97 protein-coding genes and 1 riboswitch (2 of these 98 cut by a window edge) are annotated in these 115,343 nt (G+C 71.9%); of the genes, 37 read left to right on the forward strand and 60 right to left on the reverse strand.

Going from position 1 to position 115,343, the window contains the following annotated elements; genetic code table 11:
• The 4 genes from ACF09C_RS35310 to ACF09C_RS35325 all read right to left on the reverse strand — a co-directional run.
• A protein-coding gene (locus ACF09C_RS35310) for a metallopeptidase TldD-related protein (RefSeq protein ID WP_392097489.1) crosses the window boundary here: on the reverse strand, positions 1–1,081 show its 5' portion. It extends 311 nt beyond the left edge of the window; only the first 1,081 of its 1,392 coding nucleotides appear in the window; the start codon lies at positions 1,079–1,081; the stop codon falls past the left edge of the window.
• Entirely contained in the window at positions 1,078–2,466 is a 1,389-nt protein-coding gene (locus ACF09C_RS35315) for a TldD/PmbA family protein (RefSeq protein ID WP_392097491.1), read from the reverse strand. The genes ACF09C_RS35310 and ACF09C_RS35315 overlap by 4 nt, the downstream gene beginning before the upstream one ends.
• Positions 2,467–2,485: 19 nt before the next feature.
• The gene (locus ACF09C_RS35320) at positions 2,486–3,568 is read right to left on the reverse strand and encodes a nucleotidyltransferase domain-containing protein (protein ID WP_392097493.1); all 1,083 of its coding nucleotides are present in this window, start codon (positions 3,566–3,568) and stop codon (positions 2,486–2,488) included.
• A gap of 84 nt (positions 3,569–3,652) precedes the next feature.
• On the reverse strand, positions 3,653–3,832 hold the full coding sequence (locus ACF09C_RS35325; RefSeq protein WP_392097494.1) for a hypothetical protein: 180 nt from the start codon (positions 3,830–3,832) through the stop codon (positions 3,653–3,655).
• A gap of 728 nt (positions 3,833–4,560) precedes the next feature.
• Between ACF09C_RS35325 and ACF09C_RS35330 the strand changes: the two genes are divergently transcribed.
• From ACF09C_RS35330 to ACF09C_RS35360, 7 genes are all read left to right on the forward strand, one after another.
• A complete protein-coding gene (locus ACF09C_RS35330; RefSeq protein WP_392097496.1) occupies positions 4,561–5,070 on the forward strand; it encodes an adenylate cyclase in 510 nt (169 codons plus the stop codon).
• A 65-nt stretch (positions 5,071–5,135) separates the two neighbouring features.
• Positions 5,136–6,239: an AIR synthase-related protein gene (locus tag ACF09C_RS35335; RefSeq protein WP_392097497.1), complete on the forward strand. Its 1,104-nt coding sequence runs from the start codon at positions 5,136–5,138 to the stop codon at positions 6,237–6,239.
• A 5-nt stretch (positions 6,240–6,244) separates the two neighbouring features.
• Positions 6,245–7,096, forward strand: a complete 852-nt coding sequence (locus ACF09C_RS35340) for a hypothetical protein (protein ID WP_392097499.1) — start codon at positions 6,245–6,247, stop codon at positions 7,094–7,096.
• A 35-nt stretch (positions 7,097–7,131) separates the two neighbouring features.
• Positions 7,132–8,061 carry a MazG nucleotide pyrophosphohydrolase domain-containing protein gene (locus ACF09C_RS35345; protein WP_392097501.1) on the forward strand — a complete coding sequence of 310 codons (930 nt, stop codon included), beginning with the start codon at positions 7,132–7,134 and terminating at the stop codon, positions 8,059–8,061.
• A complete protein-coding gene (hisG, locus tag ACF09C_RS35350) occupies positions 8,058–8,654 on the forward strand; it encodes an ATP phosphoribosyltransferase (RefSeq protein ID WP_392097503.1) in 597 nt (198 codons plus the stop codon). The genes ACF09C_RS35345 and hisG overlap by 4 nt, the downstream gene beginning before the upstream one ends.
• Positions 8,641–9,384, forward strand: a complete 744-nt coding sequence (locus tag ACF09C_RS35355) for a hypothetical protein (protein ID WP_392097505.1) — start codon at positions 8,641–8,643, stop codon at positions 9,382–9,384. Before hisG ends, ACF09C_RS35355 begins: the two co-directional genes overlap by 14 nt.
• A 26-nt stretch (positions 9,385–9,410) precedes the next feature.
• Complete coding sequence (locus tag ACF09C_RS35360; RefSeq protein ID WP_392097507.1) at positions 9,411–10,358, forward strand: aldo/keto reductase; 948 nt, start codon at positions 9,411–9,413, stop codon at positions 10,356–10,358.
• Here the strand turns inward: ACF09C_RS35360 and ACF09C_RS35365 are convergent.
• The 5 genes from ACF09C_RS35365 to ACF09C_RS35385 form a co-directional block, all read right to left on the reverse strand.
• Positions 10,336–11,004 carry an HAD family hydrolase gene (locus tag ACF09C_RS35365; RefSeq protein ID WP_392097508.1) on the reverse strand — a complete coding sequence of 223 codons (669 nt, stop codon included), beginning with the start codon at positions 11,002–11,004 and terminating at the stop codon, positions 10,336–10,338. The two genes, ACF09C_RS35360 and ACF09C_RS35365, sit on opposite strands and share 23 nt — an antisense overlap.
• Before the next feature lie 133 nt (positions 11,005–11,137).
• A complete protein-coding gene (locus tag ACF09C_RS35370; RefSeq protein ID WP_392097509.1) occupies positions 11,138–11,785 on the reverse strand; it encodes a thymidine kinase in 648 nt (215 codons plus the stop codon).
• Between the two features lie 60 nt (positions 11,786–11,845).
• Positions 11,846–13,051: an alkaline phosphatase family protein gene (locus ACF09C_RS35375; RefSeq protein ID WP_392097511.1), complete on the reverse strand. Its 1,206-nt coding sequence runs from the start codon at positions 13,049–13,051 to the stop codon at positions 11,846–11,848.
• Positions 13,051–13,635 (reverse strand): DUF5998 family protein, encoded by a 585-nt coding sequence (locus ACF09C_RS35380; protein ID WP_392097513.1) that lies wholly within the window; start codon positions 13,633–13,635, stop codon positions 13,051–13,053. Before ACF09C_RS35380 ends, ACF09C_RS35375 begins: the two co-directional genes overlap by 1 nt.
• Positions 13,636–13,816: 181 nt before the next feature.
• Positions 13,817–16,840 carry a GNAT family N-acetyltransferase gene (locus tag ACF09C_RS35385; RefSeq protein ID WP_392097515.1) on the reverse strand — a complete coding sequence of 1,008 codons (3,024 nt, stop codon included), beginning with the start codon at positions 16,838–16,840 and terminating at the stop codon, positions 13,817–13,819.
• 177 nt (positions 16,841–17,017) lie between these two features.
• Here ACF09C_RS35385 and ACF09C_RS35390 point away from each other — a divergent pair, with 177 nt between their 5' ends.
• Positions 17,018–17,299, forward strand: coding sequence for an HPr family phosphocarrier protein (locus ACF09C_RS35390; protein ID WP_356892771.1), 282 nt, complete (start codon positions 17,018–17,020; stop codon positions 17,297–17,299).
• Positions 17,300–17,520: 221 nt separating this feature from the next.
• On the opposite strand, the gene ACF09C_RS35395 is transcribed toward ACF09C_RS35390, so the two are convergent.
• The 4 genes from ACF09C_RS35395 to ACF09C_RS35410 form a co-directional block, all read right to left on the reverse strand.
• Complete coding sequence (locus ACF09C_RS35395; protein WP_392097517.1) at positions 17,521–18,213, reverse strand: GntR family transcriptional regulator; 693 nt, start codon at positions 18,211–18,213, stop codon at positions 17,521–17,523.
• A gap of 184 nt (positions 18,214–18,397) precedes the next feature.
• Positions 18,398–19,183, reverse strand: coding sequence for a M23 family metallopeptidase (locus tag ACF09C_RS35400; protein WP_362422066.1), 786 nt, complete (start codon positions 19,181–19,183; stop codon positions 18,398–18,400).
• Between the two features lie 12 nt (positions 19,184–19,195).
• A riboswitch (cyclic di-AMP (ydaO/yuaA leader) is annotated at positions 19,196–19,362 on the reverse strand.
• Positions 19,363–19,611: 249 nt separating this feature from the next.
• Entirely contained in the window at positions 19,612–20,979 is a 1,368-nt protein-coding gene (locus ACF09C_RS35405) for a M16 family metallopeptidase (RefSeq protein WP_392097667.1), read from the reverse strand.
• A gap of 26 nt (positions 20,980–21,005) precedes the next feature.
• Positions 21,006–22,367 (reverse strand): M16 family metallopeptidase, encoded by a 1,362-nt coding sequence (locus ACF09C_RS35410; RefSeq protein WP_392097519.1) that lies wholly within the window; start codon positions 22,365–22,367, stop codon positions 21,006–21,008.
• 292 nt (positions 22,368–22,659) lie between these two features.
• Between ACF09C_RS35410 and ACF09C_RS35415 the strand changes: the two genes are divergently transcribed.
• Complete coding sequence (locus ACF09C_RS35415; protein ID WP_392097521.1) at positions 22,660–25,119, forward strand: DNA topoisomerase (ATP-hydrolyzing) subunit A; 2,460 nt, start codon at positions 22,660–22,662, stop codon at positions 25,117–25,119.
• Here the strand turns inward: ACF09C_RS35415 and ACF09C_RS35420 are convergent.
• The gene (locus ACF09C_RS35420) at positions 25,116–26,171 is read right to left on the reverse strand and encodes a CobW family GTP-binding protein (protein WP_392097523.1); all 1,056 of its coding nucleotides are present in this window, start codon (positions 26,169–26,171) and stop codon (positions 25,116–25,118) included. The genes ACF09C_RS35415 and ACF09C_RS35420 overlap by 4 nt on opposite strands.
• A gap of 379 nt (positions 26,172–26,550) precedes the next feature.
• On the opposite strand from ACF09C_RS35420, the gene ACF09C_RS35425 reads away from it, so the two are divergent.
• Together ACF09C_RS35425 and ACF09C_RS35430 are read left to right on the forward strand one after the other, a co-directional pair.
• Positions 26,551–28,281, forward strand: a complete 1,731-nt coding sequence (locus ACF09C_RS35425; RefSeq protein ID WP_392097525.1) for an ATP-binding protein — start codon at positions 26,551–26,553, stop codon at positions 28,279–28,281.
• On the forward strand, positions 28,278–28,961 hold the full coding sequence (locus ACF09C_RS35430; RefSeq protein WP_392097527.1) for a response regulator: 684 nt from the start codon (positions 28,278–28,280) through the stop codon (positions 28,959–28,961). Before ACF09C_RS35425 ends, ACF09C_RS35430 begins: the two co-directional genes overlap by 4 nt.
• Before the next feature lie 24 nt (positions 28,962–28,985).
• On the opposite strand, the gene ACF09C_RS35435 is transcribed toward ACF09C_RS35430, so the two are convergent.
• The 5 genes from ACF09C_RS35435 to ACF09C_RS35455 form a co-directional block, all read right to left on the reverse strand.
• Complete coding sequence (locus tag ACF09C_RS35435) at positions 28,986–30,584, reverse strand: cation acetate symporter (protein ID WP_392097528.1); 1,599 nt, start codon at positions 30,582–30,584, stop codon at positions 28,986–28,988.
• The gene (locus ACF09C_RS35440; RefSeq protein WP_392097530.1) at positions 30,581–31,243 is read right to left on the reverse strand and encodes a DUF485 domain-containing protein; all 663 of its coding nucleotides are present in this window, start codon (positions 31,241–31,243) and stop codon (positions 30,581–30,583) included. The genes ACF09C_RS35435 and ACF09C_RS35440 overlap by 4 nt, the downstream gene beginning before the upstream one ends.
• Before the next feature lie 85 nt (positions 31,244–31,328).
• Complete coding sequence (locus ACF09C_RS35445; RefSeq protein ID WP_392097531.1) at positions 31,329–32,084, reverse strand: response regulator; 756 nt, start codon at positions 32,082–32,084, stop codon at positions 31,329–31,331.
• On the reverse strand, positions 32,081–33,292 hold the full coding sequence (locus ACF09C_RS35450; RefSeq protein ID WP_392097533.1) for a sensor histidine kinase: 1,212 nt from the start codon (positions 33,290–33,292) through the stop codon (positions 32,081–32,083). The genes ACF09C_RS35445 and ACF09C_RS35450 overlap by 4 nt, the downstream gene beginning before the upstream one ends.
• A 100-nt stretch (positions 33,293–33,392) precedes the next feature.
• Positions 33,393–35,510 carry a type IIA DNA topoisomerase subunit B gene (locus ACF09C_RS35455; protein WP_392097535.1) on the reverse strand — a complete coding sequence of 706 codons (2,118 nt, stop codon included), beginning with the start codon at positions 35,508–35,510 and terminating at the stop codon, positions 33,393–33,395.
• A gap of 433 nt (positions 35,511–35,943) precedes the next feature.
• Here ACF09C_RS35455 and ACF09C_RS35460 point away from each other — a divergent pair, with 433 nt between their 5' ends.
• Positions 35,944–36,174: a hypothetical protein gene (locus tag ACF09C_RS35460; RefSeq protein WP_137992866.1), complete on the forward strand. Its 231-nt coding sequence runs from the start codon at positions 35,944–35,946 to the stop codon at positions 36,172–36,174.
• A 133-nt stretch (positions 36,175–36,307) separates the two neighbouring features.
• Here the strand turns inward: ACF09C_RS35460 and ACF09C_RS35465 are convergent, their stop codons facing one another.
• From ACF09C_RS35465 to ACF09C_RS35500, 8 genes are all read right to left on the reverse strand, one after another.
• Positions 36,308–37,126, reverse strand: coding sequence for a serine protease (locus tag ACF09C_RS35465; protein ID WP_392097537.1), 819 nt, complete (start codon positions 37,124–37,126; stop codon positions 36,308–36,310).
• A 152-nt stretch (positions 37,127–37,278) separates the two neighbouring features.
• On the reverse strand, positions 37,279–38,826 hold the full coding sequence (locus ACF09C_RS35470; protein ID WP_392097538.1) for an RNA polymerase sigma factor: 1,548 nt from the start codon (positions 38,824–38,826) through the stop codon (positions 37,279–37,281).
• Between the two features lie 374 nt (positions 38,827–39,200).
• Positions 39,201–40,088: a FadR/GntR family transcriptional regulator gene (locus tag ACF09C_RS35475; protein WP_392097540.1), complete on the reverse strand. Its 888-nt coding sequence runs from the start codon at positions 40,086–40,088 to the stop codon at positions 39,201–39,203.
• A 160-nt stretch (positions 40,089–40,248) separates the two neighbouring features.
• A complete protein-coding gene (locus ACF09C_RS35480; RefSeq protein WP_392097542.1) occupies positions 40,249–42,000 on the reverse strand; it encodes an ATP-binding cassette domain-containing protein in 1,752 nt (583 codons plus the stop codon).
• 115 nt (positions 42,001–42,115) lie between these two features.
• A complete protein-coding gene (locus tag ACF09C_RS35485; protein ID WP_392097543.1) occupies positions 42,116–42,871 on the reverse strand; it encodes an NUDIX domain-containing protein in 756 nt (251 codons plus the stop codon).
• A gap of 109 nt (positions 42,872–42,980) precedes the next feature.
• On the reverse strand, positions 42,981–45,035 hold the full coding sequence (locus tag ACF09C_RS35490) for a glycogen debranching N-terminal domain-containing protein (RefSeq protein ID WP_392097544.1): 2,055 nt from the start codon (positions 45,033–45,035) through the stop codon (positions 42,981–42,983).
• A gap of 115 nt (positions 45,036–45,150) precedes the next feature.
• Positions 45,151–46,518 carry a DUF4192 domain-containing protein gene (locus tag ACF09C_RS35495; RefSeq protein ID WP_392097546.1) on the reverse strand — a complete coding sequence of 456 codons (1,368 nt, stop codon included), beginning with the start codon at positions 46,516–46,518 and terminating at the stop codon, positions 45,151–45,153.
• A gap of 160 nt (positions 46,519–46,678) precedes the next feature.
• Positions 46,679–48,838, reverse strand: a complete 2,160-nt coding sequence (locus tag ACF09C_RS35500) for a RecQ family ATP-dependent DNA helicase (RefSeq protein WP_392097548.1) — start codon at positions 48,836–48,838, stop codon at positions 46,679–46,681.
• 353 nt (positions 48,839–49,191) lie between these two features.
• Between ACF09C_RS35500 and ACF09C_RS35505 the strand changes: the two genes are divergently transcribed.
• Positions 49,192–49,821, forward strand: a complete 630-nt coding sequence (locus ACF09C_RS35505) for a hypothetical protein (RefSeq protein ID WP_392097550.1) — start codon at positions 49,192–49,194, stop codon at positions 49,819–49,821.
• Positions 49,822–49,938: 117 nt separating this feature from the next.
• Here the strand turns inward: ACF09C_RS35505 and ACF09C_RS35510 are convergent, their stop codons facing one another.
• From ACF09C_RS35510 to abc-f, 6 genes are all read right to left on the reverse strand, one after another.
• Positions 49,939–50,568: a hypothetical protein gene (locus tag ACF09C_RS35510; protein ID WP_392097552.1), complete on the reverse strand. Its 630-nt coding sequence runs from the start codon at positions 50,566–50,568 to the stop codon at positions 49,939–49,941.
• 91 nt (positions 50,569–50,659) lie between these two features.
• Positions 50,660–51,370, reverse strand: coding sequence for a ribonuclease HII (locus ACF09C_RS35515; RefSeq protein WP_392097553.1), 711 nt, complete (start codon positions 51,368–51,370; stop codon positions 50,660–50,662).
• A 226-nt stretch (positions 51,371–51,596) separates the two neighbouring features.
• Positions 51,597–53,387 carry a DUF4153 domain-containing protein gene (locus tag ACF09C_RS35520; RefSeq protein ID WP_392097554.1) on the reverse strand — a complete coding sequence of 597 codons (1,791 nt, stop codon included), beginning with the start codon at positions 53,385–53,387 and terminating at the stop codon, positions 51,597–51,599.
• A gap of 201 nt (positions 53,388–53,588) precedes the next feature.
• On the reverse strand, positions 53,589–54,500 hold the full coding sequence (locus ACF09C_RS35525; RefSeq protein WP_392097555.1) for an ADP-ribosylglycohydrolase family protein: 912 nt from the start codon (positions 54,498–54,500) through the stop codon (positions 53,589–53,591).
• Between the two features lie 12 nt (positions 54,501–54,512).
• Positions 54,513–55,172, reverse strand: a complete 660-nt coding sequence (locus ACF09C_RS35530) for a histidine phosphatase family protein (protein WP_392097557.1) — start codon at positions 55,170–55,172, stop codon at positions 54,513–54,515.
• A 33-nt stretch (positions 55,173–55,205) separates the two neighbouring features.
• Complete coding sequence (gene abc-f / locus ACF09C_RS35535) at positions 55,206–56,816, reverse strand: ribosomal protection-like ABC-F family protein (RefSeq protein ID WP_392097558.1); 1,611 nt, start codon at positions 56,814–56,816, stop codon at positions 55,206–55,208.
• Between the two features lie 121 nt (positions 56,817–56,937).
• Here abc-f and ACF09C_RS35540 point away from each other — a divergent pair, with 121 nt between their 5' ends.
• Positions 56,938–57,603: a TetR/AcrR family transcriptional regulator gene (locus ACF09C_RS35540; RefSeq protein WP_392097560.1), complete on the forward strand. Its 666-nt coding sequence runs from the start codon at positions 56,938–56,940 to the stop codon at positions 57,601–57,603.
• Here ACF09C_RS35540 and ACF09C_RS35545 read toward each other — a convergent pair whose 3' ends face one another.
• A complete protein-coding gene (locus ACF09C_RS35545; RefSeq protein WP_392097562.1) occupies positions 57,604–58,209 on the reverse strand; it encodes a YdbC family protein in 606 nt (201 codons plus the stop codon).
• A gap of 139 nt (positions 58,210–58,348) precedes the next feature.
• Between ACF09C_RS35545 and ACF09C_RS35550 the strand changes: the two genes are divergently transcribed.
• Complete coding sequence (locus ACF09C_RS35550; protein ID WP_392097564.1) at positions 58,349–58,879, forward strand: TerD family protein; 531 nt, start codon at positions 58,349–58,351, stop codon at positions 58,877–58,879.
• Between the two features lie 79 nt (positions 58,880–58,958).
• Here the strand turns inward: ACF09C_RS35550 and ACF09C_RS35555 are convergent, their stop codons facing one another.
• Together ACF09C_RS35555 and nrdR are read right to left on the reverse strand one after the other, a co-directional pair.
• Positions 58,959–61,847 carry a vitamin B12-dependent ribonucleotide reductase gene (locus ACF09C_RS35555; RefSeq protein WP_392097566.1) on the reverse strand — a complete coding sequence of 963 codons (2,889 nt, stop codon included), beginning with the start codon at positions 61,845–61,847 and terminating at the stop codon, positions 58,959–58,961.
• A gap of 161 nt (positions 61,848–62,008) precedes the next feature.
• Positions 62,009–62,521 (reverse strand): transcriptional regulator NrdR, encoded by a 513-nt coding sequence (gene nrdR / locus ACF09C_RS35560; protein WP_392097669.1) that lies wholly within the window; start codon positions 62,519–62,521, stop codon positions 62,009–62,011.
• Between the two features lie 478 nt (positions 62,522–62,999).
• Here nrdR and lexA point away from each other — a divergent pair, with 478 nt between their 5' ends.
• Positions 63,000–63,791 carry a transcriptional repressor LexA gene (lexA, locus tag ACF09C_RS35565; RefSeq protein WP_362422152.1) on the forward strand — a complete coding sequence of 264 codons (792 nt, stop codon included), beginning with the start codon at positions 63,000–63,002 and terminating at the stop codon, positions 63,789–63,791.
• A 126-nt stretch (positions 63,792–63,917) separates the two neighbouring features.
• Here lexA and ACF09C_RS35570 read toward each other — a convergent pair whose 3' ends face one another.
• The 5 genes from ACF09C_RS35570 to ACF09C_RS35590 all read right to left on the reverse strand — a co-directional run bounded on the left by ACF09C_RS35570 (position 63,918) and on the right by ACF09C_RS35590 (position 72,040).
• On the reverse strand, positions 63,918–65,891 hold the full coding sequence (locus ACF09C_RS35570; RefSeq protein ID WP_392097568.1) for an ATP-dependent DNA helicase: 1,974 nt from the start codon (positions 65,889–65,891) through the stop codon (positions 63,918–63,920).
• Positions 65,892–65,928: 37 nt separating this feature from the next.
• A complete protein-coding gene (locus ACF09C_RS35575; protein WP_392097671.1) occupies positions 65,929–67,827 on the reverse strand; it encodes an IucA/IucC family protein in 1,899 nt (632 codons plus the stop codon).
• A 67-nt stretch (positions 67,828–67,894) separates the two neighbouring features.
• On the reverse strand, positions 67,895–68,587 hold the full coding sequence (locus ACF09C_RS35580) for a GNAT family N-acetyltransferase (RefSeq protein ID WP_392097570.1): 693 nt from the start codon (positions 68,585–68,587) through the stop codon (positions 67,895–67,897).
• A gap of 76 nt (positions 68,588–68,663) precedes the next feature.
• Positions 68,664–70,541, reverse strand: coding sequence for an IucA/IucC family protein (locus ACF09C_RS35585; RefSeq protein WP_392097572.1), 1,878 nt, complete (start codon positions 70,539–70,541; stop codon positions 68,664–68,666).
• 62 nt (positions 70,542–70,603) lie between these two features.
• Positions 70,604–72,040, reverse strand: coding sequence for a diaminobutyrate--2-oxoglutarate transaminase family protein (locus tag ACF09C_RS35590; protein ID WP_392097574.1), 1,437 nt, complete (start codon positions 72,038–72,040; stop codon positions 70,604–70,606).
• Positions 72,041–72,361: 321 nt separating this feature from the next.
• Here ACF09C_RS35590 and ACF09C_RS35595 point away from each other — a divergent pair, with 321 nt between their 5' ends.
• Together ACF09C_RS35595 and ACF09C_RS35600 are read left to right on the forward strand one after the other, a co-directional pair.
• The gene (locus ACF09C_RS35595; RefSeq protein ID WP_392097576.1) at positions 72,362–73,537 is read left to right on the forward strand and encodes a trypsin-like serine peptidase; all 1,176 of its coding nucleotides are present in this window, start codon (positions 72,362–72,364) and stop codon (positions 73,535–73,537) included.
• A gap of 121 nt (positions 73,538–73,658) precedes the next feature.
• Positions 73,659–74,828 carry a trypsin-like serine peptidase gene (locus ACF09C_RS35600; protein ID WP_392097577.1) on the forward strand — a complete coding sequence of 390 codons (1,170 nt, stop codon included), beginning with the start codon at positions 73,659–73,661 and terminating at the stop codon, positions 74,826–74,828.
• A gap of 123 nt (positions 74,829–74,951) precedes the next feature.
• Here the strand turns inward: ACF09C_RS35600 and hflX are convergent, their stop codons facing one another.
• The 6 genes from hflX to miaA all read right to left on the reverse strand — a co-directional run bounded on the left by hflX (position 74,952) and on the right by miaA (position 83,081).
• On the reverse strand, positions 74,952–76,445 hold the full coding sequence (hflX, locus tag ACF09C_RS35605; protein ID WP_392097579.1) for a GTPase HflX: 1,494 nt from the start codon (positions 76,443–76,445) through the stop codon (positions 74,952–74,954).
• Positions 76,446–76,574: 129 nt separating this feature from the next.
• Positions 76,575–78,071: a M1 family metallopeptidase gene (locus ACF09C_RS35610; protein WP_392097580.1), complete on the reverse strand. Its 1,497-nt coding sequence runs from the start codon at positions 78,069–78,071 to the stop codon at positions 76,575–76,577.
• 134 nt (positions 78,072–78,205) lie between these two features.
• Positions 78,206–80,338, reverse strand: a complete 2,133-nt coding sequence (locus ACF09C_RS35615) for a RelA/SpoT family protein (RefSeq protein ID WP_392097582.1) — start codon at positions 80,336–80,338, stop codon at positions 78,206–78,208.
• Between the two features lie 276 nt (positions 80,339–80,614).
• Positions 80,615–81,490: a diaminopimelate epimerase gene (gene dapF, locus ACF09C_RS35620; protein ID WP_392097584.1), complete on the reverse strand. Its 876-nt coding sequence runs from the start codon at positions 81,488–81,490 to the stop codon at positions 80,615–80,617.
• Positions 81,491–81,569: 79 nt separating this feature from the next.
• A complete protein-coding gene (locus ACF09C_RS35625; protein ID WP_392097673.1) occupies positions 81,570–82,034 on the reverse strand; it encodes a hypothetical protein in 465 nt (154 codons plus the stop codon).
• A 108-nt stretch (positions 82,035–82,142) separates the two neighbouring features.
• On the reverse strand, positions 82,143–83,081 hold the full coding sequence (gene miaA / locus ACF09C_RS35630) for a tRNA (adenosine(37)-N6)-dimethylallyltransferase MiaA (protein WP_392097586.1): 939 nt from the start codon (positions 83,079–83,081) through the stop codon (positions 82,143–82,145).
• Positions 83,082–83,264: 183 nt separating this feature from the next.
• Here miaA and ACF09C_RS35635 point away from each other — a divergent pair, with 183 nt between their 5' ends.
• Together ACF09C_RS35635 and ACF09C_RS35640 are read left to right on the forward strand one after the other, a co-directional pair.
• Positions 83,265–83,576, forward strand: a complete 312-nt coding sequence (locus ACF09C_RS35635; protein WP_392097587.1) for a hypothetical protein — start codon at positions 83,265–83,267, stop codon at positions 83,574–83,576.
• Between the two features lie 54 nt (positions 83,577–83,630).
• Positions 83,631–83,972 carry an antitoxin gene (locus ACF09C_RS35640; RefSeq protein ID WP_392097588.1) on the forward strand — a complete coding sequence of 114 codons (342 nt, stop codon included), beginning with the start codon at positions 83,631–83,633 and terminating at the stop codon, positions 83,970–83,972.
• 107 nt (positions 83,973–84,079) lie between these two features.
• Here ACF09C_RS35640 and ACF09C_RS35645 read toward each other — a convergent pair whose 3' ends face one another.
• From ACF09C_RS35645 to ACF09C_RS35670, 6 genes are all read right to left on the reverse strand, one after another.
• The gene (locus ACF09C_RS35645) at positions 84,080–84,787 is read right to left on the reverse strand and encodes a class III extradiol dioxygenase subunit B-like domain-containing protein (protein ID WP_392097589.1); all 708 of its coding nucleotides are present in this window, start codon (positions 84,785–84,787) and stop codon (positions 84,080–84,082) included.
• 10 nt (positions 84,788–84,797) lie between these two features.
• The gene (locus ACF09C_RS35650) at positions 84,798–85,142 is read right to left on the reverse strand and encodes a hypothetical protein (protein ID WP_392097590.1); all 345 of its coding nucleotides are present in this window, start codon (positions 85,140–85,142) and stop codon (positions 84,798–84,800) included.
• A 70-nt stretch (positions 85,143–85,212) separates the two neighbouring features.
• Positions 85,213–86,733 carry a tRNA (N6-isopentenyl adenosine(37)-C2)-methylthiotransferase MiaB gene (gene miaB / locus ACF09C_RS35655; protein WP_392097592.1) on the reverse strand — a complete coding sequence of 507 codons (1,521 nt, stop codon included), beginning with the start codon at positions 86,731–86,733 and terminating at the stop codon, positions 85,213–85,215.
• A complete protein-coding gene (locus ACF09C_RS35660) occupies positions 86,730–87,464 on the reverse strand; it encodes a HisA/HisF-related TIM barrel protein (protein ID WP_392097593.1) in 735 nt (244 codons plus the stop codon). Before ACF09C_RS35660 ends, miaB begins: the two co-directional genes overlap by 4 nt.
• A gap of 111 nt (positions 87,465–87,575) precedes the next feature.
• Entirely contained in the window at positions 87,576–88,589 is a 1,014-nt protein-coding gene (gene pdxA, locus ACF09C_RS35665; RefSeq protein WP_392097595.1) for a 4-hydroxythreonine-4-phosphate dehydrogenase PdxA, read from the reverse strand.
• Complete coding sequence (locus ACF09C_RS35670) at positions 88,586–89,842, reverse strand: four-carbon acid sugar kinase family protein (protein ID WP_392097597.1); 1,257 nt, start codon at positions 89,840–89,842, stop codon at positions 88,586–88,588. Before ACF09C_RS35670 ends, pdxA begins: the two co-directional genes overlap by 4 nt.
• Before the next feature lie 103 nt (positions 89,843–89,945).
• Between ACF09C_RS35670 and ACF09C_RS35675 the strand changes: the two genes are divergently transcribed.
• Together ACF09C_RS35675 and ACF09C_RS35680 are read left to right on the forward strand one after the other, a co-directional pair.
• A complete protein-coding gene (locus ACF09C_RS35675) occupies positions 89,946–90,827 on the forward strand; it encodes a LysR family transcriptional regulator (protein WP_392097599.1) in 882 nt (293 codons plus the stop codon).
• A gap of 218 nt (positions 90,828–91,045) precedes the next feature.
• On the forward strand, positions 91,046–92,044 hold the full coding sequence (locus tag ACF09C_RS35680; protein ID WP_392097675.1) for a TAXI family TRAP transporter solute-binding subunit: 999 nt from the start codon (positions 91,046–91,048) through the stop codon (positions 92,042–92,044).
• Positions 92,045–92,145: 101 nt separating this feature from the next.
• Here the strand turns inward: ACF09C_RS35680 and ACF09C_RS35685 are convergent, their stop codons facing one another.
• Positions 92,146–93,543 (reverse strand): sensor histidine kinase, encoded by a 1,398-nt coding sequence (locus tag ACF09C_RS35685; RefSeq protein WP_392097601.1) that lies wholly within the window; start codon positions 93,541–93,543, stop codon positions 92,146–92,148.
• Positions 93,544–93,558: 15 nt separating this feature from the next.
• A complete protein-coding gene (locus tag ACF09C_RS35690; RefSeq protein WP_392097603.1) occupies positions 93,559–94,263 on the reverse strand; it encodes a response regulator transcription factor in 705 nt (234 codons plus the stop codon).
• Positions 94,264–94,567: 304 nt separating this feature from the next.
• On the opposite strand from ACF09C_RS35690, the gene ACF09C_RS35695 reads away from it, so the two are divergent.
• The 7 genes from ACF09C_RS35695 (at position 94,568) to ACF09C_RS35725 (ending at position 101,149) form a co-directional block, all read left to right on the forward strand.
• Positions 94,568–95,353, forward strand: a complete 786-nt coding sequence (locus ACF09C_RS35695) for an amino acid ABC transporter ATP-binding protein (protein ID WP_392097605.1) — start codon at positions 94,568–94,570, stop codon at positions 95,351–95,353.
• 62 nt (positions 95,354–95,415) lie between these two features.
• Positions 95,416–96,336: a glutamate ABC transporter substrate-binding protein gene (locus ACF09C_RS35700; RefSeq protein WP_392097607.1), complete on the forward strand. Its 921-nt coding sequence runs from the start codon at positions 95,416–95,418 to the stop codon at positions 96,334–96,336.
• Between the two features lie 95 nt (positions 96,337–96,431).
• Positions 96,432–97,079, forward strand: coding sequence for an amino acid ABC transporter permease (locus ACF09C_RS35705; RefSeq protein WP_392097610.1), 648 nt, complete (start codon positions 96,432–96,434; stop codon positions 97,077–97,079).
• On the forward strand, positions 97,076–98,005 hold the full coding sequence (locus ACF09C_RS35710; RefSeq protein ID WP_392097612.1) for an amino acid ABC transporter permease: 930 nt from the start codon (positions 97,076–97,078) through the stop codon (positions 98,003–98,005). Before ACF09C_RS35705 ends, ACF09C_RS35710 begins: the two co-directional genes overlap by 4 nt.
• Before the next feature lie 163 nt (positions 98,006–98,168).
• Positions 98,169–99,851, forward strand: a complete 1,683-nt coding sequence (locus tag ACF09C_RS35715; RefSeq protein ID WP_392097614.1) for an FAD-dependent monooxygenase — start codon at positions 98,169–98,171, stop codon at positions 99,849–99,851.
• A gap of 210 nt (positions 99,852–100,061) precedes the next feature.
• Positions 100,062–100,637, forward strand: coding sequence for a cysteine dioxygenase (locus tag ACF09C_RS35720; RefSeq protein ID WP_392097616.1), 576 nt, complete (start codon positions 100,062–100,064; stop codon positions 100,635–100,637).
• 80 nt (positions 100,638–100,717) lie between these two features.
• Positions 100,718–101,149 (forward strand): rhodanese-like domain-containing protein, encoded by a 432-nt coding sequence (locus tag ACF09C_RS35725; protein WP_392097677.1) that lies wholly within the window; start codon positions 100,718–100,720, stop codon positions 101,147–101,149.
• A 48-nt stretch (positions 101,150–101,197) separates the two neighbouring features.
• Here the strand turns inward: ACF09C_RS35725 and recX are convergent, their stop codons facing one another.
• Both recX and recA read right to left on the reverse strand, forming a co-directional pair.
• Positions 101,198–101,764, reverse strand: a complete 567-nt coding sequence (recX, locus tag ACF09C_RS35730; RefSeq protein ID WP_392097618.1) for a recombination regulator RecX — start codon at positions 101,762–101,764, stop codon at positions 101,198–101,200.
• A gap of 4 nt (positions 101,765–101,768) precedes the next feature.
• Positions 101,769–102,908 (reverse strand): recombinase RecA, encoded by a 1,140-nt coding sequence (gene recA / locus ACF09C_RS35735; RefSeq protein WP_362424874.1) that lies wholly within the window; start codon positions 102,906–102,908, stop codon positions 101,769–101,771.
• Between the two features lie 248 nt (positions 102,909–103,156).
• On the opposite strand from recA, the gene ACF09C_RS35740 reads away from it, so the two are divergent.
• From ACF09C_RS35740 to ACF09C_RS35765, 6 genes are all read left to right on the forward strand, one after another.
• Positions 103,157–103,657 (forward strand): pyridoxamine 5'-phosphate oxidase family protein, encoded by a 501-nt coding sequence (locus ACF09C_RS35740; protein ID WP_392097620.1) that lies wholly within the window; start codon positions 103,157–103,159, stop codon positions 103,655–103,657.
• Positions 103,658–103,692: 35 nt separating this feature from the next.
• Positions 103,693–104,919, forward strand: a complete 1,227-nt coding sequence (locus ACF09C_RS35745; protein ID WP_392097622.1) for a sensor histidine kinase — start codon at positions 103,693–103,695, stop codon at positions 104,917–104,919.
• Positions 104,916–105,581: a response regulator gene (locus ACF09C_RS35750; RefSeq protein ID WP_392097624.1), complete on the forward strand. Its 666-nt coding sequence runs from the start codon at positions 104,916–104,918 to the stop codon at positions 105,579–105,581. Before ACF09C_RS35745 ends, ACF09C_RS35750 begins: the two co-directional genes overlap by 4 nt.
• Before the next feature lie 174 nt (positions 105,582–105,755).
• Positions 105,756–107,090: a cytochrome ubiquinol oxidase subunit I gene (locus tag ACF09C_RS35755; RefSeq protein ID WP_392097626.1), complete on the forward strand. Its 1,335-nt coding sequence runs from the start codon at positions 105,756–105,758 to the stop codon at positions 107,088–107,090.
• A gap of 11 nt (positions 107,091–107,101) precedes the next feature.
• Positions 107,102–107,878 carry a cytochrome d ubiquinol oxidase subunit II gene (locus ACF09C_RS35760; RefSeq protein ID WP_392097628.1) on the forward strand — a complete coding sequence of 259 codons (777 nt, stop codon included), beginning with the start codon at positions 107,102–107,104 and terminating at the stop codon, positions 107,876–107,878.
• A gap of 20 nt (positions 107,879–107,898) precedes the next feature.
• A complete protein-coding gene (locus ACF09C_RS35765; RefSeq protein ID WP_392097630.1) occupies positions 107,899–110,067 on the forward strand; it encodes an MMPL family transporter in 2,169 nt (722 codons plus the stop codon).
• A gap of 41 nt (positions 110,068–110,108) precedes the next feature.
• Here the strand turns inward: ACF09C_RS35765 and ACF09C_RS35770 are convergent, their stop codons facing one another.
• Together ACF09C_RS35770 and ACF09C_RS35775 are read right to left on the reverse strand one after the other, a co-directional pair.
• Positions 110,109–111,260 carry an AI-2E family transporter gene (locus tag ACF09C_RS35770; RefSeq protein ID WP_392097678.1) on the reverse strand — a complete coding sequence of 384 codons (1,152 nt, stop codon included), beginning with the start codon at positions 111,258–111,260 and terminating at the stop codon, positions 110,109–110,111.
• Positions 111,261–111,743: 483 nt separating this feature from the next.
• Positions 111,744–111,938: a DUF3046 domain-containing protein gene (locus ACF09C_RS35775; protein WP_361966227.1), complete on the reverse strand. Its 195-nt coding sequence runs from the start codon at positions 111,936–111,938 to the stop codon at positions 111,744–111,746.
• A 79-nt stretch (positions 111,939–112,017) separates the two neighbouring features.
• On the opposite strand from ACF09C_RS35775, the gene ACF09C_RS35780 reads away from it, so the two are divergent.
• Positions 112,018–112,947, forward strand: coding sequence for a hypothetical protein (locus ACF09C_RS35780; protein WP_392097632.1), 930 nt, complete (start codon positions 112,018–112,020; stop codon positions 112,945–112,947).
• A 32-nt stretch (positions 112,948–112,979) separates the two neighbouring features.
• On the opposite strand, the gene ACF09C_RS35785 is transcribed toward ACF09C_RS35780, so the two are convergent.
• Positions 112,980–114,173: a PucR family transcriptional regulator gene (locus tag ACF09C_RS35785; RefSeq protein WP_392097634.1), complete on the reverse strand. Its 1,194-nt coding sequence runs from the start codon at positions 114,171–114,173 to the stop codon at positions 112,980–112,982.
• Positions 114,174–114,312: 139 nt separating this feature from the next.
• Between ACF09C_RS35785 and ACF09C_RS35790 the strand changes: the two genes are divergently transcribed.
• Positions 114,313–115,343, forward strand: partial view of an alkyl sulfatase dimerization domain-containing protein gene (locus ACF09C_RS35790; protein WP_392097635.1) — the 5' portion only. The gene runs 418 nt beyond the window's last position; the window shows 1,031 of its 1,449 coding nt (coding positions 1–1,031); it begins with the start codon at positions 114,313–114,315; the stop codon falls past the right edge of the window.

Here is a 115,343-nt window from a genome sequence, read left to right on the forward strand (position 1 = left end):
GCCGGATGTTGGTGGGCGACAGGGTCGGGCAGTTGTCCGCCCCGTCCCAGTGGGCGTGGCCGGTCAGGCGTACGGCGGTGTCCGCCCCTTCGGGCGCGGCGAGCGAGTGCAGGCGGGTGGCCATGGGCTGTTGGACACCTTCCCGGTCGACCAGTTCCATCCGGCCGGTGGGTGTGCCTTCGCAGTCGAAGCCGCGGGCCGCCCAGCCGTCGGCGTCGTGCCCGTCGTCGACGAGCGCGGTGCGCAGCGGCCGGGGTCGGGCGACAGGGCTGATCAGCAGCATGGCCGTGACATGGCTGAGCAGCTGGGCCGCCGCGTTCGGGGTGAAGACCACGCGGTCGCCGTCGAACGCCCTTGCCGGGCCGTCGGCTTCGCCCCCGCCGGTGGTGCCGGCCACGGTCAGGGCCAGTTCACGGGCCAGTCCCGCCGCGTCGATCCCCTCCTGTACGGCGGCGTAGCGGGCGAGGGCCGTGGCGGCCCCGCCGCCCGGAAGCCCCGCGACGGCCTGGATCTCGATTCCCCGACGGGCGCTGTGACCGCGGGCCCCGCCCGAGCGCGCGTACACGGACTCGCCGAGGACTTCCGCGATCTGCACGCCGCGCAACTCCGCCCCGGGGCCCAGCGCCTCGCGGATGGTGTCGATGAGCCCGGACGGATCCCGGACGAGTTCGCCGAGGCCGGTGGGCCGGTCGGTGTTCCACCACTCGTGTACGTCGGCCGCTTCGGCGTGCGGGAGTTCGGCTGCGGCGCGGGCCGGCAGCCCGGCACCGAGGTGCAGATGAGCGCGTCCGGCGGCGACGAGCCCGGCGGCGTCGCCGGCCGTCAGGGCGGGGGCACTGAGGTACAGCTCGCGCTCGTCGGCGGCGAGACGCACGTACCCGCCCCAGGAACCGCGCTGGACCACCAGACGCTTGCGCCCGTCGCCGTCCACGGAGAGCTGTCGCCGTGCCGACCGGCTGAGGAAGGTGTGCGCCCCCTCGCCGTCCCGCAGGACGTGCTCCACCTCGTCCGCCACGGACAACGCCTCGCCGGCCGTGCTGGGCAGGCTGTCCGGACCTGCCCCGGCTGCCCGCGCGCTCATGCCGCGCTCCAGTCCAGCTCGGCGTAGCGCATCGAGGGGGAATGGATGCCGATGCCGATCATCTGTCCCTGTTTGCCGCAGCTGATGTTGTCCCCGCCGAAGTCCCGGCCGATGCCCTCGAGCCGGGCGAGCGTGTCGACCGCGTCGCCGAAAAGGCTCACGTCGCGTGCGGGCGAGCGGTGGCCGTCGGGGGTGATGAAGAAGCATTCGAGAGCGGCGAAGGAGTACTCCCCGGTGACCAGGTTGATCATTCCGGCGCCCAGGGACCCTACGTACAGCACTCCGCCCGAGCCCGCGCGCGACAGTGCCTCGGGGTCTTCCGCACCTGGCAGCACGACCGTGTTACTGGCGCGCGGGATCGCCGGCTCACGGTAGCTCTTGCGGCGGCCGTTGCCCGTGGGGGCGAACCCACTGCGGTGGACGGCGCGCACCGAGGTGAGCGGGGATCCGATCTGCCCGTTGGCGAGCAGGGTGGTGGTCAGGGCCGCGACACCCTCGTCGTCGATGTCGTACGAGCCGTAGCCGTCGGCCCGTGTCGGGTCGTCCTGGATGGTGAGTGCCTCGGGGATGGCGCCGGGGCGGCGCAGCCGGGTGAGGTAGTCGCTGGTCAGGGCGAAGTTGTCGCCCTCAAGTGCGTGTCCGACCAGCTCGTGGAGGAACCCGGCGGCGGCGGCGGGGCCGAAGACCACGGGCGTCCGATGCTTGCCCCTCACCACGGCGGCGGCGGAGTCGAGGGCGTGCCCGAGCGCGATCCGGGAGACCTGGTCCGCCCCGGGGAGAGGCCCGCCTTGGGTGTCCGCGCCGCGGATGAGGCGGCGGCTCAGCCCCCGGTAGCGGTGCCCGTCCCGGGTGACGGTGGCCTCCACGCGCTGCCGGACGGTGCGAGAGGCACTGACGGCCCTGATGCCCTCGGTGTCGACCACGGCGAAGGCACGGGAGGTGAAGTCCTCCAGCGTACGCAGTGAGTGGCCGGGGCCGGAGTCGAGGACGAGCCACTCCCGCGCAGGGGTCGGGGTGAAGGCCGGCGGGTGCGCCGGGCTCTCCCAGGCAGGTGGTGGAGTGCCGTTGCCAGCGGGGCCCGTCGCCTGGGCGCCGTCGGGGCCCACTGCCTGCCAGGACGGGAGCCGGCCCATGTCCGAGGGCGTCACATGGCGGAACCGCCACCGCGTCCCCTGGCGGATGAGGCAGCCCAGCCCCTCGTGCGGTTCCACGCATGTGGCGAGCGTCTCCCCGTCCACGCACTCGACCCTGATCTCCAGCGTGCGCGAGGCATGGACCTGGACGTAGTCGGCGGAGTTCTTGAGCTCGCCGACCGCCCACTCCGCGAGCTCGACCAGGCCCTCCGTGGACTGCGCGGGTACGAGCCGCGCCCGGGTGTCGGCCATGCCGTCGGCCACCCGCACGTCAGACCGTGCCGAGCACGGAGTACGGCTCGGTGGCCACGAGCGACTTCTCGCGGAGTGAGGCGAGGAGGGAGCCGATCCGTCCGGCATCGAGGGTCGCGAGGGACGGCACGTGGGTGGCCAGCTGCCGCACGCCCGCGATGACGTCGTCCTGGGTACGCCCGTCGCACAGGGCCCACACATAGGCGGCCGGCTCCTTCAGGAGAAGCTGCCGATGCAGTTCCCAGTGCAGCAGGACGCCGTCACCCGAGGTGAGCACGTTGTAGGCGGGGTGCCGCCACAGGCCTTCGGTGCGGGAGGTCTCCGGTGTCCAGGACGGCCACGCTCCGAGCGGGACGCCCGCCCCGCCGAGCAACTGGCTGACGCAGACACAGGTCTGCACGAAACGCACCAGGGCCTCCGCCTCTTCGACACCGCCCGCGGTCCACAGACCGCGCTGGTACGAGGTGAACGCCTCGACGGGGAACCCGTCGACAGGGGTCCGCGCCAGCTGCTTGTACACCCACTTGTTGCTGAAGTACAGGTCGCCCGAGGCCCCGGTGACCGCCTTGCCCGCGTGCGCGACGAGTTCCTGGCCGGCGAAGGCCGCGGTGTCCAGGTCGCCTTCGGCCGCCGCGCCGAGGAAGTCCTCGAGATGTCCGTTGACCCCGATGGCCGCGTAGTTGATCGCCGTACGCCGGACGTTCGCCAGTGACGCGGCCACACGCTCCTGGAGACGGCTGAGAGCGGGGGAGGCGACGACGGTCTCGGAGGTGAGCAGCCGCAGGACGAAGTCCAGTGGGTCGGCGAGCTTGTGCAGCTCCGTCAGGCCGTCCCGGCGCAGCTCGAAGGTGACGATCCGCTCGACCTGCGCTTCGACGTCGGCGAGGGCGTAGCGCTCCACGTCGACGCGATGGCCGTCGACGCTGTACTGCGTGACGTCGTCCGCCCCGGCCTGCGCGCCCGGGCTGAGCAGGACGAACAGGTCCGCGTCGCTCGTCGGGTTGCCCAGCCCCGCGGTGAGGCTGCCGGCCAGGTACACCGAGTCCACCGAGCTGTCGGAGCTCTCGACGAGGGCGCGGCCAAGGCGCCGTGCAGCGTCCATCTTTTCCGCGACCACGGAGCTTCCCATACCGAGCAGGTCCCTTCTGTGTCGTGGCGGGAACCGAACGGTTCCCGCCACGGGTTATCAGATGTTGCCGATGTTGCCGATGTTGCCGACATTCGCGATGTTGCCGATGTTGCCGATGTTGCCGACATTCGCGATGTTGCCGATGTTGCCGATGTTGGCAACGTTGGCGACGTTCTCCTCGGCGGAGTCGAACTCGACGATGTCCTCGTCGATCTCGATGACGTCCACGTTCTCCATTGCGCACCTCCTCACATGAAATAGACGCCCGGTCAAGGGCGGAATGAGCGAGGCCCACTGCAGGCCCCGAACGACAGCAGTCGAGCAATGAACGCACTCGACAACCATCGAAATCCAGGAGATGGAAGGTGGTCGTTCGCGAGGCGTGACAGAGGTCCACCACACGGCATGAAGGTCGATGCGTCTGCAGATCAACAACCCACCGAAAGGGCTTGGAGGAACCTCCAGTCAGCCCGCCTCGAACCTCACCGGAATCGCCGATGATCATTCATCCAACCCACCGGTCATGCAAGCCCCGTTCCCCTGGAGTTCAGATTGACGAGAAGGCCTCGCATCGGACAGATGGTGCGATTTGGATCACCAGCCACTGACTGATTCCCGTTTTGCTGGCATATGAGAGTGGCGTGACTCACATTTCAGCGCCTCGCCCGACAAGAATCGAACTCGTATGAACAGACAAAGATCGACTCGATGCTTCCTTGTACGGTGATCTACCCCTAGGGTCGGGCCAGGCACGTGATCTTCCCTGGACAGTTCGCACCGTCGGCCCCCTGCGGATCCACACTCACTCGTACGGGTATTCATCGGCAGCCGTGTGCGGCCACCATCTCGGGCGGTATCGCCGCCACACCTTGCGGGGAATTCGACGGGGTCATCGAAGGCTTTCCACCATCCCGATTCCCTGTTGCCCGACAAGCGTTGTCCGTGAACGAGAAGGAGGAGAGCAGGTGTCTCTCGAGATCGAGCGCAAGTTCCAGGTCGACGACAGCTGGGACATTCCTTCCGGGTGCGCGACGACGTCCGTGCGGCAGGCCTATCTGACATCCCCCGAGGCCGGCACGGAAGTTCGAGTCCGGTCACTGGCGGACACGTACCTCCTGACCGTGAAGGCTCCCCGCGACGACGGTGCCGTTGGCTTGAACGTGCGCGAGGAGGTGGAGTTCCCCATCGACGAACAGGTCTTCCTGCGGCTCTGGGCGCTCGCCCCCGACCGGCTGGCCAAGGACCGCACGACCGTTCCCCTCGAAGGACTCGACGGGACGGAAGCGGTCGTGGACGTCTACACCGGGACGCACGCCGGACTCCGGGTCGTCGAGGTCGAGTTCGAGGACACGGCCCGGGCTCGGGCCTTCGAGCCGCCGGAGTGGTTCGGCCCCGAGATCACCGGACAGTCCGCCTGGGGCAACCGGACTCTGGCGCGGGCATCCCGCCGCCCGGAGCAGCCGGAAGCGGTTTGACGTCGGTCCGCGGACGCCTCGATCACCTGTTCAGCCCCACCACACCGCACAACAAGGAATGTTCCATGGCAAAACTGTCCAACTACCGGGATTCCGGTGTCGACTACACCGTGCTCGACCGGATCAAGCGCGAGGCGATCGATCGCGCGAAGGCGACCAGCGGACTTCTCGCGCTGTCCGGCGCCGAGGAGGTTCCGGAGTCCAGGGGAGCGTCGGCCTACGTCTTCAAGACCGGCGGCATGACGATGGCCATGGTCATCGAGGGGCTGGGCACCAAGTCACTCATCGCCCACCAGGTGCTGCGCGACGGCGGCCCCAACCGGTACGCGGACGTGGCCGTCGACGCCGTCGCGGCGATCGTCAACGACGTGGTCTCGGTCGGCGCCGCACCACTGGTGATCACCGCCTACTTCTCCACCGGCGACGCCGCCTGGTATGCCGACGGGGACCGGGCCACCGCGCTCCTGTCCGGCTGGCAGCGTGCCTGCGAAGAGTCCGGCGCCGCCTGGGGCGGCGGCGAGTCGCCCGCGCTGCCCGGCCTCGTCGCCGCGGACGGGCTCGAACTCGCGGGCAGCGCCCTCGGGATCGTGCCGCCCGGCCGCGACGCGGTGCTCGGCCAGGACGTCAGCCCCGGCGACCGGATCGTGCTGCTCGCCAGCTCGGGCCTGCACGCCAACGGCGCCTCCCTGGCCCGCCGGGTCGCCGACGGCCTCCCGCAGGGCTACGCCACCTCGCTGCCGAGCGGCCGCACCCTCGGCGAGGCGCTGCTCGACCCCAGCGTCATCTACGCCCGCTTCGTCCGGGCACTGCTCTCCTCCGACATCCGTCCGAAATTCCTCAACGGTGTGACGGGCCACGGCCTGATGAAGGTCATGCGAGCGCCGAAGCAGGTCCGGTACGTCCTGGAGACCGTGCCCGAGGTCCCCGAGGTGCTCGACTTCCTCGCGCGGGAAACCGGGATGTCGACCGCCGAGGCGTACGGCACCCTCAACATGGGCATCGGTTACGCCGCCGTCGTCGCCGCCGACGACGCCGACGAGACCGTGCGGCTGGCCGAGGCCGCCGGCTACCGGGCATGGAACGCGGGCGAGGTCGTGACCGGTGACAGGTCGCTGACCGTGCCGCACCTCGGCATCGAATTCGCCGACGGCGATCTGCGGTTGGGCTGATCGACATGACTGGGACACCGGGGCTTCGCATCGCCATGCTCGGCCCGGACGGCATCGGCAAGACCACTCTCACCGAGAGCATCCGCGGCCGGCTGGCCGAGCGTGGGATCGACCTGCACGTCGTCAGCTGGCGGCGGCTCGTCGACGGCGACCCGGCGCCGTCCCCCTATCCACAGACCGCCTTCGAGCAGTTGTGGGTCGAGGACTGGCGCCTGCTCTACGGCGGCGGCTCCGTCGACGGACGGTCCGTCGACGAGCGCATTCCCCGCAGCTTCGAGGAGTTCGCCGCGCTCCGCGCGGAGGAGACGTTTCCGCTCGGAGCCCAGGGGGTGCGCTCCTCCGGGCCGCTCGCCTCCGGGCTCGTGGAAGCCGCTCTCGACTTCGTCATCGAGGCGGAGGTCGTACGCCCCAAGGCCGCCGAAGGCACGGTCGTGGTCCGCGAGAGCTACGGATACAAGCCCGTGCTGAAGGCGCTGCTCATCGCCGCGGCCTGCCAGGCCGACACGGTGCCGCGCGAGGTGGTCGAGCGGATGATCGCGCGGGTCACCGACATCTACGCGGACCCCTTCCTCCAGCCCGACGTGGGCATCCTCCTCGACGGGGCCGCCGGGACCGCCCACGCGCGACGCAGTGTGGAGGGCCGGGGCGTGGGTGTCGCCGAGGACTACGCCCTGTCCGGACAGACCGGTGCGGAATCGTTCCTGTCCCTCCAGGAGGAGTGCGCCGCGCACTTCGCCAAGGCGGCGGCCGACTGGGGCTGGTACCGCCTCGACGTCGGCGACCGGACCCCGCAGGACCTGTGCGCGGAGATCGTCGACAACCTGCTCGCCCCACGACTGTGGGGTGGCGGCGCGTGACGCCTCCGGCGACGCGGGCCACGGGAAGCGCCCCGATGCCGACGCGCCTGGGACCGTACACCGTACTGGTGGCTCCCGAGGGCTCGACGGCGTCGGCACCGCCCCTCACACCCTCCGTCACGCTCCACCCCCGCTCGGTCGGGCCCGGCGGGAGCACGCGCATCCGCCGCGTGCCCTCCGGGCTCACCGTGCCGGCGCACTGGGCCCACGACGACCTGGTGATCAGGGCCGTGGCGGCACTCCACGGCGACGTGGCCCTCTACGCGCACGCGGAGACCGGCCACGACCGCACCTGCCGGCTCGACCTCGCCCCGCACACGCCGGAATGCGCCCAGCGTGTGGTGATCCTGCGCGGCACCTCGGTGTTCGTGGAGGGACGTCCGTACGCGCTCACCCAGGTCGCCGCGGACGGGACGGACCTTTCCCGGCTGCCTCGCGGAGAGCGGATCGCCCACCTCCAGTACGCCGCCGCCCCCGGCTCCCCGTGCGCGACCGCCCACGCCGCCCCCGGCACGGAGCTCGACCCCCTCCTCGTACGGGCGGCCGACCGGGCGGCCCACCTCGCCCTCCCCGCCATCGCGGCCTCCCTGCCGCACCAGACGCCGGAAGCGGAGGCGGACGCGGACGCGGAGGCGGACGCGCTCGGCATCGGCACGGCCCTGGACTCCCTGCGGGAGCTCCAGCACCATGCCCACCATCTGTACGGCCGATTGGAGCCCGAGCGGGCCCTGTCCTGGTTCCTGGAGGAACTGGGCGAACTCGCCCAGGCCATGCGGCGCGCCGAGCCCTCCGTCCGGCTGGAGGAGGAACTCGGGCAAGTCGCCGCCTGGTGCCTGTGCATGGCCAACATCGCCCGCGTCGACCTGGGTGACTCCCTCTCCCGCGCCATGCACGAGGAACACGGCCGTCAGCTTCGCAAGTACGGGGCGCTGCGCCCCTACGTCTCTCAGGAGGAGGCCAGTTGAGAATCGGTCTGCCCAAAGGAAGGCTCCTGCACCACTCCGAGGAGGCCCGGGCCATCGCCCCCGCGGACACGGACTGCTGGCTGCTGAGACTGCAGGACATTCCGGGTCTGGTCGCCGACGGCTCCCTCGACGCCGGCATCACCTCTGAGGAGTGGATCCGGGAGTCACGCGCGGACGTGGTGCGCCTGGCCCCCCTGTGCTGGTACCACATCCGCATCTGCGCCATCGGCCGCCCCGGGCACGAGGTGGGGGCCGCCCCCCGGATCGTGTCCGAATACCCCACGCTCGCGGGTGAGTACGCGCGGTCCCGCCACCCGGAGGCGACCGTCCGCCACGTCCACGGGGCGTGCGAGGCGTATGTTCCGGCCCTGGCGGACCTCGCCGTGGACTGTGTGGAGACCGGCCTGTCCATGAGGAAGCGCGGCCTCGACATCGTCGAGGAGCTGTTCCGCGGCGACGTATGGCTCGTCTGCTCGCGCGAGACCGCGACACATGAGCGGCGCCGCGCGGAACTCCTGGCCTGGGCCGACGTCATTCGCCGGGGCGAAGCCGAATGCACCTGGCAGAGGGAGAACGCCCATGTCGGCGTATGAGACGGCGATACGGGAGCAGGTGGGTGTCCGGCACCTGCCGTTGCACGGCCTGCCCCCGCACCTGCGCCTGCTGGCCTGGCCTGCGCTACGGGGCGCCGAGGGCACCGGCCTGCTGGATGTGGCCGTGCCGGACCGCTACCGGGGCCTGCCCACCATGCTGCTCGCGCAGGCCGACGACATCGCCGTCCGCGTCCCGGCCGGCCCCGCGCCTGTCGACGCGGCGCTGCTGACCCTGCTGACCTCCGGTGCCGCCACGCCCGCCCTGCGGCCCCTGCTCGACATCGTCGTCTGCATGGCGATCTGGGACGAGGCCCTGCGTTCCTCGGGTGCCTTCGCCGGCAACGCGTACCTCGCCAGCGAGGAAGCCGTCGGCGCCCTCCTGACCGTGGCGGGAGCGGAGGTGCCCGGCTCACTCGTCGCCCACATCGAGGAGCTGCAGTCCTTCGAGCTCCTCTACCGCTTCCCGGTCGCCTACAAGTTCCGCGGTGCATACGGCGCCGAGCGCCAGTGCAGGCTCAACGGCTGGGGCCGGCTGCTGTACCGCCACCTGGCCGGGGCCGGGGGCGCCGGACTGCCCATGGCCACCTGGCGCGCCGCCGTCGAACGGCACCTTCAGACGCACCACGAGCCCTACCGGCTGGCTCTGGACCGCGCGGTCCAGGCGGTCGACGAAGCGCCCGGCGAGACCTGGGACACGGCACGGGCTCTCCCCGTCCCCGTCCTCATGTAACCCCGAACAGATCAAGGGAGAACCACATGCCCTCCACCCGCAACCCGCTGGGTCTGTCGAGCCTCGGCTACGGCAGCTGGGAGGCCGGAGGCGGCACCACCTGGGGCCCCAACGCCTCGCACGACGAGGTGATCGGCGCCGTACGCAGGTCCGTGGCCCTGGGAATGAACTGGGTCGACACCGCCGAGGTGTACGGCGGCGGTGGCGGTGCCGAGACGGTGGTGGGCGAGGCCCTCCAGGGCCTCGGTGATGTGCGCGTGTGCACCAAGGTGGCGCCGGAGCCCGACGACCAGCGGTTCACGGAGTCCGGACTCCGCCAGGCGCTCGAAGAGTCCTTGAAGCGGCTCGGGCGCGACCACGTCGACCTGTACCTGCTCCACTGGCCCGCCCAGGAACTGCCGCTGGAGGTGACCTGGGAGGCGATGGCCCGGCTGCGGGAGGAGGGCCTGGTCGGCGCGATCGGTCTGTCCAACTACCCCGTCGAGGACGTCGCCCGCTGCGCCCGGCTCGCGCCCGTCGACTACGTCCAGGTCCAGGCGTCTCTGCTGTACCGCGACGAGCTCGACGCCTTCGGGCCACTGTGCCTGGACCGTGGCATCGGCCTGCTGGCCTACGGACCGCTGGCGTACGGCCTGCTCACGGGCGCGATCGGCGAGGACACGCAGTTCGACGACTGGCGCGGCGGCGTCGTGATGGCGCACGACTTCTTCTGCGCGGAGAACCACCCCCGCTTCTTCGCCGCCGAGGCCCGGCGCGCCCACCTGGCCGTCGTCCGTCGCCTCACCCCGCTCGCCGAACGGGCCGGCTGCTCCGTCGCCCAGCTGGCGCTGGCCTGGCTGCTCGCCCGGCCCGAGGTCGTCGCCGCCGCGGTCGGCACCCGCAACCCGGTCCACGCGGAGGCGAACGCCGCCGCCGCCGGGCTGACCCTGGACGACGCACTCCTCGCGGCCGTCAGTGCCCGCCCGGAAGGCTGAGCCACCGCTCCACCAAGGGCAGGACGGCCCTCAGATCGTCTCCGTCCGCCGCCGCCGTCGCGGCACGCCGGGCCGCCGGCGTGCCGTTGAAGGCGATGCCGCACCCCACTTCCGCGAAGAGCGGCAGGTCGGAGCGGCTGTCGCCGATGGCGACGCATGCGCTCATGGGCACCCCGAGCCGGTCGGCCTCGGCAACGCAGTAGTCGCGCTTGTCGTACTCGTCGAAATGGCGCAGCACCCGTCCTGTCCAACGGCCCCGCGCCGCCTCCAGCCGGGGGCCGCAGAAGGACCCGATGCCGAACCCGTCCGCCAGGTACCGCCCGACCGGCTCCCATGCCAAGGTGGCCAGCACCGGCACCAGCCCCCGGCTCGTACACCAGGCGACGGTCTCCGCGATGCCCGCCACCAGGGGGAGACCGCGCAACCACTCACGTACGGCCGCCTCTTCGGTTCCCGCCCAACCTCTGGCATCGATGACCGAGACCTGCTGGTTGGTCATCTCGCCGCGCGCGTACGCCTCCTCAGCGGCCACCAGCGCCTCGCGCCGCCCCAGGAAGCCGGCCAGATAGGCGGACGACGTGGTGCCGGGCACGAGGGTCCCGTCCACGTCGAGGAACACGGCGCCCTGTACTGCGGACGATCCCATCGACACCACCTCCGAGTACCGCCTCAAGGGCCTCGCCGCCGGGTTCACGCCGGTCCCCGTGCAAGGACTCCGCGTCAGGACGGATGCCCAGGTCGGCTCGGACGCAACCCGTCTCGCCGTGCGTTCAGGGCGGTCATCCCGGCGTGACCGGCAGCACGTCGGGCGAGAGCGCCGCCGCGCGCGCCGTGGCGCTCGTCATCATCTTGCGATGGTGGCGTCGGCAGAGCACCTCGTAGCCGATCTCGTCCCCCGCGTTCACATCGCCGACCACGACCTGCGCACCCTCGACGACCATCGCGCCGCCGACGGTGCGCGCGTTGTGCGTGGCCCGGGCTCCGCACCAGCACAGCGCCTCGACCTGGAGCACCTCCACCCGGTCGGCGAGCTCGACCAGCCGCTGGGAGCCGGGGAAGAGCTTCGAGCGGAAGTCGGTGGTGATGCCGAAGGCGAAGACGTCGAGTTCGAGGTCGTCCACGACCCGGGCGAGCTGGTCGATCTGGTCGGGCGACAGGAACTGCGCCTCGTCCGCGATGACGTAGTCGCAGCGGCCGCCCTTGGAGAGATGGCCGACGAGGTACGCGTAGAAGTCGAAGCCCTCCGCCGCCTCGACCGCGTCCGTCACCAGCCCGAGCCGCGAGGACAGCTTGCCCTCGCCCGCCCGGTCGTCGCGCGTGAAGATCATGCCCTGCAGTCCGCGGGTGGACCGGTTGTGCTCGATCTGAAGAGCGAGGGTGCTCTTTCCGCAGTCCATCGTTCCGGAGAAGAACACCAGCTCGGGCATGGGGAGTCGGGACCTTTCAGGTCGGGGTGGGGTGAGGGGGGCGGACGTACGGGTTCGGGGTCAGGAGCGGACTTCGAGGAGCGGGACCAGCTGCTCCGCGGGTGTCATCGATCCGTGCACACCGACCATCGCCGACTCGTGCGGCTCGTTGACGGAGGCGGTGATCACGACGTCGTCGTGGGCCGCGGCGACGACGTCGCCGATCCGCCCGAGGACCCGCTCGTCGACCACGTCGCCGAACCAGCCGAGCGCGACGGCCTCCTCGCGGCTCGCCACCCAGAACTGCTCGCCGAGCACTTCCCGCCAGCAGGTGAGGACATCGGCCTCGGCCCCCGGCACCGCGTAGACGTGCCGGGCGCGTCCCTCGCCGCCGAGGAGGGCGACACCCGCGCGCAGCTCCCAGTCCTCGTCGAAGTCGATCCGGTGCTGGTCGTCGAAGGGGATGTCGACCATGCCGTGGTCGGCCGTGACGTACAGGGCCGAGCGGGGCGGCAGCTGCTCGGCGAGGCGCTGGACGAGCCGGTCCACGAACATCAGCTGACCGCGCCAGGCGTCCGAGTCGATGCCGAAGCGGTGCCCCGCCCCGTCGAGTTCGCTGTAGTACGTGTACACCAGCGACCGGTCGCCGCCCGCGAGCTGCTCCGCGGCGAAGTCCATCCGCTCCTCGCCCGAGAGCCTGCCGTGAAACGTTCCGCCGCTGAGCGCGATCTTGGTGAGCGGGGTGTCCTGGAAGATCGGCGACGAGACCTGGGCGGTGTGGATGCCCGCCTCGTGGGCGAGCTGGAAGACGGTGGGGTACGGCTGCCAGACGCGCGGCGAGGTCCACGGCTTCCAGCGGAGCTGGTTCATCAGCTCGCCGGTCTCCGGGTTCCGGACGGTGTAGCCGGGCAGCCCGTGCGCGCCGGGGAACCGTCCCGTGCCGACCGAGGCGAGCGAGGTCGCGGTGGTGGCGGGGAAGCCCGCGGTGATCGGGCGCCCGGTGCCGCCGCGCGAGGAGCCGAGGAGCGAGGTGAGGTACGGGGCCTCGTCCGGGTGTGCCTTGATCTGCTCCCAGCCGAGCCCGTCGATCAGGAAGAGGCAGTTCCGGTCGGCCGGGGTGAGCTCGGCGATCCGGGCATCGAACCCGGGAGCGCCCTGCCCGGCGACGAGCGTCGGGAGGACGTCGGCCAGCGAGCCGGTGCCGTACTCGGGGAGGGGGGCCGTGGCGAGGTCGAGCGGCACGGGATCGTCCGGCCAGCCGGAGGCGACTGCGGTGGGCTGGACCATCAGCGGGTCGCCGCGGTGGCTTCGGAGAGGGACTGGGCGAAGGCGAGGGTCTGGCGGACCGTGTCCGGACCGTCGCCGGCCTCGCTGACGCGCAGGCTGAGGTCGTCGGCGGTGGCGTTGCCGGTGTAGCCGTGGTCGGCGTCGCAGTTCGGGTCGCCGCAGGCGGCGGGCTCCAGGTCGATCCGCGAGACAGCGCCCCAGCCGATGGTGAGGACGACCTCGCGGGGCAGGGTGCCGGGGGTGTACGACTCCGGGTTGGCGACGACCCGGCTCACGACGACGGAGGAGATCCGGTCGAGCTTGACCGACTCGGTGGAGGTCGTGGCGTACGGGGTCGGGGAGCTGTTGTCCGCGGCCTGCTCGTCGGTGTGGCTGACGATGAAGCGGTTGGCTGTCAGGACGAGGACCGTGACGTGACGACGGACTTCGTTGGAGTCGAAGGTGGTCTCCTGGTGCACCAGGTACGACGCGATCGGCTCGCCGCCGACGGCGGCCTCCACCGCCTCGGCCACGAGGGCCGGGTAATAGCCGCTGCGCTCGATCGCCGCGCGCAGCCCCTGGGTCGTCGTACCGGTCTTCGCCATGGACTCCATCCTAATCCGTCGGAAGGGGCACTCCGGGACGGTCCGGCCGTCTCGTCGAGGCCGTTCCCGGGGCTGTCCTGCCTTGGTCCGCCGGACTGCTCCCGGCGGACCGTCGCGGTCCCTCGCGGTGCTTCGTGGCTCCTCGTGGCTCCTCGTGACTCGTCGTGGTCCCTCGTGGTCCCTAATAGCTCGGAAGGCTGCGCGGGCCGAGGTCCGTGCGGGGTGGCGGTGGGGCGAGCCGGACCGTCGCGCCGAGCACGGAGAGACCGTGCGGGGCGACGACGACCGGCTCCAGGGCGATCGCGACGACCTCCGGATGGTCGTCGACGAGCCGGGAGACGCGCAGCAGCAGCTCCTCGAGGGCGGGCGTGTCGACCGGGGCGGAGCCGCGCCAGCCGAAGAGCAGGGGGGCGGTGCGGATCGAGCGGACCAGTTCGGCGGCGTCCCGTTCGGTGGCCGGGACCAGGCGGTGGGACATGTCGCCGAGCAGCTCGGAGGCGGCTCCGGCGAGTCCGAAGGAGAGCACGGCGCCGACGGCGGGGTCGATGGCCGAGCGCACGACCGTGTCGACGCCACGCGGCACCATCGCCTGGACGACCGGCTGCAGCTCGGCGGGCTTGCCGAGTTGCTCGGTCATTTCGCTGTACGCGGTGCGGAGTTGTTCCTCGCCGGCGAGGTCGAGACGGACGCCGCCGAGGTCGGGGCGGTGGCGCAGGTGGGGGGCTGTCGTCTTGAGGGCGACCGGGTAGCCGAGCCGGGCGGCGGCCTGCACGGCGTCGTCGGGGGTGGGCGCGGGCAGGGTGGGGAGCACGTCGATCCCGTACCGCCCGAGCAGCTCGCGTGCCGCGTCGGCGTCGAGGGTCACACCGCGTGCGTCCGCGTCCGGGCCGAGCACGCGCTCGATCTGCGCGGCGGCGCCGCTCTCGTCGATCTCCTCGAACTCGGGCACCCGTCCGGGCTCGACGGCCTGCCGCCGCCACTGTCCGTACCGCACGGCCTCGGCCAGCGCCCGCACCGCCCGCTCGGCCGCCGGGTAGGCGGGGATCACGCCGGGGCGGGTGGGCGTGGGGGCGGGAGCGGAGGCGGGAGGGGGCGTGGAGGCGGGGAAGGCGGGAGGGGGTGTTGCCTGCGCGGCCGTCCGGGCGGCGGGGGCCGACGACGCCTGCGCGGCGGGGCCCGGGGCCGGGGCTGACGCCGGGGCCGAGGCCGGGGCTGACGCCGGGGCCGGGGCCGGGGCTGACGCCGGGGCCGGGGCCGGGGCTGACGCCGGGGCCGAGGCCGGGGCTGACGCCGGGGCCGTGCGGCGGGCAGGGGGCCTGGTGCTGGTGGCCGCCGAGAGGGCCTCCGCGAGGCCGCCCATCTCGACGTGGACGACGACCACCGGCTTCGCCGGGGACGGGGCGGAGGCGACCGCCTCGCGGAGCTGGGCGGCGAGGACCTCGCCGTCACCGGACTCCACCGCGCCGTTCTCGCCCACCCACGGGATCGCGGTCACGACGACCGCGTCGCACGCGTCGTCCACGAGCGCCGCCGCGAGCGCGGCGCGGAAGTCCGCGGGGCTCGCGCCCGTCGTCAGGTCCAGCGGGCGCAGCGGACGGAGCCCCTCCGTCAGGCACGCGTCGTACGCGAGCAGCCCGAGCGACTCGGAGTTGCCGAGGATCGCGACGCGCGGCCCGGCCGGGAGCGGCTGGCCTGCGAGGAGGAGGCCCGCGTCGACCAGCTCGGTGACCGTGTCGACGCGGATGACCCCGGCCTGCCGGAGCAGCTCGGAGACGGTGGCGTACGGGATCCGGGTGACCGGCACCCGGTGTCCCGGCGGGGCGCTCCCGCTGTGCCGCGCGCCCCTGACCACGACGACGGGCTTGACCGCCGCCGTGCGCCGGGCCAGCCGGGTGAACTTCCGCGGGTTCCCGATCGACTCCAGGTAGAGCAGGACGACGTCCGTCTCCGGGTCGTCGTACCAGTACTGGAGGAAGTCGTTGCCGGAGACGTCCGCCCGGTTGCCCGCCGAGATGAAGGAGGAGATCCCGGCGCCGTGCCGGTGCAGTCCGGCGAGGAGGGCGATCCCGATCGCGCCCGACTGGGTGAAGAGCCCGATCCGTCCGGCGGCCGGGAGCCGCGGCGCGAGCGAGGCGTTCAGCCGGACGTCGGCCGAGGTGGTGATGATCCCGAAGGCGTTGGGCCCGATGATCCGCATGCCGTACGAGCGGGCCTGCCGCAGCAGTTCCCGCTGCCGGTCCCGGCCCTCGCCCGACCCGGTCTCCGCGTACCCGGCCGAGAGCACGACGAGGCCCCGCACCCCGTGCTCCCCGCAGTCGGCGACCGCTTCCGGCACCCGCTCGGCGGGGACGGCCAGGATCGCGAGGTCCACCGGTTCGCCGATGTCCCCGAGGGAACGGAAGGCCGGCACTCCGTCGATCGTGCCGGTCCCCTCGGTCAGCGCGCGGTTCACCGCGTACGTCCGTCCGGTGAAGCCGCCGTCGAGGAGGTTGCGCAGGACCGTCCGGCCGACCCCGCCGGGGGTCCGGCCGGCTCCGACGACGGCGACCGAGCCGGGGGTGAGGAGGCGCTGGACCGAGCGGGCCTCCGCGCGCTGTTCCCGCGCGCGCTGCACGGCGAGGGAGCGGTCGGTGGGTTCCAGGTCGAGGTGGAGCCGTACGGAACCGTCCTCGAAGCTCCGCTTCTGGGTGTATCCGGCGTCCGTGAAGACTTTGATCATCTTGGTGTTGGCGGGCAGCACCTCCGCGGCGAACCGCCGGATGTCCCGCTCGCGGGCCACGGCCGCGATGTGTTCGAGCAGCGCGGAGGCCACGCCGCGGCCCTGGTGGGCGTCCTGGACGAGAAAGGCGACCTCGGCCTCGTCGGCCGGCGCGGAGGCGGGCATCCCGCGGTCGTCGATCCGGTCGTACCGCACGGTGGCGATGAACTCGCCGCCGACCGTCGCCGCGAGGCCCACCCGGTCCACGAAGTCGTGGTGGGTGAAGCGGTGCACGTCCTTGGCGGAGAGCCTGGGGTAGGGCGCGAAGAAGCGGTAGTACTTCGACTCGTCCGAGACCTGCTCGTAGAAGCTGACCAGCCGGTCGGCGTCGTCGGCGGTGATGGGCCGGATGCGCGCCGTGCCGCCGTCGCGGAGGACCACGTCCGCTTCCCAGTGGTCGGGGTAGTCGTGTTGCGCTTGCTCCGGCCGTTCCGACGCGCTCTGCATGGGGCAAGCGTACGGCCGGGGTCCGACACGGGCACCGGTCGCGCGGCTCTTGTGCACCATGCAAGGTAGGGAGGACCGTACGGCCCCCCCGACAGGGGCCGAAGGTCGGCGACGAGCATCCCGCAACCCGTGAGAGACTGGTCTAGACAACCCGCTTGAGACTTGAAGGGCAACACCATGGCTGAGCGCCGCGTCAACGTCGGTTGGGCCGAGGGCCTGCACGCCCGCCCCGCCTCCATCTTCGTCCGTGCCGCCACGGCCTCCGGCGTCCCCGTGACGATCGCCAAGGCCGATGGCAACCCGGTGAACGCCGCGTCGATGCTCGCGGTGCTCGGTCTGGGCGCGCAGGGCGGCGAGGAGATCGTGCTGGCTTCGGACGCCGAGGGCGCCGAGGCCGCGCTCGACCGTCTGGCGAAGCTGGTTGCCGAGGGTCTCGAGGAGCTCCCCGAGACCGTCTGACGGTTGCCCGGCCGGACCGAGGGTCCGGGCCGCGTTCACGGGAAGCCGCACACGCCGCGACGACGGCGGGTGCGGCTTCTTCCATTCCGTTTTCTCCGGAGCGGCGGGCGAACACCACCGAAAACCGCGCCGACGTGAATTCCGTCAGCCGCGAATTCCACCATCTCCGGGCAGGACGAATACCCCCCTCGAATTCCCCCCCTTTGTATACGGCCCGTTCGTTAATTCCGACCGCTCGCGGTGTTGACGACATGTTGCGAAGTCCTCACACGCCCGCGCGGCGGCCGGTCCGGGCGCTTCAGCCGGTGCAACAGCAGAGAGCGCTCGGCGTGCAGCGCGGTCAGCGTGCGGGCCCGTTCGGCGTCTCCGCGCGCCACCGCGTCCACGATCGCGCCGTGCTCCGCCCAGGCCTCCACCGGCTGGGCGGGTGCCTCGACGGCGTACATCCAGGCGATCTTATGGCGCAGCTGGGTGAGCAGGGCGGTGAGCGCGGGGCTGCCCGAGGCCTGGGCCAGGGTCTCGTGGAACCAGCCGCCGAGCGAGCGCAGGTCGTCCCCCTGGCCCCGCCTGGCCCGCTCCTGACCCAGTCTGACCAGGCCCCGCAGCACCTTGAGATGGGCCTCCGTGCGGCGTTGCGCGGCCCGGGCCGCGCCGAGCGGTTCGAGGAGCGACCGCATGTCCAGGAGGTCGGCCGCCTCCTGCTCGGTGGGCTCGGCCACCTGGGCGCCCGCGTGCCGGCGGGTGATCACGAAGCCCTCGGACTCCAGGGTGCGCAGCGCCTCGCGGACCGGGACGCGGGAGACCCCGTACCGACGGGCCAGCTGCTCCTCGGTCAGCCGGCTGCCGCGCTCGAAGACGCCGGTGACGATGTCGTCCCGGATCGCCGTGCACACCGAGTGCGCGGGAATGCGCATGATCGACCTCCGCCTTAATACGCGCGAAACCGGTTGTCCGGCGACTCTATTGCAGCGGGGCGGTATTTCCGACGGCTCCTCGGGAACCATGGATATCTTTTGGTCAGCGAAAAGCCCCGGCTCAGTACGAGCCGGGGCTTTTCTGACGTGCGGTGCCGGTCGGCGGAACGTCCGAAACGTCCGATCAGACGTTCACGCCGCGGGCGCGGAGGTACGCGACCGGGTTGATGTCCGAGCCGTACTCGGCGGTGGTGCGGGCCTCGAAGTGGAGGTGCGGGCCGGTCGAGTTGCCGGTCGAGCCCGAGATGCCTATCTGCTGGCCCGGGGTGACGGACTGTCCGACGGAGACACTGATGGCCGAGAGGTGCCCGTACTGGGTGTACGTGCCGTCGTTCATCCGGATCACGATGTTGTTGCCGTACGCGCCGCCCCAGCCGGCCTCGACGACCGTGCCGGAGCCGACGGAGACGACCTTGGTGCCGTACGCGGCGTGGAAGTCGACGCCGGAGTGGCTGCCGGAGGACCAGAGGGAGCCGCCGGTCTTGTAGCCGGTGGAGACGTACGAACCGGCCACGGGGAGCTGGAAGGAGTTCAGGCGCTTGCGCTCGGCCTCGCGGGCGGCGCGCTCCTTGGCCTCGCGGATTTCCTTGGCGCGGGCCTCGGCCTTGCGCTTGGCCTCCGCCTTGGCGCGGGCCTCGGCGACGCGCTTGGCCTCGGCCTCGGCGGCCTCGCGCTCCTGCGCGGCGGCCTGGGCGTCGATCTTGTCGGCGAGGGCGTTGTCGGCGGCGACGACCTGGGTCAGGCCGGTGTCCTCCAGAGAGGGGGCTTCCGTGTCGGCGGCGAACGCCGGGGAGGCCAGGGTGCCGATGACACCGGCGGTGGCGAGGGTCGCGACGCCTGCGACGCCCGCGCGACGGCGCGCCAGTCGGCTCGGACCACGATGCTTCCCGGTGGCACGGGTGAACGCCATGAAGTGGCTGATCCTTTCCTTCCTTCTCGCCTACCGGGTTAGCTGACGGGTTCGGAGCAGGAAGGTCTCCTACGGGCCCCTCCGCACGGATGCGAAGGCGTCCGATTCACCCCAGGGACTTCGTGTGGGTCCCCGGCTCCCCAGGCTCGCGCCTGACGGGGACTCGGCGATGACTGTCCGATGCCGCGGGCGCGGCGGGTGCAACTGGCGAACAGCCGGACCGACGCTATGCGGACCGTCTTTCAATCACCAAACAGACACGCCAGTTTGTAAGACATGCCACAGGGCATACGCACACCCTCCCCGCCAATACGGACATAGCGGAGGACCCCGACGTAACGTGACGTCGGGGTCCTCCGGTCGCTCCGCTCCGGCGGCCGCGTGGTGCTGCCGAGGCGGGGCATCGACGGCGGCGCGCCGCCGCTCGATCAGCCGGTGACGACGGTGACTTCACCGATGCCGAGGGCCCGTACGGGCTCCTCGATCTCGGCCGCGTCGCCCACCAGGACGGTGACGAGCCGGTCCACCGGGAAGGCGTTGACGACGGCAGCCGTCGCCTCGACCGTGCCGGTCTCGGCCAGGCGCGCGTACAACTGCGCCTGGAAGTCGTCCGGGAGGTGCTGCTCGACCTGGTCGGCGAGGGTCGCCGCCACGGAGGCCGCGGTCTCGTACTTGAGCGGCGCCACGCCCACCAGGTTCTGCACGGCCACGTCGCGCTCGGCGTCCGTCAGCCCCTCGGCGGCGAGGGTGCGCAGCACCTTCCACAGGTCGTCAAGTGCCGGGCCGGTGTTGGGAGTGTCGACCGAGCCGCTGATGGCGAGCATCGAGGCGCCGTGGCCCTCGCCGTCGGAGCGCAGGACCTGACCGAAGGCCCGGACGCCGTAGGTGTAGCCCTTCTCCTCGCGCAGGACGCGGTCCAGGCGGGAGGTGAGCGTGCCACCGAGGCAGTACGTGCCGAGGACCTGGGCCGGCCACACGCGGTCGTGCCGGTCGGCGCCGACGCGGCCGATCAGCAGCTGCGTCTGGACGGCGCCCGGCCGGTCGACGATGACCACACGGCCGGTGTCGTCGGCCGTGATCGGCGGCATGGGCCGGGACTCAGCGCTGTCCCCCGTCCAGGCGCCGAGCGACTCGGCGAGGACCTTGTCCAGGTCCACGTCGGTCAGGTCGCCGACGACCACGGCGGTGGCGGTGGAGGGCCGCAGGTGCTTCTGGAAGAAGGCGCGGACGGCGGCGGCGTCGATGGCCGTCACCGTCTCCTCGGTGCCCTGGCGCGGCCGGGACATGCGGGACTCGGCCGGGAAGAGCTCCTTGGAGAGCTGCTTGGCCGCCCGGCGGGCCGGGTTGGCCGTCTCGTGCGGGATCTCGTCGAGCCTGTTGCGCACCAGTCGCTCGACCTCGGTCTCGAGGAACGCCGGCGCGATCAGGGCCTCGGAGAGCAGCCCGAGCGCCTTGGGGAGCCGGGAGACGGGGACTTCCAGGGAGACCCGTACGCCCGGGTGGTCCGCGTGCGCGTCGAGCGTGGCGCCGCAGCGCTCCAGCTCGGCGGCGAACTCCTCGGCGGTGTGCTGGTCGGTGCCCTCGGAGAGGGCACGGGCCATGATCGTGGCGACACCGTCGAGACCCGCGGGCTCGGCCTCCAGCGGGGCGTCGAAGAAGATCTCGACGGCCACGACCTGCTGGCCGGGGCGGTGGCACCGCAGCACGGTCAGGCCGTTGTCCAGCGCTCCGCGGTCGGGGGCGGGGAAGGCCCAGGGCTTGGCCGCGCCCGGCTCGGGCTGCGGGTGGAACGTCATGCTCGTCAAAGACGCGGCAGCGTCGGTCACTGGTCCGCTCCCTCTTCCTCGTCGCTGTCGCTCTGCTCGTCGTCGCTCTGGTCGTCGCCGATGGGTTCGTAGACCAGCACCGCGCGGTTGTCCGGGCGCAGTCGGGCGGCGGCGACCTCCCGCACCTCCTCGGCGGTGACGTCCAGGACCCGGTTGACGGCCGTCAGGGCGAGCTGCGGGTCGCCGAACAGGACCGCGAAGCGGCACAGTTCGTCGGCGCGGCCCGCGACCGTGCCGAGCCGGTCCAGCCACTCACGCTCCAACTGGGCCTGGGCGCGCTCCATCTCCTCGGGCGTCGGGCCCTCGGCGGCGAAGCGGGCCAGCTCCTCGTCGACGGCCGCCTCGATCTCGGGCACCTCGACGCCGCCGGAGGTCTTGACGTCCAGCCAGCCCAGCGAGGGCGCGCCGGCCAGGCGCAGCAGGCCGAAGCCCGCGGCCACGGCCGTACGGTCGCGGCGCACAAGCCGGTTGTGGAGCCGGGAGGACTCGCCGCCGCCGAGAACGGTGAGGGCGAGGTCGGCGGCGTCGCACGCGCGCGTGCCGTCGTGCGGGAGGCGGTAGGCCGCCATCAGCGCGCGGGCCGGGACCTCCTCCTCGACGACCTCGCGCAGCTGCTCCCCGATGGTGTCGGGCAGGGTGCCGTCGCGCGGGGGCAGCTTGCCGTCGTGGGACGGGATGGAGCCGAAGTACTTCTCGATCCAGGCCAGCGTCTGCGCGGGGTCGATGTCGCCGACGACCGACAGGACCGCGTTGTTCGGCGCGTAGTACGTACGGAAGAAGGTCCGCGCGTCCTCCAGCGTCGCCGCGTCCAGGTCGGCCATGGAGCCGATCGGCGTGTGATGGTAGGGGTGACCGTCCGGGTAGGCGAGGGCGGTCAGTTTCTCGAAGGCCGTGCCGTAGGGCACGTTGTCGTACCGCTGACGGCGCTCGTTCTTGACGACGTCCCGCTGGTTCTCCATGGACTCGTCGTCCAGGGCGGCGAGCAGGGAGCCCATGCGGTCGGCCTCCAGCCAGAGCGCGAGCTCCAGCTGGTGCGTGGGCATGGTCTCGAAGTAGTTGGTGCGCTCGAAGCTCGTCGTGCCGTTGAGCGAGCCTCCGGCGCCCTGCACCAGCTCGAAGTGGCCGTTGCCCTTGACCTGCTGGGAGCCCTGGAACATCAGGTGCTCGAAGAGGTGGGCGAGGCCGGTGCGGCCCGCGACCTCGTGACGGGAGCCGACGTCGTACCAGAGGCAGACCGCGGCGACCGGGGTCAGGTGGTCCTCGGAGAGCACCACGCGCAGGCCGTTGGCCAGCCGGTGCTCGGTCGCTGTCAGGCCGCCGGAGCCGGCCTCTGCCGTGGCCGTGTGACCCATGGGCATGTACGTCCCTTCGATCGCGATATGGAAAAGTCCTGCCACCCTATGCAAGCGCACCGACACCTCGCGAAGTTCCCACAGCTTCCAGGCGTCCCTCTTCCGGGTCGGGGGGCCTCGCGCTTCCGGTCGCGGGGGTCTTGTGCTTCCGGTCGCGGGGGCCTCGTGCTTCCGGTCGCGGGGGCCTCGCGGACGGCCGACGGGCCGCTGTACCCGGGTCGCGGTCCACGTTGTCGGTGGGACGGTCCACAATGGTCCGCGTCAGATCAACCTTGTTGGTGAAGGAGCCGCAGCCGCGATGGCCCGCCGCAGCACGAAGACACCGCCGCCGGACGACGCGTTCGAGGAGAGGATCCTCGACATCGACGTCGTCGACGAGATGCAGGGCTCCTTCCTCGAGTACGCGTACTCGGTGATCTACTCCCGCGCGCTGCCGGACGCCCGCGACGGCATGAAGCCGGTGCAGCGCCGCATCGTGTACCAGATGAACGAGATGGGGCTCCGCCCCGACCGCGGCTACGTGAAGTGCGCCCGTGTCGTCGGCGAGGTCATGGGCAAGCTGCACCCGCACGGCGACGCGTCGATCTACGACGCGATGGTGCGCATGGCCCAGCCGTTCTCCATGCGCCTCCCGCTGGTCGACGGCCACGGCAACTTCGGCTCGCTCGGCAACGACGACCCGCCGGCCGCCATGCGGTACACCGAGTCGAAGATGGCCGCCGCCGCGCTGATGATGACGGAGTCCATCGACGAGGACACCGTCGACTTCACCCCGAACTACGACGGCCAGGAGCAGGAGCCCGTCGCGCTGCCCGCCGCGTACCCGAACCTGCTGGTCAACGGCGCCTCCGGGATCGCCGTCGGCATGGCGACGAACATGCCCCCGCACAATCTGGGCGAGGTCATCGCGGCGGCCCGGCACCTGATCCGCCACCCGAACGCGGATCTCGAGGCGCTCATGCGCTTCGTGCCCGGCCCCGATCTGCCCACCGGCGGCCGGATCGTCGGCCTGGCCGGCATCAAGGACGCGTACGAGAACGGCCGCGGCACGTTCAAGATCCGCGCCACCACGACCGTGGAGAACGTGACGGCGCGTCGCAAGGGCATCGTCGTCACCGAGCTGCCCTTCACGGTCGGTCCCGAGAAGGTCATCTCCAAGATCAAGGACCTGGTCGGCTCCAAGAAGCTCCAGGGCATCGCCGACGTCAAGGACCTCACCGACCGCAGCCACGGCCTGCGCCTGGTCATCGAGGTCAAGAACGGCTTCGTGCCCGAGGCGGTCCTGGAGCAGCTCTACAAGCTGACGCCGATGGAGGAGTCCTTCGGCATCAACAACGTGGCGCTGGTCGACGGCCAGCCGCTCACGCTGGGCCTCAAGGAGCTCCTGGAGGTCTACCTCGACCACCGCTTCGACGTCGTGCGCCGGCGCTCCGAGTTCCGCCGGGGCAAGAAGCGCGATCGGCTGCACCTGGTCGAGGGCCTGCTCGTCGCGCTGCTCGACATCGACGAGGTCATCCGCCTCATCCGCTCCAGCGAGAACTCGGCGCAGGCGAAGGAGCGGCTGATCGAGCGCTTCTCGCTGAGCGAGGTCCAGACGCAGTACATCCTGGACACCCCGCTGCGCCGACTCACCAAGTTCGACCGGATCGAGCTGGAGACCGAGCGCGACCGGCTCAACGGCGAGATCGACGAGCTGACCGGGATCCTGGAGTCCGACAACGAGCTGCGCAAGCTGGTCTCCGCCGAACTGGCGGCGGTGGCGAAGAAGTTCGGCACCGACCGGCGGACGGTCCTGCTGGAGTCGGCGGGCGCTCCGGTCGCCGCCGTGTCCCTCCAGGTCGCGGACGACCCCTGCCGGGTGCTGCTCTCCTCCACGGGCCTGCTGGCGCGCACGGCGACGGCGGAGGTCCCGGCCCCCGGCGAGGACGCCAAGCGGGCCAAGCACGACGCGATCGTCTCGGCGGTCCCCGCGACGCAGCGCGGCGACGTCGGCGCGGTGACCTCGGCCGGCCGGCTGCTGCGGCTCGCCGTGATCGACCTGCCCCAGCTGCCGGACACCGCCGCCGCGCCGAACCTGGCGGGCGGGGCTCCCCTGGCCGAGTTCCTGACCCTGGAGGACGACGAGACGGTGGTCTGTCTGACCACGCTCGACGAGTCCTCGCCGGGCCTGGCGCTCGGCACGCTGCAGGGCGTGGTCAAGCGGGTGGTCCCGGACTATCCGGCGAACAAGGACGAGCTGGAGGTCATCACCCTCAAGGAGGGTGACCGGATCGTCGGCGCGACCGAGCTGCGGACGGGCGAGGAGGACCTGGTCTTCATCACCTCGGACGCCCAGCTGCTGCGCTACCAGGCCTCGCAGGTACGGCCCCAGGGCCGGCCGGCGGGCGGCATGGCGGGCATCAAGCTGGCGGACGGCGCCGAGGTGCTCTCGTTCACGGCGGTGGACCCGGCCGCGGACGCGGTGGTCTTCACGATCGCGGGCTCCACGGGCACGCTGGACTCCGGCGCCGGTACGTCGGCGAAGCTGACCCCGTTCGACCAGTACCCCCGCAAGGGCAGGGCGACCGGTGGTGTGCGCTGCCAGCGGTTCCTGAAGGGCGAGGACGTGCTGATCCTGGCCTGGGCGGGCGCGACCCCGGCCCACGCCGCGCAGGACAACGGCACGCCGGTGGAGCTGCCCGAGATCGACCCGCGCCGCGACGGCTCGGGGACCCCGCTGCCGAAGCCGGTCGCGGTGGTGGCGCCCCCGGCGAGCTAGGACGCGTCGCCCGGCTCGTCCGGATCGTTCTCCTGTACGTACCGCAGGACTCCCCACATGCTGTGCTCGTCGGGGGCGTCCTGCGGGCCGTTCACGCGGCAGCCGTCGAGGGACTTGCGCAGCGCCCCGGCGTCGATGCCGGAGCCGATGAGGACGAGCTCGGTGAGCCGCTCCTGCCCGGCCGTCCACGGCTCGGGGTAGAAGCGCAGGAACCTGCCGACGGCGTGCACGGCGTAGCGGTTGGCGGGGTCGGCGGCGCCGAAGTCGAGGAAGCCCTTGATGCGGTAGAGGCCCTCGGGCCGGGAGTCGAGGAACTCCATGAGCCGACGCGGGTGGAGCGCGGTGCCGGACGACAGGGAAAGAGTCTCGTAGGCGGCGTGCGGATGGTCGTGCGCGTCGTCGTCCCCGTAGAGCAGGTCCTCGATCGACATCTGGCCCTCGATCTCGCCCTCGGGCACGACCCGGTCGAAGAGGAGTTCCGGATCGACCCGCCCGTGCGCGGCGCGGACCACGGCCGCGCGCCCGGCGAGCCCGGCGACGGCCTCGTGCACAGCGGCGAGTTCCTCCTCGCCCACCCGGTCGGCCTTGTTGACGACGACGAGGTCGGCGAGGGCCAGGTGCCGGTCGGTCTCGGGGTGCGTGGCCCGCGTCCGCGCGAACTCGGCGGCGTCGACGACCTGGACGAGCCCGCCGTACACGACCCGCTCGTTCTCGCTGGCGAGCACCATCCGCACGAGTTCCTGGGGCTCGGCAAGGCCGCTCGCCTCGATGACGATCACGTCGAGACGGGTCTCGGGACGGGTGAGCACCTCCAGGTACTCGTCCAGTTCGCTCGCGTCGACGGCACAGCACAGGCAGCCGTTGCCGAGCGAGACCGTGGAGCCGACCTGCCCGGCCACGGTCATGGCGTCGATCCCGATGTCCCCGAAGTCATTGACCATGACACCGATCCGGGTCCCCCGGGCGCTGCGCAGCAGATGGTTGAGCAGCGTCGTCTTACCCGACCCGAGGAACCCGGAGAGAACGACGACGGGAATCTGCTGGCTGGTCAAGGGAACCCCTCCGGCGAAACACGACACGAAAGCCCCCAGAATAGGCACGCGTCTGCCCTGTCGGCCCATTCCCCACCCGCCCGTGGCGCGGAGCCGCCGCCTCCCGGAGCCCGCGGCCGCCGACGGCGAGCAACGCCCACCGGCAGAGCCGCACCTCTGCCCTCCTTGCCGCACGGGTGGTGCGGGTGGGAACCCCCAGCCCGGCCGGAGGCCGGGCGCACCCCCAGCGGCCCGCGGCCGTACCCCGGGCCGCACCCGCACCCGCACCCGCACCCGCACCACCCACGCCCGGCCCGCCCCCCGCCGCCCGCCGCCCGCCGCCCGCCCCAGGGCCCCGCACATTTCCGGTCCCCGCCCCCACCCCCGTACCGTTCCTGCCATGACCCCCGCACGGACCACCCCCGCGCCTCACCCCGCGCCGCGCCCCGCGCGACGCAGGCGTCTCGGCTGGCCGCGGCGGGTCTTCGCCCAGGTCCTGCTGATGCAGCTGGCCATCGCCACCGGCGTCACCGTGCTCGCCACCGGCCTCTTCCTCGCGCCGCTGAGCGACCAGCTCGACGACCAGGCCATGCGGCGCGCCCTCGCCATCGCCGAGACCACCGCCTCCCCCGAGGTCGCGACCGCACTACGAACCACCGCCCCCTCCACCACCGGCCCGGTGCAGCGCGAGGCCGAGCGGATCCGGCAGGCCACGGGCGCCGAGTACGTCGTGATCATGGACACCCGGGGCGTTCGCTGGTCCCACACCGACCCCACCCAGATCGGCAAGGTCGTCTCCACGGACCCCAGCGCCGCGCTCGCGGGGCGCGAGGTCATGGAGATCGACAACGGCACCCTGGGCCGTTCCGCCCGGGGCAAGGCCCCGCTGCGGGACGCGGACGGAGCCATCGTCGGCGCGGTGTCCGTCGGCATCGAGTACGACAGCGTCCACGACCGGCTCCTCGGGGCGATCCCCGGGCTCCTCGCGTACGCGGGCGGCGCCCTGGCGGCCGGTGCCCTGGCCGCGTACCTGATCTCCCGCAGGCTTCAGCGGCAGACCCACGACCTGGCGTTCTCGGACATCTCGGCGCTCCTCGCCGAGCGTGAGGCCATGCTGCACGGCATCCGCGAAGGCGTCGTGGCGCTCGACCGCACCGGACGCGTCCGGCTCCTGAACGACGAGGCGCAGCGGCTGCTCGGCATAGGCCCCGAAGCGACCGGGCGCCCCCTGGAGGAGGCGCTCGGCTCGGGCCGAACGGCCGACGTGCTGGTCGGCCGTGTCACCGGTGAGGACCTGGTGACCGTCCGGGGCCACCGCGTGCTGATCGCCAACCGGATGCCGACGGACGACGGTGGCGCCGTCGCCACCCTCCGCGACCGCACCGAGCTGGAGCGCCTCGGCCGCGAGCTGGACTCCACCCGGGGCCTGATCGACGCTCTGCGGGCCCAGGACCACGAGCACGCCAACCGTCTGCACACCCTCCTCGGCCTGCTGGAGCTGGAGATGCACGACGAGGCGGTCGAGTTCGTCACCGAGGTCGTCGGCGTCCACCGGGCCACCGCCGAGCAGGTCACGGAGAAGGTCCACGACCCGCTCCTCGCCGCACTCCTGGTGGGCAAGGCCACCGTCGCCGCCGAACGGGGCGTCTCGCTGCGGATCTCGGCCGACTCGCTCCTCCCCGACCGGCTGGTCGACCCCCGTGAGCTGGTCACGGTCGTCGGCAATCTCGTCGACAACGCCCTGGACGCCGCCGCGGGCACCGTCCACGCGCGCGTGGAGATCGCTCTGCGGGCCGAGGGCCGGACAGCTGTGCTGCGGGTCGCCGACAGCGGGCCGGGTGTACCGGACGACCGGCGCGAGCTGATCTTCACCGAGGGCTGGACCACCAAGGAGCTCCCCTCCCACGGCAAGCGGGGCCTGGGCCTCGCCCTGGTGCGCCGGCTCGCCGAACGCCGGGGCGGCAGCGCCCGGGTCGACACGGGCCCGGACGGCGGCGGCGCCGAGTTCACGGTCGACCTCCCGGAGGCCCTGAGCGACGAGGAGCCCACGGAGTCGACAGCGGGGACGGAGCCGGCCCCGGCAGAACCGGCGGACCCGGCCGACCGTGCCGCCGTGGGAGAACCCCGATGATCGACGTACTGGTCGTCGACGACGACACTCGCGTGGCGCGGATCAACGCGGCGTACGTGGCGAAGGTGCCCGGCTTCCGGGTCGTCGCCAGCGCCCACTCCACGGCGGAGGCACTCGCCCGGCTGAGCGAGATCCCGGTCGACCTGATCCTGCTCGACCACTACCTGCCGGACGAGAACGGGCTCGCGGTCGTCCGGGAACTGCGGCGCCTCGGCCACCAGACCGACGTGATCATGGTCACGGCCGCACGTGACGTGGCGACCGTCCAGGCGGCGATGCGCCACGGCGCGCTGCAGTACCTGGTCAAGCCCTTCTCCTTCGCCGGGCTGCGCACCAAGCTGGAGGCGTACGCGACCCTGCGCGACACCCTCGAACGCGGCGGCGAGGCCGAACAGGCCGAGGTCGACCGGATCTTCGGCACCCTCTCCGCGGGCACGGTGGAGCCGGACCTGCCCAAGGGTCACTCCCCCACCACGGCCGAGCTGGTGCGCCAGGTGCTGCTGGCCGCCGACGGGGCCCTCTCCGCGCAGGAGATCGCCGAGCGCGCGGGGGTGAGCCGGCAGACCGCCCAGCGCTATCTCAAGCTGCTCGAACGGGCGGGCCGGGTGCGGCTCTCCCTGAAGTACGGCGAGACGGGCCGCCCCGAGCACCGGTACGTGTGGGTGAAGGCGACGGGCTGAGCCCGAGGCACCGCCTTGCGGGTCTCAGACCGCCCCCGCGCCTGTCAGCGCCCTGACCTCGGTCTCCGCGTGCTTGGCCGCGTCCGGCGGCTCGGTGGAGGTGACGGTGCCGAGCCAGCCCGCCAGGAAGCCGAGCGGGATGGAGACCAGGCCCGGGTTCTGGAGCGGGAAGAGCTGGAAGTCCACGCCGGGGAAGAGCGCCTCCGGGCTGCCGGAGACGACCGGGGAGAAGACCACGAGCAGCACCGCGGGGACGAGCCCTCCGTACACCGACCAGACGGCACCACGCGTGGTGAAGTTCCGCCAGAACAGCGAGAAGAGCAGCACCGGCAGGTTGGCCGAGGCGGCGACCGCGAAGGCAAGGCCGACCAGGAACGCCACGTTGAGGTCGCGGGCGAGCAGACCGAGCCCGATCGCCGCCGCGCCGATCCCGGCCGCGGCCATCCGTGCCACGGTCACCTCGCTGTACCGTTTCGCCCGCGCGCGTCTGCGGCGCAGCGTGGCGTACAGGTCGTGTGCGACGGACGCGGACGAGGCGAGCGTGATACCGGCGACGACGGCCAGGATGGTGGCGAAGGCGATGGCGGCGACGATCGCGAACAGCACCGTGCCCCCGGTCGACCCGGCTCCTCCGCCGAGGTCGAGGGCGAGCAGCGGTACGGCCGTGTTCCCGGCGGCGTTGGAGGCGCGGACGGCGTCCGGACCGATGATCGCTGCGGCGCCGAATCCGAGGACGATCGTCATGAGGTAGAAGCCGCCGATGAGGCCGATGGCCCAGACGACCGAGCGGCGGGCGGCCCGCGCGGTCGGCACGGTGTAGAACCGGGACAGGATGTGCGGCAGACCGGCGGTGCCCAGGACGAGGGCGACTCCGAGGCTGATGAAGTCCAGCCGGGCGGTCCATTCGCCGCCGTAGCGCAGGCCCGGCGCGAGGAAGTCCCGTCCGTGGCCGCTGCGTTCGGCCGCGGCGGCGAGCAGCTGGTTGAAGTCGCCGTGGAAGCGGAGCAGGACCAGCACGGTGAGGGCGATCGTGCCGGCGATGAGCAGGACGGCCTTGACGATCTGGATCCAGGTGGTGGCCCGCATGCCGCCGAGCGACACATAGATCACCATCAGCGCGCCGACGCCGATGACGGTCCAGGAGCGAGCGGCCTCGCTGGTGCCGCCGAGGAGCAGGGCGACCAGGCTGCCCGCCCCCACCATCTGGGCCACCAGGTAGAGCACGGAGACCGTGACGGAGGACGTTCCGGCGGCGATCCGGACGGGGCGCTCCGCCATCCGGGCCGCGACCACGTCGGCGAGCGTGAACCGGCCGCAGTTGCGCACCAGTTCGGCCACCAGGAGGAGCACGACCAGCCAGGCGACGAGGAATCCGACGGAGTACAGCATGCCGTCGTAGCCGAAGAGCGCGATCAGGCCCGAGATGCCGAGGAAGGAGGCGGCGGACATGTAGTCGCCGGCGATGGCGAAACCGTTCTCCATGGGCGAGAAGAGCCGACCCCCGGCGTAGAACTCCTCGGCCGAACCATGCCGGTTCCGGCTCACCCAGGTCGTGATCCCGAGTGTCACGGCGACGAACGCACTGAACAGCAGCAGCGCGAGCATCTGATGGTCGTTGGTCACCCCTGCACTCCCCGCGTCTCGTCGAACACCGTCCAGCGCAGCTCCAGAGCGGCCCGGTCCCGTCGCAGCCGGGCGTGACGGGCGTAGGCCCAGGTCAGCAGGAAGGTGGTGAGGAACTGCCCGAGCCCGGCCAGCATCGCCACGTTGACCATCCCGATCACGGGCCGGGCCATCAGGCCGGGCGCCGCCGTCGCCGCCACGACGTAGGCGAGATACCAGAGGAGGAAGGCGAGGGCCGCCGGGATCACGAACCGGCGGTAGCGGCTGCGCACTTCCTGGAAGGCCGGGCTGCGCTGGACCTCCAGATAGATGGCAGCCGTGCGCCGGTCGGCGCCATGCGTCGACCCGTGCTCGGCACCGCGCATCGCCCCGTGCACGGAGCCGCGCGTCGACCGGTGAGCGGATCCGTGCATCGGGCCATCCGCGGAGCCGTGCGGCGAGCCGTGCCCGAAGCCCCGCCCGGAACCGTCGGTGACGTCCCATCCCGAACCGTGCTCCGCCTGCTGTCGCGGTACGGCCCCGGCCGCCGGATCAGCGGTCATGTCCTCGCCGGCCGCTGCCTCCGCGCCGGCCGACTCGCCCCAGCCGGAGGCGAGTGCGTCGTACCAGGGGTCGTCGATCCGCACCGCGGGAACGCCCGGCCCTTCGTCCTTCTCCACCGCTGAACTCTCCTTGTCAGCGAACCGTTTCGGCCGCGTGCCCAAGGATGGACAGAGCGGGAAGATCCAGGACTCTTCTCCCTCCTCACTTCACCCCATCAGGTGGTTGTTCCTCTGGTGGTACGACGAGCCCGTGCCGATATGCGTACCGGACCGCCTGCACTCGGTCGCGGACTCCGGCCTTGGCGAAGAGGTTGTTGATATGGGTCTTCACCGTGGCGGTGGAGATGCTCAGCCGGGCGCCGATCTCCTGGTTGGAGAGGCCGTCCGCGACCAGGACGAGCACCTCGGCCTCGCGCTCGGTGAGCCCGTCGGGGAGGGCGGCCGCCTGTCGCCTCGGCCGCCCTCGCGGTGGGTCGCCGACGGGCCCACGACGCCGATCGGGCTCGACCATCAGCTCTTCCAGGAGCCGCCGTTGGACGGCGGGAGCCAGTCCGGCGCGCCCGTCGAGCACGTCGTGCACCGCGCGCACGATCTCCTCCCCACCGGCGTCCTTGGTGAGGTAGCCCCGCGCCCCTGCCCTGAGCGCCGGGAAGAGGGAGTCGTCGTCGGCGTACGTGGTGAGGACCACGACCTCGGTGCCAGGGTGCTCGGCGCGAATCCTCCGAGTCGCCTCGACGCCGTCGCAGCGCGGCATCCGGAGGTCCATCAGCACCACGTCGGGGGCCAGTTCGGCGGTCAGGGCGACGGCCTCCTCGCCGTCCCTGGCCGCTCCGACCACCTCGATGCCGGGCAACAGCCCCAGCACGAGCACAATGCCCTCCCTCACCATGGACTGGTCGTCGGCGACGATCACCCGAGCGACCCCGCGGTCCTCGGACCGGTTCCCGGGCCCCCTCATGCCGGCACCCTCAGCCGCACCGCGAAGCCGTCGCCCTCGGGCCCCGCGTCCAGCGACCCGCCGAGGAGTTCGGCGCGCTCCCGCATGCCCAGCAGCCCATAGCCGGACCCCGAGGCGCCCAGTCCCGCTCCCTCGACCACACCGGACACACCGTCCAGTCCGGCCGCGCCCGGCGGCCCGCCGACCGCGCCCGAGTCGCGTATCTCCAGGGCCACTTCACCCGTCTCGTAGGCCAGGAGCAGGCGGGCCCTGGCCCCGGGGGCGTGTTTGCGAACGTTGGTGAGAGCTTCCTGCGCCACTCTCCGTACGGCCTGGGAGGCCTCCGCCGGCAGCTGCCGACGGGCACCGATCACTCGCACCTCCGCCCGGTCCTCCCGCGCGAGCTCCCGCAGATAGTCCTCGACGGGCACCATGTCGCCACGGAGCGCGGAGAGCGCCTGCCGGGTCTCGGCGAGCCCCTCCCGGGCCATGGAGCGGGCCGCGACCACCCGCTCCAGGATCGTCTCGCGCTCGGCCCCGGCCTCGATCTGGAGTCTGGCGGCCTCCAGGTGCACCATCTGCGCGGAGAGGCTGTGCGCCAGGACGTCATGGATCTCGCGCGCGATCCTGGCCCGCTCGGCCAAGGCGGCGGAGGCCGCCTCCGCCTCGCGTGCGAAGCGCTCCTGGGCGAGCAGTCGGAACCCGGCGCCCCGCGCCTCTGCATCCAGGCGGACGGTGTACCCGGTGAGCAGGACGGCGGCGGTCGTGACCGCGGCGCCGACGATCCCGGTCTCGTCGGCGTCGACGAACCCCCCGGAGAGGAGCAGCACGGTGGCCAGGGCGACGGGCATCGGCAGTCGCTGCATCGCGGCGATGGAGGCGACGATCCAGAGCAGGGTCGCGCTGACGTGCGCTCCCGCGAGGTGCGCCGCGAGGCCGAGGCCCGCCACGGCCCCGAGCAGACCGACGGAGGGCAGAAGCCGGTTGGCGAGGGTCGTCCGGTGGTAGCCGCAGAGCGCGGCCACCGCGAGGCCGAGGCCCAGCGGCGGAAGGACCCCGTACCAATCCGCGAAGACGCCCGAGACATAGGCACTGACCACGGTCCATCCGCTGACCGCGGTGAACATGACTCCGTCGATCACGAGGCGGCCGCGTGGCACACCGACCCGAGTCAGCGCCTCGGGCACGGGCCACACGAGCCATCGCCCGGTCGACTTGTCGCCATTCATATCCGTCCCCCTCCGTCACTTCGATGCTACGGAGCGGAGGCGGTGCTGTGATCGGCTCAGGGGTGGAGCTTCGCGGCTCCACCCCTGGGTGGACGGCCGACTACGCGTCGATGCGCGAACGGTCGAGCGTCGCCGCCGAGCTGGTGATGAACTCCTTGCGGGGCGCCACATCATTGCCCATGAGCAGGTCGAAGACCTGCTCCGCCGAGTCCAGGTCGCCGATGTTGATCCGGCGCAGGGTCCGGTGGCGCGGGTCCATGGTGGTCTCCGCCAGCTGGTCGGCGTCCATCTCGCCGAGGCCCTTGTAGCGCTGGATGGCGTCCTTGAAGCGGACCCCCTTGCGCTGGAACTCGAGCAGGGTCTGGCGCAGCTCGCTGTCCGAATAGGTGTACACGTACTTGTCCTGGCCCTTCTTGGGCTGGACGAGCTCGATCCGGTGCAGCGGCGGAACGGCGGCGAAGACCCGGCCCGCCTCGACCATGGGCCGCATGTAGCGCTGGAAGAGGGTCAGCAGCAGGCAGCGGATGTGCGCGCCGTCGACGTCGGCGTCGACCAGCAGCACGATCTTGCCGTAACGCGCCGCGTCGATGTCGAAGGTGCGGCCCGAGCCGGCTCCTATGACCTGGATGATCGCCCCGCACTCGGCGTTCTTGAGCATGTCCGAGACCGAGGACTTCTGGACGTTGAGGATCTTGCCGCGGATCGGCAGCAGGGCCTGGAACTCGCTGTTCCGCGCGAGCTTGGCGGTGCCGAGCGCGGAGTCTCCCTCGACGATGAAGAGCTCGCTGCGCTCGACGTCGTCACTGCGGCAGTCGGCGAGCTTCGCCGGCAGGGAGGAGGATTCCAGCGCGGTCTTCCTGCGCTGCGCCTCCTTGTGCTGGCGGGCCGCGATACGGGTCCTGGCGGCCGCGACGGCCTTCTCCAGGACGGCCCGGGCCTGGGCCTTGTCGTCACGCTTGGTGGACGTGAGGAAGGCCTTGAGCTCCTTGGCGACCACGTTGGCGACGATCCGGCGGGCCGCCGAGGTGCCGAGCACCTCCTTGGTCTGGCCCTCGAACTGCGGCTCGGCCAGCCGGACGGTCACGACGGCCGTGAGGCCCTCGAGGGCGTCGTCCTTGACGATGTCGTCCTCGGCGACGCGCAGCATCTTCGCGGAGCGCAGGACCTCGTTGACGGTCTTGGTGATGGCCTGGTCGAAGCCCGAGACGTGGGTGCCGCCCTTAGGGGTGGCGATGATGTTCACGAACGACCGGACGATGCTGTCGTAGCCGGTGCCCCAGCGCAGGGCGACATCGACGCCCAGCTCGCGGGTGACCTCGGTCGGCGTCATGTGGCCGCGGTCGTCGAGGACCGGGACGGTCTCCTTGAAGGTGCCCTGACCGGTCAGCCGGAGCACGTCGCAGACGGCCTTGTCCTGGGCGAGGAACTCGCAGAACTCGCTGATGCCGCCGTCGAAGCGGAACGTCTCCTCGCTCTTGCCCACGCCCTCCAGGTCGCGCTCGTCGCGGACGACGATCGTCAGGCCGGGGACCAGGAAGGCGGTCTGCCGGGCGCGCTGGTGCAGGTGCTCCAGGGAGAGCTTGGCGTCCTTGAGGAAGATCTGGCGGTCCGCCCAGTAGCGGATGCGGGTCCCGGTGCGGGTCTTGGGGACGCGCTTGCCCTTGAGTAGGCCGTTGGACGGGTCGAAGGGGCTGTCGGGGCCCTGCTCGGTGAAGATGCCGGGGACGCCCCGGCGGAAGCTGATGGCGTGCGTCGCGCTGCTCCGGTCGACCTCGACGTCGAGCCGGGCCGAGAGCGCGTTCACCACGGACGCGCCGACGCCGTGCAGGCCGCCGGAGGCCGCGTACGAGCCACCGCCGAACTTTCCGCCGGCGTGGAGCTTGGTCATGACGACCTCGACACCGGAGAGCCCGGTCTTCGGCTCGATGTCGACCGGGATGCCCCGGCCGTTGTCGCGCACCTCGACGGAGCCGTCGTCGTGGAGGATCACGTCGATGTGGTCGCAGTAGCCGCCGAGGGCTTCGTCGACCGAGTTGTCGATGATCTCCCAGAGGCAGTGCATCAGGCCGCGGCTGTCGGTGGACCCGATGTACATACCGGGGCGCTTGCGGACGGCTTCGAGCCCTTCGAGTACGAGCAGGTGCCGAGCGGTGTAGTTGGAACCGTCACGGTCTGCGGTCAGCAGCGCACTGGACGGCACGGACGTCTCGGCGGTCACGCGGTTCGCTCCTCGCTGAATTTGAAAACTGGCCCCGTGGGGTAAGGCCCGGCGTCATTCACCGGTCAGAGGGTACCGATGCCTGGTAGAGCCGTTGTCACGCCACCCTCCTGATTTCTCATGCTAGTGCAGAGTCGCATGGGTGTTCGATCCCTCGAAGGGGTGACGCGAACATCACGTTCCCTTCCAGGCATGAACCATTTAGGCTCCGGGCACGTCCTCATGAACAACCGGCAACCCAGCCGGGAGGACGAAACCGAGACAAGCAATGCGAAATCCGTAGAGCGAAGCAATACGGCTCATTCGCCGCCAACCGGCAGCAGACAGCCACCTCGGGAAGAAGTTTCGAGGAAAAGCCACGAGCGGGAACGTTTTCGGCCTGGTTGGATGTTGACCCTGGTACGACAGCTCGTCGAGCTAGAGAAGAGGCGACGTGACTACTGTTCTGACCCCCGCGAGCCCCCTGACGGCCGCTGACCGCTGCGACCGCTGCGGCGCCCAGGCGTACCTGCGCGTCGTCCTGACAAGCGGCGGTGACTTGCTCTTCTGCGCCCACCACGGTCGCAAGTTCGAGCCGGAACTCAAGAAGATCGCCGCGGAAATACAGGATGAGACCGACCGGCTCACCGATGTGCCGGCCAAGGCAGTAGACGAGGACCGCTGACGCCTCGCATCCACGACGAGCCATGGGCCGGTCTCAGACCGGCGGACGGGCGGCCACCCCCGCACCCAGGGGGGTGGCCGCCCGTTCTGGCGTCCAGGGCCCCGACGTCCGCCAAGGCCTGGGTGCCCGAGGCTCAGAAGTTCTCCGGCAGCACCGTCGAGACGCGGGTGTAGACGCCCGGGTTCTCGGGCTGCCCGCAGCCGCTCCCCCAGGACACAAGACCGATGAGCCGCCCCGCGGCCACGAGCGGCCCGCCGCTGTCCCCCTGGCAGGCGTCCCGGCCCCCCTGGGGATCACCGGCGCACAGCATCGTGCCGGGCTGGTACGCGGCTCCGAAGCCGCCCGGGTAGGCCCGCTCGCACGAGGCGTCGGGCAGCACCTGGACGCGCGCGGAGCGCAGGGCGGAGGCGTAGGTCCCGTTTCCGGTGGTGTCCCCCCAGCCGTACACGTCCGCCGCCGTCCCGGGCGTCTCGGCCACGTCCCCGGGGACGGCGGTCCTGATCACGTACGACTGCGGCAGCGCGCTCGCCAGCGTCAGCACGGCGAGATCGTTGGTGTTGGCCGTCGGGTCGTAGTCCGGGCTGATCCAGGTGCGGGAGACACGGACCTCGTGGCCGCCCTGGCCGTACAGGGCGCTCCGGCCCGCGATCACCTTGAAGTCGGGCAGCTCCGACGGCTCCCCTCCCAGGACGTCCCTGCCCAGGCAGTGGGCCGCGGTCAGCACCTTGGTCGGCGCCACGACCACTCCCCCGCAGAACTGCCCCGCCCGCGTACCCCCGAACCGGTCACGGCTGGAGAGCGCCACGGCCCACGGAGCGTCCGCGGCCTCGGCGGGCTGCCCGCCCACCACGACGCTGTCGGCGGCCGCGGGGGCGACTGCGGCGAACGGACCGGCCGCAGTCGAGATCAGGCCCAGGGCAGTGGTCACTGCTCGGGCGATGGGGCGACGCATAGAGCCTCCTGACTCTCCGGTGATGTCGGTTCACCCAGCGTCGTTCAGGCTTTCCCGCCGTGCACCCGCGCAATGCCGAAGGGCCCGGCCCCCTTTCGGGGAACCGGGCCCTCCAGTTCGAACGTTCGCCGACCGGTCGACCGGGTCGCGGACTAGTCGAGGTAGTCGCGCAGCACCTGGGAACGGGACGGGTGGCGCAGCTTGGACATGGTCTTCGACTCGATCTGGCGGATGCGCTCGCGCGTCACGCCGTAGACCTTGCCGATCTCGTCCAGCGTCTTCGGCTGACCGTCGGTGAGCCCGAAGCGCATGGAGACCACGCCGGCCTCACGCTCGGAGAGCGTGTCGAGGACGGAGTGCAGCTGCTCCTGGAGCAGGGTGAAGCTGACCGCGTCGGCCGGGACGACCGCCTCGGAGTCCTCGATCAGGTCGCCGAACTCGCTGTCGCCGTCCTCACCCAGCGGGGTGTGGAGGGAGATCGGCTCGCGACCGTACTTCTGGACCTCGATGACCTTCTCCGGGGTCATGTCGAGCTCCTTGGCCAGCTCCTCCGGGGTGGGCTCGCGGCCCAGGTCCTGGAGCATCTGGCGCTGGACGCGCGCGAGCTTGTTGATGACCTCGACCATGTGCACCGGGATACGGATGGTGCGGGCCTGGTCGGCCATGGCGCGGGTGATCGCCTGACGGATCCACCAGGTGGCGTACGTGGAGAACTTGTAGCCCTTGGTGTAGTCGAACTTCTCGACGGCGCGGATCAGACCCAGGTTGCCCTCCTGGATCAGGTCCAGGAAGAGCATGCCGCGGCCGGTGTAGCGCTTGGCCAGCGAGACCACCAGGCGGAGGTTGGCCTCCAGGAGGTGGTTCTTGGCGCGGCGGCCGTCCTCGGCGATGATCTCCAGCTCACGCTTGAGCTTGGGCGCCAGCTTGTCGGAGTTGGCCAGCTTGTCCTCGGCGAACAGACCGGCCTCGATGCGCTTGGCGAGCTCGACCTCCTGCTCGGCGTTGAGCAGCGGGACCTTGCCGATCTGCTTGAGGTAGTCCTTGACCGGGTCGGCGGTGGCACCCGCGACGGCGACCTGCTGCGCCGGAGCGTCGTCCTCGTCCTCGTCGGACAGGACGAAGCCCTTGTTCTCGCCCTCGGCCTCTTCGTCCTCGCCCTTGCCGGGCGCGACGTCGTCGAGCAGCTCCTCGCCCTCGATGGCCTCGTCGGCGTCCTTCTTGGCGGCGGTCTTCTTGGCCGTCGTCTTCTTGGCGACGGTCTTCTTCGCCACCGTCTTCTTGGCGGCGGTCTTCTTCGCGGCCGCCTTCTTGGCCGGCGCTCCGGCCTCGTCGGCCGGGTCTGCGCTCTCTGCCGCCGGGGCCGCCGTCGCGGCCGCGACGGGCTTCGTCACGGTCGTCTTGGCGGTGACGGTCTTGGTGGCGGTGCGCTTGGCCGGGCTCTTCGCTGCGACGCTCTTGCGGGCGCGCTTCGGCGACTCCGCTGCACTGACCATCAGCGTCACACCCTCTTCCTCGAGGATCTGGTTGAGGCTGCGCAGAACATTCTTCCACTGGGTTGGCGGAATCTGGTCAGCCTCGAAGGCCCGACGCACGTCATCGCCGGCGATCTGCCCATCAGCCTTTCCCCGCTCGATGAGCGCCATCACAGACTCGGACTCGGCGATCTCCGGCGGGAGCGTACGGGATGTGCTGGCCGACACGAACAACCTCTCGGAACGATGGAAAACGGCTTCCGGCCCCGCCCAGGATCGGGCCGGAGCCGACGACCGTCGACGGGGAATGTGCCGACGGCGCGGGCTGGACCGGGGAACTGCACAGCGCCTGAGACGGCTGCTGTATTCCTTCCTCGGCTGTCACCTCTTAGGTCATCGCACGGCTTCGAGGAGTGTTACGCCCAATCCGCGTGGCCCGAGTCACACCCCATGTGCGACGAAAGCGGCCAGAACGGACGTTCGTCGCACATTCGCGCCACCGGAGGCCCCGCATTCCCGGATCTCACCATGATCCCCGAGTTCCGCACGGCTCCGGCGGCACGCGGTGCGTACGCCTCGCGCGCCCGGCCACGGCCCGCGGGTCAGTGCTCGCGCGGAGCCGGCACGACGCGCTCCACCTCTGGGTGGACCGTGAGCAGCTGGCGCATGGCCGTTTCCGCCCCCTGGGCGTCGCCCGTGGCGAGGCAGTCGGCGATACGGGCGTGGTGCGCCAGGCAGGACTCGCCGGGGCGGTCACAGCCGGTGACCGGGCCACCGGAGACCTGGAGAGCGGCGGCGACGATGCCGGAGAGGTGCTCCAGCATCCGGTTCCCGGCGAGCTGGATGAGCAGGGAGTGGAACTCGGCGTCGGCGCGGGAGAAGGTGATGCCGTCCCCCTGGGCGTAGGCGTGGCTCATGATCTCGACCATGTCGGAGAGCCGCTGCTGGACGTCCTCGCGGCCATGACCTGCGGCGAGGCGGGCGGCGAGGGGTTCGATCGTCCAGCGCAGCTCGTTCAGCTCGCGGCGCTGGTCGTCGCGCTGCGGACCGAAGGCGCGCCACTCGATGATGTCCGGATCCAGCAGGTTCCAGTCACTGACGGGCCTGACCCGGGTGCCGACGTTCGGGCGGGCGCTGACCAGGCCCTTGGCCTCCAGCACACGCAGCGACTCCCGCACGACCGTGCGGGAGACCTCGAAGCGCTGGCCGATCTCCTCCGGAACGAGCGGGCGGTCCGCACCGAGGTCGCCGGAGACGATCATCTGGCCCAGCTGCTGGACGAGCTGACCGTGCAGTCCGCGCCCACGGCTACCGGCGCTGCGACGACCGACCCGGCCGAGGTCCGTCTCCACCCCTTCCCAGGAGGGCGGGCCCCCGCGCTCGGCGACGGGCGCCTCCGCGTACGGGTATCGATCGAGATCGCCCGGGGCGCCGAGGCCGGAGTCGACGGGACGGGCGGCGGTCATCATGGTGTGCGCAAGGGTACTCACGCATCCTTTGTCGGCGTTGCCCTCGTGACCCTTGAGGTCTTTGGTGAAAAGCACACGAAAGGGTGATCGGCACCCCCTACACAATTGACGATTATTCCGACATAGCCGGGCATTTCTTAGTGAGTTGCTGGGTAAACGGAATCATTCGATCCGCACTTGATCACCAACGCGCCTTGCGGTGAAGGCCGGTGATCACGTACGCGCAGAGCAGTGCGGTCAACGCCAGCGCGAGCGCCACCCCCACGGGCTGCGCGACCACCCGCAGCGCACCGAGCAGCCAGCGGTCGGCTGCCACCGGCCACTCCATGCTGACGAATTCCCTCAGCCGCCCGGGGAGTCCGGCGATCGACCGGCCGGCACGGCCCGAGGTCGTCCGGCTCAGCAGCGGGGCCACGACGACGGGTACCGCGAGCACCGCGGCCACTCCCGCCGCCGCCACCCGGAAGACCCCGGCCCCCAGCACCCCCGCCCAGGCGCAGCCGACGAGGAGACCGAGCCAACTCGCGCACAGAGTCGGCCAGTTTTTCGGTACGGGAATCAACTCACCGCCGTAGACGAGGCGCAGCGCCTCCAGGTCGGCCACCACGACCAGCACCGCGAGGACCAGGGCGGTGGCCGCCGCGACCGCGAGCTTCGCGAGCAGCAGCCCCAGCCTGCGCGGAACGACACCCCGGCCGGTCGTGAGCGCCGGGTAGCGGTATTCGTCGCCGAACGAGAAGGCGCCGAGCAGCCCCGCCCCGAGGGCCGCGGGGGGCAGCGGCGACAGGACGGGCCAGCCGGCGAGCACGGTCGGCAGGGGTGTCCGGCCACTGCGCGCGAGGAGCAGCGAGATCACCACGGAGGCGACCAGGACCCCCGCCACGACGAGTGGTGTCGCCGGAACGCCGAGCAGCCTGCGGATCTCGTACCGCAGCGGACGCAACGGCGAACGGGCCGGTCGCCGACGCTCCGCGGGCCGAGGGTCCGCCGAGCTGGAGTCCGGCTGCCGGGACTCCGGCGCGTCCGTACCGGCGGGCCGATCGTGGCCGATGTCACCAGGGCCCGTGTCGCCCACCTCGTCGGTCAGCCGGTGGATGAGTACGCCGTGCCGGAAGGCGGTTTCCCCGACGGCGGCGCAGTCACTGCCGTAGACGGACAGGTGGTTGCCCCGCTCGGTGATCACTTCGACAGTGCGGCGCGCTGCCCGCGCCTCCTGGGTGACGGCTGCCGCGAGGCGCGCGGCGTGCGGCGTGCGTACCGCCACGCGCGGCCGGAGCCGGGTGTGCGCGAAGTCCGCGGCGGCCTGGGCCGCGACGAGCCGTCCCTTGTCGAGGGCGACGACCCGGTCGGCGTTGCGGGCCGCGTCCTTGGGATCCTCCGTGGTGTAGAGGACGGTGCCGCCCTCGGCGGCGTGGGCGCGCAGCAGTTCGTACAGCCAGGCTCGTTCGCGCACGGAGAGCCCCGCACCGGGCTCGTCGAGCAGCAGCGTGTGCGGGTCGCCCAACAGGGCAGAGGCGAGGCCGAGTCGACGGTCCATGCCCCGGGAGAGCCGTCCGATGCGCTGGTCGCGCAGGCCTGCGAGTCCCACGTACTCCAGCATCTCGTCGGCTCTGGACGCGGGAACCCCCGCCGCCGCGCTCAGCATCCGCAACTGGCTGCGCAGAGTCCGCGAGGGATGTCCCGGAACATCGCCGAACAGCACCCCCACCTCGCCCGCGGGGTGGGCGATGCGCTGCAGGGAGCGGCCGCGGAAGTAGGTGACCCCTCGGCCGGGCTCGAGTTCGAGCATCAGCCGAAGTGCGGTGGTCTTACCGGCTCCGGCGGGGCCGACAAGGGCGGTGACCTGACCCGGTGGTGCGTCGAAGGTGAGATCGTCCACGGCGGGCGGGCGGTCGCGGCGGGGGCTGCTGGTGAGTCCGATGGCCTGGAGCATCGCTTCTCTCGCGGTAGATGAGACCGCTCCGCGGCTGGGCGGCTATCGAAGCAAGATAACGCTACATTTCGGACTTTTGGCGCAGGGTTGGACGGGTCGCCCGGGAGTGACGTGATCAGACCTCGGGGCGGAGCATCGGCGGGTTGAGCAGAGTCGCCCCGCCGGCCCTGAACAGCTGTGCGGGACGCCCGCCCTGACGGGTCGTGGTGCCGCCCGCCGGAACCAGGAATCCGGGCGTACCGGTCACCTTGCGATGGAAGTTTCGGGGGTCGAGCGCGACACCCCACACGGCCTCGTACACCCGGCGGAGCTCACCGACGGTGAACTCCGGCGGGCAGAAGGCCGTTGCCAGCGAGGAGTACTCGATCTTCGAGCGCGCGCGCTCCACGCCGTCGCCAAGGATCCGCGCGTGGTCGAAGGCGAGCGGCTCGGCCTGGCCGTCGTCCAGCGATCCGTCCTTGCCGAGCAGCTCCTCCACCGGGGCCCAGCGGGCGCTGTTCGCGTCGCCGCCCGCGCGGGGGGCGGGAAGATCCGGGGAGAGCGCCAGGTGCGCGACGCTGACCACCCGCATCCGGGGGTCGCGCTCCGGGTCGCCGTAGGTGGCCAGCTGCTCCAGGTGGGCGCCGTTGGGCAACGGGGCCCCGGGGTCGTGGACGCAGAGGCCGGTCTCTTCCACGAGCTCCCGCGCGGCGGCGGCGCTCAGGTCCTCGTCGGCCCGGACGAATCCGCCGGGCAGGGCCCACCTGCCCTGGAACGGCGGCTCTCCCCGCCGCACGACCAGGGCGCACAGGGCGTGGCGCCGCACGGTGAGCACGACCAGATCGACAGTGACGGCGAAGGGCGGAAAGGCCGACGGGTCGTAGGGAGGCATGCAGTGATCATAGTCGTCTTCCTGACGATAAACACGCCCCTCCCGCGCATCGACGTCGACTTCTTCTCGCTCCTCCGGGACCACGCCGGTGCTGTGCGACAGCATCCGGTCAGCCCCCCAGCTGGAGGCCCTCGGAGGCCTCCTCGACCATGCCGAGGCCGAGCCGGCTCACCCGGGCGGCGAAGGGCTCCCCGGCCACCCGTACGCCCGACAGCCGTACCGCTCCGAGCGGAGCCGACCGTACGGGGTGCAGGGCGACGGTCCCTCCGGGGGCGTCCGGGCGGATCCCCACGAGGGCCGTCACGAGGTGAACCGCGCCGGCCGCCGCCACCGCCGCCGGCCGGCAGGCCGTCGGATGGGGAACGGGCATCGCCCCGGTCGTGCGCACACCGCCGCCGTACATCTCGGGCAGCCGGTAGCCGAACGCCTCCGCCGCGTCGACCGCGCCCTTCAGCAGGGAACCCGCTTCCCGCTCGTACCCCGCCGCCGCGAGACCCGCGACGGCAACCGCCGTCTCGTGGACCCGCACGGCACCGGCCCGGTGCCCGAAGGGATTGTGTCCCGGCTCCTTGGCCCCCAGGCTGCGCAGTCCCCAGCCGGAGTCGAGAGCGGGCGTGCCGAGCAGCCGGGCCAGCTGCTCCGTGGAGGCCTTGTCCAGCAGGCCGGGTGCGAACCGGCCGCCGCCGAGGAGTCCGGTGTCGAGGAGGTGCGCCGCCCAGCCGCCCAGCTGGGTCCACGGCCGGCCGCCCGGCACCAGGGCCGCGGCGGGCCTGCCGCCGGACCTGTCGTCGAGCCAGAACGCCGCCCGGAACCGCTCGCGCAGGACACGAGCCCACTCCCGCCAGTCATCACCCCCGGGGCGGCCGCAGCCGTCGAGCAGGTCGGCGCCGAGCACGGCGGCGCGGTGGGCGTGCGCCTGGGTCTCGGCCCGCCACGGCCCGGCGGGCCCCGGGTCCGGCACGAAGCCGTGCGGGGCGGCCGCGGCGCGTAGCCACTGGAGGCATCCCTCCGCCGCGGGAAGGAGCTCCATGAGGTCCTGCTCGGGCAGCCCCCACCGCCTCGCCTCGGCGAGGACCGCGGGAAAGGCGAGCGTGGCCTCGACGCCGGTGCAGCGCGGGGGGAGGAAGGGACCGGCGTCCCTGAGCGGGCCCCGGATACGGCCACTCGCCCGCCCGGGCCCGTCGAGCCGGCTGCGGGCCAGAGTGCGGAGTGTGGTGACGGCGAGCCGGGTGCCGAGCGGGAGGGCCATCCTCGCCGCCCAGAGCGCCTCGGCGGTGGCGGGTCCGCAGCGCCAGGGCACTCCGGCGGCGAGGTGGACGTCGCTCGGGTGCTGTGGGTCTCGCTGCAGGAGCGCCCGTAGGTCGTCGACGGCCACCCGCAGGAGTTCGCCGATACGGGGGTCGTCGCCCTCGGCACGCGCTTCCGCGAGGACGACCCCGCTGGGTCGTCCCGTCCCGACACCGACGGCTCCCGAGGGGCGGGGCGCACGGTCCGCGCGCACCCTGAGTTCGATGGTCCGGGTGGTTCCGGGAGCCAGGTCGATCTCCCAGCGGAGGAGTCCCGCAGCGGCGAGCGCGTCCGTAGGCGGCGGGTCGGCGCTGACGGAGGCATACCGTCCGTCCGCCGCTGTCCAGCGCATCCCTGTGCCGTGAACGCTCGCGGCGATTTCGGGTCCCGGCCGTCCCGCCGCCACGGCGCCCAGGTCCGCGAGATCCGTGCCCAGAGCGATCTCCACCGGGAGCCGGAGGGGTCTTCCGGCGGAGCTGCGCAGTGTGATCCGCTCGGTCCCGTCGGCGTCGCGCGTGCGCTCGACCGTGAGACCGGGGTCGGGTCCGATGTCTCCGGCAGTACGGACGGCGGCGAGGAAGACCGCGCGGTCCGCCGAGGCCTGGCGGCCCTGCAGCGCAAGTGGTTCGCGGCCTGCCACCCGCAGCACGGAGCGGGCGAGGAGACGGCGTCCCGAGACGTAGACGCCTTCGAGGCCGTGGCCGGTGAGCTGGCCGTGGTCGGGAGAGATCGCGAGGGCGGGCAGGGCCACGCAGAGGAGCGCGTGGTGCACCGAGGGCGGCTCCCCCGGTCGCGCCGCGGCGGTAGGCGTAGGACCGGCGGACGGCGCCTGTCCGGCGGCCGGGAGTCCGGGGGCTGGGGCGGGACGGGAGGCCATGGGTGGTGTGCGGTGCTCTCTGTGCGGTCCGGACTGCCGGGTAAGGGTCGGCGGCACGGGTCGTCGGGCTCCGCCACAGAGGTGAACGCCGCCGCGGGCGGCCTGGTCACGGGCGTCATCGTCCGCTCCTCGTCCCGCGCTCTCCACCGCGCGGTCCGCCCGGCCGGGGCGCGGCAGCCCGCGCTTGCCGGCCGGAGCCCTTGCCGGGTCGCGTCCCCGCGCTCGGCACCCCCTTCCTCGGGGCCCTCCCTGCCTTCACCGCTTTCGCCGCCTTCACGGGACGGAGCGCGGCGGGCTGCTCCGGAACCGCCGCCCTCGACCCACGCTCCTGCCGCAGGCAACTGCGCAGGGACTCGGGGTCGAGGCCCTCGTTGCAGGCCTGGTGCAGCAGACGGGCGAAGACGTAGTCGGGGTCGGCGGCCAGAGCGAGGCCGAGGGCCACGCGGGCGGCCGGCTCGTCCCCGGTCGACCAGGCCACCCAGCCGGCGAGCGTGAGCGGGGCGGCGGCGTGCTCGCCGAACGGCGCGACGCAGCGCCGGGCCAGCACGCGCCACAGCCGCAGGGCCGCCGCGCCCTCGCTGCCCTCCATCCACTCGGCGGCCTGGTCACGCGTCTCCCGGTCCTGGAGCCCCAGGATCAAAGCGGCGGCCTCGTCGGCGTCGATCGCCGCGTCGTCGGCCGCGTCCTGTTCCGCCGCCGCCGGGCCACGCCCGTCGGTCGGCACGGGTGTCGCGGCCGGGGCGTCGAAGCGCCGGAGGACTTCGCCGGCGAGGCTGAGCGTCGTCTCCCTGACGTGGGCGCGGCCCGCGCCCGGCGGCCCGTCGAAGATCTTGGGGACGATCACGGCGGCGGCCTCGTTCAAGGCTTTGCGCTGCCGTTCGTCCTCCGCCGAAGGCGAGATCCGGGGTGTGAGCCGGGCCTCCATGTCCCGCAGGGATCCCCGGACCTGAATACCGGCGTAGGCGGCGGAGGCGGCCATGACCGACGTACCCGTCAGGGCGAGAGGTGTCCCGTCGGGCGGGCAGCAGCGGATGTCGGGACAGCAGTAGGAGAAGTACAGCCCGTCGGAGATGCAGAGGGCTTCGTAGACGGGGATGTCGAGCGCACCGCAGGCAGTGCGCAGGCGCTGGGCGAACGGGCGCAGCCGCTCCATCACATGACGGCCCGTCTCACCGGGCGCGGGGTCCTGGCAGAGGAAGACGACGATGCCGTCGGGCCGGGTGCCGCGCCGGACGCAGCCGTCGACGAGGCACTCGGCGAGGTGTTCCGCCGTCGAGGGCCATTCGTTCGCGGACCGCGGGATGCCGAGCCTGACCCGGCCGCCGAATCGTCCGTGCTCACCGTGGAGGGCGACGAGGACGACGGAGTCGGTCGGGTGGAAGCCGAGCATGAAAGGCAGTGCGTCGGCCAGTTCGGCGGGGCCGCGCAGAGTGACCTGCTGGCTTTCGGGTGTTCCACGGAATTCGTGCGGGTTCGTGTTCATGGTCACGACGGTCTCGCGCCGACCGCCGAATCCGAAAGCCCTGTGGATAACTCCCCGGACGGACCGTCCGGGGAGTTATCCACAGCTCCGGCGCCTCGGTGGCGCGATGTCCGAGGCATCGGCTTGCATGGAGGAATGACAGGTGACGGAGTGCCCGAACTCACCCCGAAGCCGCGAGAACCAGAGGGAGGACAGGCCCGCTGCCGGCGCGGCGGAGCTGACGGGTCGCGACGGCAAGAGTCCAGCCGGAGTCGGTGCAGTCGTCCACCAGCAGGACGGGTCCTGCGGCTTCTGCCACTGCGGCGGCCAGCTTGTCCGAGACGGTGAAGGCACCGAACAGGCCCTTGAGGCGCTGCGCGGAGTTGCTCCGGCGTGCCGCTTCCGCGCCGTGCGGTCCGGTGTACGTCAAGCTGCCGAGGCAGGGAAGGCGACCGATGGACGCGATGCCTTGCGCGAGGGAACCGACGAGCTGCGGTCGGCGCAGCGACGGTACGGCGACCACGCCCACCGGCCGGGCCGAGGCGTCCGCGACATTCGGAGCCCACCCGCCCGGAGAACGTGCCCAGTCGGCGAGGACGGCCACCGCCGCCTTCAGGACGTCGTCGGGGACCGAACCGTCGGGGGCGTTCTCGGCCAGCAGGGGGCGCAGTCGGTTGCCCCAGCCGATGTCCGAGAGCCGGCCGAGCGCGCGCCCGGTGGAGCCCTGCTCACCAGCGGGGATTCGCCCCTTGAGATCGACGCCCAGGGCGGGCATGCCGGTCGGCCACATCCGGCGCGGCTCGACTTCCACACCCGGGCGGTCCAGCTCTCGGGCGGCGCCCGTCAGCGCCTCGGCCGAGACGGACGCGCCGATCCAGGCTCCGGCGCAGTTGTCGCACCGGCCGCACGGCTCCGCGCCCTCATCGTCCAGCTGGCGGCGGAGGAACTCCATCCGGCACTGCGTCGTGCTCACGTAGTCGCGCATGGCCTGCTGCTCGGCCTTGCGCTGCCGCGCCACCCACGCGTACCGCTCCGTGTCGTACACCCACGACTGCCCCGTGCTCTCCCAGCCGCCCTTCACCCGCTTCACGGCCCCGTCCACGTCGAGGACCTTGAGCATCGTCTCCAGCCGGGTGCGCCGCAGATCGACCGCCGCCTCCAGCGCCGGCACGGACAGCGGCCGTCCCGCGTCCGCGAGGGCCGTGAGCGTCTGACGGACCTGGGCCTCGGGAGGAAACGCGGTGTCGGCGAAGTAACGCCAGATCGCCTCGTCCTCCTTGCCCGGCAGCATCAGCACCTCCGCGTGCTCCACGCCGCGTCCGGCACGGCCCACCTGCTGGTAGTAGGCGATCGGCGAGGAGGGCGAGCCGAGGTGGATGACGAAACCGAGATCGGGCTTGTCGAAGCCCATGCCCAGCGCTGAGGTCGCCACCAGCGCCTTCACCCGGTTCTGCTGCAGATCGGCCTCGGCCTGCAGACGGTCGGCGTTCTCCGTGCGGCCGGTGTAGGAGTCCACCGTGAAGCCGCGCTGCCGCAGAAAGGCCGTGGCCTCCTCAGCCGCGGCCACGGTCAGGGTGTAGATGATCCCGGAGCCCGGCAGCTCGTCCAGATGCTCGGCCAGCCACGCCAGGCGATGGGCGGCGTCCGGCAACGGGACGACTCCGAGCCGCAGGCTCTCCCGCTCCAGGGAGCCACGCAGCACCAGGGCCTCACCGGCGCCCGTCCCCAGCTGCTCGGCCACGTCGGCGGTGACCCGCGCGTTGGCCGTCGCGGTGGTGGCGAGTACCGGCACTCCCGGGGAAAGTTCGCCGAGCATGGCCCGCAGTCGGCGGTAGTCCGGGCGGAAGTCGTGTCCCCAGTCGGAGATGCAGTGCGCCTCGTCGACGACCAGCAGACCGGTCGTGGCGGCGAGCTTCGGCAGCACCTGCTCACGGAAGTCGACGGAGTTGAGCCGCTCCGGGCTCACGAGAAGGACATCGGTCTCGCCCCGCTCCACCTCCCCGTAGATGGAGTCCCACTCCTCCGGGTTGGCCGAGTTGATGGTGTGCGCCCGGATCCCGGCCCGCTCCGCCGCCTCGACCTGGTTGCGCATCAGCGCGAGCAGCGGGGAGATGATCACCGTCGGACCGGCCCCGCGGCGGCGCAACAGGGCGGTGGCGACGAAGTACACGGCCGACTTGCCCCAGCCGGTGCGCTGCACGACCAGCGCACGGCGGCGCTCCTCCACCAGGGCCGCCACCGCCTGCCACTGGTCCTCGCGCAGCCGCGCGGAGCCTTGGGGGGCGCCCACCAGCTCGGCGAGGATGGTGTCGGCTTCGGCACGGAGCTCCAGGTTGTCCATGGCTCCATGCAACCGGATGGCACCGACAATCGGCCAATTCACCCAGAGCGACGCCTCGCGCGCGAACCGTCCCCGGCCCGAGCGTCAGCGAGGCCTCCCCGACGCGTTCCGCCTGATGTCTGACGTCCAGGGGTGAAACAGCGAGTGAACAGTGGGTGTCGGGGCAGGGATATGAGTGGCATACCGCCCCATTCCAGTCAGCGGCCTCAATTGCTCGTTGCCGCTCGCGCACGGGCCAGCAAGAATTGGGAAACCGCCCGGCATGGCCCCGTACGCGGTCCGGAAGGACTGTGCCGTGGTGCGCCCTCACTCGACCCTGCCCGCCCAGCGGGCGCGTATCCGAAGGGAGGACCGTGACCTTCGGATTCGCTCCGTCCGCAGCCAGTTCGATCGCCTCGTCGACCGAGTCCGCCAGCCGCCTCGCTCGGATGCTGGAGCCGGCGGAGTGGGCGGCGGCCGAGATCCCGCTGCTCCGCAACCCCCGTGAGGTCGTCAGCGGGCTGCACACCCGCCACCGTCCGACACCGGCGACGGCGGTCGTCGCCGTGCTCGACCACGAGGAACGGCTCGCCGCCAGCGCCTCGTTCACCCGCCGTCCGGTGCCGGCGGACGGCTGGGAGTTCCGCAACGCGCTCCTCGCCCATCTGCGCCGCGTCATCCCGCACGACCTGCGCCGCCGGACACCCGTACGGACGGCGGTGCTGCTCTACTGCCGAGACGGGGACGAGCGCTGGACGGAGGAGGACGGGGCCTGGATGTGGGGTCTGCGGGACGCCTGCACGCTCCACGGGCTGCGCTGTGGCGCGTACATCACCCTGACGCGCGGCGGCTGGCAGGTGCAGGGCGAGGGGCGTGCCGGCCGGTACCCCGGTTCGGGTTCGCGTCCCGCGCCGCTCGGCGATGTCACGTCCGAGATCGGTCTTCTGACTCCCCGTACGGCCGGCGGTGCGGCCGAACCGCTGCGCAGGACGGCGGCCCGCTGAGGCGGACCGCTCCGACAGCTCCGACCGCTCCGAGGCGGAGCCGCCAGGGCGTGGCCGAGGCCCGGCCGCCCCGAAGGGCAGCCGGGTCGGGACCACGGGAAACGGTCCGCTCAGACGTCAGACACCCGCGCCGAGCACGGCGTTGATGCGCTGCGGGTCGCCGCAGACGATGAGCAGCGCGCTCGCGCGCCCCATCGCCAGGGGCAGCGCCTTGGCGACCGCCTCCTCGGTGCCACCGTTGAGCGCCACCACGACCACGGGCCGGGCGGCTGCCCGCTCCACGGCGTCGGCGCCGGCGAAGAACACGTCGTCGCCGGCGTCTTGCAGGGCCCAGTAGGCGGTCTCCCCGAAGGACAGCTCGTGCGCCGCCCACGGGTGCTGCTCACCAGTGGTGAGAACGAGGACGTCGCCGGGGGCGCGGCCGGTCTCGAGGAGCAGATCGACTGCCTCTTCGGCGGCGTCGATCGCGCCGTCGACCGGGGCCGGGATCAGCTGGATCTGCGGGCCGGTCCGCTGCTCGGAACGATTCTCCGCGCGAGCCGACGGCGCCTGCGCGGCCGCGGCGTGCGGGCGGGGCACCGGCGGTCCGGGCCTGGCCGGTCCGGGGCCGGGACGGCCGGGACGCGGCGAGGCCGCGGAACGCGGACCGGGTACGGGACGGGGGGTCGGCGCGGGGTGGCCTGCGGCCGTGCCGCGGGGACCCTGGGCACTCTCGTGAATCTGAGGCTCCTCGGGGATGAGAGGCATGGGTGGATGTCTATCAAACGCCGGTGCGCGGGGCTCCGGCGGGTGGGCACAATCGTGCGACCCGGCTGCCGGCCGTAGCCTGCCGGGAAGTTCAGAAATCGAAGCCGAGCTGGCCCCCGCTCTCCAGGGCGACCGCCTCGGCGGAGATGCGGACCTTCTTGAGATGCCGCCACTGGGGCAGCGCGTCGAGATACGACCAGGAGAGCCGGTGGAAAGCCGTCGGCCCGCGTTCTTCCAGGGCGGCCTTGTGGACCGGCGAGGGGTAGCCGGCGTTGGCGCCGAAGCCGTACCCCGCGCACCCCTCCGACTCGCCCTCCAGCTCGGCCATCATCGCGTCACGCCGGACCTTGGCGATGACCGAGGCCGCGGCAACGGCGATACAGGACTGGTCGCCCTTGATCACCGTACGGACCTTCCAGGGACTGCCGAGGTAGTCGTGCTTCCCGTCGAGTATCACCGCGTCGGGGCGGACGGGCAGGGCCTCCAGCGCGCGCACGGCGGCCAGCCGCAGCGCGGCGGTCATGCCCAGCTCGTCGATCTCCTCGGGGGAGGCATGGCCGAGGGCGTAGGCGGTGACCCACTTCTCGAGTTCCGCGGCCAGGGCGGTACGGCGCTTGGGGGTGATCAGCTTGGAGTCGGTCAGTCCCTCGGGGGGCCGACGCAGACCGGTGACGGCCGCGCAGACCGTGACGGGACCGGCCCATGCCCCGCGTCCGACCTCGTCTACCCCTGCGACGATCTTGGCGCCGGTGGTGGCTCGGAGCGAGCGCTCGACGGTGTGTGTAGGTGGTTCATAGGGCATGGCGCCAGACAGGTTACGCCGGTGGACCCCGCCCGCGATACCCGGATTCCCCTCGGATGTCCGAACGGGCCTTCCGAGGCCGGTCTGCGACGGCTTGATCTGATCGTTCACGGGCGACCGGAACGCACACGCCCCGGCCCCTGCCGCCCGAGAGCGGGGCAGGAACCGGGGTACGCGCGGCGCAGCGCCGATTGCGTGGGTGTCGTCCGTCCGGATGGCTCGAACGTCAGGGGGCGCCGTACGGGTCGCCGGTCCCCTCGCCTCTCTCGTACGGGTCGTAGTCGTCCACACCGCTCAACGCTCCGCACTCGGCCGGGGTCCGGTCGATGCCCCGCTCCGCCAGGAGCGTGCGCGCCCTGGACTCCGACCAGCTGGTGGCGTACCAGCCTCCGTCATCGGCCCTCAGGCGCGCCTCGATGTCCAGGAGGGCGCAGGAGCGCTGTGGCTCGGGAAGCCGGTCGAGGGCGGGTACGGCGTCCGCCGACAGCCCGGCGAGGTAGGGAATGTCGATCTTCTCGGAGCTGCTGAACCGCTCGACGTTCCGTTCGGCGACCAGGGCGTCGGGAGAGGCGAGGCCGAAGGCGAGGACACCCGCGGCCGCGCTGACGGCCACAGCACGGGGCAGCAGACGGGCGCCGAAGATCCCCGCGGCCATGATCAGCAGGATGACCAGACCCAGCCAGATCTCCATGGCCGCCACGGAGATGCGCAGCCGCGTGAGCCCGTACGCGTCCACGTACAGGTCCATTCTGCGCAGCGCGGAGGCGACCACGACCAGCGTCAGGACGCAGAGGATGCCGAGGACGGCGCGGACGAGCGTGCGGTCGCGCGCGTCCGCCCGCGGTGCCCAGCGCAGGGCGAGACCGATCACCACGAGGGTGAGCAGGGTGGCCATCAGGAGCTGCCAGAAGCCCTGGCGGGCGTACTCGGAGAAGGTCAGGTCGGTCTCTTCGAGGACCTTCTCGTACCCGCCGAAGAGAACGGCGAGTTGGACCGCGTTGAAGGCGGCGAAGAGCAGGTTGAGCACGATGAGCGGAAGAGCCCACTCCAGTCGTGCGCGGGCGCGGCCGGGGCGGATCGTCAGTTTGTCCCAGCGCAGGGGCGCGGCGGCGGTACGGGCGAGGGCGATGGCACCGAAGAGGCCGAGCAGGAAGAGGGAGAGTCGCCAGGGCGCCTGCTCCAGCGAGATGTCGGGCATCAGGGCACCGAGCAGGTCCGCGAAGGCCGCGTCGGCGCCGGCGAACAGCGCGCCGAAGACCACGAGCAGGGCGACGGCCGCTCCGACGGTCCGCACGACGGGGCCCCACCGCCCTCGGGAGCCGTCCGCCCGGTCCCGTACGCCGCGCCAGATCCAGCCGGTTCCGGAACCGAGGGAGTCGAACAGACCGAGCGGGGCGAGGAGAACGCTCGGCCAGCCCCGCCCGCCGTGCAGGGCGAGTGACGTCACTCCGAGGACGGTGACGATCGCGAGGAACGTCGGCCACCCGGCGTCCCGCAGGGCCGGGACGGCGAGAAGAGCGCCACCGCCGATCGCCCAGACCAGCGTCCAGGGGCGTAGTCGGCGACCTGCCGCCCGCGCGGCGAAGGCAGCGGCGAGGACCGCGGGGGCGGCCACGATCATCAGGTTCAGGCCGATTCCCTCGCCGAGGAGCAGGGCGCACAGCACGGCGGTGCCCAGGACTGCCCAGAGCGTCGCGGCGGTGACCTGAACCGGCGCGGCGGGGCGCAGCCGGGTGAGCCAGTTGTCGCCCGGGGGCGCGGGCGGCGCCCAGGGGTGCGGCGGCCGGCCACCCGGCCACCCCGTGGCGGCCACGGCCCGCTGGTGCGGCGGTGGGTACGCCCCGGGCGGTACGGGACCGGCGGCCACGGGGACGACAGGGCCAGAAGGCACGGGCGCACCGGACCCAGGGGGCACGGCCGCCTCGGGCGCGGGCTCGCTGACGGGCTGAGTTCCGTCCTTCGGCGGTGGATCGGACGGTATGTCGGTCACGGGACCCCCTCCCGACCCGGCTCGCATGCGGTGCCTCGGTGGCGGAGGGCTGCGGTCCGGGTGTCGCGTCGACGCGCTCTCGGCATGATCAGCGCTGCGGAGTGGCCGACTCTAATGGCGGTCCGGCCGTTCGGACCCGGCCGAACGACGCTGTGTCAGGACCGTGACACTCGTTCGACCGGTTCCGGGGTAGAAGGCGGCCCTTCCTGACCGCGGGGAGGGGCGGGTTCAGGGGCGGGCAGCGGACGGCACCCAGTCCGGCAGCTCTTCCGTGCGCTCCAGCCATGCCGCCGGCGGCGCACCGGCCACACCGGAGGCCACGACACCGCCGGCGATCGCGCAGGTGGTGTCGACGTCACCGCCAACCTGGGCGGTCGTCCAGAACACCTGCTCGTAGTCGCCGAGGGCACGGGCCGCCGACCAGAGCGCGAACGGCACGGTGTCATGGGCGCTGGTGCGGCGCCCACTGCCCAGGACCGCCGCGACCGTTCCGGCGTCGCCGTAGTCGAGCATGTCGCGGGCCCGGCGCAGCCCCGCCCCGACCGCGCTGCGCGGAACGAGGGCGATCACTCCGTCCAAGAGGTCCGTGGGCGTGGGCGGGCCCGCCGGATCCGCGGTGAGTGCCGCCGCCGCGGCCACGGCCATGGCACCGACGACGGCCTCACGGTGCTGGTGCGTGGTGTACGCCGAGATCTCGGCCTGGTGTGTCGCCTGCTCCGGGTCGTCCGCGTACCAGGCGCCGAGCGGCGCGATCCGCATCGCCGCACCGTTGCCCCACGAGCCCTGCCCGTTGAAGAGCGCGGCGGCGAGTTCACGCCAGTCGCCGCCCTCCCTGATGAGCCGGAGCATCCTGTTGACGGCGGGGCCGTAGCCCCGGTCGAAGTCGTGGCGCTCGGCGAACGAGTGCGCGAGTGCGTCCTGGTCGATCCGCCCGTGCCGGACGAGCACGGCCAGGACGGAGCCGGCCATCTCGGTGTCGTCGGTCCACTGCCAGGTGCCCTCGGGCAGCTCGCGTCGCTTGAGCAGCGGATAGTTGACGGGAACGAAGAACTGGGAGCCCAGGGCGTCTCCCACGGCCAGCCCTCGAAGGCTGGCCAGGGCGCGTTCGAAGCGCCGGTCGAGAGTGGAGTCAGCGGTCATCGCTTCACCACTCTATCCGGTGTGGCCGTACGGTTCCGGGGTACGCCAGCGCTCGAACGGCCGGTCCAGGGTGTATCTGCCGTCTTCGCCCAGCAGCAACGTCCGGGTCTCGCCGTTGCCCGGGTTGGAGAGCGACTCGAACTCGGCGACGCTCCAGTGGAACCACCGCATGCAGAACAGCCGCATGGTCAGTCCGTGGGTCACCAGCAGGACGTTGGGCGGGTGGTCGGGCGCCTCGAAGCTGCGGTACAGGCTCTCCAGGAACGCCCCGACCCTGTCGTACACGTCGGCCCCCGACTCGCCCTGTGCGAAGCGGTAGAAGAAGTGTCCGTACGCGTCCCGGTACGCCTTCTGCAGGCGTACGTCCTCCCTGTCCTGCCAGTTCCCCCAGTCCTGCTCCCGAAGCCGCGGCTCCTCCCGCACCCGGACCCGCTCGGGGTCGAGCCGGAACTCCCGCAACGTCTCGTGCGTGCGGCGGTACGGGGAGACGTACACGCTGACCTGCTCCTCCCCGAAGAGGTCCCGCAGCCGCTCCCCTGTTTCCCGGGCCTGCCGCAGCCCGGTCTCGGTGAGCCTGAGCGCGTGATCGGGCTCCCGCTCGTACACCGTGTCGTCGGCGTTGCCTTCGGACTCTCCGTGCCGTACGAGGACGATGCGTCGCGGTCGTGCCATGCCACGACCCTAGATCGCCCTGTGTGCGCCGGCTCAGCCGGGTAGGCGTCCGGCGTCCATCCGGCGTATGCGGCCGGTGAACCGCCGGCGCAGCCGTCGGTCGTGGGAGACCACGACCAGGGCTCCGTCCCACTGGTCGAGGGCCGCCTCCAACTCCTCGACGAGACCGAGGGCCAGATGGTTGGCGGGTTCGTCGAGCAGCAGCAGGTCGACCGGCCGGGCCAGCAGGCGGGCGAGCGCGAGCCTGCGGCGCTGCCCGGCGGAGAGGCTTCCCACGGGCACCTGGAGATCGCTCGGCCGGAACATGCCGTACGACAGGAGGAGTTCGGCCTGCTCGTCCTCGGTGAGGGCCAGTCCCCGGCCGAAGGCGGCGAGGAGTCGCTCCGCGGGCCGGTGTGCGGGTATCTCCTGGGCGAGGAAGCCGATCCGTCCGCTGCGGCGGACCTCCCCCGCGTCCGGTTCGGTCAGGCCGGCCATGACACGGAGCAGCGTCGACTTGCCCGCGCCGTTGTCTCCGTGGATCAGGAGCTTCTCCCCCGCTGCGACCGTCAGCCGGTCGACGGCCAGCCGGTCCGCCACGCGCACTCCGGTCAGGCTCACGAGCTCGCCGTCCGCGCCCCCGGCGACCGGTCGCGCGGCGAAGGCGAGAGGCAGCGGCGGCTTGGCGACCGGGTCGGCCCGAAGCCGGCGCAGCCGCTCCTGGGCGTTGCGGACGCGCCCGGAGACGGAGGCCTGCACGCGGCCTCCCGCACGGTCGTACGCCATCTTGTTGTTGTCCTTGATCGAACGCCCCATCGCGACTCCGTGCGCGGTGGTCGTGGCGTACGCCTCCAGTCGGGAGGTCTCTGCGCGCCAGTCCTCGTACGCCTGCTCCCAGCGCCGGCGGGCGGCGGCCTGCTCGGCCCGGAAGCCCGCGTAGCCGTCGCCGTACCGGACGATCGTGCGACGGTCGGCGTCGACCTCCAGGACGGAGGTGGCGACGCGTTCCAGGAAGACCCGGTCGTGGGAGACGGCCACGACCGTGCCCCGGTGGGCGAGCAAGGCCTCCTCCAGCCAGTCCAGGGCCCGTTCGTCGAGGTGGTTGGTCGGTTCGTCCAGCAGCAGCACCTCGGGCGCGGCGGCGACCGCGCAGGCGATGCCGAGCCGGGCCTGCTCACCGCCTGACAGGCTGCCGAGCGGGCGCTCACGGTCCACGGAGGCCAGTCCGAGTCCGTGCATGGCCTTGTCCACCCGGGCGTCCGCTTCGTAGCCGCCGCGCAGTTCGTACGTCGTGAGCAGCTCTCCGTACGCGTCCAGCTCGGCCGCTCCGGCCGTGACCAGCGCGGCTTCGGTCGCCCGCAACCGCCGTTCCATGTCTCTGAGCTCGGCCAGCGAGTCGTCGATCGCGTCGGCCACGGTGTGGTGGGCCGACAGGCGCGGGGTCTGCGCGAGCATGCCCGTGCCGCCTTCGGCGAAGGTCACCGCCTCCCCTTCGTCGGGGGCGTCGAGTCCGGCGAGCAGGCGGAGCAGGGTGGACTTTCCCGCCCCGTTCTCACCCACGATCCCGATGCGCTCACCGGGGCGCACGGTGAGCGAGATCCGGTCGAGCAGCAGCCGGTCGCCACGGGAAACGGTCACGTCATGGAGAGAGATCTGTGTAGGCAAGGGCGCCTCCAGCAAGGGTCGGGCCGACAGGACACAACCGCCACCACCGAGCTAAATGCAACGACTGTGGCGTTACGAAGACTATGACAGACTCTACTGACTAACGCAACGGGAGTAGCAATTGAACAAGTCGATCGAAGGCGACCAGCTGCCACCGCCCGGCAGCCGCCGCCCCGGCGGCCGTACCGCGCGCACCCGAGCCGCCGTGCGCGACGCCGTTCTCACGGGTCTGGCCGAGCACGGCTATCCGGCCCTGACCGTGGAGTACGTGGCCGAGCACTCGGGTGTCCACAAGACGACGCTCTACCGGCGCTGGGGCAGCCTCGAAGGGCTCGTCGCGGACGCGCTCGACCTGGCGGGCGAGGACACCTGGACCGCTCCGGACACCGGCAGTCTGAGCGGCGACCTGCGGGCACTGGCCCGCGAGGTGGTCGACTCCTTCTCCGACCCCGCGCTCTCGGCGGCGCCGACCGCCTTCGTCGGCGCCGCCTTCCAGTCGGAGCGCGCCGCGGAGGCGCTGCGCGCCTTCTACACCGAGCGCTTCAGTCGCTGCGAGGCGGTCGTCGCCCGGGCCCTCGCCCGGGGCGAGGCGCCCGAAGGCACCGACGCGGGCGCGGTCGTGCGCGCCGTCTCCGCCCCCCTGTTCCTGCGCCTGTTCGTCACGCGCGAGCCGCTCGACACCGAGCTGGCCGACCAGTCGGCCCGGGCGACTCTGGCCGCGGTCGCGGCCGGGGTGTTCGTACCACCGGCCCACCCGGGCGGCAGCGCCGAGCCCGACGAGGGGTGATCAGACCGTCCAGGACGGCTCGAGCTGCACCACGTCCCCGGTCAGAGCCGCGACGTCGGCCTCTGTCTGGGCCCGCAGCCCGAGCCGCTCGACGCGCTCCACGCGGTACTTGCCGTGCTCCGCGGCGGACTTCCACATCGAGAGCACCACGAACTCGTTGCCCGGCGCCTCCCCGAACACCCCACGGAGCATCCCGGGGGAACCGGCCATCGCCGGGTTCCACACCTTCTCCTGCATCAGCGCGAAGTGCTCGGCCCGCTCCTCGTGGACCCGGCAGTGCGCCACCCGCGCCACGTCGGCATCCGTGAACCTGGGCTCGAAGCCGGTCTTCACGTCGAAGCGGTGGTCGAAGAGTTTGACCTGAAGGTCCTTGAACGAACCCGACTGCGCGGCCGCGAGCCGGTCGTGCGAACGCGCCATGAACGAGTCGTAGAAGGCGCGGCTCTCCCAGAACGAGAAGACATGGGCGACACCGGGCCGTGCCCGGCTCCATCCTCCGCCCTGGCCCCGGAATCCCGGCTCACCCAGCAGCCCCGCCCATTTCCGCTGCCCCCGCTCGAACCCGCGACGGTCCACCACGGTGCAGCGAATCCACTTGACCAGCACGGCGCCATCGTACGGGGCATTCACCCTCCGCCACCCCGTTCTCGCGGTGAGTGCGCATGACACCATGAACAACCGGTCCAAGACCATGGGCAGTTGACCGGGCCCGCGGTACCAGTCGTACGCAGAGAGGGAATTCACGGTGAGCGGACTCAACAAGGGGGTCGGCAAGGTCGAGGTGACGCTCAAGTGGGACCCCAGTCCGATCGGCGCCTCGGCGCACGATCTGGACATCATCGCGGGGGTCTACACGGCGGACGATCCGTACGGTGCGCCCGCCTACCTGGTGCACTTCGACAGCCGCTCCCCCGACGGCACGATCACGCTGAGCAGGGACAGCCGTACCGGCCAGGGCTTCGGCTACGACGAGGCCATGACCCTGGAGCTGAACCGGCTCGCGCCGCACTACGCGCGCGTGGTGGTGGGAGTGGCCATACAGCAGGGTTCCGGAAGGCTGACGTTCGGCGATGTCGTCAACACCGGTGTGCGGGTCGCCGAGGGCTACACCGAGCTCGTCGTCCACGGATTCGAGGACGTCGCCGGAGCCACTGCGGCGACGGTCGTGGAGTTCACGCGCGACGGATCCGAGGGCTGGTCCTGCCGCTCCGCGCTCCGCGGGTTCGACACGGACCCGCGGGCCTTCACAGCGGTGATGGGCGCCAAGGACGCCTGACCGAGGACAACGGGGAAAGCCGAGGAAGGGGACCGGCCCCAGGCCGGTCCCCTTCCTCAATCACCGCTCAGCCGACGGCTCAGCTGCAGCCGCTCGTCGAGCCGCAGCCCTCGCAGATGTAGCAGGAGCCCGCCCGCTGCATCTTCGTGCCGCACGAGAAGCAGAGCGGGGCGTCCGCGCTGATCCCCAGCTGCATCTCGACGAGCTCCGCCGAGGTGTGCGCCTGCTTCGGGGCCGGCACCTCCACCTTGGGCGGGGTCGAGACGGCCTTCAGGGTCTCCGTCTGGCGCGGGGCGGACTGGGCCAGGCCCTCGACGTCCACCTCGTCGTCGGCGGGCTCGTAGGAGCCCGTCTCCAGGTGACGCTGACGCTCCTCGGCCGAGTGGATGCCGAGCGCGGAGCGGGTCTCGAAGGGCAGGAAGTCCAGCGCCAGGCGGCGGAAGATGTAGTCGACGATCGACTGCGCCATCCGCACGTCCGGGTCGTCCGTCATGCCGGCCGGCTCGAAGCGCATGTTCGTGAACTTCGAGACGTACGTCTCGAGCGGGACGCCGTACTGCAGACCGACGGAGACGGCGATGGAGAAGGCGTCCATCATGCCGGCGAGCGTCGAACCCTGCTTCGACATCTTGAGGAACACCTCACCGAGACCGTCGTCCGGGTAGGAGTTGGCGGTCATGTAGCCCTCGGCGCCACCGACCGTGAAGGAGGTGGTGATCCCCGGGCGGCCCTTGGGAAGGCGCTTGCGGACCGGGCGGTACTCGACGACCTTCTCGACGGCCTCGCGGATCGTCGCCTCGGACTTCGCGGTGACCTCGGCCTTCTCCTCCTCCTTCTTCTTGGCGGAGAGGGGCTGACCGACCTTGCAGTTGTCGCGGTAGATCGCGAGCGCCTTGACGCCCATCTTCCAGGCCTCGAAGTAGACCTCCTCGACGTCCTCGACCGTGGCCGTCTCCGGCAGGTTCACGGTCTTGGAGAGGGCACCGGAGATCCACGGCTGGATGGCGGCCATCATGCGGACGTGGCCCATCGCGGAGATGGAACGCTCGCCCATCGCGCAGTCGAAGACCTCGTAGTGCTCGGCCTTCAGGCCGGGGGCGTCGATCACGTTGCCGTGCTCGGCGATGTGGGCGACGATCGCCTCGATCTGCTCCTCCTGGTAACCCAGGCGGCGCAGGGCCTGCGGGACGGTGCCGTTCACGATCTGCATCGAGCCGCCGCCGACCAGCTTCTTGAACTTGACCAGGGCGAGGTCGGGCTCGAGACCGGTGGTGTCGCAGGACATCGCGAGACCGATGGTGCCGGTCGGGGCGATGACCGACGCCTGGGCGTTGCGGAAGCCGTTCTTGGCGCCGAGGCGGAGCACGTCCTGCCAGGCCTCCGTGGCGGCGGCCCAGATCGGCGAGTCGAGGTCGTCCATGCGGACGGCCGTCGTGTTGGCGTCGGCGTGCTGCTTCATGACGCGCTGGTGCGGCTCGGCGTTGCGGGCGTAGCCGTCGTACGCGCCGACGACCGCGGCGAGCTCGGCCGAGCGCTTGTACGAGGTGCCGGTCATCAGCGAGGTGATGGCACCGGCCAGGGCGCGGCCGCCGTCGGAGTCGTACGCGTGGCCGGTCGCCATGAGCAGGGCGCCGAGGTTGGCGTAGCCGATGCCCAGCTGGCGGAAGGCGCGGGTGTTCTCGCCGATCTTCTGGGTGGGGAAGTCGGCGAAGCAGATGGAGATGTCCATCGCCGTGATGACGAGCTCGACGACCTTGGCGAAGCGCTCGACGTCGAACGACTGGTTGCCCTTGCCGTCGTCCTTGAGGAACTTCATCAGGTTCAGCGAGGCGAGGTTGCAGGACGTGTTGTCCAGGTGCATGTACTCGCTGCACGGGTTCGAGCCGTTGATCCGGCCGGACTCGGGGCAGGTGTGCCAGCGGTTGATGGTGTCGTCGTACTGGATGCCCGGGTCGGCGCAGGCCCACGCGGCCTCGGCCATCTTGCGGAACAGCGACTTGGCGTCGACCTCCTCGATGACCTCACCGGTCATACGGGCGCGCAGGCCGAACTTCCCGCCGTTCTCGACGGCCTTCATGAACTCGTCGTTCACACGGACCGAGTTGTTGGCGTTCTGGTACTGGACGGACGTGATGTCGTCGCCGCCCAGGTCCATGTCGAAGCCCGCGTCGCGGAGGGCGCGGATCTTCTCCTCCTCCTTGACCTTGGTCTCGATGAAGTCCTCGATGTCGGGGTGGTCGACGTCGAGGATGACCATCTTGGCCGCGCGGCGGGTGGCGCCGCCCGACTTGATCGTTCCTGCGGAGGCGTCGGCGCCCCGCATGAAGGAGACCGGGCCGGAGGCGTTGCCGCCGGAGGAGAGCAGCTCCTTGGAGGAGCGGATGCGGGAGAGGTTCAGGCCGGCGCCGGAGCCGCCCTTGAAGATCATGCCCTCTTCCTTGTACCAGTCGAGGATCGACTCCATGGAGTCGTCGACGGCCAGGATGAAGCAGGCGGAGACCTGCTGGGGCTGCGGCGTGCCGACGTTGAACCACACCGGCGAGTTGAAGCTGAAGATCTGGTGCAGGAGGGCGTAGGCCAGCTCGTGCTCGAAGATCTCAGCGTCGGCGGGCGAGGCGAAGTAGCCGTACTCCTCGCCGGCCTTGGTGTAGGTCTTCACGATCCGGTCGATGAGCTGCTTGAGACCGGTCTCGCGCTGCGGGGTGCCGACGGCCCCGCGGAAGTACTTGCTGGTGACGATGTTGACCGCGTTCACCGACCAGAAGTCGGGGAACTCGACGCCGCGCTGCTCGAAGTTGACCGAGCCGTCGCGCCAGTTGGTCATGACGACGTCACGACGCTCCCAGATCACCTCGTCGTACGGATGCACGCCCGGGGTGGTGTGGATGCGCTCGATGCGCAGGCCCTTGGTCGCCTTGGCTCCCTTGGCGCGGGAACCTCGTGCCGGACCGCTCGCCGTCTCTGTCATGCCGCCTCCCATATACGGGCAAAACACCCTTAAGTGCCCAGATAATCCCAGGGCACTGTCTTCTTTGTCTGCTGCCGCGAGCGCCGCTCGGAACGCTCGTGACACGTCTTTTCGGCCGCGACGCGGCCGGCCACTACCGGGCTCTCGGCCCGGCCGGCCGGTCAGTCGGCGGCGGTGGCGGGAACGGGGACCGCGGGGGCCACTCCGCTCTCGCCTTCCTCTGCGGATGGCCGTCGCTCGCGGAGTTCCGCGACGGCGGCCTCGAAGTCGTCGAGGCTCTCGAAGGCCCGGTAGACGGATGCGAAGCGCAGGTACGCGACGAGGTCGAGCTCCTGCAGCGGGCCGAGGATGGCCAGACCCACGTCATGGGTGGTCAGCTCGGCGCTCCCGGTCGCGCGCACCGCCTCCTCGACCCGCTGGCCGAGCTTGGCGAGGGCGTCCTCGGTCACGGGCCGCCCCTGGCACGCCTTGCGCACGCCGGAGATGACCTTGGTGCGACTGAAGGGTTCGGTCACGCCGGAACGCTTCACCACCATGAGCGAGCACGTCTCGACCGTCGTGAAACGACGGGAGCAGTCGGGGCACTGGCGGCGGCGGCGGATCGACGTCCCGTCGTCGGTGGTGCGACTGTCGACGACGCGGCTGTCGGGGTGCCTACAGAAGGGGCAGTGCATGGTGTTCCGACCCTCCCTCATGGCACGACTGAATGGCCTCGCCAGGCCCGTCAAGGCCCTCGAAGCGACCACCAGCATAGGCGATGCGGGCACCCACGACAGACGGGGGACCACTACTTCTGGGTGGCTGATGCAATCCAACCACTAGATCTGGTGTTGGGCGCGTTTCCGGCACTTCGCGCGTGTCGCGCGCAGACGGACGCCCGACCGGCCATGAGGCTACGGGAAGCGCGCGGCGCCGCCGATTCGGGCCCGCCGGATGCGAAACTGGAACGGCACCCCCACCCGCGTCCGGCCCGGCACGGAACGGTACCGTAATGACCGAATTGCCACCGGCGCCCGGACCCGCATATACACCCAGCCACGCACACACGTAAGGCAATCTGCGTTTTTTCACTCGAACGTGTGTTTGGCGCAACCTTTCGAAAGCCACTACCGTTGTGCCAGCGAGGGAGACCATTCGAGAGGGGCCGCCGACGTGACCACCACCGCAGACAGTGCCACCATCACTGCCCAGGACCGCTCCCAGGGCCGACTCGAGGCGGTGCATGCCATGAATGACGCAGCCATGAACGGGGACGGGGAGCCGGGCCGACCCGCGCGCTCGCTGCCCGGACGACCTCCAGGCATCAGGGCCGACAGCTCCGGCCTCACCGACCGGCAGCGCAGGGTGATCGAGGTCATCCGGGACTCGGTCCAGCGGCGCGGCTACCCGCCGTCGATGCGGGAGATCGGTCAGGCGGTGGGCCTCTCCAGTACCTCCTCCGTGGCGCACCAGCTGATGGCGCTGGAGCGCAAGGGCTTCCTGCGCCGAGACCCGCACCGCCCCCGGGCGTACGAGGTGCGTGGGTCCGACCAGCCGAGCACCCAGCCGACGGACACCTCCGGCAAGCCCGCCGCGTCGTACGTGCCGCTCGTCGGCCGGATCGCCGCGGGTGGCCCGATCCTCGCCGAGGAGTCGGTCGAGGACGTCTTCCCGCTCCCCCGGCAGCTGGTGGGTGACGGCGAACTCTTCGTCCTCAAGGTGGTCGGCGACTCGATGATCGAGGCCGCGATCTGCGACGGTGACTGGGTCACCGTCCGCCGCCAGCCGGTCGCGGAGAACGGGGACATCGTCGCCGCCATGCTCGACGGCGAAGCCACGGTCAAGCGCTTCAAGCGCGAGGACGGCCACGTCTGGCTGCTGCCGCACAACGCGGCGTACCAGCCGATCCCTGGTGACGAGGCCACCATCCTCGGCAAGGTCGTGGCGGTTCTGCGGCGGGTGTGACACCACCTGGCCGGCTCTGACCGGGCCCCGGGACCCACTGCGCCGGTCCCGGGGCCCTGCTCCGTCCTCTCCCGGGTCCTGCCGTGCAACACGGCGGGACCCGGTCCGCGTTCTGGCCCTCTGCCCTCAGACGCCTGCGGCCTTCGACGCCGCGTCGATCGCGGACAGCGACTTCCTCACCTGGTTGCGGTCCGTCGTGTACCAGAAGTCGGGCAGCGAAGCCTTCAGATAGCTGCCGTACCGGGCCGTCGCGAGCCTGGGATCGAGCACGGCGACCACGCCGCGGTCGCCGGTGGCCCGTACGAGGCGTCCGGCGCCCTGCGCCATCAGCAGGGCCGCGTGGGTGGCGGCCACGGCCATGAAGCCGTTGCCACCCGCGTCCTCCACCGCCTTCTGGCGGGCGCTCATCAGCGGGTCGTCGGGGCGCGGGAAGGGGATCTTGTCCATCACGACCAGCTGGCAGCTGGCCCCCGGGACATCCACTCCCTGCCAGAGGGACAGCGTGCCGAAGAGACACGTCTGCGGATCGGCGGAGAAGTTCTTGATCAGCTCGCCGAGGGTGTCCTCGCCCTGGAGGAGGATCGGGAACTCCGGGATCCGGGTACGCAGCTCCTCAGCGGCGAGCTGGGCCGCCCGCATCGACGAGAACAGGCCGAGCGTCCGGCCTCCCGCCGCCTGCATCAGCTCGGTCAGCTCGTCGAGCATGTCCGTCCGGTCGCCGTCGCGCGCGGGGCGGGCCAGGTGCTTGGCGACGTAGAGGATTCCCTGCTTGGGGTAGTCGAACGGCGAGCCGACGTCGATGCCCTTCCACTCCGGGATGTCGTCGCCCTTGGTGCCTTCGGGAGCCAGCCCGAGGGAGGCCCCGACTCCGTTGAAGTCACCGCCCAGCTTCAGGGTGGCCGAAGTGAGGACCACGGAACGGTCGGCGAAGAGCTTTTCCCGCAGCAGCCCGGACACGGAGAGCGGGGCGACCCTGAGAGAGGCGCCGAAACGGTCGTGGCGTTCGTACCAGACGACGTCCCATTCGGAGCCCAGGGTGATGCGCTCGGCGACGGCGTGGACGCTCTCCACGGAGGCGAGGGCCTGCTTGCGCACGGCGTCCTCGTCCTGGACGGACTTGTCCCGGGTGGTGCCGAGCGCCGAGATCACTGTGCGCGCTGCGTCCCGCAGCGCCATCAGCGCGTATCCGAGGTCCTCGGGGATCTCCTCAAGCCGGCCGGGCAGGGCCAGCTCCATCAGCCGCTCGAAACCCTCGGCGGCGGTCTGGAGCTGGTCGGCGACCTTCTCGTCGACGAGCTTGGCCGCCCGGCGGACCGCGCGGTTGACCTGGCCGGGCGTGAGCTCGCCGGTGGCGACACCGGTGACCCGGGAGACCAGCTCATGGGCCTCGTCCACGATCAGCACCTCGTGCTGCGGCAGCACCGGAGCGCCCTCGATCGCATCGATGGCGAGCAGGGCGTGGTTGGTGACGACGACCTCCGCCAGCTTCGCCCGCTCCCGCGCGGCCTCGGCGAAGCACTCGGCGCCGTACGCGCACTTGGACGCGCCCAGACACTCACGGGAGGAGACCGACACCTGGGCCCAGGCACGGTCCGAGACACCGGGGGTCAGATCGTCCCGGTCACCCGTCTCCGTCTCGTCCGACCAGTCGCGGAGCCGCATCAGGTCCTGGCCCAGCTTGCTGGTGGGGGCTGCCGCCTCGAAGGGATCGAAGAGGCCCTCCTCCTCGTCCTGGGGCACGCCCTCGTGGAGGCGGTGCAGGCAGAGGTAGTTCGATCGCCCCTTGAGCATCGCGAACTCCGGACGACGGCGCAGCTGCGGGTGCAGGGCATCGACCGTGCGCGGAAGATCGCGCTCGACCAGCTGGCGCTGGAGCGCCAGCGTGGCCGTGGCGACCACCACGCGCTCACCGTGCGCCAGCGCCGGCACCAGGTAGCCGAGGGACTTTCCGGTGCCGGTGCCGGCCTGGACCAGCAGGTGGGAGCTTTCGTCGATGGCCTCGGCGACGGCTTCGGCCATGGTGACCTGGCCGGGCCGCTCCACGCCGCCGACGGCGGAGACGGCGGCGTGCAGGAGATCGGGGAGGGATGGCTTCGTCATAGCGCGTCCACCCTACGGCGCGGCACTGACAGTCGGATCACGCGAGCGGATTCGGCACCGTTCCGTGGACAGCGGCGTGCGGCCGCTGGGGGCGGTCGCGGTAGCCGTCCAGATGCAGGCGGTTCCGGTTGAGACAGAGCCGCTCGATCCGGGGCACGAGAAGGTCGAAGAGTTCGAACCGTTCCTTCAGTTCCGGGAAGCGCGCCTGGTGTCGCAGGATCTCGGCCCGGACGAGAGCCCAGAAATCGGCCTCCGGTACGGCGAGTTGCTCCTCGCAGAGCGGCGCCAGGTAGCGGAAGACGCCGACGAACAGCCCTGAATGGATGAATTGCGTGAGGAAGTCGGGGTCCTCGGTGAGCAGCACGGCCCGGACGTCCTCGGGCATGGGGTCGTGCTCGGGCAGCGGGTGGGCGCTGATGTTGACGTCGTCGACGAAGTCCTTGATCGCCAGGCGCACGGGGACGTCGTGGTCGTCGAAGACGACGACGGCGTTCTCACCGTGCGGGGAGAAGACGGTCCCGTACTGGTAGAGGAAGTGCAGCAGCGGCGGGAGCAGCGCGGCGAAGAGCCGTTGCAGCCAGGCCGTGGGGGCGAGGCCGGAGCGCTCGACGAGTTCGGCGACGAAGGCGCGGCCGTTCGGGTCCGTGTGCAGCAGGGCGGCGAGGGTCCGGGCGCGTTCGCCGGGCGGCAGCCTGAGAGGTTCGCGCCAGATCGTGCCGAGGAGCTCCTTGTACTGGTACGGGACCTCGGGGAGCCGGTCGTAGAGGGGATGCTCGACGGTGACCGAGGCGACCTCGCCGAGGAGGATCACCCCGCACTCGTCGCGGAGGAAGGGATCGGCGTCGCGGAGCCCGTGGACCCAGGCGGTGACGGCGGGGGCGGCGAGGGTCCGCTCCGTGGGGAGCCCGCGCCACACCAGGGTGTTGAGCACGGAGAGCGGCAGCTTCACGGTGTGCCGGTCGGGCCTGCTCGTGTTGAGGAACGTACGGATGGACTGCTGTGGCAGGCGCAGGTCTCCGTCGGCGGGCAGGGGGACGATCGCGCCGGCCGCGACGGCGGGGGCATAGAGGGGCAGGATGATCTCGTCCCACTGCCAGGGGTGGACCGGCAGGAGGAGGTACCGGTCGGGGTCGAGGCCTCGGGCGCGCAGCGTGGTGCGGTAGGTCTCGCGGACGTCGGGGTCGAGTTCGCGGCCGTAGAGCCGGTCGGGGGTGTCGAGGCCGGGGACCCCGCGATAGGACGCGAGGTCGGTGCTGACGGCGATCCAGGGCAGGCGCGCGGGGCGGCGGGCTTCTGGGGCCCAGTGGGCGGCGTCGGTGGCGGAGAACCCGATCCGGCCCTTGTTGAGGACGAGCCAGGGGTGACCGGTCTGGTGGCCTTCCAGCTCGGCGTATCCGAGGTCCGCGAGCCGGTCGGCCGTGAGCGCCGTCCGGTCGAGGCGGGCGTCGGCGGCGAGGGTGGTGGTGAGCTCGCGGATCAGATGGCCGAGGGTGGCGCCGTCGAGGTTCAGGAGGCGGCGTGCGCGGACCAGGAAGTCGAGGGGGTCGGTCAGGGGCCGTCCGTCGAGCAGGACGGAGTCGGGGGTGAGGCGCCAGCTTCCGTAGGCGCCCCGGACGGCCGTGAAGGTCAGGGCCGAGCCGTCGTCGAGGCGCAGGAGGTAGGGGCTGGCACCTCCGTGGGGGCCGGGGCCGTCGGGGGTCTCGGCCTGCCCGGTGCCGACGGAGGCACTGTCGGCCGAGACGGTGCCCGCCGTCGTGGTCTCGGCCGTCGTGGCTTCGGCTGTCGTGGTCTCGGCCACCGGGACCGGCTCGATGATCTCTTCGTACGCGAACTCGGCGATCGTCTTGGTGAGGAGACGGGCGGCGGCTCGCTGCCAGGCCTCGGAGGTCAGCTCGGGCGGTGCGAGCAGTACGGAGTCATGGGTGGCAGGGGGCATCGGCACGAGGACTCCTCGGGGTGGGAACCGCTGTGGGTCGAGCGGTGTAAGTAAGGCAGGGAGGCGTTCACAGGACGTGACGAAGGGCGCGGTCGCGGACCATGAGGGCGGCTCGCTTGTCGGGGAGGTCGACTTCCGCGGAGAGGCGGAAGCCGGCGGTCAGGAAGGCCGAGACGGAGGGGGTGTTGCGCAGATCGGGTTCGGCGATGACGCGGGTGCACCGGGGACGGTGGTCGAGCGCGAGATCGGCGACGGCACGGAGCAGTGCACTGCCGAGACCTCGCCCTCGGTCGGCGACACCACCGAGGAGAAGGTGGATGCCGGTGTCGTGCGGGCGAGCGGGATAGTGCCGGGCGATCGGGTCGAGGTCGGCCCGGTAGATCTCGAAGTAGCTCATGGGCGTGGAGTCGAGGACGCCGAGACAGGGCACGCTGCGTCCGTCGCCGTCGAGTTGGGCGCGGATGTGGGTGGCCGTGACGGTCTCGGGGCCGGCGAGCTCCCAGAAGGCGGCGACGGCCGGATCGTTCATCCAGCGGGCGATGAGGCTCAGGTCGCGTTCGAGGCGGACGGGTACGAGGCGGAACGAGCCGACCGGGGTCGTGGCGGGGCCCCAGGAGGCGACCGCGTCGAGGAGGTCACCGTCCGGGGGCGCCGGGTGATCCCCGGCGGAAATGAGTGCGACGAGTTCGTCCGAGAGGTGCAGGTCCAGGGTGTCGTCGCCGCCCGGGTCGGCGGCGGGGCGCGCATCGGTGGGAGGCACGGTGGGGCTCTCCTCTCGGCGGTTCGGTCGGATGGCGGTCCCCCGGCCGCGTGGTCGGGGGTGAGCTACGGGAGCCTCAGGAACGGAGGGGGTTGGTGATGGTGACGTAGACGGACTGGGTGTCGACGGGACCGACGAGTTCGTCGAGGCCGTGCAGCCGGGTCAGGAGGTTGGCCTTGCAGCGCAGGGTGGCGGCTTCCAGGAGCCGGTGCGGCAGCGGTGACCCGAGGCTGATGGAGGAGGTGAGGAACTGGCGGAACCCGGCGAGCAGGACGCGTTCGTCGGCGAGGCGCTGAGCACCGAAGGCGCCGATGAGTCCGAGGACGTTGTTGATGCCGAGGTAGTAGGCGAAGCGTTCGTCGGTGACCTGGTCGGAGACGAACGTGTCGCTGGTGGCTCCGATGCCGGGGAGGCGGCCCTCCAGCTCCTCGCGGCGGGACTCCCGGAAGTAGTAGCCCTGATTGTCGCGGTAGCGGCCGCCGATGGGCCAGCCGTCCGGGTCGAGGAGCACCAGGGTGTTCTGCTGGTGGGCCTCCAGAGCGACGCCGGCCACGCCGTCGAGCCAGAGGACGGGGCGGACGACCTGGTCGAGGTAGCGCAGGAACCACTCGGCGGCGACGGCGGTCGTCGGGCGGCCCGTGCGGGCGGCGAGGCGGGTGACGATGTCGGTGAGCCGGGAGCGCATCCGCGTGGTGCCGGGCCACGGGCGGGGGGCGGTGAGGGCGGCGATGCAGACGGCGTCGTCGCCGGTGGCGAAGGGGTTGTGCCGGATCATCACGTCGAGACCGGGGACGGGCGCTCCGTCCGGGGTGTCGACGGCGAGCCAGGCGGGGTCGCGGACGATGTCGAAGCCGGGGTGAGCGGCCTGCCACTGGTCGACCAGGCCCGTCCGCAGAAGCCGGTGGACCTCGACCCCGCGGTGGAGTTCCTTGCGGAGGTTCTCACGGCGGGAGTTGGTGATGCGGACTCCGAGGGAGAGTTTGAGCATCGTGCGGGCGCCGGGCCGGTGGACGGTGCGGACGGAGGACGTGGGGTGCCAGGAGGCGCCGGCGGGACCGAGGTCGTGGAGGAGGCCGGCGTCGAAGAGGGAGGCGACGGCGGGGCGGTGGGCCAGTTCGCGGGCCTGCCAGGGGTGCAGCGGCAAAGGGACGGTCCCCGAGGGGAGTTCGAGTCCTTCGGCGAGTCCGAGGGCGAGCTGGGCGGCGCTGACCGGGCGGCCCTGTTCCGTCCAGGCCGAGTCCGCGGCGAGGACCGAGGGGGCGACAGCCATCCAGTGGAGCGGGAAGGAGCCGTGCAGCTCGGGCGAGTAGAGCCGGGCCTCGGCGTCGGAGAGTCCCTCGCGGCTCTTGGGGGTCGGGTGGAGCGGGTGGCCGAGGAGCAGCGACTGCTCGGCGGTGAGGAACAGGTCGGCGTCCGGGCCCGGGGTGGGCCGGCTGCGGCGTTCGGCGATGAAGTCGGCGGTGCGGCGGGCCGAGTCGGCGACACGGCCGACGAGTTCGGTGCCTTCGGGGCGGCCGGTCTCGCGGCTGATCAGGGCGGCGACGGTGACCGCGTCGGCCTTCGGGGCTGTGGGGTGGAGGCCTTCGAGGGCCGGGGGGCCGAAGCGGTGCCATCCCGTGGGCGACCAGTAGAGGACGGGGACCAGGAGGGCGGTACCGCTGGCTTCGAGGGGGATGCGCAGGGTCGCCGAGCCGGGCGCGGGCAGGTTCTTCTCGCGTACCCAGCATCGGAGCAGGTTCTCGATGGTCGCCGCGTCGGCGGCGCGCTGCGGATCCGGGTCGTCGAGGTGGTCCGGCCGGGTGGCGGCGGTGGCGTTCGGGACCGTTCGCGCGGGCGTGGGCTGGGTGTCGTACGGGCCGGAGTGCTGGCGCGGGACGGTGGCCTGCTCGACGGTGAGCGGGCCGTGCGCGGCGCTGCCGGTGTCGGACGCTTCGGAGGCGGGGCTGGCGTTCACGGGGGCTTCCTTGGGAGGGGGTCCGGGGGCGGGCCGATGGCGGGCCGGGATGAGGGAGACGGTCAGGCCGGTCCGGGGGTGTTCCCGAGCCGCACGTCCTGAGCGGACGGGCGGTGGGTGCGTTCGGCGGCGGCGAGGGCGTCGGCGAAGCGGTCGAGGACGGCTTCGGCCTGCTCGTCGGTGAGGGTCAGCGGGGGCAGGAGCCTCACGACGCCCGAGTGGCGGCCGCCGAGTTCGACGATGAGCCCCCGGTCCAGGCACTCCTGCTGGACGGCGGCGGCGAGTGCCTGGTCGACCGGCGGGACGGCGGAGTCGGCGCTCTCGGCGGCCGGATCCACCAGTTCGACGCCGATCATGAGCCCCCGGCCGCGCACGTCGCCGATGCAGGGGTGGGCGGCGGCCAGACCTTGCAGGCGGGCGAGCATGCGGGCGCCGAGGGTCGCGGCGCGGTCGGCGAGCCGGTTTTCCCGTACGTAGGCGAGGGTGGCGGCTCCGGCGGCCATGGCGAGCTGGTTGCCCCGGAAGGTGCCGGCGTGGGCGCCGGGCTCCCAGGCGTCGAGCTCGGCGCGGTACACGACGACGGCCAGCGGGAGGGAGCCGCCGATGGCCTTCGAGAGGACCATGACGTCGGGGACGACGCCGCTGTGTTCGACGGCCCAGAAGGTGCCGGTGCGGCCGACGCCCGTCTGGACCTCGTCGGCGATGAGCGGGATGGACCGCGCCGCGGTCAGCTCCCGCATGCGACGCATCCAGTCGTCGGGGGCGGGGATGACACCGCCCTCCCCCTGCACCGGTTCGAGGATCATCGCCGCGGGTGTCGTCACCCCGCTCTTGGGGTCGTCGAGGAGGTTCTCCGTCCAGCGCGCGGCCAGTTCGGCCCCGCGCGGGCCGCCGACGCCGAAGGGGCAGCGGTAGTTCTGCGGGTAGGGCAGCCGGGTGACCCGTACGTCCGTCGCGCCACCGGAGGCGTTCAGGGCGCCGGCCGTCATGCCGTGGTAGGCGCCGGTGAAGCTGAGCAGCCCGCTGCGACCGGTGGCCGTGCGGACGAGCTTCAGCGCGGCCTCCACCGCGTCCGTCCCGGCCGGTCCGCAGAACTGGATGCGCGCGTTCTCGGCGAGTCCGGCGGGCAGCGTGGCGAACAGCTCGGTGGTGAAGGCGTCCTTGACCGGCGTCGCGAGGTCGAGGACGTGGAGAGGCGCGCCGGAGTCGAGCACCTTCCTGATGGCCTCGAGGACCACCGGGTGGTTGTGCCCGAGCGCCAGGGTCCCCGCACCGGAGAGGCAGTCCAGATAGCGCCGCCCGTCCGCGCCCTCGATGGTCAGGCCCCGGGCCCGGACGGGGACGATCGGCAGCGAGCGCGCGTAGGTGCGCGCGGCGGACTCGCGCAACGACTGGCGGCGCAGGATGCCTTCGTGAGCGGCTCCTTCGCCTGCTCTCCGCTCCCCCTGGTACGCGTGCGCGGCCGACGGTACGGCCGGAGCTGGTTCGGTCACGGCCACGGCTCGGTGTCCTCCCGCGGTAACAGTTGCGTTGCACATCGGTACGTTGCTGCACACCGCGAACGGTGGTCTTGAACGCTGCCTCGGTGTCCCCCGTACGTACCAACGACGGGACGCGCCAAGGATCACGGGAGAATCCCAAGATCCTTGACGTGGTGGGGATCACGACCCGGCAACGGCTCCACGAGGGGCGGAACCGTGGACCTGGCGCGTACCGTCCCCTCCGGCACCGGCATAGTGGGGGCCGCACTTCGGCGCCCTGTTGGGCGCCATCACAGTTCACTCATGCACAAGTTGACGTAGTCCCAGGGGGATCACGAGATGCGATCGATTCGTCCGCTGCTGGCCGCGGCGGCAGCCGTCGCGGCGCTGACGCTGACGGCGACGGCCTGCGGCCCGAGCGAGGAGAACGCGGGAGACAAGCCCGCCGCGCCCACCAGCCCGTCCACCGGCGACAAGATCACGATTCCGGACGACCTGAAGGACCGGCTCAAGGAGCACGGGATCGATCTGGACAAGTGGAGGAACGGCGAGTGGAAGAACTGGGACCGCGACAAGTGGCTGCGTGAGGCGAAGGACTACGTCAACCCGATCATCGAGGACCTCTGGGACCCGGACCGGATGCGGGACGCCCAGCGCCCGGACAAGCCGGTCGAGGAGGAGGACATCTCGGGTGACAAGGGCGTCACGGACCCGACCCCCTCGCCGGTCCGGGCGAAGGGCGTGCAGGCGCCGTACCACTCCAACGCCCCCGAGGCGGGCAAGGTGTTCTTCGACGGGCCCGAGGGTTCGATGGTCTGCTCGGCCACCGTCGTGCAGGACCCGGCCAACCCCGGCAAGTCCAACATGGTCTGGACGGCCGGTCACTGCGTGCACGCGGGCAAGAAGGGCGGCTGGTACCGCAACATCGCCTTCGTGCCCTCGTACAACGACAAGGCCCTGCCGACCGCGCAGTTGCAGAACGCGACGCGCGAGCAGGTCGCTCCCTACGGCGTCTGGTGGGGCGACTGGGCGCAGACCTCCGAGCAGTGGATCTCGGAGGGCGCGTCGACCGGCGGTCAGGGTGCTCCGTACGACTTCGCGGTGATCCATGTGACGCCGGAGAAGGGCTCCACCGGCAAGTCGCTCGAGGAGACGGTCGGTTCGGCTCTTCCGGTGGACTTCAACGCTCCGGCGGTCTCGAAGATCGCGGACATGAAGGCGACCGGTTACCCGGCGGGCGCGCCGTTCGACGGCCAGAAGATGTACCAGTGCGCGGACAGGCCGGGCCGTCTGTCGATCAAGGCGGAGCAGCCGACGATGTACCGCATCGGTTGCACGATGACCGGTGGTTCGTCCGGTGGCGGCTGGGTGGCCACGGGCCAGGACGGCAAGCCGGCGCTGGTGTCCAACACCTCGATCGGACCGGTCACGGCCGGCTGGCTGGCCGGACCGCGCCTGGGCGCCGAGGCCAAGGGCATCTACGACGCCGTCAGCAAGAAGTTCGCCGGCCGCTAGGGCACGGCTTTTTCGGGGCGGGATCCCGCGGGGTCCCGCCCCGTCCCACGACATCACCGGACGACCGCGCGCGGATCTCCCGCGCGCGGGCCCGGAATTTCCATCAGGGGGATCCCTACACATGCGCTCCATACGAATGCTTCCAGCCGCCCTGGGCCTGGTCTCTGCGCTCGCGCTGATCGCCACCGCCTGTGGCCCGACCGAGACGCCCGCGGCCGACAAGCCCGCCGGGGGGTCGAGCGCCTCCGCCTCCGCCACGGGAGGCGGCGCGGACCCCGCGATCCCCTCGGACATCGCCGACAAGCTGAAGAAGCACGGCGTCGACGTCGAGAAGTGGAAGAGCGGCGAGTGGAAGAACTGGAACAAGGACACCTGGCTCCGTGAGGCCGAGGACTTCGTCAACCCCGTCATCGACGGGCTCTGGGACACCGAGCGGATGCAGTCCGCGAAGAGCCCGGACCAGTCGATGACGACGACGGCGGGTTCCGGGGGCACCGACCCCGTGCCGCGGCCCGTCCAGGCGCAGCGCGAGAAGACCCCGTACCACCGCAACGCGGCGCCCGTGGGCAAGATCTTCTTCGACGGGCCGCAGGGCAGCATGGTCTGCTCCGGCACGATCGTGAAGGACCCGCGCCGGCCCGGGAAGTCCAACATGGTGTGGACCGCGGGTCACTGCGTCCACGCCGGTCAGCGAGGCGGCTGGTACCGCAACATCACGTTCGTCCCGGCCTACAACGACCTCGGCAAGTCGCCGGCCGCGCTGCGCAACGCGCAGCCGCACGAGGTCGCGCCGTACGGTCAGTACTGGGCGGACTGGGCCGTGACCTCGGGCGAGTGGATCAACCGCGGCGGTACGAACGCGGCCTGGCCGTACGACTACGCGGTGCTGCACGTGAAGCCGCAGCAGGGCAGGAAGTCCCTGGAGGAGACCGTCGGTGTCGCGCTGCCGATCGACTTCTCGGCTCCGGCGCACGCCCAGGCCGGCTACATGGGCGCCTGGGGCTACCCGGCGGCGGCGCCGTACAACGGCCTGATCATGCACAAGTGCGTCGACCGGCCGACCCGGCTGACCACCGCGCCCGCGACGCCCACGATGTACCGCATCGGCTGCACCATGACCGGTGGCTCCTCGGGCGGCGGCTGGATCCGGACCATGCCGAACGGCAAGCCGGCCCTGGTGTCGAACACCTCGATCGGCCCGGCCGGCGGCAACGGCTGGCTGGCGGGACCGCAGCTGGGCAAGGGTGCCAAGGACGCGCACGAGATGGTGAGCAAGAAGTTCGCCCGCTGATCGACGTACGGTCGCGGCCACGGATGTGACCGGCCGCGGATGACAAGCGGAAGGCCCCGCTCCTCGATGAGGGGCGGGGCCTTCCCGTCGCGCTGCGACGGTCGGCTCGCGGCCGACCCGGTGTCAGTGCGCGGCCGGGACGAACGGCGCGAGGAACGCGGCGAGGTCTTCGTGCACCCGCGCCTTCAGCAGCGTGCCTTCCGGGGTGTGCTCCTCGGAGAGCAGCTCACCCTCGACGTGCACCCGGGAGACGAGGCCGCCTTCCGTGTACGGCACGAGTGCCTCGATCTCGACCTGAGGGCGCGGCAGCTCGGCGTCGATCAGCGCCAGCAGCTCGTCGATGCCCTCGCCCGTGCGGGCGGAGACCGCGATCGCGTGCCGCTCGGCGCGCATAAGCCGCTGGAGGACCAGCGGGTCGGCCGCGTCCACCTTGTTGATGACGACGATCTCCGGCACGTTCACCGCGCCGACGTCGCGGAACACCTCGCGCACGGCGGCGAGCTGCTCCTCCGGAGCCGGGTGCGCGCCGTCCACCACGTGCAGGATGAGGTCGGAGTCGCCGACCTCCTCCATGGTGGAGCGGAACGCCTCGACGAGGTGGTGCGGCAGGTGCCGTACGAACCCGACGGTGTCGGCCAGGGTGTAGACCCGGCCGCCGGGCGTCTCGGCCCGGCGGACGGTCGGGTCGAGGGTGGCGAACAGGGCGTTCTCCACCAGCACACCCGCGCCGGTCAGCCGGTTGAGCAGCGAGGACTTGCCTGCGTTGGTGTAACCGGCGATGGCGACCGACGGGATCTTGTGACGGCGCCGCTCCTGCCGCTTGACGTCACGGCCGGTCTTCATCTCCGCGATCTCCCGGCGCATCTTCGCCATCTTCTCGCGGATCCGACGCCGGTCGGTCTCGATCTTGGTCTCACCGGGACCACGGGTGGCCATGCCGCCACCGCTGCCGCCGCCCATCTGGCGGGAGAGCGACTGACCCCAGCCTCGCAGCCGCGGCAGCATGTACTGCATCTGCGCGAGCGCGACCTGCGCCTTGCCCTCTCGGGACTTGGCGTGCTGGGCGAAGATGTCGAGGATCAGGGCGGTCCGGTCGACCACCTTCACCTTGACGACGTCTTCGAGGGCGATGAGCTGGCCGGGGCTGAGTTCGCCGTCGCAGACGACGGTGTCGGCACCGGTCTCGAGCACGATGTCCCGCAGCTCGCGTGCCTTGCCCGAGCCGATGAAGGTGGCCGGGTCCGGCTTGTCACGGCGCTGGATCACGCCGTCGAGCACGAGGGCGCCCGCCGTCTCGGCGAGGGCCGCGAGCTCCGCGAGGGAGTTCTCCGCGTCCTGAACGGTCCCCGAGGTCCATACTCCGACGAGCACGACGCGCTCGAGGCGCAGCTGCCGGTACTCGACCTCGGTGACGTCCTCGAGTTCGGTGGAGAGGCCCGCCACGCGCCGCAGGGCCGCGCGCTCGGAGCGGTCGAACTGGTCGCCGTCCCGCTCTCCGTCGATCTCGTGGCTCCAGGCGACGTCCTCTTCCATCAGGGCATCGGCCCGAAGGCTCTCGGTGCGGCGCGCGTCCGCGAAGCTCTGCTCGTCCTGGGAAGGGGATGAAGAGGAGGTCATTGGATCCTTACGTCGATGGAAAGTGGTTGCGTCGATCACAACGTGTGACGGCGGGGAAAGATTCCCGGGCCGACCGCGTCGTCGACCCGATGATGGTGACACGGTCGGCGCGCGCTCGTCATCCCGGTTTCACCGGGCCTTCGCGGGGCCGCGCACGCCGTCCGCCGGCCGGGAGCGCCAGTCGGGGTGTCCGGGCATCGGCGGGGTCTTGTCGGCGTACAGCCAGCCGGCGAAGAAGGACGTGAGGTCACGCCCCGCGACCTCGGCGGCCAGGGCGGTGAAGTCGGCGGTGGTGGCGGAGGCGTCCCGGTGTTCGTCCACCCAGCGGCGCTCCAGCTTCTGGAAGGCCTCCGTGCCGATCTCCTCGCGCAGCGCGTAGAGGACCAGGGCGCTGCCGTCGTACACGACGGGGCGGAAGAGGCTGATCTTCTGGCCGGGCGTGGGCGGCTCCGGGGCGGCGGGCGGCCCGCCGCTCGCGCGCCACGTGTCGGAGGCGCCGTAGGCGGCCTTCATGCGCCGCTCCAGGGACTGTCCGGCGGTCTCCTCCGCGTACAGGGCCTCGTACCAGCTCGCGTGTCCCTCGTTGAGCCACAGGTCGGACCAGGTGCGGGGCGAGACGCTGTTGCCGAACCAGTGGTGGGCGAGCTCGTGGACCATGATCGAGTCGACGTACCACTCGGGGAAGCCGGGTTCGGTGAACAGTCTTCTCTCGAAGAGAGAGAGGGTCTGCGTCTCCAGCTCGAAGCCGGTCTCCGCGTCGGCGATCAGCAGGCCGTACGTCTCGAAGGGGTACGGGCCGACCTGGCGCTCCATCCACTCGACGTGTCCGGGGGTGCGCTTGAGCCAGGGCTCCAGGAGCTCGCGGTCGGCGGTGCGCACCACGTCCCGCAGGGGGAGGCCGTGCGGCCCGGTGCGGTGGACGACGGTGGTGCGGCCGATGGAGACCTGGGCGAGTTCGGTGGCCATCGGGTGGGCCGTGCGGTAGGTCCAGGTGGTGGTGGTCCCGTCGGTGGTCCGGCCGACCGGGAGGCCGTTGGCGACGGCCGTCAGCGCGCTGGGCGCGGTGACGCGGAACGTGAAGTACGCCTTGTCGGCGGGGTGGTCGTTCGAGGGGAAGACGCGGTGGGCGGCGTCGGCCTGGTTGGCCATGGCGAGTCCGTCACCGGTGCGGACCCAGCCGCCGGCGTCGGCGGGGCCGCTGGGGTCGCTGGTGTGGGTGACGGCGATGGTCAGGGCGTCGCCGCTCTCGGCCGCCCGGTCGGGCGTGATCACCAGGTCCTCGCCGCTGGTCTCGAAGGCCGCCGGTTCTCCGTCGACGGTGACGGAGGAGACCGTTCCGTGGGTGAAGTCCAGGTTGATCCGCTCCAGGTCGGCGGTGGCCAGGGCTTCGATGCGGGTCACGCCGGCGAGCGGCCGGCTGTTGCTGCCCGGGTAGGTGAGGCCGATGTCGTACGAGAGGACGTCGTAGCCGGGGTTGCCGAGGTGAGGGAAGAGGGGGTCCCCGATGCCGAGCGGCGCGGGCGCGGGGAGGGCGGCGGCGACGAGTCCGGCCGATGCGGCGACCAGGACGGCGGAGCGCAGCCACCGCGCGCGTGGAGACGGATTCCGGGGTGGTGTGAGCGGCATGGGCTACGGCTACCAGTGCCGTGGCCACAGCCCCGGGCGGCGCGCGCGTCGGCCACCCGAAGGGGTCACGCCGGTGCTGGCACGGGCGGGCCCTCGCGGGCTCGGCCTCGTGGGCCGACCCGGCAGCCCGGAGCTCAGATCCCGGGCGTGGCGGGGTGTTGGGCGCGGCTCACGTCGTACACGCCGGCGACGTCGCGCATGGCCCGCATGAGGGACGGCAGACCTGCCGCGTCCGGGAGTTGGAGGGTGTAGGTGTGGCGGACCCGCTGTTCGTTCGGGGGCTCGACGGTCGCCGAGACGACGGCGACGTCCGCGGCGGCGATGGCCTCGGTCAGGTCGGCGAGGAGCCGTGGCCGGCCGAAGGCCTCGGCGACGAGGGTGACGCGGCACTCCGCCGTGTCGCCCCAGTGGACGGTGACGGGCGCCCGCCCGAGGCGCCGCATGGTGTCGACGGACGCGCAGCCGGTGCGGTGGACGGTGACGGAACCGCCGCGTACCTGGAAGCCGGTGATCTCGTCGGGGGGTACGGGCGTGCAACAGCCCGCCGGACGTACGGCGGTGGCCTCGGCGCCGGGAAGGTCGGCGCGCAGCCTGGCTCCCGAGCGGCGGTCGGCCGTGACGGAGACGGGGGGTCTGGGGTCGGCCTCGGGCGCCCCGGCGGCCTCGGGGTGCGCCTGGAGCCAGGCGGTGATGGCGATCCGCGCGGCGGGGGTGCGGGCGTGCTCGAGCCAGCCCGGTGAGGGCCCCGAGGTGGAGTCCTGGGCGAGCAGGAGCTGGACGGTGTCGCCGTCGTTCAGGACCGTACTGAGCGTCGCCAGACGGCCGTTGACCCGGGCACCCAGACAGCTGTGGCCGGCGGCTCCGTACTGGGCGTATGCCGCGTCCACGCAACTCGCCCCGGCGGGCAGGCCGAGCATGCCGCCGTCTGCGCGGAAGACGGTGATCTCCTGGTCCTCGGCGAGGTCGGCGCGCAGCGAGGTCCAGAAGGTGTCCGGGTCGGGGGTGGACTGCTGCCAGTCGAGGAGGCGGGAGAGCCAGCCGGGCCGGGTGGGGTCGGCGCGCTCGCCGTCCTCCGCGGGGTCGGCGCCGTCGCCGCCCGCCGGGGGGGTGTACGGGTTGCCGAGCGCGACGACGCCGGCCTCGGCGACCTTGTGCATCTGGTGGGTGCGGATGAGGACCTCGGCGACGGCGCCGTCGGGGGCGGCGACGGCGGTGTGCAGGGACTGGTACAGGTTGAACTTGGGGGTCGCGATGAAGTCCTTGAACTCGGAGATCACCGGGGTGAAGCAGGTGTGGAGCTCGCCGAGGACGGCGTAACAGTCGGCATCCTCCGCGACCAGGACGAGGAGCCGCCCGAAGTCGCTGCCGCGCAGGTCGCCGCGCTTGAGGCGGACGCGGTGGACGGAGACGAAGTGCCGGGGCCTGACGAGGACTTCGGCGGCGATGTCCGCGTCGCGCAGGACGGCGGAGACGCTCTCGGCGATGGCGGCGAGCGCGTCGCCCGCGCCGGTGTTGTCGGCGATGAGGGCGCGGGTCCGCTCGTACTCCTCGGGGTGGAGGATCGCGAAGACGAGGTCCTCCAGTTCGGTCTTGAGCGCTTGGACTCCGAGCCGTTCGGCGAGCGGGATGAGGACGTCCCGGGTGACCTTGGCGATCCTGACCTGTTTCTCCGGCCGCATGACACCGAGCGTGCGCATGTTGTGGAGCCGGTCGGCGAGTTTGATCGACATGACGCGGACGTCGTTGCCGGTGGCGACGAGCATCTTGCGGAAGGTCTCGGGTTCGGCGGCGGCGCCGTAGTCGATCTTCTCCACCTTGGTGACGCCGTCGACGAGATAGGCGACCTCGTCGCCGAACTGTTCCCGTACCTGATCGAGCGTCACTTCCGTGTCCTCGACGGTGTCGTGGAGGAGGGCTGCGGTCAACGTCGTCGTCTCGGCGCCGAGTTCGGCGAGGATGAGGGTGACGGCGAGGGGGTGGGTGATGTACGGCTCACCGCTCTTGCGGAACTGGCCCCGGTGCGAGGACTCGGCCAGCACGTACGCCCGGCGCAGGACGGCCAGGTCGGCGTCGGGGTGGTGGGCCCGGTGCGCCTCCGCGACATGCCCGATGGCGTCGGGCAGCCGGTCCCCCCGGGCGCCGGGACCGAGCAGTGCGGCGCGGCCCAGCCTGCGGAGGTCGATCCTCGGACGGGCGCGCCTGCGGCTGGGAGCGTCGGGGCCCGCGGCCTCCGCTGCGCTCACAGGGTTGGTGGCCTCTGCACTCATGGGGCACCTCCGGCGACGTCGACCGGCGGTGGACGGGCAAGGCGTGCCCGCGGGGCCGGTGCTTGATGCTACCGACCCCACCACGTGGCGCAGTCCCGCTCTCGCCCAGCGTGAAACGGATCACCCATTCGAGCGAACGGTCAGTCGTTGACAGTTTCGAATGGGCCCGCCGGCCGGCTTCGGTGCCGGTACTTCCGGTGCTTCGGTGCTTTCGGTGCTTTCGGTGGTGACGCTCCCGGTGCCGATCGCGGCGTCGCCGCGCGTTCCGCTGCGGGCTCAGGCGTCCGCGAGCCAGGACGGGTCGAACGTACCCTCGCCGACGATGACGGCCGGGCCGGTCATCTCCAGCTCTCCGTCGGGGTGCTCGGTGATGGTCAGCGTCCCGCCGAGGACGTCCACGGTGTACGTGACGGGTGTACCGCTCGCGGCGGGGTCGACGCCGTCCCGGCGGGCGGTGGCGACGGCGACGGCGCACGCGCCCGTGCCGCAGGAGCGGGTCTCGGAGGCGCCGCGCTCGTGCACGCGCATGGCCACGTGGCGGGGGCCGCGGTCGGCGACGAACTCGATGTTCACCCCGTCGGGGAAGACCTCGGCGGGGGCGTACGGAGGCTCCGTGAACAGGTTGCCGGCGTGGTCGAGGGACTCGACGAAGGCGACCGCGTGCGGATTGCCCATGTTCACGTTGCGCGCGGGCCAGCTGCGGCCGTCGACGGTGACGGTGACGCCGTCCTCGGGGAGCCGGGCGCGGCCCATGGAGACGGTGACGGAGCCGTCCTTGTCCAGATGGACGCGCTTGACTCCGCCGCGGGTGGCGACGGCGACCTCGCCGGCCGTGATGTGTCCGGCGTGCTCCAGGTAGCGGGCGAAGACGCGGACGCCGTTGCCGCACATCTCGGCGACCGAGCCGTCGGCGTTGCGGTAGTCCATGAACCACTCGGCCTCGCCGGCCATCGCGTGGGCCTCGGGGTGGGCCTCGCTGCGCACCACGTGCAGCACGCCGTCCCCGCCGATGCCGGCCCTGCGGTCGCACAGCCGGGCGACGAGGGCCGGGGGCAGGTCGATGGCGTTGTCGGCGTCCGGGACGATCACGAAGTCGTTCTCGGTCCCGTGGCCCTTGAGGAAAGCGAGCGGCGAGGTCTGCGTGGTGGTCACGGGATCAACTGTACGGGCCGGGTCCGACAGCCGCTCGAAGGTCCACCCCTCGGGCGGCGGGGGTCGCCCCGCCCGGTGGTCAGCGGAGGCGGGCCACGCGCCAGACGGCCAGGGCCACCAGGAGCACGCTGAAGAACACGTACAGGGCGATCACTCGCCAGTTCGGCCGTTCTCCGGAGCCGCGGGCCGGGAGGCCGGGCCAGGCGGAGCCGACCTTGCGGGCGGCCATCATGCCCCAGCCGGCGGCGCAGGAGCTGATCAGGAGGCCGAGCATGGCGACGACGGCGCCGCCGTCCCCGGAGCCGAAGGCGAGGGGGAAGGCGAACATCAGCGACCCGACGGCGGCGAGGCCCACGATGGGCGCGAGCTGCCAGATCCGCAGCCTGCGCTGCGGCCGCAGCTCGACCTCGACCTCGTCGGCGTCGACCTCGACGGACGAGCCTTCGGCCTCGTCGGGGCCGTCCGGGCTCAAACCGGGCGCGTCACCCGGAGCTTCGCCCGGGACCGCGTCCTGCTGCTCTGTGTCGCGAGGGCCGGCCTCCATCGCCACGCGCCCTCCCACTCGGACTCCACATTGGTCGATCGATGCTCGATGATGGCACGCCAGAGACCCCCGGAATGACGGGCATGGCGTCCCGATGCCATCACGTGATCAGGCTGTAACCGCTCGTTCGACCAACGTCAGCGCCTGCCCCGGGAGTTCCCCCCGGTCATCCGCCGCGCCGCTCAGCCAGTGGACGCGCGGGTCGCGCCGGAACCACGAGTCCTGACGGCGCGCGAAGCGCTTGGTGGCGCGTACGGTCTCGGCCCGCGCCTCGTCCTCGGTGCACTCCCCCGCGAGCGCCGTGAGCACCTGCTGGTAGCCGAGCGCGCGGGCGGCCGTGCGCCCCTCACGCAGTCCGAGCGCCTCCAGGGCACGTACCTCGTCGACGAGTCCGGCCTCCCACATCCGGTCCACGCGCGCGGTGATCCGTTCGTCGAGTTCGGGGCGGGCCACGTCGACGCCGATCTGCACGGTGTCGTAGATCGGGTCGGGGCCGGGCAGGTTGGCGGTGAAGGGCTTGCCGGTGATCTCGATGACCTCCAGGGCCCGGACGATGCGCCGGCCGTTGCTGGGGAGGATCACCCGCGCGGCGTCGGGGTCGGCCGCGGCGAGGTGGGCGTGCAGCACGCCGGAGCCGTGCTCCTCCAGCTCGGCCTCCAGGCGGGCCCGTACGGCCGGGTCCGTGCCCGGGAACTCGAGGGCTTCGATGGCACCCCGTACGTAGAGCCCCGAGCCGCCGACCAGGATGGGGCTACGGCCTTCGGCCAGGAGTCGGTCGATCTCGGTGCGGGCGAGGCGCTGGTACTCGGCGACGCTGGCGGCCTCCGTGACGTCCCAGATGTCGAGGAGGTGGTGCGGCACCCCACCGCGCTCCTCCAGCGTCAGCTTGGCGGTACCGATGTCCATCCCTCGGTAGAGCTGCATCGAGTCCGCGTTGACGACCTCGCCGCCCAGTTGCTGGGCGAGGAATACACCCAGATCGGACTTTCCGGCCGCAGTAGGACCGACGACGGCGATGACCCGCGGGGCGGGAGCTGCAGTTCTCACCGTCACAGTCTCGCAAACCTCCCGGCAGGTCCCCGAACGAGCGACGTGACGGTCCGACACCGGGGTCGTTGCCAGTTGCGAGGTTCCGACCGCCGGTTTTCCGTACCGGCTGCGCCCGGTGGCGCAACAGGGCGCTCCGGGCACCGCGGGCCTTATCCCACACGAGTAGGCTATGGAGTTGAAATGGGCGTTTTTGCAATGTTTCGGCGGAAGGGCAAGACGGCTGCCGATGCGTCGACGGAGGAGGCCCAGGCTGTCGTCGTGACGGACGCGGCGGACGAGGCGGAGGCCGGAGCGTCGAGCGGCGGGGCCGCCGAGGCGGAGGCCGACGCCGAGACCGGATCGTCGGCGGAGCCGGCCGGCAGCGCCGAGGCGGGCGACGAGGCCCCCGCGGCGGAGGCCGTCGAGGTGGTCGAGGCTGCCGTGGAGATTCCGAAGCAGCAGTCGGCGGACGAGGCCGCGGACAACGAGGCCGGAGAGAGCGCCCGGAAGTAGCGGACTCCCGGCGACAGGGCAGGGCAGACGGACGCACCGGAGGGAAGGTGACCCATGGGTCTCCTGGATTCACTGAAGGCCAAGCTCGCCCCGGCCAAGGACAAGGTCTCGGGCCTCGCCCAGCAGCATGAGGCCAAGATCGACCAGGGTCTGGACAAGGCCGCGAAGCTGGTCGACGAGAAGACCAAGGGCAAGTACAGCGCCAAGATCGAATCGGGCACCGGCAAGGCCAAGGACGCTCTGGAGCGGATCGCCCACAAGGACGACGCCGACGGCGGCGCGACGGGTTCCGGCGAGGGCCGAGGTCCCGGGCAGGGCCAGAGCCCGGGGCAGGGGCCCGCGCAGACTCCGGGTCAGGGCCCGGATCCTGCGCAGGGTCCGCCGCCGGCCTCCTGACCTCCGGGCGTCACCCCTTCGGTCCCCTCTCGCACGGGGGACGGCCGCGGAGCATCTCGCTCCGCGGCCGTCCGCCGTTCTGCGTGCGCCTCTGCTGTCTGGGGTCGCTACGACCAGGCCGCCACGAAGTAGCCGACGCCGTACGGGGCGTCCTCGTAGAGGAGCCGGCCGTCGAGGTCCGCCCCCTCCGCCGCGCCCGCGAGGACCTGCCAGGGGGCCCGGCCGGCCGCCTTCAGCTCGTACGCGAGGTTCTCGTCGAGCGCGAGCAGGGCGTCCACATCCGCCGTGCCCAGCGCCCGGGCGGCCTCCGCGTCGAAGGCGGCGGCCCGCTCGTCCAGGTAGCCGGGGGCCTTGAGCGTCCGGCAGGCACTGCCGTCACCCATCACGAGGAGCGCCACGCGGTCGGCCGTGGCGGCCAGCTCACGGCCCGTGGAGACACATCGGTCGGCCTCCAGCGGCCGGCCGATCCCGAGGCCTTCGACGGGAGCGTCGGCCCAGTCGGCGCGTTGGAGGAGCCACGCGCCGACCGCGAGGGAGGCGGGCAGCGGTCGCTCCCCGCCGGGCCCGGCACCGAGTCGTACGGACAGGTCGACGCCGAAGCCCGCGAAGCCGCCGGTCGAACCGCCCGGGAACGTACCGCGCGCCCCTTCCTCGGCGGGTCCTACGACGAAGAGCCGGTCGGGCCGGGACGCGGCGAGCAGCCCGAGGGCGTCGGCACAGGCCGTCCGGGCCGCGTCGAGCTCACCGGCGGCTCCGGCCGCCACATCGGGCACGAGCAGAGGAGGACAGGGGCATACGGCTGCGGCGACAAGCATGATCCGCAGCCTACTGCGACGGCCTCCACTCCATCGGCGGGACGCTGTCCTGCGGCTCACCGGTCGGATCCGCCTGCGCGCCGTCGGGGGCGGCCGAGTCGTGCACCAGCTCCGCGATGCTCAGGACGACGTACGTCTCCGACATCATCCCCCTGACGACCACGACGTAGCTGTCCCCGCTGGGGAGGCGGTACACCTCCCGCGACCTCTCCCGCCATGGCTCGCCGTACGTCAGCGAGGCGGCGCGCAGCGCTTCCTGCGCGTCCTCGCGCGTGCCGGTGATCCGCTGGACCACCTCGGTGCGGTACGTGTCACCACCGGCCCCGCGCTGTGCGACGACGATCCACTTCCCCATCCCAGCCCCCCGATTCCTCGAACATGTCCGTTGTCGGCATGTCCGAGGGTGTCAGGAGTCGCCCCGGATGTCAGTGGCTTCCGCAGGCGGGAGCCGAAGCCACGGGGAGCGGGTCCGGCACACCGATCTTGGGGAGTCCGAGCAGAACGCCCGCGGGCTTCGCGGCGGCCGCGGCGGTGCGCTTCTCCCAGGCGTCGCCGGCGCGGGTGCGGCGTACCGACGTCGTCGGGCCCTCGGCGAGCAGGTGGTGCGGGGCGGCGTAGGTGATCTCGACGGTCACCACGTCGCCCGGGCGGACCTCCTGGTCCGGCTTGGTGAAGTGGACGAGCCGGTTGTCGGGGGCGCGGCCGGAGAGGCGGTGAGTGGCGCCGTCCTTGCGGCCCTCGCCCTCGGCGACCATGACCTCGAGGGTCCGGCCGACCTGCTTCTTGTTCTCCTCCCAGGAGATCTCCTCCTGCAGGGCGACCAGACGCTCGTAGCGCGCCTGCACGACCTCCTTCGGGATCTGCCCGTCCATCTCGGCGGCGGGCGTTCCGGGCCGCTTGGAGTACTGGAAGGTGAAGGCGTTGGCGAAGCGGGCCTCACGGACCGTGTGCATGGTCTGCTCGAAGTCCTCCTCGGTCTCGCCGGGGAAGCCCACGATGATGTCGGTGGAGATCGCGGCGTGCGGGATGGCGGCGCGGACCTTCTCGATGATGCCGAGGAAACGCTCCTGCCGGTACGAACGGCGCATGGCCCTGAGGATCGTGTCCGAGCCGGACTGGAGCGGCATGTGGAGCTGCGGCATCACGTTCGGGGTCTCGGCCATCGCGGCGATGACGTCGTCCGTGAAGTCGCGGGGGTGCGGGGAGGTGAAGCGGACCCGCTCCAGGCCCTCGATCTGACCGCAGGCGCGCAGCAGCTTGGAGAAGGCCTCGCGGTCGCCCAGGTCGGAGCCGTAGGCGTTGACGTTCTGGCCGAGCAGGGTGATCTCCGAGACGCCCTCGGCCACCAGCGCCTCGATCTCGGCGAGGATGTCGCCGGGGCGGCGGTCCTCCTCCTTGCCGCGCAGCGCCGGGACGATACAGAAGGTGCAGGTGTTGTTGCAGCCGACGGAGATGGAGACCCAGGCGGCGTACGCGGACTCGCGGCGGGTGGGCAGCGTGGAGGGGAAGGCCTCCAGCGACTCGGCGATCTCGATCTGGGCCTCTTCCTGGACGCGGGCGCGCTCCAGGAGGACCGGCAGCTTGCCGATGTTGTGCGTGCCGAAGACGACGTCGACCCAGGGGGCCTTCTCGACGATGGTGTCGCGGTCCTTCTGGGCGAGGCAGCCGCCGACGGCGATCTGCATGCCCGGGCGCGTGGTCTTCCGGGGGGCGAGCCGGCCGAGGTTGCCGTAGAGCTTGTTGTCCGCGTTCTCGCGGACCGCGCAGGTGTTGAAGACGACGACGTCGGCGTCACCGTCGGAGCCCTCCGGGGCGCGGACGTAGCCGGCGTCCTCCAGCAGACCGGAGAGCCGCTCGGAGTCATGGACGTTCATCTGGCACCCGTAGGTGCGCACTTCGTAGGTTCGCTGGACGTCCACTGTCTGGCTCCGGTCGCTGCTGGTCATGGAACAAGGGTATGCGGTGCCGGGGATTGCCCGTCCCCGTGGAGCCGGGGCGACGGCGCCGGGCCGCTCGCGACCGCTTCCAGGGCCGCGCCGAGCTGGGCGGCGAGGGTGCCCGCGCGGGGCCGCAGGGAGCCGTCGAAGGCCGCGGATCCGATGGTGAAGGCGTCGGCTCCGGCGGCCGCCACCGCCCGTATCCGCTCGGTGGAGGAGATGCCGCCGGCCACGACCAGGCTGCCGGTCGTGGCCGCTCGGGCGGCCCGGACCAGGTCGAGCGGGTCCGCGTCGGTGGCCCGGTAGGCGAGGAGGTCGACACCGGCGCAGCCCGCGGCCTCCGCCCGGAGGCAGTCGTCGGTGATCCGGTCGGGGCCGCCGGCGAGGCGGGTGGGGTGGCCGAGCGGCTCACCCACGAAGGGGAGGTACGCGACGGAGGTGCCGGCGACGAGCTCCAGGGTCTCGTCGATCCAGGTGCCGCCCATGAGGCGGTCGACACCGAGGTCGACCGCGCGCCGGACGGAGGTGAGCGCCTCCTCACGGGTGGTGCTGACCACTTCGAGGTAGCTGGTGGCGCCCATGTCCTTGATCTGCCGGTGGAGCCTGTCGAGGGTGGCGGGCTCGACTCCGACGTCCTTGAAGCCGAGGTGGACGACTCCGAGGTCGCGGACGGCGTCGAGGACGTCGAGGCAGTCCGTGACGGTCCTGTCGTCACGGGTGAGCATGAAGATGAAATCCACGGGGTCCTCCTGGTGGGGGTGCGGTGGTCTCGGGGTCGCGCGAAGGGCTGCGGGGCAGCGGGGGCCTGCCCGCGGGTCCTGCCTGCGGGGTCCCGCCGGGGTGGGCGGGGGCTACGAGGCGGACGGTTCCTGGGCGACGGCCAGCTGATCGGCCTGCGCCAGGGCGGTGAGCAGGCTGGTGTGGTCGGCGGTGCCCTTTCCCGCCAGATCGAAGGCAGTGCCGTGGTCGACGCTCGTGCGCACGAACGGCAGGCCGATCGTGATGTTGACGCCGTGCTCCAGGCCCAGGTACTTGACCGGTATGAGTCCTTGGTCGTGGTACTGGGCCACGACCGCGTCGGACTCGCCCGCGCGGGCGCGCATGAAGACGGTGTCGGCGGGCCAGGGACCGCTGGCGTCGATGCCTTCCCTGCGGGCGGCCCGCACGGCCGGTGCCACGATGTCGAGGTCCTCGCGCCCGAAGCGTCCGTTCTCCCCCGCGTGCGGGTTGACCGCGGCGACGGCGATGCGCGGGCCCCGGACGCCGGAGCGTCCCCTTGCGTGGCCGGCCCGGAGAGTCCGGTCGGTGAGCCGGATGATCTCCAGTTCGCGGGCGGTGGTGAGGGAGTCGATGGCCGTGCGCAGCGACTGGTGGATGGTGACCAGGACGACACGGAGTTCGTCGTTGGCCATCATCATGGCGTAGTCGCTCGTGCCGGAGAGGTCGGCGAGGATCTCGGTGTGGCCCGGGTACGGCAGCCCGGCAAGACCGAGCGCCTCCTTGTTGATCGGGGCGGTGGTCAGGGCGCGGACCTCGCCGCGGAGGGCCAGCTCCACACCTCGGCGTACGTACGCGAACGAGGCGGCTCCGGCGCGGGCGTCCACCGTGCCGAGCGGCAGGTCCTCGGGGAGCGTGCCCTCGGCGAGGACATCGAGGATGCCGGGTTCGTGGGCCGCGTCCGCGACGGAGGCGATCGGTCGCACGGTGAGTTCGGTGGCCGTGATCCGGCAGGCCCGGGCGAGCACGGCCGGATCGCCGATGACGACGACCGGAGGCCGGCGCCTCGGGTCGGCGTACGCCTTGACCGTGATCTCGGGGCCGATGCCGTTCGGGTCGCCCATGGTGAGCGCGACGGGCTGTGTCATGACGTCGGCCCACCCTCCGCGATCGGCGAACGTTCTGTGACGGGCCCGCGCTCCGCGATCGGCGGACTCCCCGTGATCGGGCCGCCCTCCATGAGCAGTCGAAGGAGCCTGTCGAGAGTGCCGTCGTCACCGAAGCCGCCCGCCTTGATCAGCACAGGGAGGTGGGGCGGGCTGAGCAGTACGCCTCGGGCGACTCCCGGTTCGGGCTCGTCGACGAGGTCGATACCAGCCGCGCCGAGAGCTTCGAGGGCGGCGACCGCGGTCTCCCCGCCGGTCAGCACAAGCCCGTCGACCAGCCCGTCCGCCACCAACTCCCGTACGAAGAGGGCAAGATCGGCGGTCAGTGAGCGGGCGTCCGTACGACGTGCGTCCGGGGTGTGCACGACGAGCACGGGCGCGGCGGTCCGGCGCAGGGCTCTCAGGCCCTCGACCGGGGCCTCGGCCGCCTCCACCGCGGTCACGTCCATCCGCGGGCGCAGCCGGTCCAGCTGGCGGCGCGTCGCCGGGTTCGCGCTGCCCACCACGACCAACGGGCGCCGCGCCATCGGTGGTTCGGGCGGACGGACCGTTGGGACAGCGGGGTGGCGTCCGGCCAACGCGGCGGCGAGGCCCGGGGAGCCGACCCAGAGCACGTCGCCGGGCATGGGCACGGAGTCCACGAGGAGACGGAGGTCGGCGTCAGTGGCCGCCGAGCACACGAACACGCCTCCCCCGTCGATCAGTTCCGGCAGCTTCCCGAACTGCTCCGGTTCCAGGACCTCCGCCTCGGGCAGCAGCCGGGTCAGGTCGGCCGTGCGGACGGGGTGCACCGGGTCGCGGGCGAAGTCGGTCTCGTGCACCGGCACGCCATGGACGTACTGGACTCCCCGAACGGTGGTCCTGCCCTCGGCGGGGAACGCGGGCGCGACGACGACGGCCCGTCGGCGCGAGCCGGCGTGGGCGGCGCGGACCTCGGCCGCCACGTGCCCCCGAAGCGTCGAGTCGACGGTCTTGATCAGCAGGTCGGAACGGGCGAACGCCTCCGCGAACCGCCCGGCGAGCGCCACCGCCGCCGCCTCGTCGAGCAGACGGCTCCCGAGGTCCACGGCCACGACGCCGTCAGGGGGCACCGCGCCCGGCTCGACGGCCTCGGGCAGCAGGACCTTCGCCCGGTGCCCCCCGCCGCGGAAGGGCGCCGCGCCGTCGCCGGCGCTCGTCAGGTCGTCCGCGAGCACGGCGATCGTCCGCACGGGGTCAGCCGGGTGTTTCCGCATGTCTCGTCCTCTCGAGGTAGCCGCCACTGCCGTCAACCCTGGCGCTCGGAAAGCCGCTGGACAAGCGATTCCTTCTCACCCCACCTGTGAGTAGATTTCACGCATGCGCTGGCCCGACCTACCCCCGCTGAACACCTTGCTCCCGTTCGAGGCGACCGTGCGGCACGCGAGCATGACCCGGGCCGCCCAGGAGCTCCACGTGACCCACGGCGCCGTCAGCCGGCAGATCCAGAATCTGGAGAAGTCGCTCGGCGTCACGCTCTTCGAGCGAGGGACCCGCTCCCTGCGCCCGACCCCTCAGGCCCGTCGTCTCGCCGCCGTCGTCCGGGACGCGCTCGACCAGATCGACACGGCAGCACGGGAGGTCGCGGGCCGTGAGATCGGGGGACCGCTCGCGCTGTCCTGCGAGCCGACGCTCCTCATGCGCTGGCTCATCCCGCGTCTGCCGGACCTCGCCGCACAGGTGCCCGGCCTCACCGTGCACCTGTCGGCGGGCGGCGGCCCCGTCGCCTTCGACCGGGACCCGGTCGACGTCGCCCTGCGCCGCGACGACTTTCCCGTACCGGCGGACGTGACCCGCTCCCCCCTCTTCCTGGAACGCGTCGGTCCGGTCTGCCGACCGGACGTGGCGGAACGCCTCACGGCCGGGAGCGGGGTCTCCGGTGTGACGATTCTGCACACCAGCACCCGGCCGCGCGCGTGGGCGGACTGGCAGCGGATCACGCGGCGGCGCGTCGATCCCGTCGGCGAGCAGACCTTCGAGCACTTCTATCTGGCGCTGCAGGCGGCGGTGGCCGGCGTCGGCATGGCCATCGGTCCGTACGCGCTGGTCCACGACGATCTCGTGAGCGGACAGCTCGTGGCGCCCTTCGGCCTGGTCGAGGACGGCACCGGCTACCACCTGCTCAGCCTGCGGCCGCCCGAGCGGGACGAGCGGATCGCCGCCCTGCTCGGGTGGCTGCGGACCCAGGCGACCGGGCTGTGACGACCGGGCCCGGGACCGGCGGTCTGTGACGCCCCGGCCCGAGTCCGCCCGACCGCCCTCCACGCGCGCGAACACAACCGCCCTCCGAGCACACGAACACGACCGCCCTTCACGCGCGCGTGAACCCGACCGCCGTCCACCGCCCTCCACGCGCGCGTGAAGCAGCCCACCGTCTCCCGGCCTGGCCAGAGCGGGGAGTGAGCTGGCAGGATCGCGCCATGCTCGCCTCGTACTCCCGTTCCGCCCGTCGCCGCCTTCTCCAGGCGTCCGCGGCGGTTCTGGTCATGTGCGGTCTCCTGGTCTGGTGGCTGGTTCCTTTCGGTACACCGGCGCCGAGCGGGCGGGTCACGTTCAGCACGGGCGTGCCCACCGGCGTCTACCAGAAGTACGGCGAGCTGCTGCGGCAGGCTTTGGCCACCGACCTGCCGGACGTGTCGGTCCAGCTGAAGAACAGCGAGGGATCCCAGCAGAACCTCGCGCGCCTGGCCTCCGGCGAAGCGGACTTCACCGTGGCGACCGCCGACGCCGTGGCCCAGTACCAGCGCGCTCGCAAGCCGGGCGCCGACCGGCTGCGCGGCTGCGCCCGCCTCTACGACGACTATGTCCAGCTCGTCGTCCGCAAGGACTCGCCCGTGCGCTCGGTGGCCGATCTGCGCGGGCTGCGGGTCGGCGTCGGCCAGGAGGGCTCCGGTGTCCGGCTCATCGCGGACCGGGTCCTCGTGGCAGGCGGCCTCACCACGAAGTCCGACGTCAAGCCGGTCTCGGCCGGCATCGACACCATGCCGGGCCTCCTGGAGAGCGGGCGACTGGACGCGTTCTTCTGGTCGGGCGGTCTGCCCACCCAGGCCGTCCAGGACCTCTCCGAGCGCATGCCCGTCCGGCTGGTCCCGCTGGACACCACCCTCGTGGACAAGGTCCACGACGTGGGCGCCGCGACGCGCCACTACCGTTCCGCCGTCATCCCCGCGGACGCCTACGCCCTGGCTCAGGACGGGCAGCCGGTGAAGACGCTGGCCGTGGCGAACCTGCTGGTCACGACGGACTCGGCGGACACGGCGATGGTGGAGGGTTTCACCCGTACCGTGATCAGGAGCCGGGACGGGATCGGCCGCCAGGTCCACTCGGCCCAGTTGGTGGACCTCCGCACCGCGATCTACACGGAGCCCCTGTCCCTGCACGAGGGCGCCCGCCGCTACTACCGCTCGGTGAAGCCGTAGCTCCCGACGCATCCGTCGGCCCCTGAAGCCCGGACCCTGGGCCCAAGGCCCCGAGCCCGAGCCCGCGCCCGCGCCCGAAGCCCCTACCGCCCCTATCGCCTCTACCGCCCCTGCGGCCCCGTCCTCGGCACCGTGAGCGTCACGCGCAGCCCGTGCGGCTCGTTCGGCGCGTAGGCGATCGAGCCGCCGCCCGCCGCGAGCAGGACCCGGGAGATAGACAGGCCGAGTCCCGAGCCCTTGATGTTCTGGTGGCGGTTGCTGCGCCAGAAGCGGTCCCCGACCCTGTCGAGCTCCTCCTCCGTGAGCCCGGGGCCCAAGTCCGCCACCACGATCGTGCAGCGCTCGCCCTCGGAGGCCACGGCGACCGTGACCTCCTCGCCCTCCGGGGTGAACTTGAGCGCGTTGTCGATCACCGCGTCCAGGGCGCTGGAGAGCGCCACCGGGTCCGCCCAGCCCGTCACGGCCCGCCGCTCGCCCCGGAGCCGTACGCCCTGCTCGTCGGCGAGCGGCCGCCACGCGGCGATCCGCTCGTCCACGAGCGCGCCGATATCGGTGAGGCGCAGATCCGCGGCGGCGTGCTCGGCGAGCGCGAGGTCCAGCAGGTCATCGAGGACCTGGGCGAGGCGCTTGCCCTCGGTCCTGACGGAGGCGATCTCCTCGTTGCCCTCGGGGAGTTCGAGGGCGAGCAGCTCGATGCGGAGCAGCAGCGCGGAGAGCGGGTTGCGCAACTGGTGCGAGGCGTCGGCCACGAAGGCACGCTGCTGTTCCAGGACGTCCTCGACGTTGTCGGCCATCTCGTTGAACGAGCGGGCCAGCCGACGCAGTTCGGGCGGCCCTCCGGTGGCGGCGACCCGGGACTTCATCCGCCCGGTGGCGATGTCGTGGGTGACCGCGTCCAGGACGCGGACCGGCCGCAGCACCCAGCCGGTGAGCCGGAAGGCCGCGCCGACGGCGACCAGCATCGCCGCGAACTCCCCGGCCGCGATGATCAGCCAACCGCTCAGGATCCGCGCGCGCAGCTGCCCGGTGGGCGAGTCCGTCACGACGACGGCGACGACGTCACCGTCCCGTACGACCGGCGAGGCGATCGTGAGCCGGGCGTCCGGCTGCCACGGCCACACCTGGGGCGGGTCGTGGCTGCGCCGCCCGAGCAGCGCCTCGTTGAAGGCACGGCGCCCCTCGCCCTCGTACGGGACGACCCAGTCCCCGGGCGCGGCGGCCATGGCCTGGTTGTCGCGGAAGAAGACGCCCGTGCGGATGCCGTAGACGTCGTGGTAGCTGGCGAGTTCACCGCGCAGCGTCGTCCGGCGCTCGTCGACGAAGGGCTCGGACTCGTTGACGAACTGGGCGAGCGCGGCGAAGCGGGCCGCGTCGTCGAGCCGGTCGACGACCACGCGCTGCTGCTCGGCCGCGGCGAGGCTGGCGGCGAGCGGGAAGCCGAGGGCGAGGAGCACCCCGGCCATCAGGGCGAGGAGGAGCGGAAGGAGGCGTGTGCGCACGAAGGACCCGGACGGCTAGGCGGCAGGGGCGACCAGGCGGTAGCCGACCCCGCGCACGGTTTCGATCAGGGCGGGCATGGCCAGCTTGGAACGGAGCGAGGCCACGTGCACTTCGAGGGTGCGGCCGGTCCCTTCCCAGTTGGTGCGCCAGACCTCGCTGATGATCTGCTCGCGCCGGAAGACCACACCGGGCCGCTGGGCGAGCAGGGCCAGCAGGTCGAACTCCTTGCGGGTGAGCGGCACGGCCGCGCCGTCGACGCTGACCCGGCGGGTGGGCAGCTCGATGACGACCGAGCCGAGCCGCAGCGCGGAGTCGTCACCGGCCGGGCCGGTCTCGTCGCCCGCGGTCGTGCGCCGGCTGACGGCGTGGATCCGGGCGAGCAGCTCCCCGGTGTCGTACGGCTTCACCACGTAGTCGTCGGCCCCGAGGTTGAGGCCGTGTATCCGGGACCGTACGTCGGAGCGCGCCGTCACCATGATCACCGGGGTGGCGGTGAGCTTGCGGATCCGGCCGCAGACCTGGTAGCCGTCCTGGTCGGGCAGTCCGAGGTCGAGCAGGATCACCCCGAAGGAAGGGCGCTCGCCATGCGCGGCGGGCAGCACGGCCTGGAGGGCCTCCTCGCCGTTCCGTGCGTGCGTGACCGAGAAGCCGTGCTTCGCGAGGACGGCGGACAGGGCCGCTGCCACATGGTCGTCGTCCTCGACGAGCAGGAGTCTCATGGCCCCCTCCGGTGGCTCGGTGATCTCGGGTCTGCCATCTCCTGATGGCAATCGCCCGGCTAGGCGATCCGTATGGCTATTTGTGTACCAAGGCATGAACGCCGATGGTCGCCGTCACAGTCAAGTGTCCCCCTGTTACGCAGGGGTTTCCGTTATGGAGCCGGTACGCCATCGGGCAGGCTCTTCACGCAGCGTGTCCGGCCGAGGCCTTTTCGTTATCCTCAATTTCCGCTCAGATGTGATGACGGTCATCCTGCGGCCTGTCTAGTGTCCTCCCCAACCGAGGAGGACGGAGCTAGAGCCGATGAGCGGAGTGTCAGTGACCAAGGGCTCGGAAGACGCCATACCGGCGGCGGGCGACCTGGTCGTGCTGTCCAACGTGAACAAGCACTTCGGCGCGCTGCATGTGCTCCAGGACATCGACCTGACCATCGCCAGGGGCGAGGTCGTGGTCGTGATCGGGCCTTCGGGTTCCGGCAAGTCCACACTGTGCCGCACCATCAACCGCCTGGAGACGATCGACTCCGGCGCCATCACGATCGACAACCGGCCACTGCCCCAGGAGGGCAGGGAACTGGCCCGGCTGCGCGCCGACGTCGGCATGGTCTTCCAGTCCTTCAATCTCTTCGCGCACAAGACGGTGCTCGAGAACGTGATGCTGGGCCAGGTCAAGGTCCGCAAGACGGACAAGGCAACCGCCGAGGCCAAGGCCCGCGCACTGCTCGACCGCGTGGGTGTCGGCACCCAGGCGGACAAGTACCCGGCCCAGCTGTCCGGTGGTCAGCAGCAACGCGTCGCGATCGCGCGGGCGTTGGCGATGGACCCGAAGGTCATGCTCTTCGACGAGCCGACCTCGGCGCTCGACCCCGAGATGATCAACGAGGTTCTCGAGGTCATGCAGCAGCTGGCGCGGGACGGCATGACCATGGTCGTGGTCACCCACGAGATGGGCTTCGCGCGCTCCGCCGCCAACCGTGTGGTCTTCATGGCGGACGGCAAGATCGTCGAACAGGCCACGCCGGACGAGTTCTTCAGCAACCCGCGCAGCGACCGGGCGAAGGACTTCCTTTCGAAAATCCTGCACCACTGACGGCGGTCAGCCCCATGCTTCAACCTGCCGATCAACAACCCACGAATCAAGGGATGTTCACCATGAAGCTCCGCAAGTCCGCGGCCCTGGCCGTCGCCGTACTCGCCCTGACCGCGACCGCCGCCTGTGGTGGCAAGGAGGGCTCGGCCGGCGACAAGCCCGCCGTGAAGCCCGGCGACGCGACCGCGCCGCAGCTCCCCAAGTACATCGTCGCCACCGACGTGAAGCTGGAATCGCCGAGCTTCAAGGAGGCGCAGAAGCGCGGCAAGCTGATCATCGGCTCCAAGGCCGACCAGCCGTACCTCGGCTTCGAGGACCAGGCCACCAAGGAGCGGTCCGGCTTCGACGTCGAGATCGCCAAGATGATCGCGGCGGAGCTCGGTTTCACCGAGGACAAGATCGAGTGGAAGACGGTCGACTCCAAGCTCCGTGAGACGGCGATCTCCACGGGCCAGGTCGACTACTACGTCGGTACGTACACGATCAACGACAAGCGCAAGGCGCAGGTCAGCTTCGCGGGTCCGTACTACAAGGCCGGCGCCGACCTCCTGGTCCGCAAGGACGAGACCGCGATCACCGGTCCGGAGACCCTCAAGGGCAAGAAGGTCTGCTCCATCACGGGCTCCACCCCGCTGCAGGAGATCAAGAAGCCGCAGTACGGCGCCCAGACCACCGAGCTGGCGAAGTACTCGGACTGCGTGCAGCAGCTGCTCACCAAGCAGGTCGACGCCGTCACCACCGACGACGCGATCCTCAAGGGCTACGCGGCCGCCAACAAGGGCAAGCTCAAGGTCGTCGGCAAGCCGTTCACCGAGGAGCCCTACGGCGTCGGCCTGAACAAGGACGACAAGGTCCTGCGCGACAAGATCAGCGACATCCTCGAGAAGAACATCAAGGACGGCACGTACAAGAAGATCTACGAGGCGACGCTGGGTCTGTCCGGCTCCTCGTACGTCGAGCCGCCGGCGCTCGTCCGCTACTGATCCTCTCGAAGTCGAGCGCCCCGTACGGAAGTACGCAGTACGGGGCGCCGCTCACCCTGCCCGTAAGCCGCTGATACCGCAGACGCGGAGACCTCATGAACGTACTGCTCGACCATTTCCCGGAGTTCCGCGACGGCTTCATAGGAACCGTGTCGATCACCGCCGTCAGCTCGGTCATCGCGCTGCTCCTCGGCATCGTCGTCGCCGGCTTCCGGGTCTCGCCCGTCCCGCCCCTGCGCGCCTTCGGCACCGCGTGGGTCACGCTGCTGCGCAACACCCCGCTGACGCTGCTCTTCCTCGTCTCGTTCTTCGTCGTCCCGGAGATCCTGTTCCCGGGCATGAGCCCCTTCGTGCTCGGCTCGCTCGCGCTCGGCTTCTACACCTCGGCGTTCGTCTGCGAGGCGGTCCGCTCCGGCATCAGCACGGTCCCGGTCGGCCAGGCGGAGGCGGCCCGTTCGCTCGGCATGACGTTCTCGCAGACGCTGCGGATGATCGTGCTGCCGCAGGCCACCCGGACCGTACTGCCGCCGCTGAGCTCGATCTTCATCGCGCTCACCAAGAACTCGGCCATCGCGGGCGCCTTCAGCGTCACCGAACTCTTCGGCTGGCAGACGCTGATGAGCGAGCAGGGCTACGCCATCGGCCCGATCTTCGCCTGGGTGGCCGCCGCGTACCTGGTCGTCACCTTCACCATCAGCGGGATCTTCCGTCTCCTTGAGCGCCGCATGGAGGTCGCCCGATGAGTGCCAGCGTTCTCTTCGACACCCCCGGCCCCAAGGCGCGTGTCCGCAACCGGATCTACGCGGTCGTCGGCACCCTCGCCATCGTCGCGCTGCTCGCCGTGAGCGTGGTCCGGCTGGCCGACAAGGGTCACTTCGACCCCGCGATGTGGGACATCTTCAACTACGCGGGCATCCGGCAGAACATCGCCGACGCGCTGCTCGCCACCCTGAAGGCGTTCGGTCTCGCGGCCGTCGGCTCGCTCGTCCTCGGCGTGCTGCTCGCCGTCGCCCGGCTCTCCGACCACACACCCGTCCGGGTGGTGGCCACCGGCTTCATCGAGGTCTTCCGCTCGATCCCGCTGCTCATCACCATCTACGCCGTGTGGGTCGCCTTCCTGGTCGACTACTCGATGTGGGCGCTGGCCATCGGCCTGTCGATCTACAACGGCTGCGTCCAGGCCGAGGTGCTGCGCGCCGGCGTCAACGCCGTGCCGAAGGGACAGCGCGAGGCCGCCTACGCCCTGGGCATGAGCAAGACGCAGGTCATGACGACGGTCCTGCTGCCGCAGGCCGTCCGGGCGATGCTGCCGACGATCATCAGCCAGCTGGTGGTCACCCTGAAGGACACCTCGCTCGGCTTCGTGATCCTCTACCCCGAGCTGCTGTACTCGGCCCGGCTGATCGCCTCCAACACGCAGGTCAACGGCCAGTACCCGTACGTCTCCACGATCGTGGTCTTCGGCGCCATCTACATCGCGCTGTGTCTGGCGCTCTCCGCGCTCGCCACGTGGATCGAGAAGCGGGGCCGCAAGTCCAAGACGGGCGTGCTCGCCTCCGACGCCGGGGCCAAGGAGGTCGTGCTCTCCGCCGACGCGGGTGGCGCCCTCGGCCCCACGGCCGGCCGCGCGGGCGACGGGACCGACGGGCCTGGTATCTCGAAGAACTGACAGTATGTGACATCATCCGGGGGCAGTGGCGGTCGCGCCGCTGCCCCCGTCGCTTGACGCAAGCACCCGCAATGGGTTGCATACGTTCTGTGATCACGCACCGGGCTCGCGCCACACTTCGCTGTGCTACCCGCATGACCGAACGGCCTTCAGGAGCCGCGCCGTGGACCCGGTGATCATCGTCGGCGCGGGGCCCGTGGGCCTCGCGCTCTCCCTTGCCCTGGCCTCGCAGGGAGTACCCAGCGTCGTCCTCGACGAGGGGCCCGGCAAGGAGGATCCGCGCCCGGCCCGTACGGTCGTGCTGCGCGCGGACATGGCCGCGATGGTCGAACGCCTCGGCTGCGCCACGCTGCGTGACGAGGGGGTCCGCTGGGTCGGCTGGCGATCCGTGCGACGCAAGCAACAGATGCGGCACATCGAACTCAGCCTCGGGCTCGGCGACGCGGAGGGTGACGCCGAAGGCCCCGCGGCTCCGCTGCACATCCCGCAGCACGCCCTCGCGCGCGGTCTGCGCGCGGCGATCGCCGGACAGGAGCTGATCCAGCTCGTCAACGACGCCCGCCTCGACTCCATCGAGCAGGACACACGCGGCGTCACGGCGCACACGCGCGGCCCCGGGGCCGGCGAGAGCGGCACCTGGTGGCGCGGCAGCCACCTGGTCGGCTGCGACGGAGCCCGCTCCACGGTCCGCAAGCTGCTCTCGATCCGCTTCCCCGGACGCACGGCGGTGGAGCGGCACGCGGTGGCCGCCCTGCGCACCGAACTGCCGTGGCCCGGCGAGGCCCTGTTGCACCGTCAGCCTCCGTGGCGTGGCGGTGGCGAGGAGGTCACGGCCCGTCCGCTGCCGGACGGCGTCTGGCGGATCGACTGGCTGCTGCCGGCCCGTGGCGACCTCGTCACCCCGGACGCGCTGGTCACCAAGATCCGCGACACCCTGGCCGGCTGGTGCGGTGGGGTGACTCCGCCGTACGAGTTGATCGACACCGGCGTCCACACCCTGCACCACCGGCTCGCGCGGCGCTGGCGGGTGGACCGGGTGTTCCTGGCGGGCGACGCGGCCCATCTGCTGGGCGCGGTGGGCACGCAGGGCCTCGACGAGGGGCTGCGGGACGCCGACAACCTGGCCTGGAAGCTCGCGTACGCCTGGCACCACGGGGCCTCCGACACGCTGCTCGACAGCTACCAGAGCGAACGGCGGGCCGCCGTCGCCTCCCGGCTGCGGGCCGCCGACCAGTCGCTCCCGGTGCTCCGGGGCGGCGGCGGGCTGCGGACGTACCTGCCCGGCGGGTCCCGCAGCCACGACGTGTTGTTGACGGACGGTCACCTCGGGCGCGGCCCGCTGGGGGCGCCCCCCGCGTACCCGCACTCCCCCCTCGCGCCCCAGGACGCCGGAGCGTCACGGAGCGCGGTGGGCACGGGGGCAGGCGCGCCGGTCGAGGACGTCCGGGTGACGGCGCCGGACGGCACGACCGTACGGCTCCGCGACCGGCTCGGTCGGGGGCGGCTCCTGGTGGTGCTCGTCGCCCCCGGGACGGGGGTGTGGGACCGGCGGCACTGGGTGAGCGCGGGCGTGATGCCACGGCTCGCCGAGGCGGTGCGGGCGCTGCCGGTGAAGGCGGAACTGCTGGTGACGGAGGCCTACCCGGGCGCGGTCGCCCACACCGTCCTGCTGGTGCGCCCCGACGGGCACCTGGTCGCCTCGTTCCCGGGGGTCAGGCCGGACGAGCTGTACGCGGCGGCGGACGCGACCCGGGGCGGCAAGGCGGAGCCCTCGGCGAGCGGGGACGAGCGGAAGGCGATCTCACGGGGGTCCACGCCGAGCGACCGTACCGCGGACATCAATTGACCCTCGCGGGCGCACATGGTGTACTCCGGAGCGTGACCGACACCGATGTGCGCCTGTGGCGGAGGGTCCATATGGATCTTCTCCGTTTCGCGGGCTGCGTGTGTCGCCCGTCCTGCTGAATTCGCCCCTTCCTCGCGCGCTCCCGGCCGCCGACCGACGTCGGCGTGGGCCGTCGCGCGTCTCTCCCGCGAACTTCCAGGACGGTTCTCCGTGCCCCAGTCTGGCCTGCCCTCCCCCGCCGTACCCTCGCCCTCCGTAGCGCCCTCGACCCCCGTCGGCCCGCCCGCCTCGGCGGCGCCGACGGCGGCCGACCTGCTGGACTTCGTCCGCCGGACGGCGGCGGACGACGCGCTGATCGACTCCCTCCCCCTCGATCCCGAGGGCCGTACGTGGGTGCGCCTCGACGGCCCCGGCGGCAGCGAGGCCTGGCTGATCGGCTGGCCGCCCGGCACGGGCACGGGCTGGCACGACCACGCCGAGTCGCACGGCGCGTTCACCACGGCGCGCGGCACGCTGCGGGAGAGCTCCCTCGCGGTACGCCTGCCGGCCGGCGGCTGGAAGACCCTGGAGCTGGCCGACGGCGTCGACCGCAAGCGGCGCCTGCCGGCCGGCAAGGGGCGCGCGTTCGGGCAGCACCACGTGCACGAGGTGCTCAACGACGCAGCCGACGCGCACGCCGTGTCGGTCCACGCGTACTATCCACCGCTCCCGTTGATCCGGCGTTTCAGCCGGTCGGGCGCGGTGCTCCGTCTTGAGCAGGTCGAGCGTCCGGAGGACTGGCAGTGAGTGAGCGGTGGGAGCGCCGGGAGAGCCGGGAGCGGCAGGCGGGCGAGAGCGCGGGCGCGGGCGATCGGGTGCCCGAGCGAGTGGCCGAGCAGGAGCGGGTGCCCGAGCGGGTGGGGATCGACAAGCTGCTGGAGCGGGTCAGGTCGGAGATCGACCGGATCGAGGCCCGGGCGGCCCACGAGGCGTACGAGGCGGGTGACGCGCTGCTGGTCGACACCCGGTACGCGGCACTGCGCGAGCGGGACGGGCTGGTTCCGGGCGCGCTGATCGTGGAGCGCAACGAACTGGAGTGGCGGCTCGACCCTTCGGGCAGCCACCGGGCTCCGGGGGCGGACAGCCACGACCTGCGGGTGGTGGTCTTCTGCAACGAGGGGTACGCGTCCTCGCTGGCGGTGGCCTCCCTGCGGCAGTTGGGGCTGCACCGGGCGACGGACGTGATCGGCGGCTTCCAGGCCTGGAAGGAGGCCGGCCTGCCGGTCCTGCCACCGGGCCCGCCGGGAACGCCCGCGTAGCGGTTCGGTCCCGGGGCCCCTGGGTCCCCGGGTCTCCGTGCCCCGGGGTCAGAAGGGCTCGTCCAGGTCCTCCGTGTCCTCGCCCTCGGCCTCCAGGGCCTGGCGGACGACTCTGAGGGCCATGCCCTCGGGGTAGCCCTTGCGGGCGAGCATCCCGGCGAGGCGGCGCAGCCGGCGGTCCCGGTCGAGGCCCCGGGTGGCGCGGAGCTTGCGGTCGACGAGCTCGCGGGCCGTGATCTCCTCCTGCTCGGAGTCCAGTTGGCCCACGGCGTCCTGGATGAGCGAGGGGTCGACGCCCTTGGTCCGCAGTTCGCGCGCGAGGGCCCGGCGGGCGAGTCCTCGCCCGTGGTGCCGGGACTCCACCCAGGCGTCGGCGAAGGCGGCGTCGTCGATCAGCCCGACGTCCTCGAAGCGGGAGAGGACCTCTTCGGCGACCTCGTCGGGGATCTCACGCTTGCGCAGGGCGTCGGCGAGTTGTTTGCGCGTACGGGGGGTCCCGGTGAGCAGGCGCAGGCAGATCGCCCGCGCCCGCTCAGCCGGTTCCTGGGGCGACAGCTCCTTCTCGGCCCTCGACGAGTCGGGGCTGTCACCCGGCCATTCGGTGCGACCGGTCACTGGCTCAGCTCTTGGCCGCCGGGGCCTTGGTCGCCTTGGTGGCCTTGGCCGCCGGGGCGGTCTTGGCCGTGTCGTCCGTCGCGGTGGCGGCAGCCGCCTCCGCGCCGTCCGCGGTCTCCTCGGCCGGAGCGGCACCCGGCCGGACGCCGACGCCCAGCTTCTCCTTGATCTTCCGCTCGATCTCGTTGGCGAGGTCGGGGTTGTCCTTCAGGAAGTTGCGGGCGTTCTCCTTGCCCTGGCCGAGCTGGTCGCCCTCGTAGGTGTACCAGGCACCGGCCTTGCGGACGAAGCCGTGCTCCACGCCCATGTCGATCAGGCCGCCCTCACGGCTGATGCCCTGGCCGTAGAGGATGTCGAACTCGGCCTGCTTGAAGGGCGGCGCGACCTTGTTCTTGACGACCTTGACGCGCGTGCGGTTGCCGACGGCGTCGGTGCCGTCCTTGAGGGTCTCGATACGGCGGATGTCGAGACGCACCGAGGCGTAGAACTTCAGCGCGCGACCACCGGTCGTGGTCTCCGGCGAGCCGAACATGACGCCGATCTTCTCGCGGAGCTGGTTGATGAAGATCGCGGTGGTCTTGGACTGGTTGAGCGCGCTGGTGATCTTCCGGAGGGCCTGGCTCATCAGTCGGGCCTGGAGACCCACGTGCGAGTCGCCCATCTCGCCCTCGATCTCCGCACGCGGGACGAGCGCGGCGACGGAGTCGATGACGATCAGGTCGAGGGCGCCGGAGCGGACCAGCATGTCGACGATCTCGAGGGCCTGCTCACCGTTGTCCGGCTGGGACAGGATGAGGTTGTCGATGTCGACGCCGAGCTTCTTGGCGTACTCGGGGTCGAGGGCGTGCTCGGCGTCCACGAAGGCGACCTGACCGCCGGCCTTCTGCGCGTTGGCGACGGCGTGCAGGGTCAGGGTCGTCTTACCGGAGGACTCCGGGCCGTAGATCTCCACGACACGGCCGCGGGGCAGGCCGCCGACGCCGAGCGCGACGTCGAGGGCGGTCGAGCCGGTGGAGATCACCTCGATCGGCTCCTGGGTGCGGTCGCCCATGCGCATCACGGCACCCTTGCCGAATTGCCGTTCAATCTGCGCGAGCGCGGCGTCGAGAGCCTTCTCGCGGTCGGTACCTGCCATGGGTTCCACCCGGTTTGCTTGAGTCGATCGCTTCATGTGAAAGACGCTAACCCCTGCCACTGACAATGGGCCCCGGCGTCCCTCCGACCTGTGGATAACTCGCCCACAACCCCGCGATACCAAGGGCCGGAATCCCATAAGAATGGATGTTCGATTTTGGTGTCAAGCGCACCACGCGCGTCGACCCTCCTAAACTGGAGGGACTGCCGGGGGACTGCTGGACGACTGGTGCAACGCCCTGGAAGGTGGGTCCGACCGTGCGGCCGAGTGAGATCACCGAGGTCCTGAGCCGTCCGATCAGCCGGGAGCTGCTGGCCCGCGACGTGACCCGGCTGGCCTACGTCGCCGAGGACGGCACTCCCCGCGCGATTCCGATCGGCTTCGCCTGGAACGGCTCGGAAGTCGTCATGTGCACCCCTCCCAACGCCCCCAAGCTGGCGGCCCTGCGCGTCAACCCTGCGGTCGCCCTGACCATCGACACCGAGGTCCACCCGCCCAAGATCCTGCTCATCCGGGGCCGGGCCTCACTGGACGCCGTCGACGGCATCCCGGACGAGTACCTCCGGGCGAACAGCTCGTACGTGATGACGCCCGAGCAGCGGGTCGTCTGGGAGGCCGAGGTCCGTTCGCTCTACGCCGACGGCATGGTCCGGATCGTGGTGACCCCGACGTGGGCGAAGCTGATCGACTTCGACACGACCCTGCCGACCGCGGTCGAGGAGCTGATGCGCGCGCGTGAGGAGCGTCGACGCGCCTGAACGGCCCCGCACCGCACCCGCCTATCCTTCCTGACATGGCCCTCCCCTTCCGCGTCCGTGGTGGCCGCATGCCCCCGCGGACCGCAGATGCCGTCGTGGCCCTGGTCGTCACCCTCGTCGTGACCGCCTGGACGCTGCTGTCCGCGCGGAACGTGGACGAGCCGGTGGCCAGGACGGTCGTCGCCTGGGCGCTGATCGCGGTCGGCTGCGGGGCGCTCGCCTTCCGGCGGCGGGCTCCCGTCGCCGTGGCCGTCGTCACCCTGCTCGCCTGCGTCGGCTACTACCCGGTGTCGGCGCAGGACGGGCCGCTGATGATCTCCTTCGCCCTCGCGCTGTACACGACGGCCGCGGAGGGCCGGTTCGTCGCCGCGGTCGCGCTGGCCGCCGTCACCCTGCTCGCCGTCGGCCTCGGCGAACTCCGGCAGGAGAGCGGGCATCGGCAGATCGACGACACCTCGCTGGCGATGCTGTCCGGCTGGCTGATCAGCCTCGTCGCCGTGGGCCGCGCCCAGCGGACCCGGATCGCCTATCTCCACGAAGTGGAGCAGCGGGCGCTCGCCGCCGAGCGGGAGCAGGAGGCGCGCGCACGGCAGAGCGCCACCGAGGAGCGGCTGCGGATCGCCCGGGAGCTGCACGACGTGCTCGGCCACAGCATCTCGCTGATCAACGTGCAGTCGGGGGCGGTGCTGCACCGGCTGAGCAAGAAGCCGGAGCCCGAGGTCGCGTTGGCCTCCGCCGAGGAGGCGCTGCAGGCGGTGAAGGCCACCAGCAAGGACGCGCTGCGTGAGCTGCGCGCCACGCTCGGGGTGTTGCGTCAGGCCGACGAGGCCGCGCCGACCGGCCCGACGTCCGGGCTCGCCCTGCTCGGGGAGCTCGTCGAGCGGGCCAGGAGCACGGGCCTCGACGTCCGCACGGAGCTGACGGGCACGCCCGTTCCGCTGGCGCCGCCGGTCGACCTCGCCGCGTACCGGATCGTCCAGGAGTCGCTGACCAACGTGACCCGGCACTCCGGTGCCCGTACCGCCACGATCGCCCTCGACTGGCGCGCCGACGAGCTGCGGCTGCGCATCGAGGACGACGGCGAGGGGGCGCCGGAGGAGCTGCCGCTGGGCAGCGGTATCCGGGGCATGGCCGAGCGGGCCCGGGCCTTCGGCGGCGAACTGACCGCGCACAGCACCGCCGAGGGGTTCCGGGTGGAAGCCCGGCTTCCGCTCGGCGCACCCGCGTCCACGACCACCACGTCCGAGGGGGACCCCCGATGATCCGCGTCGTACTGGCCGACGACCAGACCCTGGTCCGGGCCGGCTTCCGCTCGATCCTGGCCGACGAGGACGACATCGAGGTGGTCGGGGAGGCCGGGGACGGCGAGCAGGCGATCGCCCTCGCGCGCGAACTGCGCCCGGACGTGGTCCTGATGGACATCAGGATGCCCGTCCTCGACGGGCTCGAGGCCACCCGCAGGATCACCTCCGACGCCCGTCTGGAAGGGGTCCGGGTGGTCATCCTGACCACCTTCGACGTCGACGACCATGTGTACGGCGCGCTGCGCGCCGGAGCGAGCGGCTTCCTCGTCAAGGACACCGAGCCGATGGAACTGCTGCACGGCGTACGGGTGGTGGCCCGCGGCGACGCACTGATCGCCCCGGCCGTGACCCGCCGGCTGATCGCGGAGTTCGCCGGCCGCTCCAGGCAGCCGGATCCGAGCCCGCGCCTGAACGCCCTCACCGAGCGGGAGCGCGAGGTGATGGGCCTCGTGGGGGCGGGGCTCTCCAACGACGAGATCGCCCAGCGCCTGGTGCTCTCCCCCGCGACCGCGAAGACCCACGTCAGCAGGATCATGACCAAGCTGGACGTGCGGGACCGGGCGCAGCTGGTGATCCTCGCGTACGAGTCGGGGATGATCACGCCCGGCTGGCTGGGCTGAGGCCGCGGGCACGGACGCAGGCACGGACGCAGGCCGCGTGCCCCCTAGGGGGGCACGCGCGCGTGGACGCAACTTCCGGGGTACGCGCGCGTGGGGCGGCGCAACCGCTGGGGTACGGCCACTGACCACCCCGGGGCGACGCGGGCCCCGTAGCCGTACGCCGACGCTGACGGCGTGAACCCAGACGTCCTCGATCTCGCCCGGCTCCAGTTCGCCCTCACGGCGGGCGGCCACTTCCTCTTCGTCGCTCTGACGCTGGGGCTCGCGACCGTGGTCGCCGTCGTCCAGACGGTGGCGACGATCGGACGGCAGCCCCTGCACGCGCGCATGGTCCGCTACTGGGGCCAGCTGTACGTGATCAATTACGCGGTCGGGATCGTCACCGGCATCGTGATGGAGTTCCAGTTCGGCATGAGCTGGAGCGGGCTGACGCACTACGCGGGCAATGTCTTCGGCGCCTCGCTCGCGGTCGAGACGATCGTCGCGTTCTTCGTCGAGTCGACCTTCCTCGGGCTGTGGATCTTCGGCTGGCACCGCTTCGACCGGTGGGTCCATCTGGCCATGATCTGGGTCGTCACGCTGACCGCGTACCTCTCGGCGTACTGGATCCTCGTCTCCAACGGCTTCCTCAACCACCCGGTCGGGTACCGGGTGGCCGAGGGCGGCGACACGCTCGTCCTGGACGACCCGGTCGCCGTGCTGACCAACCCCTCGGCGCTGCTCGCCTTCGGGCACATCCTCGCGGGGGCGCTGCTCACGGCCGGCTTCTTCATGGCCGGTGTCAGCGCGTACCACCTGTTCCGGCGGACGCCCGAGTGGGAGTTCTTCGGCCGGAGCCTGCGGATCGGAGTCTTCCTCTCCTTCCCCGCGCTGATGGTCACGGCCGTCTTCGGCGGTATCCAGTTCGCCGCGCTGAGCACCTTCCAGCCCATGAAGTCGGCCGTGTTCAGCCAGAAGACATCCGAAATCGCGCAGATCCAGGCGGACATGGTCGCCCGGTTCGGTCCCGGCGACTACGTCCCCTCCGAGGCATGGACCCGCGGCGGCGGTCTCGTCATGCTCATCTGCTTCGCCCTGATGATGTACTTCACCTTCGCCGGCGTGATCCTGGCCTGCTTCAAGAAGGTCGTCTTCCGCTTCCGGCTCTGGCACCTGGCCCTCATGGCCGCCGTACCGCTGCCGTACCTCGCGATGATCAGCGGCTGGGTGTTCCGCGAGGCCGGCCGCCAGCCCTGGGTCGTGTACGGCCTACTCAAGACCGAGGACGCGGTCTCCGACCTGTCCCCCGGCGCCATGCGCGCCTCGCTGATCGTCTTCACCACCCTTTTCGGGCTGCTCGTCGTCCTCAACGCCTGGCTGCTGGCCCGGACCGCCCGCCGGGGCCCGGTCGACGCCGGCCTCGGCCACGACGACCGGGGCGGATCCGACGGCGGCCCCGGCAACGCGTCCGGCGGGCCCGACGGCGGCCCCGACGGCCCCGTCGACTCCCTGCCCGCCACGAGCTACTGAGGAGCCCGGCCGTGGAAACCCTCGCCATCGTCCTGCTCGCCTTCTTCGCCACCGGCTACTTCGTGCTCGCGGGCGCGGACATCGGAACCGGGATGCTCAGCCCGTACCTCGGGCGCTCCGACCACGAACGCCGGCTCGTCATCGCCTCCTTCGCGCCCTTCTTCCTGGGCAACGAGGTGTGGCTGATCGCCACGGCGGGCGTGCTCGTCGGCTGCTTCCCCGACCTCGAAGGGGAGCTGCTGTCCGGTCAGTTCACGGTCCTCGTGCCCCTGCTGGGCGGCTGGATCGTCCGTGACATCGCGCTCTGGTCGCGCGGCCGGGGACCGGGCCGACGCTGGCGGGCGGCCTGCGACGGCGCCGTGGTGTGCGGCAGCTGGGCGGTCGCGCTGTCCTGGGGGTGGCTGCTGGCCGCGCCGCTGACCGGTACGCCGTACGAGCGGGCCGGCGGCGCGACCGCGGTGCTCGTCGCGCTCGCCACGGCCGCCCTGTTCGCCGCGCACGGGCTCGGTTTCGCCGCGCTCCGACTGACGGGGCTGCCGTTCGAGCGCGCCCGGCTGCTGGTGGGGCGCACCGGAAGGTGGCAGTCCTTCGCGCTCACCGCGGCCCTGCTCGGGGCCCTGCCACTGCTCGCCGGGAGCGCCCTCCCCCTGACCGAGCGGGCCGCCGACGGCGCCACGCTCGCCCTGCTCGTACCCGCCCTGCTCGTCGTCACCCCGTTCCTCGTCGCCGCCCAGGTGTGGACCTGGCGCACCTTCCGGCACCGGGTGACCCGTCCCTCGTACCTGTAACTCCCAGAAGGGAAATGATCATGACCACTACGCGGGACAACGCACCCCCGCTGTCGTCGCCTCCGCCGAACGCGCGTCGGGGCAGCGTCTTCGAGCGCCTTGCCGGCTTCTCGTACCGCCACCGCTGGTCCGCCGTGCTGCTGTGGATCGTGGTGGTGGCCGCCGCGACCGGCGCGTCGACGGCCGTCGGGAGCGCGTACCACAACGACTTCTCGCTGCCCGGTACGGATGCGCAGGCGGCCAGGACCGTCCTGGAGCGGCACGGCTCCGGGCAGGCCACGGACGCCACGCTCCAGATCGTCGTCAAGGACGAGCGGGGTGTCCGGGAGAAGACCGTCCACGCGCGCGTGGAGGGGCTGCTCGACACGGTCGAGAAGCTCCCCGGCGTGACGGACGTCCGCAGCCCGTACGAGGAGAGGGCGGCGGTCTCCGCCGACGGCGCCGTCGCCTACGCCACCGTCACCCTCGACGGCACCGCCGAGAACGCCGACCGCGAGGAGGTCCTGAAGATCATCGACACCGTGCGGGCGGCCCAGGGCGACGGGCTGACCGCCGCCGTCGGCGGAGAGGCGGCGCGCGGCGCCGAGGAGGGCGGCGGCGGTCCGGCCGAGGGCGCCGGCATGCTGGGCGCCCTGGTGATCCTGGTCTTCCTGTTCGGGTCCCTGGTCGCGGCGAGCCTGCCCGTGGTCACCGCGCTCTTCGCGGTCGGCAGCTCCATCGGGCTCATCGCGCTCGCCTCGCACGTCGCGAACGTCGCGGACTTCACCCCGCCCATCATGATGCTGGTCGGCCTCGGGGTCGGCATCGACTACGCGCTGCTGATCTTCTCCCGGCACCGCGCCGAACTGCTGCACGGCGCGGAGCCCGAGCAGGCCGCCCGGACCGCGCTCGACGCGGCGGGGCGCACGGTCTTCTTCGCGGGCTGCACGGTGATCATCGCGCTGATGGGGCTTGTCGTGCTGGGCCTCGGCTCGCTGCAGGGCGTGGCGCTCGCCGTAGCCCTGACCGTCCTCGTCACGATGGCCGCCTCGCTCACCCTGCTCCCGGCGCTGCTCGCCCTCTTCGGGCGGCGCATCCAGCGGCAGGTCACCCGGCGGGCCGCGAAGGCGACCCGGCCGGAGGGCGCCCGGTGGCGGGCCTTGGCGACGGCCGTGCAGAAGCGGCCGTGGACGGCGCTGCTGGTCTCCGCGGTGGCCCTGGGCGCGCTCGCCGCGCCCGCGCTCGACCTGCGGCTCGGCTTCGCCGACGCCGGCAACGACGCCCCGGCGAAGTCCAGCAGGCAGGCGTACGACCTGCTGGCCGAGGGCTTCGGGCCCGGTTTCAACGGGCCTCTGATCGTGGTCGCCGACGGCGGCGGCGACCAGGCCGGCGCCGCCGTGCGTCGGGCCCTGGAGAACACCGACGGCATCGCGGCGGCGACGGCGCCGATCCCGACGCGGGACGCGGCCGTCTCGACCGTCATCGCCTTCCCCGAGTCGGCGCCCCAGGCCGAGGCGACGTCGGACCTCGTCGACCGGCTCCGCTCGGACGTCCTGCCGCCGGTGGAGCGGGCGACCGGCGCCGACCTGCTGGTCGGCGGACCGACGGCGGCGACCGAGGACTTCGCCGCCACGGTCGCCGACCGGATGCCGCTGTTCGTGGCCGTCGTCGTCGGCCTCTCCATGGTCCTGCTGCTCCTCGTCTTCCGGTCCGTGCTGATCCCGGTCAAGGCGGCGCTGCTCAATCTGGTGAGCATCGGAGCGGCCCTCGGAGTGATCACGCTGGTCTTCCAGCATGGCTGGTTCGGGGTGGAGCCCGGCCCGGTCGAGGCGTTCATCCCGGTGATGATCTTCGCGATCGTCTTCGGCCTCTCGATGGACTACGAGGTCTTCCTCCTCTCCCGGATCCACGAGGAGTGGGAGCGCACCCAGGACCCGGAAGGGGCGGTACGGGAGGGTCTCGCGGCGACCGGGAAGGTCATCACGGCCGCCGCGGCGATCATGATCGTGGTGTTCTCCGCCTTCGTCCTCAGCCCCGACCGGATGCTCCAGCAGTTCGGGCTCGGCCTCGCAGTGGCGATCCTGCTGGACGCGGTGGTGATCCGCTGTCTGATCGTGCCCGCGGTGATGCAGCTGCTGGGCCGGCGCGCGTGGTGGCTCCCGGCCCCGCTGGCGCGGATCCTGCCGAAGGTACGGCTGGAACGCGCCTGACGTCCGGCCGGACCGCGCCTGACGTCCGGCCGGACCGCCGCTCAGGGTCGGGCGCCGTCCTCCCCGGACGGGGCCTGACCCTGCTCCTTCTTGTGCTGCAGCGCCTTCTGGAGCCGGGCGACGACCGCCTCCCCGTAGCGCCGGTGGCCGTGCACGCGCGGGTCGTCGGTCACGTCGTACCGCTTCACGTAGGCGCCCAGGAAGGCCTGGAGGGTGGCGACGGCCGGGATCGCGATCAGCGCGCCGACCGCGCCGAGCAGGGCCGTACCGGCGATCACGGAGCCGAACGCGACCGCCGGGTGGATGTCCACCGTCTTGGACGTCAGCTTCGGCTGGAGGACGTAGTTCTCGAACTGCTGGTAGACCACGACGAACGTCAGCACCCAGAGCGCGTACCAGGGGTCCTCGGTGAACGCGATCAGCATGGGCAGCGCGCCCGCCAGGTACGTACCGATGGTGGGGATGAACTGCGAGACGAGGCCCACCCAGACCGCGAGCGCCGGCGCGTAGGGGACGCCCAGGATCTCCAGCAGGATGAAGTGCGCGACGCCGGAGATCAGGGCCATCAGGCCGCGGGAGTACAGATAGCCGCCGGTCTTGTCGACGGCGATCTCCCAGGCCCGCAGGACCTCGGTCTGCCGGGCCGGGGGCAGGACGGAGCACAGCGCGCGGCGCAGCCGGGGCCCGTCGGCGGCGAAGTAGAACGAGAACAGGAAGATCGTGAGCAGCTTGAACAGGCCGCCGAGGACGGTGGCCGAGACGTCCAGGACGCCGCTGGCGCTGTTCTGCACGTACTTCTGGAGCCAGTCGGAGCGCAGGAGGCTGTCCTGGACCTCGACGCGGGACAGCTCGGTGTGGAACGTCTGGTTGATCCAGTTGATCAGTGAGTCGAGGTACTTGGGGAAGTTCTCGACCATGTCGACGATCTGGCCCGCGAGCATCGAGCCGAGCAGGACGACGAAGCCCACACCGAAGACGAGCACGGCGAGGAAGACGAGGAACGTGGCGAGTCCTCGCCGCATGCCGCGGGCGGCCATCCTTCCGACGGCGGGCTCGATGGCGAGGGCCAGGAAGAACGCGACGACGATGTTGACGAGCAACCCGATGAGCTGGTGGAACGCCCAGCTGCCCAGCTGGAAGCAGGCGTAGAGCGCGAGGGCGAGGACCATGGCCCGGGGCAGCCAGCGGGGCATCCGGGCGGCGGGTCCGGCCCGCATCCCGGAACCCGGCCCACCGGTGCCGGCCCCGGCTCCGGCCGGGGAGGTCTCGGGCCCGCTCGCGGGGCTCGGGATCGCGCCCCGGGTCGGTGCGGGCACGGAGCCGGACGCGGCCGCTCCCGCCGCCGGGCTCGTGGGCGCCGGCGCAGCGTGCCCGGGGGCGGCGTCGGACGTCGCCCCGGGCGCTCTGCCCACGGGCGATCGCCCCTCCGGCCGTGCTTCCGGGGTTCGCCCGGTCACGGCCTGGTCGAGGGTCCCGTCGGCGGTCGTCTTGCCGGTCTCGTTGCCGGTCGCGTCGGTGTCGTCAGTCGGAGCCACCCCGCCAGTCTCGCGCACCGCGCCGACATTCCGGCCCCGGCGTGACGACTCCCGCCTGCGCGGTCCGGTGTGACCGGTCGAGTGTGAGGCCGGTCGGGTGCGGTCCGCCCGGTCCGGCCTGTCCCGCCTTGCCGGTCTCGGTCAGCGTCTGTCGGCAGGGACGTCCATGGCGGCGCAGACCGCCCGCCACACGTCCTTCGCCTCCCACCCGGCGTCCAGTGCCTCGTGCACCGTACGGCCGCCCAGTTCGGACATCACATGGTCCCGCGCGAAGGATTCGGCGTAGGAGCCACCGAAGTGGTCCGCCATCCGCTCCCAGAAAATCGTCAACCGCATGAATCCAGTATCCCGCCCCCAAGAGTGCAGCCCGGTCGGTAACCCTTGTCACACGTCCCGGGCGCCCTACGGTCGGACCATGGCTGGAACTCCTCTCGTGGCTCCGCACACCGCTCCACGCGCGCGTGCCGAAAACTTCGTCTGGCTGACGGCCCGCGTGCTCGAACAGCGCCGGTTCGCCTACCACTTCCTGCGCGGCGGCGCGGAACCGGTCGAGGTGGCGCTCTCGGCCTACCTCAACGAGGACGGCGGCTACGGCCACGCCCTCGAACCGGATCTGCGCGGCCCGGGCAGCCAGCCGCTGCACACCGGGCACGCCCTGCGGGTCCTGGACTCCGTCGGCCGCTGCGGCGGGCTGCGGATCGAGCGGATCTGCCGGTACCTCACCGAGGTGTCCACCCACGACGGGGCGCTGCCCGCCGTCCACCCGTCCCAGCGCGCCTACCCCGCGGCGCCGTTCGTGCCGATCGTCGACGACCCGCCCAGCGCGCTGCTCACCACCGGCCCCGTGGTCGGTCTGCTCCACCGCAACCAGGTGTGGCACGCCTGGCTGTTCCGGGCGACCGAGTTCTGCTGGTCGGCGGTCGAGTCGCTGGAGAAGTCGCACCCGTACGAGATCGAGGCCGCCGTCGCCTTCCTGGACGGCGTCCCGGACCGGTCGCGGGCCCAGGCCGTCGCCGACCGCCTGGGGCGGCTGGTGCGGGAGCAACGCCTTGCGGTCCTGGATCCCGGGCGGCTCGACGAGTTCCCCGTGGCACCGGGGTACGCGCCGGAGGAGCACCACTTCCCGTACGACTACGCGCGCGTGCCGGACTCGCTCGCCCGGCGCTGGTTCACGGACGAGGAGATGGCCCGCTCGCTCGACCACCTGGCCTCGGCGCAGCAGGAGGACGGCGGCTGGCCGGTCACCTGGCGCCGTTGGGCCCCGGGCACGGCACTGGAGGCGCGGCCGATCGTGACGATCGAGGCGCTGCGGACGCTGCGCGCCCACGGCCGCCCGATCGACTGACGCCGGGCGCCCTCCGGCGCGGCGCGGCGGCCCTACTCCTCCGGGGACTCGCGCAGCAGCAGCGCCGCGAGGGCCGTGGCCGTGCCCCGTGGGGTGGCCAGGTCGATGCCGGTACGCCCGGCGATCTTGGCCAGACGGTTGTCGACGGTGTTGGGGTGCAGGCCGAGGGCGACCGCGGTCGCGCGGCGGTCCTGGCCCCCGGCGAGGTGGACCCGAAGGGTCTCCAGCAGCTCGGGGCGGTCGGCGACCGGGTCGAGGAGGGCGGCGATACGGCGCCCGCTCTCGCCCGGCCGGGAGAGGTGGTACTCCAGCAGGACGTCGTCGAGCCGGTGGAGCCCGGGCCGGAGCCCACACGCGCGTGCGACCCGCAGGATCTCCCCCGCGGTGCGGGCCGCCTCTGGCACGTCGGACGGCGTCGCCGCGAGGACCGCGGCGACCCGCAGGGGCACACCGGCGGCGCGCGCGAGGCGCGTGGTGAGCTCCTCGGGCGGCTCCCCGCCCCCGGGCGCGATGGCCCGCCCGAGGTCCGTCCCCGCGTCGAGCAGGGCGGGCACCTCCCCTCCGAAGGAGTGGTCGAGGGCGGTCTGGATCCGGCGGAGCCGCCGGCGCACGGCCACGTCCCCCTCGTGCGGGACTCCGTCCGCGCCCAGTGCCAGGACCAGACAGGGCCCGTCGATGCCGAGCTGCTCCAGCAGGCCGGGGCCGGGCGGCGAGGTCCCGTCGAGGAGACCGCGTACGAGCGAGCGGCGCTGGGCGCGCTGCTCGGCCTCCAGGGCGGAGCGCTCGTCGAGGTAGGTCTCGGCGACGGCGCCGACGATCTCGTCGTGGGACGCGAGGAGCAGGTCGGCCAGCTCGACCAGCGCCGCCTCGTCGCCGGGTTCGGCCGCCTCGCGGAGGGCCTGCCACAGCACGTACATCCCGAGGGCGTGGGTGCGCAGCAGCAGGTGCAGCGGCATGCCTTCCTCGGCCCGTTGGGCGGCCCGCTCGCGGAACAGCCGCCCGGCGCCCGGGGCCGCCGCCGCGTCCGGGTCGACGACCTGCCGCAGGAAGAGCCGCACACCGTGCCGTACGGTCGCGGCGATCTCCAGGTCCTTCATCTCGTCGGGCAGACCGGCGTACCCGGGGATCCGTTCGAAGGATTCGCGGGCCATGCGCCGGGCCAGTTCGTTGACCCTCGGCTCGCAGCGCTGGGCGAGCGCCCGCGCCGCCTCGGACACCTCGGTCATCACGCCACCTCCCGACTGTGACGGGTCACAGTACCGGCGCCCGGAGGGTGTGACGCGGTCGGGTGTCGTAGCTCCGTCGACGGGCCGAAACTCGGTGGCCAGGCGTTCCGCCGCACCCGCACCGAAGGAGCCCCCCGATATGACCGAGCACAACCCTGACGCGCTCGACTATCCGACGTACATCGACCGGGTCTGGCGGGGCGAGGAGACGCTGCTGGCGCATGTCACGGGCGTCTTCACCTCGGAGAGGCTGATCACGGTCCGCGAGGGAGTCGGCTTCTTCCCCGCGTTCGCGAACGTCGCCGCCTTCGACACGGGCGCCGGGCTCGTCCTCGTGGACTCGGGCGACATACGGACGGCCGGCCTCCTGCACACGGCCGTCCGCGCGTTCAGCCCCGACCCCGTCAGGGCGGTCGTGTACACCCACGGCCATGTCGACCATGTCTTCGGGGTCGCCCCTTTCGACCAGGAGCCCGAACGCCCCGAGGTCATCGCGCACGAGGCCGTCGCCGCGCGCTTCGACCGGTATGTCGAGACCTCCGGCTACAACACCTGGATCAACCGCAGGCAGTTCGGCGTACCGTCCCTGGACTGGCCGACCGAGTACCGCTACCCGGACACCACCTACCGCGACCGGATGACCGTCCGTCACGGCAGGTTGACGTTCGAGCTGTTCCACGCGCGCGGGGAGACCGACGACCACACCTATGTGTGGGTCCCCGAGGTGAAGACCCTCTGCACGGGCGATCTCTTCATCTGGAACTCCCCCAACGCGGGAAACCCGCAGAAGGCCCAGCGCTACCCCGAGGAGTGGGCGCGGGCCCTGCGGGCGATGGCCGGACTGGGCGCCGAGGTCCTGCTCCCTGGCCACGGCATCCCGATCGTCGGCGCGGACCGGGTGGCGCAGGCCCTGGACGACACGGCGAGCCTGCTCGAATCGCTGTGCGCGCAGACCAGGGACCTGATGAACGCGGGGCTCCGCCTGGACGCGGTGATCCACGGCGTCAAGATCCCGCAGGAGCTGCTCGCGAAGCCGTACCTCCACCCCGCCTACGACGAGCCGGAGTTCGTCGTACGGAACCTGTGGCGGCTCTGGGGCGGCTGGTACGACCAGAACCCCGCGCACCTCAAGCCGGCGCCGGAGGCAGCCGTAGCCGCCGAACTCGCGGC

Origin of the sequence: Streptomyces sp. NPDC014870 (assembly GCF_043081505.1) — a bacterium.
Taxonomy (GTDB): domain Bacteria; phylum Actinomycetota; class Actinomycetes; order Streptomycetales; family Streptomycetaceae; genus Streptomyces.

Coding starts and splice junctions, on each gene's coding strand:
- ACF09C_RS35315 (WP_392097491.1), bottom strand. CDS start 2,466: ATGGCCGACACCCGGGCGCGGCTCGTACCCGCGCAGTCCACGGAGGGC.
- ACF09C_RS35320 (WP_392097493.1), bottom strand. CDS start 3,568: ATGGACGCTGCACGGCGCCTTGGCCGCGCCCTCGTCGAGAGCTCCGAC.
- ACF09C_RS35325 (WP_392097494.1), bottom strand. CDS start 3,832: ATGGAGAACGTGGACGTCATCGAGATCGACGAGGACATCGTCGAGTTC.
- ACF09C_RS35335 (WP_392097497.1), top strand. CDS start 5,136: ATGGCAAAACTGTCCAACTACCGGGATTCCGGTGTCGACTACACCGTG.
- ACF09C_RS35340 (WP_392097499.1), top strand. CDS start 6,245: ATGACTGGGACACCGGGGCTTCGCATCGCCATGCTCGGCCCGGACGGC.
- ACF09C_RS35345 (WP_392097501.1), top strand. CDS start 7,132: ATGCCGACGCGCCTGGGACCGTACACCGTACTGGTGGCTCCCGAGGGC.
- ACF09C_RS35355 (WP_392097505.1), top strand. CDS start 8,641: ATGTCGGCGTATGAGACGGCGATACGGGAGCAGGTGGGTGTCCGGCAC.
- ACF09C_RS35360 (WP_392097507.1), top strand. CDS start 9,411: ATGCCCTCCACCCGCAACCCGCTGGGTCTGTCGAGCCTCGGCTACGGC.
- ACF09C_RS35365 (WP_392097508.1), bottom strand. CDS start 11,004: ATGGGATCGTCCGCAGTACAGGGCGCCGTGTTCCTCGACGTGGACGGG.
- ACF09C_RS35370 (WP_392097509.1), bottom strand. CDS start 11,785: ATGCCCGAGCTGGTGTTCTTCTCCGGAACGATGGACTGCGGAAAGAGC.
- ACF09C_RS35375 (WP_392097511.1), bottom strand. CDS start 13,051: ATGGTCCAGCCCACCGCAGTCGCCTCCGGCTGGCCGGACGATCCCGTG.
- ACF09C_RS35380 (WP_392097513.1), bottom strand. CDS start 13,635: ATGGCGAAGACCGGTACGACGACCCAGGGGCTGCGCGCGGCGATCGAG.
- ACF09C_RS35385 (WP_392097515.1), bottom strand. CDS start 16,840: ATGCAGAGCGCGTCGGAACGGCCGGAGCAAGCGCAACACGACTACCCC.
- ACF09C_RS35390 (WP_356892771.1), top strand. CDS start 17,018: ATGGCTGAGCGCCGCGTCAACGTCGGTTGGGCCGAGGGCCTGCACGCC.
- ACF09C_RS35395 (WP_392097517.1), bottom strand. CDS start 18,213: ATGCGCATTCCCGCGCACTCGGTGTGCACGGCGATCCGGGACGACATC.
- ACF09C_RS35400 (WP_362422066.1), bottom strand. CDS start 19,183: ATGGCGTTCACCCGTGCCACCGGGAAGCATCGTGGTCCGAGCCGACTG.
- ACF09C_RS35405 (WP_392097667.1), bottom strand. CDS start 20,979: ATGACGTTCCACCCGCAGCCCGAGCCGGGCGCGGCCAAGCCCTGGGCC.
- ACF09C_RS35410 (WP_392097519.1), bottom strand. CDS start 22,367: ATGCCCATGGGTCACACGGCCACGGCAGAGGCCGGCTCCGGCGGCCTG.
- ACF09C_RS35415 (WP_392097521.1), top strand. CDS start 22,660: ATGGCCCGCCGCAGCACGAAGACACCGCCGCCGGACGACGCGTTCGAG.
- ACF09C_RS35425 (WP_392097525.1), top strand. CDS start 26,551: ATGACCCCCGCACGGACCACCCCCGCGCCTCACCCCGCGCCGCGCCCC.
- ACF09C_RS35430 (WP_392097527.1), top strand. CDS start 28,278: ATGATCGACGTACTGGTCGTCGACGACGACACTCGCGTGGCGCGGATC.
- ACF09C_RS35445 (WP_392097531.1), bottom strand. CDS start 32,084: ATGAGGGGGCCCGGGAACCGGTCCGAGGACCGCGGGGTCGCTCGGGTG.
- ACF09C_RS35450 (WP_392097533.1), bottom strand. CDS start 33,292: ATGAATGGCGACAAGTCGACCGGGCGATGGCTCGTGTGGCCCGTGCCC.
- ACF09C_RS35465 (WP_392097537.1), bottom strand. CDS start 37,126: ATGCGTCGCCCCATCGCCCGAGCAGTGACCACTGCCCTGGGCCTGATC.
- ACF09C_RS35480 (WP_392097542.1), bottom strand. CDS start 42,000: ATGCTCCAGGCCATCGGACTCACCAGCAGCCCCCGCCGCGACCGCCCG.
- ACF09C_RS35485 (WP_392097543.1), bottom strand. CDS start 42,871: ATGCCTCCCTACGACCCGTCGGCCTTTCCGCCCTTCGCCGTCACTGTC.
- ACF09C_RS35490 (WP_392097544.1), bottom strand. CDS start 45,035: ATGGCCTCCCGTCCCGCCCCAGCCCCCGGACTCCCGGCCGCCGGACAG.
- ACF09C_RS35495 (WP_392097546.1), bottom strand. CDS start 46,518: ATGAACACGAACCCGCACGAATTCCGTGGAACACCCGAAAGCCAGCAG.
- ACF09C_RS35500 (WP_392097548.1), bottom strand. CDS start 48,838: ATGGACAACCTGGAGCTCCGTGCCGAAGCCGACACCATCCTCGCCGAG.
- ACF09C_RS35510 (WP_392097552.1), bottom strand. CDS start 50,568: ATGCCTCTCATCCCCGAGGAGCCTCAGATTCACGAGAGTGCCCAGGGT.
- ACF09C_RS35515 (WP_392097553.1), bottom strand. CDS start 51,370: ATGCCCTATGAACCACCTACACACACCGTCGAGCGCTCGCTCCGAGCC.
- ACF09C_RS35520 (WP_392097554.1), bottom strand. CDS start 53,387: ATGCGAGCCGGGTCGGGAGGGGGTCCCGTGACCGACATACCGTCCGAT.
- ACF09C_RS35525 (WP_392097555.1), bottom strand. CDS start 54,500: ATGACCGCTGACTCCACTCTCGACCGGCGCTTCGAACGCGCCCTGGCC.
- ACF09C_RS35530 (WP_392097557.1), bottom strand. CDS start 55,172: ATGGCACGACCGCGACGCATCGTCCTCGTACGGCACGGAGAGTCCGAA.
- ACF09C_RS35555 (WP_392097566.1), bottom strand. CDS start 61,847: ATGACAGAGACGGCGAGCGGTCCGGCACGAGGTTCCCGCGCCAAGGGA.
- nrdR (WP_392097669.1), bottom strand. CDS start 62,521: ATGCACTGCCCCTTCTGTAGGCACCCCGACAGCCGCGTCGTCGACAGT.
- ACF09C_RS35570 (WP_392097568.1), bottom strand. CDS start 65,891: ATGACGAAGCCATCCCTCCCCGATCTCCTGCACGCCGCCGTCTCCGCC.
- ACF09C_RS35575 (WP_392097671.1), bottom strand. CDS start 67,827: ATGCCCCCTGCCACCCATGACTCCGTACTGCTCGCACCGCCCGAGCTG.
- ACF09C_RS35595 (WP_392097576.1), top strand. CDS start 72,362: ATGCGATCGATTCGTCCGCTGCTGGCCGCGGCGGCAGCCGTCGCGGCG.
- ACF09C_RS35600 (WP_392097577.1), top strand. CDS start 73,659: ATGCGCTCCATACGAATGCTTCCAGCCGCCCTGGGCCTGGTCTCTGCG.
- hflX (WP_392097579.1), bottom strand. CDS start 76,445: ATGACCTCCTCTTCATCCCCTTCCCAGGACGAGCAGAGCTTCGCGGAC.
- ACF09C_RS35610 (WP_392097580.1), bottom strand. CDS start 78,071: ATGCCGCTCACACCACCCCGGAATCCGTCTCCACGCGCGCGGTGGCTG.
- ACF09C_RS35615 (WP_392097582.1), bottom strand. CDS start 80,338: ATGAGTGCAGAGGCCACCAACCCTGTGAGCGCAGCGGAGGCCGCGGGC.
- ACF09C_RS35625 (WP_392097673.1), bottom strand. CDS start 82,034: ATGGAGGCCGGCCCTCGCGACACAGAGCAGCAGGACGCGGTCCCGGGC.
- ACF09C_RS35635 (WP_392097587.1), top strand. CDS start 83,265: ATGGGCGTTTTTGCAATGTTTCGGCGGAAGGGCAAGACGGCTGCCGAT.
- ACF09C_RS35640 (WP_392097588.1), top strand. CDS start 83,631: ATGGGTCTCCTGGATTCACTGAAGGCCAAGCTCGCCCCGGCCAAGGAC.
- ACF09C_RS35645 (WP_392097589.1), bottom strand. CDS start 84,787: ATGCTTGTCGCCGCAGCCGTATGCCCCTGTCCTCCTCTGCTCGTGCCC.
- ACF09C_RS35650 (WP_392097590.1), bottom strand. CDS start 85,142: ATGGGGAAGTGGATCGTCGTCGCACAGCGCGGGGCCGGTGGTGACACG.
- miaB (WP_392097592.1), bottom strand. CDS start 86,733: ATGACCAGCAGCGACCGGAGCCAGACAGTGGACGTCCAGCGAACCTAC.
- pdxA (WP_392097595.1), bottom strand. CDS start 88,589: ATGACACAGCCCGTCGCGCTCACCATGGGCGACCCGAACGGCATCGGC.
- ACF09C_RS35670 (WP_392097597.1), bottom strand. CDS start 89,842: ATGCGGAAACACCCGGCTGACCCCGTGCGGACGATCGCCGTGCTCGCG.
- ACF09C_RS35675 (WP_392097599.1), top strand. CDS start 89,946: ATGCGCTGGCCCGACCTACCCCCGCTGAACACCTTGCTCCCGTTCGAG.
- ACF09C_RS35680 (WP_392097675.1), top strand. CDS start 91,046: ATGCTCGCCTCGTACTCCCGTTCCGCCCGTCGCCGCCTTCTCCAGGCG.
- ACF09C_RS35690 (WP_392097603.1), bottom strand. CDS start 94,263: ATGAGACTCCTGCTCGTCGAGGACGACGACCATGTGGCAGCGGCCCTG.
- ACF09C_RS35695 (WP_392097605.1), top strand. CDS start 94,568: ATGAGCGGAGTGTCAGTGACCAAGGGCTCGGAAGACGCCATACCGGCG.
- ACF09C_RS35700 (WP_392097607.1), top strand. CDS start 95,416: ATGAAGCTCCGCAAGTCCGCGGCCCTGGCCGTCGCCGTACTCGCCCTG.
- ACF09C_RS35705 (WP_392097610.1), top strand. CDS start 96,432: ATGAACGTACTGCTCGACCATTTCCCGGAGTTCCGCGACGGCTTCATA.
- ACF09C_RS35710 (WP_392097612.1), top strand. CDS start 97,076: ATGAGTGCCAGCGTTCTCTTCGACACCCCCGGCCCCAAGGCGCGTGTC.
- ACF09C_RS35745 (WP_392097622.1), top strand. CDS start 103,693: ATGGCCCTCCCCTTCCGCGTCCGTGGTGGCCGCATGCCCCCGCGGACC.
- ACF09C_RS35750 (WP_392097624.1), top strand. CDS start 104,916: ATGATCCGCGTCGTACTGGCCGACGACCAGACCCTGGTCCGGGCCGGC.
- ACF09C_RS35765 (WP_392097630.1), top strand. CDS start 107,899: ATGACCACTACGCGGGACAACGCACCCCCGCTGTCGTCGCCTCCGCCG.
- ACF09C_RS35770 (WP_392097678.1), bottom strand. CDS start 111,260: ATGCCCCGCTGGCTGCCCCGGGCCATGGTCCTCGCCCTCGCGCTCTAC.
- ACF09C_RS35775 (WP_361966227.1), bottom strand. CDS start 111,938: ATGCGGTTGACGATTTTCTGGGAGCGGATGGCGGACCACTTCGGTGGC.
- ACF09C_RS35780 (WP_392097632.1), top strand. CDS start 112,018: ATGGCTGGAACTCCTCTCGTGGCTCCGCACACCGCTCCACGCGCGCGT.
- ACF09C_RS35785 (WP_392097634.1), bottom strand. CDS start 114,173: ATGACCGAGGTGTCCGAGGCGGCGCGGGCGCTCGCCCAGCGCTGCGAG.